Raw genomic sequence first — 114485 nt, forward strand, 5'->3', positions numbered from 1 at the left:
TGTCGGCACTCAGGGGTGACACCTTCGGCTTCTCATGAGCATTGTGAGCACGGACACGTCGAAAAGCGCATACTGGTCGGGTGGCCATCGACAGCGGACTGATCCTGCTGCTTTTCCTCGCGCTGCTGTTCGCGTGGGGGCTCAACAGGGTGCGCCGGATGCTGCGCCTCGGGCCGGTCGCCTATGGCGGCGTGGTGATCGTGTTCGTCATCGTGATGATCGCCGTCTGGGGACAGACACGCTAGGCCCCAACACGCCCAGCTACGCGCGCGCCGCGCGCGTGGTCGTCGCCACCACCTGGGCCACCAGTTCGGGGTCGTCGCTCATCGGCACGTGGCCGCAGCCGGGCAGCAGCCGCACCCGCTGACCCGACCAGCGGGCCGCGCGGACGGCCTGCCGTCGCACCAGGAGCCGGTCGCGCTCCCCCCAGGCGATCGTGATCGGCGACTTGGCCGGGGCGGGGGGCATGACCAGCGCCAGCGCCTCCACGGTCTCGTCGAAGCCCGCCGAGTCGCGCAGCGCGCGTCCCGCCGCCGCGAGCGCCGCCGGGGAGAGCCGGTCGGGACGTGCCACGAGCAGCGCGGCGGCGATGCCCCGGCCGGACGCGGAGGCCGCGACCGTCTCGGCCTTACGATCGGGCACCCGCTGGGTGTAGGCGCGCATGGCGGTCAGCACGATCCGCGCGTAGATCAGCTCCGGGTGGTTCCAGAATCCGGCGGGCGACAGCGCGGTGGCGCTGGCGACGACGCCGCGCGCGGCCAGCGTGAGGGCCAGGTAGCCGCCCATGGAGTTGCCCGCGACGTGCGGCTCGCGCACGCCGAGGTCGGCGCAGAAGTCCTCCACCGCGTCGGCCAGGGTGTCCATGTCGTACGGCGTGCCCGGCGGCAGCGGCGGTGAGGCGCCGAAGCCGGGCAGGTCGATCGCGATCACGTCGTGTGCGGCGGCCAGCAGGTCGAGCACCGGCAGCCATGCCTGCCAGTGGTGCCCGATCCCGTGCAGCAGCACCAGGGGCGGCCCGCTGCCGCGCCGTTCGTAGGCCAGGTCCATGGCCACGAGTCAAGCATCCGCGCTCGGCGCTGCCTACCACCGATGCCGGCGGGTGTCGTTGGTCTGCGGCGCGTGATCCGCTTACTCGGATCCATGACCCCGAGGTGCCCGAAGGGCCGGGCCGTGTGCGGACGTGTCCGCGGACAGACGATCGTCGGCGCGTCTCCGGCGGCTGACGCCGCTAGCGGGTGCGGGTGGGGATCTCGAACCAGACCGCCTTGCCCTCGTGGGTGGGGCGGGATCCCCAGCGGCTGGCGAGCTGGTCGACCAGGTAGAGGCCGCGACCGCCCTCGTCGTTCTCACCGGCGCTGCGGATCCGGGGCAGCCGGAGGTCCTGGTCGAAGACCTCCACCCAGACGGACTCGGCGCCCCGGCGCAGCCGGAGGGTGAACTCCTTCTCGCCGCCGGGCTCCTCTTCCAGGCCGGGGAAGTCCCAGGACTCCTCGAACGGCATGGGCGGGCCGTCCATGGTCAGCTCGCGGCGCGGCACCGAGGCGGTGGCGGCGTGCAGGACCACGTTGGTGACCACCTCGGAGACCAGCAGGCAGGCCAGCTCGGCGCGTTCCTCCGGCACGTTCCAGCCGGTGAACGCCTCGGCGGCCATGCGCCTGGCCTCACCTACCATGATCGGCTGGGCCGGGAAGGTGCGCTCCTCGACCTCCAGGTCGACCGCGCTGGAGCGGATCACCAGGATGGCCATGTCGTCGTCGATCTCGCCGGGGACGGCGACGGTCGCGGCGTCGGCGACCTCCTCGACCGGGATGTCGCCCAGCTTGGCCAGCTTGTCGCACAGGAGCTGGAGGTTCTCCTCCTGGCTGGGGGCGTTGCCCTCGGGGTCGCGGGTGGGACGGCGGTCGACCAGGCCGTCGGTGTAGAGGAGGAGCGACGCGCCCGGGGGCAGCGTGCGGGTCTCCTCCTTGTAGACGAGGTCGGCGTGGATGCCCTTGGCGTGGACGCCGAGGGGCTGGCCGACCTCGGTGATGTCGAGTTCCTGGCAGGTGCCGTCGATGAGCAGCAGCGGCGGGGCGTGCCCGGCGTTGGCGAAGGAGAGCTGCCGCGACCAGGCGTCGTAGACCATGTACTGGCAGGTCACGATGGGCGAGACGCTGATGTCGGCGCCGCCGGGGCCGTGCTCGGGGGTGGCCACGATGCGGGTCCACTCGTCGAGCCTGGCCAGGATGTCGGCGGGCGACTTGTCGTCCTGGGCGAAGGCGCGCAGCGCGGCGCGGAGCTGGCCCATGATGGCGGCGGCCTTCGCGCCCCGGCCTTCGACGTCGCCGATGACGATGCCGACCCGGCCCGCCGACAGCGGGATCACGTCGTACCAGTCGCCGCCGACCTGGGTCTGGATGCCCTGGCCGTGCGAGGCGAGCGGGGCCGCCGGGTAGTAGCGGACCGCGATGGACAGCCCGTCGAGCTGCGGCAGCGCGCGGGGCAGCAGGTGCTTCTGGAAGGACTCGGCGGTGTGCCGCTCCTCCTCGAACAGCAGCGCGTTGTCCACGGCGAGGGCCACCCTGGTGGCGATCGCGCCGACGAAGTCGCGGTCGAAGGCGTCGTAGTGCGGGTTGCGGCGGTCGGTCAGGTTGGACAGGCCGAGGTACATCAGGCCGAGGATCTCGCCGCGCACGCACAGCGGGGCCACGATCGCCGAGGTCATGCCGATCTCGCCGCACAGCTTGGCGCTGGCCACGCTCGCGCTGGGATAGCTCACCTGGGAGAAGTCTTCGACCAGGATGGTCTCCTGGCGGCGCATGGCCGACTCGGCGTAGTGGCCGGACGGGTAGTGGATCTCGGCGCCGACCGGTCGCCAGCTGTCCGGCGGCGGGGTCCAGTTCTGCACGTGGGTGGAGACCCGGCGGATCAGCCGGTCGTTCTCCATCAGCTCGATGAAGCAGTGGTCGGCGAACTGCGGGACCAGCATCTCGGCGACGCGCTTGAGGGTCTCCTCGACGTAGAGGGACCCGGCGAGCCGTTCGCCGATGCGTTCGAGCAGGCCGAAGCGGTCTTTCTCACGCTCGTTGCTGCGCATCGCCTCGCGGGCGGTGATCACGATGCCGGTCACCGAGCCCGAGGAGTGCCGCAGCGGCACGGCCTGAGCCCGGACGTAGATCATCGTGCCGTCGGCCCGGGTGACGTCGAAGGTGCCCTCCCACACGCCGCCGCGCAGCACGTGCTTGGCCAGCTCGACGGCCAGCGGGTGGTCCTTCTCCATGATGCCCATGGACAGCGCCGCCGGGTCGCGTGACCCGGCGGGCCTGCTTGGACGCCCGAACAACTGCTCGGCGAACGGGTTCCAGTAGAGCAGGTTGCTGAACCTGTCGGTGACCACCACGGCCATCTCGGCGTGGTCGAGCACGGACGCGGGCGAGAGGTGGTCGGCGGTGTCCTGCGAGATGTCTCCCCAGCGCTTCATCCGGCGACCACCACCCCGGCCGGGTGGGCATTCGCGTAGCGAACCACGGACGCTCCTGCGTGAATCGAGCGGTAGGGAGTCTCCCAGGAGGGATTCAACCAAGCCGTGGCGCGGCGATCAGCGCTTTGCGACAAAAACATGCGCGGCAACCTCACGTGGCAGCTCCGCGCTCGTGTTGTCCGCCTGATCGTCACCTGTCACCCGCACACCGTCGTCGCTCGCCGCGAGCGTCACCTCGCGTCCGGGTTGTATCCCAACTTGCTTGAGTTTAAGCATCACAGCAGGATCGCTTTGCACTTGTTCGCTAATTCGTCGCACCACAACCGCAAGATCGCGGGCGCCGGCGAGGTCGGACATCGCGAGCATGGCGTCTTCGTCGTCTCCCGAGGAGTCGTTGACGCCCAGTTCGTCGAGCCCGGGGATCGGGTTGCCGTGGGGGCAGACGGTGGGCTTGTTGAGCAGCGTGACGAGCCGGGTCTCGACCGACTCGGACATCACGTGCTCCCAGCGGCAGGCCTCCACGTGGACCTCCTCCCAGGGCAGCCCGATCACCTGGGTGAGCAGGCACTCCGCGAGGCGGTGCTTGCGCATGACGCGCATGGCGAGGGTGCGGCCGAGCTCGGTCATGGTCAGGTGGCGGTCGCCTTCGACCCGCACCAGACCGTCTCGTTCCATCCGGGCGACCGTCTGGCTGACGGTGGGACCACTCTGCTGCAGCCGCTCGGCGATGCGCGCGCGAAGAGGAACGATCCCCTCTTCTTCCAATTCGAAGATCGTCCGGAGATACATCTCCGTCGTGTCGATCAGGCCGTGTGCGGTCAAGGGCTCCTCCCGTCCTACCTCGATGCTACGCCCATCGGCACCTGGACTGAGCCCGCTCAGGCAGGGCAGTGGTCCTGGAGTCCCGACCGATCGTGCCGACCGATGGCCTGGTAGGAGACGATGAGCGATGTCGAAGGACGGCAACAGCGGAGCGGCGCAATTCCTTCCCGACAAATCAGATAGTGCGGACATTTCCGAGTTGCGTGCCGCGGCCGCGCACTGCGAAGGCTGCGGTCTCTATAACGACGCGACCCAGACGGTCTTCGGCGAGGGCTTTCCTGGCCGACGTCCTGGCCGCCGCGCAGGTGGGCAGGCACTAGCCGTCACCAAAGCGTCCTAGCGCCCGGCGCGGTACGTCCGGAAGGCCGGGACGGCCAGGCCCGCGATCACCACCAGCACCGCGCACAGCAGGCCGCCGCCCACCCACGCGGGCACCAGCCCCACCGCCACGGCCGTCGTCCCGGCCCGCACGTCGCCCAGCCTCGGGCCGCCCGCCACCACCACGTGGAACACCCCCTGCATCCGGCCGCGCATCTCGTCGGGCGCGTATGTCTGCAGGATCGTCTGCCGCCACACCGCCGACACCAGGTCGGCGGCCCCGCCCAGCGCGAGCAGCGCGACCATCAGCCACAGCGGCTCGGCCAGTCCCGCCGCCGCCACGGTGAGGCCCCACAGCGCGATGACCGCGACCAGCGCGACCCCCTGGCGGCGCACCCTGCCGACCCAGCCGGAGAACAGGCCGCCCAGCACCGAGCCGATCGCGATGCTGGCCGACAGCCAGCCGAAGGCGACCCCCGACCCGCCGAACCGCTCGGCGGTGATCTCGGGGAACAGCGCGCGGGGCATCGCGAACGCCATGGCGATGATGTCCACGACGAACGACATGAGCACCACGGGATGCCGGGCGATGAAGCCCAGGCCCTCCCCCACGGACCGCCAGCCGGGCCGCAGGATGTCGCCGAGAGGCGGCAGCGGCGGGAGCCGCAGCGCGGCGTAGAAGCCCGCGCTGAACAGGATGAAGTCGATCAGGTAGGCGACGGCGAAGCCGCCCCGGTCCAGCACCACCCCCGCCACCAGCGGCCCGACCATCATGCCGACGCTGCCGACCAGGAAGTTGAGCGTGTTGGCCGCCGGTACCTGCTCGACCGGCACCAGCCGGGGGATGATCGCGCCCCGGGTGGGGCCGGTGATCGCGAACCCGGCCGAGTGGACCGCGACGATGCCCAGCATCAGCAGCACGTTGTCGATCCGCAGGACGGCCTGCGCCAGCAGCGCCGCCGTGGCGACCCAGGCCAGCACCGACCCGGCGAGCAGCAGGCGGCGGCGGTCCATCGCGTCGGCGACCGCCCCGCCCCACAGCCCGAAGATCACCAGCGGGATCAGGCTGACCGGTCCGGCCATGCCCACCCAGAAGGACGACTCGGTGATCGCGTAGATCTGCGCGCTGACCGCGACCGAGGTGAGCTGGAACCCGATGAAGGAGACGCCCTGCCCCCACCACAACCGGCGGTAGGAAAGGGTCCGCAGCGGGGTGACGTCCACCGCGGCCAGCTCCCAGAATCGCCCAGCCACCCGGAGCCCCCCAGCAAGTCAGCAAATATCCCCACAAAGGGAACCATGCATCCTTACCTGCTCCACACCCGCCCCGCACTCACCCGGCGCGGGCCTCGCTCCTCAGGGCGCCAGGCGTTCGATCACCCACGCACCCCGTGATCGCCGGTAACGCAACCGGTCGTGCATCCGGTCGAGCCGCCCCTGCCAGAACTCCACCTCCTGCGGCACCACTCGGAACCCGCCCCAGAATTCGGGCACCGGCGGATCCTCCGGCCAGCGCGCGGCCAGCTCCTCGTAGCGGGCGTCGAGTTCCTCCCTCGACCCGACCACGGCCGACTGCCGCGACGCCCACGCGCCGATCCGCGAGCCGTACGGCCTGCTGTGGAAGTACGCCGCCGACTCCTCCTTGGAGAGTCGTACGACGCTTCCCTCCACCCGGACCTGGCGGCGGATGGGGTGCCACGGGAACAGCAGACACGCCCGGGCGTTCTCGGTGAGGTCGCGCCCCTTACGGGACTCGTAGTTGGTATAGAACACGAAGCCCTGCTCGCTGTAGCCCTTGAGCAGCACCGTGCGGGCGGTCGGACGGCCACCGGCGGATGCGGTGGCCACGACCATGGCGTTGGGTTCGGGGAGTCCGGCGTCCAGCGCGTCGGCGAACCAGATGGCGAACTGCGCCACCGGGTCGGCGGCGAGGTCCGCTTCGATCAGCGGCTCCCCCTGGTATGTACGGCGAAGCCCCGCCAGGGATGCGGGGCGCGATGCGGCGTCCACAGGACGGTATTCTTCCGCGCCTGGGTACATGACCTGCGCAAGGCCCCCTACCTGGGGCTATTGCGCATCGGCATGCCCGGCGGCACGTCGCCCCCGGACAGGGGGTTGAATAAGACCCGCCGGTATCTCGACATCAAGGCTTTGACTTCAGGAAAGGGAGGCGGCCGAGAATGTCCGACTTCAAACCCGGGCTCGAAGGCGTAGTGGCTTTCGAGTCCGAGATCGCGGAACCGGACAAGGAGGGGGGCGCCCTGCGGTACCGGGGCGTCAACATCGAAGAACTGGTCGGCCGCGTCACCTTCGGTAACGTGTGGGGCCTGCTGGTGGACAACGACTTCCAGCCGGGCCTTCCCCCGGCGGAGCCGTATCCGATCCCCGTCCACTCCGGAGACATCCGCGTCGACGTGCAGAGCGCGCTGGCCATGCTCGCGCCCGCGTACGGCTTCCGCCAGCTGCACGACATCGATGAGAAGCAGGCCCGCGAAGACCTCGCCAGGGCCAGCGTCACCGCGCTGAGCTTCGTCGCCCAGTCGGCCAGGGGCCTCGGCCTGCCGATGGTCCCCCAGAGCCGGGTGGACGAGGCCAAGAGCATCGTCGAGCGCTTCATGGTCCGCTGGCGCGGCGACCCGGACCCCAAGCACGTCAAGGCCATCGACGCCTACTGGACCTCCGCCGCCGAGCACGGCATGAACGCCTCGACCTTCACCGCCAGGGTCATCGCCTCCACCGGCGCCGACGTCGCCGCCGCGCTGTCCGGCGCGGTGGGCGCGATGTCCGGCCCGCTGCACGGCGGCGCCCCCGCGCGCGTGCTGCACATGATCGAGGAGGTGGAGCGCATCGGAGACGCCGACACCTACGTCAAGCAACTGCTGGACAGCGGCGAACGTCTGATGGGCTTCGGCCACCGCGTCTACCGTGCCGAAGACCCCCGCGCCCGCGTGCTGCGGCGCACCGCGCAGGAGCTGGACGCCCCGCGTTATGAGGTCGCGGTGGCGCTGGAGCAGGCCGCCCTGGCCGAGCTGCACGCCCGCAAGCCCGAGCGGGTGCTCGCCACCAACGTGGAGTTCTGGGCGGCCATCCTGCTCGACTTCGCCGAAGTGCCCGCGCACATGTTCACCTCCATGTTCACCTGCGCGCGCACGGCCGGCTGGGCCGCGCACATCCTGGAGCAGAAGCAGACCGGACGCCTGGTGCGCCCGAGCGCGAAGTACGTCGGCCCCGCCGAGCGGTCGGTTCGGGACGTTCCCGGCGCCGCCCAGGTGCTCAACAAGACCTGAATCCCCATCGTGCCGTGGCCCGTGCCGTCCCGCACCGGGCGCGGGCCGCGGCTTCCCTCACTTGGCTCCTCCGGCCCCTCACTCTCTCGCTGACGACTCCTTCGGCGGCGCGCAGGCCGCCTTGACGTCGGTCGGCGTGCACACGTAGTGGGCCGAGAAGCCCTTGTCCTTCTCCACGCCCACCAGCCACACCTTGCGGTCGAGCGCGTCGTGGCCGGCCGCGTCGGAAGAGAAGGTGATCTCTCCGGTGGCGCCGACCACGTGCAGGCCGCGCAGGTAGTAGTGGATTCCGGTGCGCACGTGCGTGCCGCCGCCCTTGGCCAGGAACTTGCCGAGGGCCTCGGTGACGACCAGGGCGGCGTCGTAGCCGAGCCCGGCATGGCTCATCGAGTAGCCGGGCAGGATGATCTTGGCCGCCGTCGCGCGCCTGACCCACCCCTCCACCGCCTTCTGGTGCTCCGGCCTGCCTCCTGAGGCCCCCGACGAGTCACGCGGGTCGGTCAGCGAGGCGAAGCGAAGCTGAAGGCCGAGGTCGGTCTCTCCGCGCCGGATGTCGTTGGCCACCGTCCTGGTCACGTCGTCGCTTGCCATCACCACGACCTTCTTCTCGGCGCAGTGCCCTGCCCAGGCGTCTCTGAGCGTGGTCAGCAGGGATGACCTGCCGGTGAAGTAGAGCAGCGTCGAACCGGCCTCGCAGGACTCCTTGACGGCCTGCGCGAGCTGGGTGCCGTCGCCGAACTCGCGCATGGAGGTGCCGGGGAGCATGCGGGTGAACCACTCGGCGAGGTCCTGGCTGTACAGCTCGTTGGGCTCCTTCTGGGCCAGCACCGAGACGTCTTCGCCGTGGAAACGCCGCCCTCCCCCGCCCTCCGGCACGCCCAGCTTGGTGATCCACTCCACCGTTGCCCTGGCCTGCCGGGAATTGGCCGCGGCCAGCCGGAAGAACCAGGCCGACGGCCCGCCCTCGATCATCGCCAGGTTGTCGGCGGTGCTGGTGGTGCCGACCATCGGGAGCTGGGCCGAGCCGAGCACCGCGATGGCGTTCCTGACCTCCGCGCGGCTCCAGCCCAGCCCGATCACCGCCGCCATCGACTCGTCGGTGGCCGCGCGCTCCTTCAGGTCGCGGGCGACGATCTCGGCGTAGCGGTAGTCCTGGCCGGTGTTCGCGAACTCGACGCGCATCCGCGCGGGCCCTTCGAGCCGGTTGTAGCCCTCCTGACGGGCGGCGATGCCCACCAGCTCCCCGGCGGTGCCGACCAGCGGGCTGGTGTCGCCGCGGCCCGGCTCGCGCGTGAGCGGGCCCAGGTAGACGACGGTGAACGATCGCGCCTCCGACGGGATCGCCTTGTTCTGCCGGTCGATCTGGCCGAGCAGCGGGGCGAGGAACGGGTCGAAGTTCACCACGGTGGAGGTCACCCCGACGCACTGGCGGTCGATCTGCGCGAGATCGCTCGCGCACGCGGGCGGCAGCAGCGCCCGGCCCCCGAGGTAGACGGGCAGCGCGACGGCGAGCAGCACCGACACGCGGTAGGCGAGCGCGCGCCCGCGGCGATCGACCCGGCGCGTGCCCTCGCCGCCGCCCAGGTGCTTGCCGTCGCCCGCCCGCACGAAGAAGTAGGGGCAGGGCGCGGGCCGCTCGGCGGCGCTGCGCCACCCGGCGTAGGAGGCGTCCAGCAGATCGGGCGAGGTGGCCGTGGTGGCCCCGGCGTGCCGGTGGGAGGCGGAGTCGGCCGGGGGGTCGGCCTCCCCCGCGATCACGAGCAGCGGCACCCGGCGGCCGGTGGCCACCAGCACGTCGTGCATGACCGTGAGCAGCCGGTGGCAGGCGGTGCCGGGCCGGGCGTCTTCGAGGAGCAGTACGGCGTGTGTGCTGCGCCCCCACCCCGGCCACAGCACCCACGGGCGCAGCCTGCGGTAGGCGACCCGCAGGTCTTCGTAGAAGGCCGCCACGAGCAGGCGTTCCACCACCGCCTCGTGGTCTGGCCCGGTGTGGAAGGCGATCCGCCCGGCGTAGTCGGCCAGGCCCTCGTTGGCGCGCGTCAGGAACGGCTGGGAGGCGAACCAACGGTAGCGGTAGTGGCCGCTGGACCAGTTGGCCGCGCCCAGCGTGGCGAACAGGCAGGCGAACAGGATCGCCACGCCCCAGATCGCCGCGGCGGCCCACGCCGCCACGTCGTAGACGGTGGTGATCACGGTGGACACCGCGCTGGTGACCACGGTGGGCAGGGCCAGGAAGCGGGTGATGTACTCCGCCCGGTCGAGCGGGCTCCGCCAGGACGGCCCGCCGCCGCGCAGCCAGGCCCGCAGCGGCTGGTTCAGCCGCATGGCCACGGCCTGGGCGGACAGCCGCTCGGCCGAGCCCGCCTCCGCGCCCTCGCGCAGCGCCCACAGCACGAACTGGAAGAGCGGGAAGCGCGGCGGCGGCAGTAACGACCAGGGGACCCGCCGGCCCATCGCCGCCGCCGCGTGGTCGAGCAGGTCGATGACCTTGAACCCGCTGGTGTCTCCGTGGATCTCGGCGAAGGGCGCGTGACCGCGGGCCGGTTTGGCGAAATCCAGCGCCATCGAGGTGGAATTTTCCCCCTCGAACAGCACGAACGGCAGAAACCGGTCACGTAGTCTCGGGCGGCGCACCATATCGGCGCCTGTGTCGGCGAGCGAGCGCGACGGGCCGTTGACTCCCATGGACCTACCCCGGGGGTGGATGGTCGAAGTTCTCCGGACTGTGACAGTGACTCAACATAGAGTGACACGGGTCGTCCATCTTTGATGGCGGATCTCACAATCCGGACTCGGACCGAATCACCATCCGGGCATGACTACTCTTGTGCTGTGGCTGACATCGTGATTCCCGCTGACATCAAGCCCGCCGACGGCCGGTTCGGCTCGGGGCCCTCGAAGGTCAGGCCGGAGCAGCTCTCCGCCCTGGCCGACACCGGGGTCTCGGTGATGGGCACCTCTCACCGGCAGAAGCCGGTCAAGCAGATCGTGCGCCGCGTGCGCGAGGGGCTGAGCGCCCTGTTCGACCTGCCCGAGGGCTATGAGGTGGTGCTCGGCAACGGCGGCACCACGGCGTTCTGGGACATCGCCTCGTTCGGCCTGGTCCGCGAGCGCTCGCAGCACCTGAGCTTCGGCGAGTTCTCCTCGAAGTTCGCCACGGTCACGGCGAAGGCCCCGTGGCTCGGCGACCCCACGGTGATCAAGTCCGACCCGGGCACGCACCCGGAGGCGCGTCCCGAGGAGGGCGTCGACGTCTACGCCCTCACCCACAACGAGACCTCCACCGGCGTGGCCATGCCGATCAAGCGGGTGGCCGACGACGAGTCGCTGGTCCTGGTCGACGCCACCTCCGGCGCGGGCGGCCTGCCCGTCCAGGCGAGCGAGTTCGACGTCTACTACTTCGCGCCGCAGAAGAGCTTCGCCGCCGACGGCGGGCTGTGGCTGGGGCTGTTCTCGCCCAAGGCGCTGGCCAGGGTCGCCGAGATCGCCGAGAGCGGCCGGTTCGTCCCCGAGTTCTTCAGCCTGCCCACGGCGATCGACAACTCGGCCAAGGACCAGACCTACAACACGCCCGCGGTGGCCACGCTGTTCCTGCTGGCCGACCAGATCGAGTGGATGAACTCCCAGGGCGGCCTGGCCTGGACCACGGCGCGCACCGCCGACTCCGCGCAGCGGCTCTACACCTGGGCGGAGAAGTCGCCCTACGCCACGCCGTTCGTCACCGACCCGGCACAGCGCTCCAACGTGGTGGGCACCGTCGACTTCGCCGAGAGCGTCGACGCCGCCGCGGTGGCCAAGGTGCTGCGCGCCAACGGTGTCGTGGACACCGAGCCCTACCGCAAGCTGGGCCGCAACCAGCTCCGGGTGGCCATGTTCCCGGCCGTCGACCCGGCCGACGTCGAGGCCCTCACCGCGTGTGTGGACTACGTGGTCGAGCGTCTCTGACCCGGCCCGACACGAACGGACGCGCGCCCGCGCCTCGGCACGGGCGCGCGTCCGCGTTTCGTGTGCTCTGACGCCCGCTCAGGTGGTGAGCGGGCGCTTCCTGCGCAGGAACCAGGCGGCCAGCACGCCGCCGACGAGCCCGAACAGGTGCCCCTGCCAGGAGATGCCCTCCTGGTTGGGCAGCACGCCCCACAGCAGCGAGTAGTAGGCGACGGCCACGCACAGCCCGAGCACGATGTCCACGATCCTGCGGTCGAACAGGCCACGGGCGACGACCAGCCCGAAGTAGCCGAACACCAGCCCGCTCGCGCCGATGGTGACGTAGTAGGGCGGCGTGGTCAGCCACACCCCGACCCCGCTGACCACGATGATGATCAGGCTGGCCACCAGGAACCGGCCGATGCCGCGGATCGCGGCCACGAAGCCCAGGATGAGCAGCGGCACCGAGTTGGCCATCAGGTGGCCGAACCCGCCGTGCAGGAACGGGGCGAACAGGATGCCCGACAGGGAGTCGGGGTTCCAGCCGATGATTCCGTAGGCGTCGAGCCGGTTGCCCGTGGTGTAGTCGATGATCTCGACCAGCCACATCACGCCGACGATCAGGACCAGCAGCAGGGCACTGCCCATTGCCCCGGTGAGGAAGTCGCGCAGCCCGCGCTTGAACTGGTGGGCGCCCGTGGGGCCCTGGGGTTGGTAGCCGGTCGGGAAGTCGTTCATGAGGCTCCTTGAGCGAGGAGTCCCCGGGCCTCGGCCCTGGGAGGAAACGCGGCACGGTGCCGCACGATGGATATCGAACACGTGTCCAATCTCAGCCGACCGTCAGTAGGATTTACGGCGTGACGCAGATCGTGAAGCGGGCCTACAAATACCGCTTCTACCCGACTCCCGGGCAGGCCGAAGAGCTTGCCCGGACGTTCGGCTGCGTCCGCCTGGTCTACAACAAGGCGCTGGAAGAACGCACCCGCGCCTATAGAATCGAAGGCTGGCGCATCTCCTATGCGGAGTCGTCGGCCCGCCTCACAGAGTGGAAGCACCGTGGCGGTTTCGACTTCCTGTCCGAGGTGTCGTCCGTGCCGTTGCAGCATGCGCTTCGCCACCTGCAGGCGGCGTTCGCGAACTTCTCCGCCAGGCGCGCCAAGTAACCGACGTTCAAAAGCAGGAAGAAGGCGCGGGCGTCGGCAGGGTACACCCGCTCGGCGTTCCGCTGGCGGGACGGCATCCTGACGCTGGCGAAGATGGACGCCCCGTTGGACATCATCTGGTCTCGCCCCCTTCCCAAAGGGGCTGAGCCGTCGACCGTGACCGTGTCGAGGGACGCGGCCGGGCGCTGGTTCGTTTCCCTGCTGGTGGAGGAGAAGATCGCCCCGCTGCCGCCGGTCGGGCGGAACGTGGGTGTGGATGTAGGCATCACCGCTCTGGCGACGCTGTCGACCGGCGAGAAAGTCGTCAACCCGCGTTACGAGCGCCGTGACCGGCGCAAACTGTCCAAGGCGCAGCGGGCGCTCTCCCGCAAGGCGAAGGGGGCGAACAACCGGGCCGAAGCCCGGCTGCGTGTGGCAAGGGTGTACGCCCGGATCGCCGGCCGAAGAAGGGATCACCTGCACAAGGTCACCACACGGCTTGTTCGCGAGAACCAAGTGATCGCCCTGGAGGACCCGACGGTTCGCAACATGCTCAAGAACCGCTCGCCGGCCCGCGCCGTCTCCGATGCGAGCTGGCGCGACTTGCGGGGCATGCTGGAGTACAAGGCGGCCTGGTACGGGCGCACCGTGGTGGCGGTGGACCGCTGGTTCCCCTCCTCCAGGCTGTGCTCGGTGTGCGGGGCGTCGCAGGAAATGATGCCGTTGAACATCCGGGAGTGGGTGTGCCCATGCGGCGTGGTTCATCACCGAGATGTGAACGCGGCCCGCAACGTGCTCGCCGCCGGGCCGGCGGAGAGCTGAAACGCCTGTGGAGCTCGTGTAAGACCTCAAGGGCGCAAGCCCGGCGGGCGACCGGCGGTGAAGCAGGAAACCCGGCCCGTGAGGGGCGGAATCCCCCGGCTTCAGCCGTGGGGAGGAAGTCAACTACTCTCCTGGCACAGACGACGAACGTGAGCGGGCCCTGCCCTGAAGGTACCCCGCCACACATTTACCGTACGCAGGAACAGACATGGACGCGCCCCTCCCCGGTTGGGCAAACCGGGGAGAAGGCACATCCTTTCTCATTACTCGCCTTGCCAGCGGGGGGCGCGCTTCTCCGCGAAGGCCGCCGCGCCCTCCTTCGCGTCCTTCGACTGGAAGACCGTCATGACGGTCTCCTCCTGCTTGGCGAACATCTCGTCGAGGGACCAGTCGGCCGAGTCGATCAGCAGCCGCTTGGTGGCCGTGACCGCCATCGGCGCGTTCTTGGCGATCCGCTGGGCCAGCTCCACCGCCGCCGCCAGCGACTCGCCCGCCGGGGTGACCCGGTTGACCAGCCCCAGTTCGTACAGCCTGGCGGCCGGGTAGTGGTCGCCGGTCAGCACGATCTCCATGGCCACGTGGTACGGCACGCGCCTGGGCAGCCGCAGCAGCCCGCCCGCACCCGCGATCAGGCCCCTGGTCGGCTCCGGCAACCCGAACTTGGCGTCCTCCGACGCCACGATCACGTCGCAGGACAGCGCCATCTCAAAGCCACCGGCCAGCGCGTAGCCCTCGACCGCCGCGATCATCGGCTTGACCGGCGGACGCTCGACGAGCCCGCCGAACCCGCGCCCCTCGACGCTCGGGAAGTCGCCGGTCAGGAACCCCTTCAGGTCCATGCCCGCGCTGAACGTGCCCCCCGCGCCGGTCAGCACGTAGACGACGACGTCCTTGCGCTCCTCCAGCTCGTCGACGGCCGCCGCCACACCGCGCGCCACCGCGCCGTTGATCGCGTTCCTGGACTTGGGACGGTTGATCGTGATGACGGCGACGCCGCCGTCCACCTCGACCAGTACCTCATCGGACACGGTCATCGCTCCTCACTTGGGCTGGAACCGGATACCGCCGTCGAAGCGCACGACCTCGGCGTTGACGTAGTCGTTGCCGATCAGCATCCGCACGAGCTGCGCGAACTCCGCGGGCCGCCCCATCCGCTTGGGGAACACGACGGGCGCCGCGAGCTTGGCCTTGAAGCCCTCGGCGTCCTCGGCGAACCCGTAGATGGGGGTGTCGATGATGCCCGGCGCGATCGTGTTGACCCGCACGCCGACCACCGAGAGGTCGCGGGCCGCCGGCAGGGTCATGCCGACGATGCCGCCCTTGGAGGCCGAGTAGGCGACCTGGCCGGTCTGGCCCTCCAGCGCGGCGACCGACGCGGTGTTGATGACCACGCCGCGCTGGCCGTCCTCGTCGGCGGGCTCGGTCTTGGCCATCGCGGCGGCGCCGATCCGCATCAGGTTGAAGGTGCCGATCAGGTTGACGTCGATCACCTTGCGGTACGACGCGAGGTCGTGCGGCGAGCCGTCGCGGCCGACCGTGCGGGCGGCCCAGCCGATGCCCGCGCTGTTGACCACGACCCGCAGCGGCCTGCCGGTCGCCACGGCGGCCTCCACCGCGGCCGTGACCTGCTGCTCATCGGATACGTCGCATCTGGCGAAGACGCCGCCGATCTCGTCTGCGACGGCCTTGCCACGCTCCTCGTTGAGGTCGGCGACGACCACCGTCGCGCCGTGGGCGGCCAGATCGCGGGCGGTGGCCTCACCGAGCCCGCTCGCGCCGCCCGAGACGATCGCTGCTACTCCGGAAAGCTCCATGAGCGGACCATAACCGGTCACCGAATGAAGTTCTACGCGGGGGTGGCCCCACATGCTCAGACGTCGGTGGAGACCGCGGTGTTCACGTCGGGATACACCTTGATGCGACGGTCGAGACCGGTGGTGCGCAGGATGCGGGCCACCGGTGCCTGCGGCGCGGCCAGGCACACCCCGCCGCCCTCGCCCGTGGCCAGCCGCCACGCCTCGATGAGCACCGACAGGCCGCTGGAGTCCATGAAGGACAACGCGGTCAGGTCGAGCACGAGCCGTGCGCCGTCCTGCTTGATCGCGTCACGTACTTCGTCGCGCAGGAAAGGAGCGGTGAAAAGATCGAGTTCACCCTCGACCGCCACCACCACGGCATCGCCGACGGCGTGCCGTGCCAGCCGTAGCTTCATGTGCTCATCCCTAGTCGCCCTCGACCGTCCTACTGTCACCACCGTATCCCGCGCTCACGGCGCGGGGACCGCGAAGCCGTAGGGCAGCTCCAGGCGATGGCCGGCCAGCAGGGCGCGGTCGGAGAGAATATCCCGGATCGTGCCGTCTGCGGTGATCACTCCCCCGGACAGGATGAGGGCCCGCTCGCACAGCTCAAGCGCGTACGGCAGGTCGTGAGTGACCAGCAGGACCGTGACGTCGAGGGAGCGCAGGATCTCGGCCAGTTCGCGCCGCGAGGCCGGATCGAGGTTCGACGACGGCTCGTCGAGCACCAGGATCTCCGGCTCCATGGCCAGCACCGTGGCCACCGCGACCCGGCGCCGCTGGCCGAAGGACAGATGGTGCGGCGGCCGGTCGATCACGTCGAGCATGCCGACGCGGCCGAGCGCCGACTCCACCGCGCGGTCGAGCTCCGCGCCGCGCAGCCCCAGGTTGGCCGGGCCGAACGCCACGTCGTCGCGCACGGTCGGCATGAAGAGCTGGTCGTCGGGGTCCTGGAAGACCAGCCCGACGCGCCGCCTGATCTCCTTGAGGTTGCCGCCGGTCACCGGCAGCCCGGCGACGGAGACGGACCCGTGGCCCGCCGTCAGGATGCCGTTGAGGTGCATCACCAGCGTGGTCTTGCCGGCGCCGTTGGGGCCGAGCAGCGCCACCCGCTCGCCCTTGCCGATGGTCAGGTTCACCCCGAACAGCGCCTGGGTGCCGTCGGGATAGGCGTAGGCGAGATCGGTGATGCGCAGCGACGGCGGATCCGCGCCCGCACGCCCCGGCGTCGGCTCGGTCACAGCACCCCCAGCACGAGTACGGCCAGCGCCACCCCCGGCAGGAGCGCCGCCATCAGCCATTGTCGCGCGGAAGCCGTCATCTCACGAATCACCGGCATCGAACCGGTGTATCCGCGGCTCAGCATGGCCAGGTGCACGCGCTCGCCCCGCTCGTAGGATCGGATGAACAACGCCCCCGCCGACCTGGCGAGCACCGGCGCGTGGCGCAGGTCCCTGGCCACGAAGCCGCGCGACTCGCGCGCCACCCGCATCCGGCGCATCTCGTCCAGGATCACGTCCATGTACCTGAGCATGAACATCGCGATCTGCACCAGCAGCGCGGGCATCCGCAGCCGCCGCGCGCCGAGCAGCAGGTCGCGCGGCTCGGTGGTGGCGGCCAGCAGCACGCTCGCCGCCACCCCCAGCGTCGCCTTGGCCAGGATGTTCCACCCGGCCCACAGGCCCGCGAGGCTGAGCGACAGCCCGGCGACGTGGACCCGCTCGCCGATGCCGATGACCGGCAGCGCCACGGCGAACAGCACGAACGGGATCTCGACCACCATCCGCCTGGCCATGAAGCCGGGCGGCACCTTCGCCGCCACGGCGACGCCGGCCAGCAGCGCGGCGTAGACGGCGAAGGCCCAGAACAGCTCGCGCGGCGTGGCCACCACGACCACGGCGAACGCGGCCGCCGCCGCCAGCTTGCAGTGCGGCGGCAGCCGGTGGACGGGCGAGTCGCCCGGCCGGTGGATCCGGTGGTGGTGTGAACCGCCCATCAGACCTCCGCGCGCTCCCGCTCGCGCCGCCGCACGCCGTAGAACAGGCCGCCGCCGACGAGCGTGGTGACGCCGACCCCGATCAGGCCCGCGACGCCGACCGGGATGCCGCCCGCGTCGCCGTAGTCGGCCAGCGGCTGGCCGCCCAGCGGGTGGTCGGTGGCCCTCTCGATGAAGCCGACGTCCTCGGCGACCCGCTCCAGGCCGTCGGGGGAGGCCGAGGCGTAGAAGCTGGCGATCCCGGCCAGCAGCGCGGTGACCACGATGCCGCCGATCAGGAAACGGCCCGCGCGGGGGGCGGGGGCCGCGGGGGTGGCGTCGCGCGCGACCTCGGTGGTCCGGCCGTCGGCGCCGCGCAGCACCAGGCGGCCGGTCAGGCCGCGCGCGCCGTAGACCAGGTCGGGGCGGACGGCCAGCACCGTGCTCACGGTGACGCCGGTGATCAGCGCCTCGCCGATGCCGATCAGCACATGGACGCCGCCCATCGCCGCCGCCACCGTGCCGACCTCGATGGGGGCGGTGCCGCCGACCCAGAACAGCAGGGTGAACGCCAGGGCCGAGGCGGGCACCGAGAGCAGCGCCCCGGCCGCCGCACCGGCCACGACCGCGCCCCTGCCGCCGCCGAGGACCCGGCTGACCAGGCGGAATACGCCCCAGCCGACGACGACGGTGACGATGCCCATCAGGGTGATGTTGACGCCGAGCGCGGTCAGCCCGCCGTCGGCGAAGGCGAAGCCCTGCACCAGCAGGACCACGGCCATACAGAGCACCGCCGTGTACGGCCCGACCAGCACCGCCGCCAGCGCGCCGCCGAGCAGGTGGCCGCTGGTGCCCGCGGCGACGGGGAAGTTGAGCATCTGGACGGCGAAGACGAAGGCGGCCACCAGGCCGGCCATCGGAGCGGTCCGGTCGTCCAGCTCGCGCCGCGCGCCGCGCAGGCAGACCGCGACGCCCGCCGCGGCGACCGCGCCCGCGCTGACCGAGACCGGAACGTTGAAGAAGCCATCGGGTACATGCACGACAAGCCTCCCGACATGGGGAAATACACCCGAACTGCGGGCTACCTGCCCCACTTTAAGGGATCGCCTTGCAGGTGCAAGAGAGTGGCAACTGCATAAGGCATCATTTGAGCAGCCGGCGGATGATCCTGCGGGCGGGCACGATCCGCACCGACACGCTCAGCCTGCCCTTGGCCGAGGTGGCGTAGGGGCGCACGGTCTTCTTCACCGTGCGCCGCCACCAGGTGAGCGACGCCACCGGCTCGTCGCCCGCCGCCACCCGGCACCGCACGGTCGGCCCGCCCAGCTCCAGCTCCAGGTAGGCGTCCCACACTCCGGACCCGAACCCGCCCCACCTCTGGCAGGCGGCGAACCGGCCGTCCGGCAGGGCGCCCACCGGAGTGGAGCGTTCCCGCCCCGACCGCCGCTCCCGCCACACCAGCCTGCGGACCGTCTCCGGGGCGGGCGCGCGGTCGCCGACCATGACCCGCCCGTCGATCAGCAGCCGGTGCCCCGGCCCCCACTTGACCCCCGTCACCCCCGCCGCGCACGGCACGGAGACCACGTGCCCGCCCAGGTCGATGCTCAGATTGCCCTGGACGCGGGTGAAATAGGGCACGGCCACCCGGTCGCCGATCACCCGCACCGCCGGGGCGGGCAGTTCGTCGGCGCGCTCGGGGCGCAGCCGGGCCAGGCGGGTCACCCCTTCGCACGTGATGGCCACATAGACGTTCCACACCCCCGGGGGAAGGTCGGAGAGATCGAAGACGCCCTCGAACTCCGCGCCGCGCGACCGGACGGGGAACGACCGCTCCGGGCCCTGGGGTGGGGGCTCGCCGTCCACGCCCGCGCCGCGCGGGCGCAGCAGCACCGACATCGTGTAGCCCGCCTCCGGGCCGAGCCCGTCGAGTTCGGCCGAGCCGCGCAGAGCGAGGCGGTCGCCGTCCCACGACACCTCGGTCAGGTGCCTGCGCACCGACGAGCCCTCGATCCTGGCCAGCCGGACCAGCCGGTCGATGTCGGCCAGGGCCGCCAGCTTGCCGCGCTCGGCGTCGCTCAGCCGCTCGCGCACGCCGTCGGTCACCCACTGGTCGCAGAGTTCGGCGACCTCGGCGGCTATCCCCCGGCGGGCGTCATCGTCGGCGGCGAGGAACGGCTCGCCCAGGTGGGTCAGCGCGTCGAGCCGGATGTGCCGGCGCAGCAGGTGGTCGCGCAGCGGCCCTGGGCGGATGTGGCGGGTCACCAGCTCCATCGGCTGCCTGATCATCCGCAGCCAGCGGACCGGGTCGCGGCTGCCGTCCTGCTGCATCACGCTGGTGCCGCACGGACGGTCGACCAGGTGGTAGCAGTCGTAGTCGGCGACCACCGAGATCACCCCGGCGTGGCAGTAGGCGTGGGCGGTGAACACGATGTCCTCGCCCACCCGCAGGTCCTCGGCGAAGCGGATCTCGTGCTCGCGCAGCATCTCCCTGCGGAACAGCTTGAAGCAGGCCAGGCTGTTGTAGACGGCGCTGTCGCCGAGCCGCGCGCGGTCGGCGTTGGCCCGGAACATCGAGACCGGCGCCCGGCGGCCGTGCCCGACGATCCGGCCGAGCACGATGTCGGAGCCGTTACGGTCGGCCATGCCGACCATCCGCTCCAGCGCCTCCGGCCCGAGGTAGTCGTCGGCGTCGCAGAAGAACACGTACCGCCCGCGCGCGGCGGACAGGCCGATGTTGCGAGCCCGGCCCGCGCCGCCTCCCTCGCCGCGCAGCACCCGCAACACGCCCGGGTGGTGGGCGGCGTAGAGGCCGAGCAGGTCGCCGCTGCCGTCGGCGGAGCCGTCGTCCACCGCGACGACCTCCAGAGCCACCCGCTGCACTAGCAGGGAGGTCAGGCACCTGTCGAGATAGGGGCGGCAGTCACGCACCGGCACCACCACGCTGACGTCGATCCCGGCGGTCGTGCAGGCCGTCCGCACCGGCCCGCCGGACAGCAGAGGCAACGATTCCATGGCGCTCCAGTATGTGACCGATCGGTCGCTCCACGTGGCCGATCCGGTGAATCCGATGTGACAATCCGCCTGGGGCGTCACGTGAGATCATCATGTGATGAGCGACGCATGGGTATGCGCGACGTGTGCCAATCACTATCCGGAGTCCGAATCACCGCCCGATTCCTGCGTGGTCTGCGCCGACGAGAGGCAGTGGGTGCCCTCGGGCGGTCAGCGCTGGACCACGCTGGCGCGGCTCGCCGGGGACGGCCACCGCAGCGACGTCAGGGAGCTGGAGCCCGGCCTGCTCGGCATCGGGGCGACCCCGCAGGTCGCGATCGGCCAGCGGTCGCTGCTGGTCCGGACCGGCGAGGGCAACCTGCTCTGGGACCCTTCGGGATTCATCGACGACGACGCGGTGCGCGCCGTGCGCGAGGCGGGCGGGCTGCGGGCGGTCACCGCGAGCCACCCGCACTTCTACGGGTCGATCGTGGAGTGGAGCCGCGCGTTCGACGCCGAGATCCTGCTGCCCGAGGCCGACGCCTCGTGGCTGACCCGGCCGTCGCCCGCCGTACGCACCTGGTCGGGGACCCTTGAGGTACTGCCGGGGGTCACGCTGGTGCAGTGCGGGGGTCACTTCCCGGGCAGCGCGGTGGTCCACTGGGCCGAGGGCGCGGGCGGCGCGGGGGCGCTGCTGACCGGTGACACGATCTTCGTCACGCCGGGCGAGGACCGGGTGACGTTCGTCTGGAGCGCGCCCAACCGGCTGCCGCTGCCCGAGCGCGACGTGCGGCGGGTCGTCGAGGCGGTGCGGCCGTACGCGTTCGAGCGCATGTACGGCGGCTGGTGGACTCCAGTGCTGCGCGAGCGGGCCAAGGAGGTCCTTGAGTCCTCGGCGAACCGCTACATCGAGTTCCTGCGCGGCGAGGCCGCCACGACCTGAGACGGCCTGGCCGGGCGCGGTGGCGCGGATCGGCGGCTCTCCGGAGCCCCGCCGTCACCATCGGCCGGCTCCGGAGCCCTCGTGCTCGCCGTGCACACGCCGCGCGCCCGGCCGTCTTCGCCGTCTCGCGACCAGTGACCCGCCACCGCCCCTCCCCCGGTACCGGCCCCCGGTAAGCGCTCCGGGGGAAGGGGCGGCCGGAGATCACTGCAGGCAGATGTTCCCGGGTGCGACGGACGAGACCGTCTGCACGCGCGTGACCGTCTGCCATGGACCGAGCCCGAAGCTCAGGTCTCCACCAATGCAGTAGCCCAGCTTGGTCAGGTTGGTCACCGAGCGGATGGTCACGCTCGGCGAGTAGAACCGGCGGCTGCCCGCCGGGATGAGATCGACCCCGCCCAGGGTCTCCACGCAGACGTTGTTGACCACGCACGGCGCGGCGGCCGAAGCCGGTCCGGCGGTGCCGAGCAGGCCGGCGCCCACCAGCGGGAGTGCGGTCATCGCTGCCAGGACCGTGCTTTTGATCCTCATGGAGACCTCCATGTGCGAGTGGCCGTCATCGACATCCGCAGTGTCACAGCACCTGCGGACAAAACCCGGACGCATCGCGGACAAACGCCCGGCAGCGGTTCACCGCACACCCGGACGAACCAGCCCGATCTCGTAGGCCAGGATCACGGCGTGCACCCGGTCGCGCAGGTGCAGCTTGGCCAGGACGTTGCTGACGTGCGTCTTGACGGTCTCCTCCCCGATCACCAGCCCGGCCGCGATCTCCGCGTTGGACCGGCCCCTGGCCATCAGGGAGAGCACCTCGCGCTCCCGGGCGGTGAGGCCGCCCAGCTCGGGCGTGGGCCGCTCCTCAGGCCGGGGAGGGCGGGCGAACTCCCCGATCAGCCGCCTGGTGATCGAGGGGGCGAGCAGGGCGTCGCCCGCCGCCACCACCCGCACGGCGTTCACCAGGTCGTCCCTGCGCAGGTCCTTCAGCAGGAACCCGCTGGCCCCGGCGCGCAGCGCCTCATAGACGTGGTCGTCCAGGTCGAAGGTGGTCAGCACCAGCACCTTGACCGGGTCGCGGACATCAGGACCGGCGAGCCTGCGGGTGGCCTCCAGGCCGTCCATCCGGGGCATCCGGATGTCCATCAGCACCACGTCGGGGCGCAGCCTGGTGGCCATCTCCACGGCCTGCGCCCCGTCGCTCGCCTCGGCCACGACCTCCATGTCGGGCTGGGCGTCCAGGATCATGTGGAAGCCCGCGCGGACCAGCTCGTGGTCGTCCACGACGACGATGCGGACGCTCACGCGGCACCGCCGATCGGCAGCCGGGCCAGCACCGCGAAACCGCCGTCCGGGGCGGGGCCCGCGGTGAGCTCGCCGCCGAACAGGTGGACCCGCTCGCGCATGCCGGCCAGCCCGTGGCCGGAGCCGGGGGCCGCCTCGCGCGGGCCGTCGCCGCCGGGCGGTGAACCCCGGCCGTGGTCTCTGACCTCGATGCTCAGGTGGGCGTCGCCGTACGCGATCCGCACCCGCACTGGAACCCGGGCGCGGTCCACGGACGGGCCCGCGTGCTTGACGGCGTTGGTCAGCGCCTCCTGCACGATCCGGTACGCCGAGAGGTCAACCCCGGCGGGCAGCGCGACGGCCCGCCCCTCGACCTCCAGGCGGGCCGCCAGACCGGCCTCGCGCACCTGCTCGACCAGCCCGGCCACCTGTGCCATCCCCGGCTGGGGGACGAGGTCGTCGCCGGTGTCGCCGGTGTCGGCGGTCTCCTCGCGCAGCACGCCGAGCAGGCGGCGCATCTCGACCAGCGCCTGCCTTCCGACGCCCGCGATCGCGTCGAACGCGTGCGCCGCCCGCGCCGGATCGCGCTCGGCGACCACCGGCCCGGCCTCGGCCTGCACGACCATCATGCTCACGTGGTGCGCGATCACGTCGTGCAGCTCCCTGGCGATCCTGGCCCGCTCCGCCGTGACGGCGCGCCGCGCCTCGAAGTCGCGTTCGCGGGCCAGCCACGCGGCCCGCTCCTCCAGCTCGGCGGTGTGGGCCCGGCGGATGCGGGCGCTGTCGCCGAGCACCCAGCCCGCCGCCAGCAGCACCGTGGTGAACGCGAAGTCCAGCACGTCGGAGTCGGTCTGCGGGACCCAGGCGACCAGCACCACGCTCAGCGCGGCGACCACGCCGACCGCGACGGCCTTTCGCCGGTCGCACCAGGCGGCCAGGCTGTAGAGCGCGACCACCCCGCCGAGCGGCACCGGCGTCACCAGATCGGGGTACGGCAGCGCGCCGTAGAGCGCCGACAGCGCGCCGACCGCCAGGTTGACGCCGAACGGGTACCTGCGGCGCAGGGCGAGCGGCAGATTGATCAGCAGGACCAGCGCCACGGCGGCCGGGGTCGGCTCCGGCAGGTGCTCCGACCTCGCCTGGAAGACCAGCGCGAGCAACGAGATCACGGCCAGCAGCAGCCCGAGCGCCGCGTCGGCGACCAGGGGGCGGCCCTTGACGAACGCTACGAACGCCATGGGCCCGGCGGTCTTGCCCGATTCCATGCGCCCAGTATCGGCAGCCCGGCCCCGCCCCGCCTCCCCCGGGCGGGGGAGCCGCGACCGCCGGTCTCACCTGGCCGGGGGAGCCCCGATCTGGCGGCCTTGGGGGATCCGTCCGCGCGGCGGCCCGGCCTACCTTCCTCGATAACGCGCTCCCCGTCCTGACCAGGAGGTTCGCCATGTCCGAGCACCCGGCCGCCCGCGCCCCCTTCGCCCTCGCGCCGCCCGCCGAACCGGGGCTCGGGGCGCTGGTCCGCGCGATGGCGGGCTCACTGCGCCGCTACTGGGACGACGCCCCGGGGTACCTGCGGCTGCCGTACGTCGTCGGGGCCGCGCTGATCGTCTGCGGGCTCGTCCACGCCGTGCTCTGGGCCGTGTACGGCGGGCCCGTCGCCGGCCCGGTGTCCTGGCGCAAGCCGATCACGTTCGGCGTCTCCTTCGGGATGACCACGATCACGCTCGCCTGGGCCGGGTCGTACCTGCCGGTCCGTCCCCGGGCCGGGTGGATCCTGTCCGTGCTGCTCTGCGCCTCCACCACCGCCGAGGTCGTCTGGGTGACCGTCCAGCACGCCAGGGGGGTGCCCTCGCACTTCAACGACGCCACCGTGCTCGACGACGACCTGTTCACCGCCGGCGGCGTGGCCATCGGCGTAACCAACGTGGTCATCCTGACCATGACGGTGGCCGTCTTCCTGCGCGCCACCGCGCCCCGGCCGCTCGCCTGGGCACTGCGCGGGGGGCTGATCGCGCTGCTGGTCGCCCAGGGGATCGGCATGTGGATGATCCTGCACGGTATGGACCTGCAGGAGGCCGGCGTCACCCCGCTCAGCGGGCCGATGACGACGTACGGCCCGGCCGGCGACATGAAGTTCACGCACGCCGTGCCGATGCACGCCGTCCAGGTGCTGGGCGCGCTGGCCTGGGCCCTGTCGTTCACCCGCCTCACGACGCGGGCGCGCACGGTGCTGGTCGGCCTGGCCGTCGCGGGCTACGCCGGCCTGTTCGTCACCGCCCTCGTGCGCACCTCCACCGGCCTGGCGCCTTTCCTCCCGCTGGGCGCGCCCGTGCTGATCTACCTGATCCCCGTCGCCCTGCTCGTCACCGCGTGGGCGGCCACCGCCGTCGCCCTCTACCGCGGCGCGACGGCGTGATCCGCCTCCGGGAAGGCGTCCACGCCGGTGAGGTCGGCCGAGAGCGCCCACAGGCGGCGGGCCTGCTCGGGGTCGACCGCGTAGGAGCGGACGCCTCCGGGGGCGGTCGAGTCGGCGGAGACCACCTCGGCGATGTCGCAGTCCTCGCAGTAGACGCCGCCCATGCCGGCGAGGCGCGGAGAGGTGGCCGCCCACACCTGGGTGGCGGCCCCCTGCTCGGGGGTCTTGAAGTCCGGGTTGTGCGGGTTGCCATCCTCGTCGATCCAGCCGAAGGCGACCATCTCCTCCTTGGCCAGGTGGCGCTGCAGGGGGGTGAGGATGCCGCCGGGGTGCAGCGCGAACGCGCGGACTCCCGATTCCCTGGCCAGTTCGTCGAGGCGCACCGCGAAGAGCACGTTGGCGGTCTTGGACTGGCCGTAGGCGGCCCACTTGTCGTAGCCGTCCGCGAAGTGCGGGTCGTCCCAGCGGATGGGCGAGCGGCGGTGGCCGCCGGAGGAGACGGAGACGACCCTCGCGCCGCCCGGCTCGATGGCGGGCCAGAGGCGGTTGACCAGGGCGTAGTGGCCGAGGTGGTTGGTGCCGAACTGGGCCTCCCAGCCGGGGCCGATCCGGGTCTCCGGCGACGCCATGATCGCGGCACTGTTGATCATGATGTCGATGGAACGGCCGGTCGCCACGAAGCGCTCGGCGAAGTCGCGGATGCTCTCCTGGTCGCCGAGGTCCAGTTCGTCCACCTCGACGCCCCCGATGCCCGCGACGGCCTCGCGCGCGGCGTCCGGCCGCCGGGCGGGGACCACCACGCGCGCCCCGGCTCCGGCGAGCGCCCGGGTGGTCTCCAGGCCGAGCCCCGAGTATCCGCCGGTGACGACCGCGAGCCTGCCGGTGAGGTCGATCCCGCGCAGCACGTCGTCCGCGGTGCTCCTGTAGCCGAAACCCGATCCGATCTTGTGCTGAGGCGTTGTCATGAGACGGAGCCTACGGATTGGAGTGCACTCCAGGTCAAGGGGATCGGGGTCGTGGCGCGGTCGACGGCCCGCATCCCGCGCTCCTTACTCGATGGAACGGATACCGCCTCGTAGTGAAACAGCCGTCCCGCGCCCCGGCAATCGAATTTCGGCGCTCAGCGGACGGCGGCGAGCAGCTCCGTCATACGCGCGAGCTGGACATCCGGCTCGGTCCCTGTCGAGTCCATCGACCAGAAGACCTCGTTCACGCCGAGCCCGCGCAGGCGCTCGACGTCTCCGGCGACCTGCTGCACCGAGCCGGACAGCGGCCCGCGCTCGTCCAGCGGCTCGCCGGAGATCGGGGCGTTGACGCGGACCACGACCGGAAGCGCTCCCGGCTCCCGCCCCGCGTCCCGCTCGAAGCCCCGGAACGCGGCGATCGCGCCCTCCAGGGCGTCCCAGCTCATCGCCACCGGGTTGAGGCCCACGCCCAGCTCGGCCGCCCTGCGCAGGGCGGCCGGGGCCCCCGCGCCGACGATGATTGGCGGGCCGCCGTCCTGCACCGGTTTCGGGGCGATCGCGGACTTGGCGATCGTGTAGAACCGCCCGTCGAAGCTGACCGGATCGGGCCCCCAGACGGCCCGCAGCGCCTCGATGAACTCGCCGAACCCGGCCCCCTTGCGGCTGGTGGGCACGCCCGCCGCCTGGAACTCCGCGTCGAGCCAGCCCTGCCCAAGCCCGGCGACGACCCGCCCGCCGCTGAGGCGATCCAGGGTGGCGAAGCTGCGCCCGAGCGCGGCCGGATTGTGGAACAGCGCGATCAGCACGCTGGTGCCGAGCCGGACGCGCGAGGTCTTGGCGGCGGCGAAGGCGAGGACCTCAAGCGGGGAGTAGACGTTGTTGTAGACCTCGGGCATCGACATGGTGCCGCCGCCGATGGTGACCGGTTCCGTCGGTGACAGCAGCCGTTCGAACACCCAGACCGAGTCGAGGCCGATCCGCTCGGCCCCCTCGGCCACCTGCCCGATGGCCTCGGCGGACGCGAAACGCCCCGCGGTGGGAAGAGCCAGTCCGAAATCCATGTCTTCTCCTGACATGTCGGTGATCTGGTCGAGTGATCCGTCGGACTTGAACCCTCCAGCCGCCGCCCGAATTCCGCCGGCTTCCTCCGGCGGATTTGACCATACATCGCGCCGCGAAGTATGGTCCCTTTCATGGTGAAAGCGTCCGCCCCCATCAGCGAGCCCACATATTTCATCCTCGCGGCTCTCCTGGACGGCCCGCTGCACGGCCACGGCATCATCAAGCACGTGCTCGGGCTCTCCGACGGCCGCGTCAAGCTGCCCGTCGGCACCCTGTACGGCGGGCTCGACCGGCTGGCCGCGCGCGGCCTGGTCGCCGTCGAGCGCGAGGAGATCGTGGACGGCCGCCCCCGCCGCTACTTCCGGCTCACCGACGACGGCCGGACCCTGGTCGAGGAGGAGGCGCGGCGCATGCAGCAGGCCGCCGCCGTCGTCACCGGCCGCATCGCCCCCGGCTCCGCCTTCACCGGGCGCTCGGCGGTGCGGGCGGCGCTGCGCACGGCGGCGGCGTTCGCGTGAGCGACTCCGGCATGCCACAGCGGCTGCTGGAGCGCAGGTACCGGCGGATGCTCGTCGCCTACCCGCGCGGTTACCGGGCGGGCCACGGCGAGGAGCTGATCGCCACGCTGCTGGAGACCGCCGAGCCGCACCGCTCCACGCCCCCGCTCACCGAGGCCGCCGCCCTGCTCACCGGCGGGCTGCGCACCAGGATCGTCCAGGCCGCGCGGGGGCCGTCCTGGGCCGACGGCCTGCATCTGACGATCACCGCGCTGGCGTTCGCGAACCTCGCGACGCTGCTCCCCTACGCCACCACGATCCCGCTGTGGACCGCGCTGGCGGCGCTCGCCGCGCTGGCGGTGGCACGCGGCCGGTTCCTGGTGGCGCTGCCGCTCGCCGCGCTGACCGGCGTCAAGGTCGCCGCCATCGGGCTCGGACGCCCCTGGCTGGACGCCACGCTGCTGCCGGTGTTCGCCGATCCGCTGCCGCGCGACTGGGGGATGCCCGCACTGCTGTCCACCGGCGGCCCGGTGGCCCCGGTCGCCGCGCACGCGATGGTCGTCCTGGGCGCGGCGGTGCTGGCCGTACGGCACCGCGCCGCGCGCCCCCGCTCCTGGTGGTGGTGGGCGGCCGTGCCGCCGCTCGCCGGGGTGAACGCCGAACAGTACGACGCCGGCGACCCCACCGCCACCCCCGCCCGGATCTGCCTGGAGATCGCCCTGCTGCTGCTCGCCGCGCTGGCCGGGCACATCGCGATGGACGCGCGCTGGGCCCTGGCCGCCACCCTCTACCTGCCGTTCGAAGTGATCGAACTGATCGAGAACCACCTCATGGCCACCCGGCGCGACTTCGCCCACCTGGCCCTGCTCGTCTTCCTGACCGGCGTCGCGACCGCCGTCACCCACCAATCGCGCAGGCGAGCCCTGCTCTAACCCGCGCACGAAACGCACCGGCGGCGTCGCCGCGCGACGCGCGTCCTTCTCCCCATGCCCGAAACCGAGGTGCCAAGTGTCCAAGCTGACCCGTGCCACCCTTACGGCCTGTGCCGCCGCACCGCTTGCGCTGCTCGCCGCGTGCGGCTCCACCGCCCCGCCGGCCGCCTCCGCCCAGCCGCAGCCCACCGGCCAGGAGACGCAACGCAAAGTCGAGAACATCATCGCCGACTGCATGAAGGGCAAGGGCTTCCAGTACGTGCCCTTCGTCGCGCCGCCCTTCGAGGCGCCCAAGGAGGTGGCCAAGGCGTACTCCGGCGACTACGAGGCGCTGAAGAGCCACCGCCAGAAACAGGGCTACGGCGTGTTCGCGATCTTCGTATACCCCAAGGAACTGAACAACCCGATGGTCGAGCCGGACGAGACGGCCAAGCCCCAGGTGGTGAACCCGAACAACGAGATCCGCGTGTCGCTGTCCAAGAGCCAGCACGCCGCATACCAGGACGCCAACGACCTCTGCTACACCAAGGCCGTCAAGGACGTGACCGGCAAACAGGTCAGCGGCTACCGCGACCACTATGAGCAGGCCGAGGCCCGGGTGGGACGGCTGGCCGCCCAGGAGCTGGACGGCGACGCCCGGTTGGTGGAACTGGCCGCGGCCACCGGGTCATGCCTGAAGGCCAAGGGATACACGGTCGCCTCCACCAAGCCGACCGCGATCGCCGACCGGGGCCGCGAGCGGTTCGAGGCCATCAAGCGCCCGATGGGCGAACTGATCCCGGAAGACGTCGCCAAGGGGCTGGCGGCCAAGAAGGGCGAGCGCTACGAGCCCAACCTGTCGGTGGAGCAGGCCAGGCCGTACCTGGACCGTGAGGTCAAGGACGCGATGGACGACCTGGAGTGCGGCAAGGAGTTCTACCCCCGCTACCTGCCCGCGCACGCGACCATCGAGCGCCGCGCCTACGAGGAGTACGGGCTTCGGTGAAGACGAGATCACCGCGCCGGGTGCTCGGCGCGGTCATCGCGGGCGTGGTCGCGATCGCCGTCGCGGGCTGGTTCGTGGCGGGACGGCTGCGCTCCCCCGCCGACGAGGCGGCGCTGCGGCAGCCCCCCAAGGCGTCGCTGGTCACCGCCCCGGTCGAACGGCGCGGGCTGACCAGCACGGTCGCGGTCAACGGCGCACTTGAGTACGGCTCGCCGGTCACGGTGACGCTGGCCGGGACGGTCGGCTCGACCGGCCAGGAGGGCGTCGCCGGGCAGGGCGCGGCGTCCGCGCAACTGGTCACCCGCGCGCCGCGCACCGGGCGGATCCGCGAGGGCCGCCCGCTCATGGAGGTGAACGGCCGGCCGGTGTTCGCCCTGGCCGGGAAGGTGCCGATGCACCGAACCATCACGCCGGGCACCGGCGGGGCCGACGTGCGGCAGCTCCAGCGGGCGCTGCGCCGTCTCGGGTACGGCGCGCCCACGTCGGGGAAGTTCGACGCGGGCACCGCCGACGCCGTGCGCCGGTGGTACCGCGCGCAGGGCTACCGTGCCCAGGAGCCCGGTCCGGCCGCCAGGCAGACCCTGGACGAACTGGGCAAGGCGCTGCAGACCGCCGAGGAGACACTGGCCGCCGACCGGGCCGCGCTGGCGGAGGCGAACGACATCAGGCTGCTGCGCGCCCGGCTGGCCAACGCCCGCGCCGACCTGCGGGCCGCGCGCAAGGCCGAGCAGCGGGGCAAGCCGCTGCGCGCCGCGCAGGAGGCCGTGCTCGCCGCCGAGCAGGCGCTTCGCACGGCGGAACGCACCGGCGGGCCGCTCCGGCTCAAGATCTCCAACGGGCGGAAGAACCTGGACCGGGCGCGGGCGAACCTCGCGGAGTACCGGGAGACCTACGGCGTCGCCGTCCCGCCCGGCGAGATCGTGTTCCTGCCGAAGCTGCCCGCCCGGTTGTCCAAGGCGTCGGTCCGCGCGGGCGACGCCGTCCGCGCGGCGATCGGCACGGTGACCGGCTCGTCCTTCGTGGTCAACGGCTCGGTGGACGACCAGGAGGCGGAGCTGATGCGCCCCGGCCTGGCGGCCGTGATCGAGACCCCCTCAGGGGACACGTATCCGGCGCGGCTGGCCGCGCTGGGCGCGGACGCGCGGACGGCGCCCGAGCAGGAGGGCGGGCAGGCCAACGGCCGCGACGAGGAGGCACCCGTGGCGGGCAGCGTGCCGGTGCGCGTCACGCCCACCAAGGCCAAGGGGCTGGCGGCGCTGGCCGGGACGGCGGTGACGGTGCGGATCACGATCGGCAAGACCGAGGGCGAGGTGTTGGCCGTACCGGTGTCGGCGATCGTCACCGCCGCCGACGGCAAGGCGCGCGTCCAGGTGGAGTACGCCACCGACCGCACCCGCATGGTCGAGGTCCGTACCGGCCTCACGGCCGACGGCCTGGTCCAGGTGGACGGCGATCTGAAAGAGGGCGACCGCGTAGTGATCAGCGATGCCTGACCCCGTCATCTCGCTCGATCGGGTGACGCGGGTGTTCCCGGCCGAGCCGCCGGTGCGGGCGCTGGCGGAGGTGTCGCTCGCAGTGCGTCGCGGCGATCACCTCGCCGTGGTCGGCCCGTCCGGCTCCGGCAAGTCCACCCTGCTCAACACGCTCGGTCTGCTGGACCGCCCCACTTCCGGAAGCTACCTCCTGGACGGCGTGGAGACGACGGCGCTCAAGGACGGCGCGCGCACCCGGCTGCGCGGCGAGCGGATCGGGTTCGTGTTCCAGTCCTTCCACCTGCTGGCCCATCGCACCGCCTTGGAGAACGTGATGCTCGCCGAGGTCTATCGGGGTCGGGGACCGTCACGAGCCGGACGGCGGGAGCGTGCCGAACGGGCCCTCGCGCGGGTCCGGATGGAGCACCGCGCGGGGTTCCAGCCGAACCGGCTGTCCGGCGGGGAGCGGCAGCGGGTGGCGATCGCCAGGGCGCTGCTCGGCGAGCCGTCCCTGCTGCTGTGCGACGAGCCGACCGGCAACCTGGACGGCCACAACACCGGGCTGCTCCTGGACCTGTTCGACGACCTGCGCGACCAGGGCCACACCATCGTGATCATCACTCATGAGGACGAGGTCAGCGAACGGGCCGGGCGGCGCATCAGGATCACCGACGGCGAGCTGTGGGAGGAGTGAGCGGTGGATCCGCGTGACCTTTGGTCGGAGGCGCTGGCCGGGGTGCTCGCCCGGCCGGTGCGCACGGCCCTGACCACGCTCGGCACCGTGCTGGGCATCGCCACCCTGGTGATCACGCTGGGCGTGGCGGCCACGGCGGGCAACCAGATCGTCGGCCGCTTCGACGAGCTGACCGCGACGTCCATCACCGTCGAGGTGCCCGAGGCCCCGCAGGAGGCAGTCGGGCCCCTGGTCGCCTGGGACGCCCCCGCCGCGCTGACCCGCCTGCGCGGGGTCGCCTCGGCCGCCGCCCTGGCGCAGAGCGAGCGCAGCTCCAACCTGACCGTCACCGCGAACGCCCTGGTGGACCCGACCAGGGTCACCGGCCAGAGCCTGGCCGTGGTCGCGGCCACGGTGAACCTGCCCGCCGCCGCGCGCGGCCGGATGGCCCAGGGCCGTTTCTACGACGAGGGCCACGTACGGCGGCGCGACCGCGTGGTGGTGCTCGGCGCGGACGCGGCTCGCATGCTGGGCGTCTCCCGCCTGGAGCACGCCCCCGCCGTTTTCATCGGCGGGCGGGCGTACACCGTCATCGGGATCCTCGGCGCGGTGGGACGCGAGCAGTCGCTGTCCACGGCGGTGATCGTGCCGCCCGGGCTCGGCCGCGACTTCGGCCTGAAGGAGGTCACCCGGGTACTGGTCAACACGACCCTCGGCGCGGCCGAACTGATCGCCGGCCAGGTGCCGAGGGCGCTCAGCCCGTCACGGGGCGGGGAGCTGCACGTGATCACCCCGCCCAGCCCGACCCGGGCCAGGGACGGCGTGGAGAACGACGTCAACGGGCTGTTCCTGATCCTCGGCCTGGTCTCACTGGTGGTCGGCGCGGTGGGCATCGCCAACGTCACGCTGGTCACGGTGATGGAACGGGTCCAGGAGATCGGGCTGCGCCGCTCGCTGGGCGCGGCGCGACGGCACATCGCCGGGCAGTTCCTGCTGGAGTCCACGCTGATCGGCCTGGCCGGCGGCGTGATCGGCGCGAGCGTCGGCATCGTCGCGGTGGTCGCGGTCTCCGCCGCCCGCCAGTGGACCCCGGTGCTGGACCTGCGCCTGGCACTCGCCGCCCCGATCGCGGGCGCACTGGTGGGCCTGCTCGCGGGCCTTTATCCGGCACTGCGCGCGTCCCGGATGGAACCGGTGGAGGCGCTCCGCTGAAATTCATTTTTCGCGGGCTCAAATCGAATGTTCTCCCAGGTCAGGCGGTATATGCGAGCATGATGTTCGCGTTTGCCGAATTCTCCGGCGGCCATTCAGGATGGGCGGCATGCGAATTCTGATGACCGGTGCGACCGGAAACGTTGGACGGCTCGTCGTCGATCGGCTCGTCCGGGCCGGGGCCGAGGTGCGGGCGCTGACCAGGAACCCCGGCCGGGCGGCCTTCGCCGACGGCGTCGAGGCCGTGCGCGGCGACCTGTCCCGGCCGGACGATCTCGGCTCCGCCCTCGCCGGGGTGGACCGGATGTACCTGTTCCCGGTGCCCGCGACCGCCGGGAAAGTGGTGGCCAGGGCCGTCGAGGCGGGGGTCCGGCGCATCGTGGTGCTGTCCTCCGGCGCGGTGTCCCACGGCTACGACACCGACTTCCACCTGCCCGTCGAGCAGGCCGTGGAGGCGTCCGGGGTGGAATGGACCCACGTCAGGCCCGGCGAGTTCATGCTGAACAAGCTGTGGCTGTGGGGGCCGTCGGTCCGCGCCGAACGGGTCGTCCGCGACCCGAACCCCGACCTGCCCTGGTACCCGGTGCACGAGGCGGACATCGCCGACGTCGCGGCGGCGGCGCTCCTGGAGGACGGTCACCAGGGCGCCGCCTACGACCTCAACGGCCCCGAGGCGATCAGCAACCGCGACCAGGTCGCCCACATCGCGGCGGCCATCGGCGCGGACATCCGGTTCGAGCGGGTGACCCCGGCGCGGGCGCGTGAGCTGTACCTGGCGCAGGGCGGGTTCGCCGCAGAGAACGCCGACTTCCTGACCGGCTTCGCGGACTACGGGGGCGCCGAGGCCGACCCGTCGGCACAGGAGAACCTCGACCTGACCGCGTTCGGGCCGATGCCGACCTGCGAGCCGATCACCTGCAGGCCCGCCCGCGCCTTCGCCGAGTGGGCGGGCGACCACGCGGACGACTTCCGCTGAGCCCAGCGGGCGCTACGCCCGGGGGTCGATCGGCGTCCGCAGGGGCGAGCCCGCCTCGATCGCCGCCGCCGCCCGCAGGCACAGGTCCTCGCGGAACCTCGGCCCGATCACCTGTACGGCGCGCGGCAGGCCGTCCGCCTCCCCCACCGGCACCACCACCGAGGGCAGCCCCAGCAGGTTGACCGCCACGACCTGCCGCATCGACGCGAGGAAGCCCTCCTGCCAGTCCGCGTCGAGGTCGGCGCCCACCGGGAAGGCGGGCGCGGTCCGTACGGGGGCGAGCACCAGCGGCGTCCGGGCCGTCCACTCGTGCCAGCGCCGGGCGAGCGCCCCCCGCTCCATCATCGGATCGAAGGCCGCTTCGCCGCCCGCGCGCTCCCAGATCGGGTGGTAGGCGGTCCAGAACCGGAGGAAATCCGCCGACGCGAAGGACTCCAGCGGGGGCTGCTCCTTATGTAGGCGGCCATAGGCAGACATGATCTGCACGAAGAGCTCCAGGGCCCGATCCAGGCCGGGGACCTCGCGAGGCTCGACGGCGTATCCCGCGTCGGTGAGGATGCGGGACGCGTCGTCCAGCGCGCCGGCGACCGACGGGTCCATGCCGGGCACCGTGGCCAGGGCGACCCCGAGCGGTTCGGGGAGCGGCGGGCCGTCCAGCGGGACCGGCGCGTGCCACGGGTCGCCGCCCGAGCGCGCGCACATGTTCCGGTACGCCAGATCCAGGTCCACCACCCGGCGTGCGAGCGGTCCGTTGACGGCCATGAGCTGCATCGCGAACGGCACAAGGGGCCCCGTGCCCTGCGACACCCGGCCGAGCGACGGCTTCAGCGTGGCGACGCCGCAGCACTGGGCGGGCCAGCGCAGCGAGCCCGCCCCGTCGCCGCCCATGCCGAGCGGCGACATCCCGGTCGCGACGGCCACCGCCTCGCCACCGCTGGAACCGCCCGGCGTGTGACCGGACGACCAGGGGTTGACGGTCGCGCCGCGCAGATCGTTGGCGGTGTGCCAGCGCATCCCGAACTCCGGCATGTTGGTCCGCCCGATCACGATCGCCCCCGCCGCCCGCAGCTCGGCGATGTGCGGCGCGTCGTGGGCGGCGACCCGGTCGCGCATCGCGGGGACGCCCCACGTGGTCGCCGACCCGGCCACGTCGATGTTCTCCTTCACGGTCATCGGCACGCCGCACAGCGGCCCGGCCGTGCCTTCGCGCACGGCCCGGTCCGCCGCGTCGGCCTCAGCCAGGGCCCGCTCCTCCGGCACCACCGTGACCGCGTTGACGCGCGGATCGACCTCCTCGATCCGCGCCAGATGCGCCCGCACCACCTCCCGGCTCGACACCTCACCTGCACGGATACTCCGCGCCAGCTCCCCGGCACCCCGTGCCCATAACGGCGACATCGCTTCCTCCTCATCCGGCGATGCGGCGAATCTAGGGCGAGTCGCGAGAAAGAAGCAGTCTTGTTCTTTCGCGGCCGTTCAGCCGGACAAGTGGCGCGAACCTTTTGCCGTGCCGGTGACTCCAATACGACAGGACCTTTTCCACTACGGGGGTGAACGAAATGACGACCAACGGCAACCGGACCGCGGCGGCGATCACCGGCCTGATGTTCGTCGTGGCGAGCGGTGCGGCGCCGGCATCGGCCATGACAGGTAACGCCTCCTCGTTACGCGGCACTTTCGATCCGGCTTCCGCCTCGGCCACCGCGTCGGCGTTGCCGCCCGCTCTGCCCGCCACCGGGGCGGGGCCGGTCACCTTCGGATACCTCTGCTTCGACAAGAAGACCTATGAGCCGACGGGGGTCTGTGCTCAGTGGCGGCTGGTCGCGGCGGACGGGCGGCTCTACCGGCTGCCCGACGCGCTGGGGTTCGAGGTGAAGAAGGGCAAGCCGCCGGAGACCGGCATGCCGGGGAAACTGGCGATCAGCCCTGACGGGACGCGCATCGCGTACCACCGCGCGAGCGACGACCGCGTGGTGGTGCGGGACCTGGAAACGGGGAAGATCTGGCCGATCGACCACTCGATCGCCCGCGGCTCGCTGGGATCGCCCTTCCAACTGGCCTTCGTCCGCGACGGCCGGCAGCTCGCGATCAGCGACGAGGGCACGGACGGCAACAGGAAGGATGTGACGCTCGCGCGGATAGACGAGGAGACCGTACGGCGGCTGCCGTACCGGGAGGCGGTGCTCGACTCCGACCCCGAGTCGGGGAAGCTGACCCTGCTCAGTGAGCCGGGCCTGGGACGGCGCGGGCACCTGACCGTGGTCGAGGGGGACCGCAAGCGCCGGGTGAAGATCCCCGAGAAGGCGGGCAAGCACCTGATCTGGGGCCCGTTCGCCGCCCGGGACGACCGGGCCGCCAACCTGGTCCCCAAGGACGCGCCCGCCTGCGGGCCCGACATGACACCGGTCTGGCTGACGGTGTTCGACACCGGCTCCGGCCGGATGACCAAAATCCGGCCCAGCCTGCCGAAGGACGTCTACAGGGGCGACGTCATCGACTGGCTGAACCGGGACGAGGTCGTCGTGGCGGCGGGCCGGGAGCGGCCGGGCAAGGCCGCCAACAGCCCGATCGGCGCGTACGTGTACGCGATGAACGTCAAGTCCGGCAAGTCACGGCTGATCAGGAAGTTCACCGTGCCCGGGAAGGTCTACCAGGACACTCTGGCGGTCGGGGGATACGCCGAGGTGACCGGGAACCTGTCCGCGGGCAAGGTGAACAAGCCCAAGAAGCGGGGGTGCGAGTAAGGGTTCACCGCCGGGGGTGACGAGCGTCACATCTCCGGCGGTGAACCCCGGGGGGCGATCAGGGCTCCAACTCATGTGAAAACGCATTTCGCACCCTGATCGTGGCCGGAATCGCCGCCGACGTGCGCTTCCTCAGCGCCTACGGCTGCTCGGTGGCGCTGAGGAAGGTGACCCTGGGGCGCGACGGCCTCGGCGCCAAGCGGTGCTCCCGCGCGACGCTGCTCAAGCGGGCCAAGGAGAAGGACCACCGCCCCGCGCTCATCACCGTCCACAAGGGCCGGATCGTGCAGGTCCAGGAGATCTTCACAGCGTGACGCCGGGCGTCAGCCCGGTGTGCGCGGCACAGAACGCCAGGACGTCGGTCTGCAGGTCGAGCCACTTGGCCCGGGAACGCGGCCCATGACCGACGTCCGCCTCACAGCGCAACACCACGGGCCGCCCCCGCGACCCGGCGGCCGCCTGCAGCGCGGCGGCCAGCTTGCGGGTGTGCAGGGAATCGACCCTCGGGTCGGTACGCGGGCAGGTGAGCAGGACGGCCGGGTAGTCGGCACCGGGACGCACCCGGTGGTAGGGCGAATAGCCGAGCAGCACATCGAGCTGCGCCGGATCGTCCGCCGTCCCGAACTCCGCCGCCCACATCGGCCCCAGCCCGAACCGGTGGTAGCGCACCATGTCGGTGACGGCATCGGAACACACCGCCGCCGCGTACAACTCGGGACGGCGGGTCAGCGCCGCGGCCACCATCAGCCCACTGTGCGAGGTCCCCCGAATCGCCAACTGCCGTGGCGTGGTCCACCCGCCCTCGATCAGCCACTCGGCGGCGGCGACGAAGTCATCGATCGCGTTCGGCTTGTTCACCCCACTCCCCGCCGCATGCCAAGCGGTCCCACGCTCCCCACCCCCACGCACACACGCGACCGCATAGCCCCCACCCGCCCCCACCCACGCGGTCACAGACGGCGAGTAGGCAGGCGGAGTGGACACCCCGAACCCCCCATAGGCAGTGAGCAGCACCGGCATCGGCGCCTCCACCCCCGCCGGATGAATCAAATGCATCCGCACCCGAGTGCCGTCCTTCGAGCCATACGTCACCTGCCGCGCCACAGCATCCCCCGCCCAGTGCGGCGTCTCCTCTGCGTCAGACCGCCCCAACAGGCCGAAACCACGGACGGCAGGCGGCATCACGCCGTCCGCACAGGCCACGGGCCGCAGAGGCTCGGGGGCGGGATGTTCTGGGAGGTCGAACCGGTGGAGGGCGGGTGGGGTCACGAAGTCGGTGTAGGTGAACCAGGCTGAGGGGCCGCCGTGTGGAGGGGCGCTCAGGCGGGAGATGCTCCCCGCCCCCGGCGGTGGGAACGCCTCGATGAGGTTGCCTTCGGCATTGTGCAGGGAGAGGCGGCCGGAGCCGTCGTGTGAGCGGGCGACCAGGAGCTGAAGCTCGCCGGTGACGGGGGCGGTCAGGATCGCACAGTCGGCCAGCACCTCGCCGGGCTGCTCACCGACCAGGGTGCGCCACCGCGCCGCCTCGGGTGCGGCGGGATCGACGGCGCAGAGCCGCCCGAACGGCGCGCCGGAGTCGGTGATCGCGTAGATCCGCCCGCCGGGGGCGAACTTCAGCACCGCGCGGGAACCCTCGGCGGTGCCGTCGTGGATCGGCTCGGGCACCCGCCATGCGCCGGGGCCGGACGGGGTCTCGGCCAGCCAGAGCTGGTTGCCGGAGGTCGCGCCGGGCGCCGCGGACAGCATCAGCAGTCGCCCGTCCGGGCTGATGGTGACGGTGAACAGCGGCAGAGCGGTGCGAAACAGCGCGGGGCCGTCGCCGCCGCCGACGGTGTGCAGCCGCAGCTCGCGGTCGCCGACGCCGCGCACCTCGCCGTCAGTACCACACGCGTGCTCGTCGGCAGGGGAGGGAGGCTTGTTGTCGGTGCGGATGTAGAAGAAGGCGGAGTCGTCGGGGAGCCAGGCGATCGGGGTGCGGTGGCCGGGGGTGATGGGGCCGTCGGTGGGGTGGCCGGTGTGGACATCAAGGACCCACAGGTGGGGGCGTTCGTCGCCCTTGCGGGAGAGTTGGTAGGCGACCAGGTCGCCGCTGGGGGAAGGGCGCCAGGCGTCGAGGGTGGTCAGGGCCGACGGGTCGGTGGCGAGGGGGTCGAGCAGAATTCGTTCCGGCTCGCCGGGCCGGACTGTCACGAGGACGGGCAACTGACGCTCGGGCGGGTGGCGCAGGAAGAAGCAGCGGTCGCCACGCCATACCGGCGGGGTCACCTCGGTGCCCGCGCTCGACGCCCGCGTCAGCAGGGCGCGCCAGCGTTCGGTGTGCGGCCAGGCGGCGGAGTGCCGGGCGAACGACTCGGCCTGGACGGCCAGCCATTCCGCGCACTCGCCGGCGCGGTCGTCTTCCAGCCAGCGGTAGGGGTCGGCGACCACCCGCCCGTGGAGGCGGTCGGTCGTGTGCGGGCCTGGCATGATGTGCCCCTTCTCACGGCGCGGAGGGCCCCCGGGCGGGAGCCCTCCGAAGCCGCGTAACGGACTCGAACCGGGTGACCGGTGTCAGTCCAGCTCGCCCTCGACCAGCGCCAGGCGCCAGCCCTCCATCTCGATCACCTCGTCGGCGAGCACTGGCGGTAGCAGGGTGCCGGGAAGTTCGCTCATGACGCCTCCAATGCGCATGGTGCTGAAACAGCTACCGAGTGTAGTGGAGTTCGTTGGCACGTGAACCCCGGATGAGTGAACCCGCGCACCTTCGGCGTACGTCTCAGGAGCATGAGACGAGCCGTTCTGGCCCTTCCCCTGCTGCTCGCCGCCTGCGGCACCGCCCCGGCGAGCACCGCTGCCCGCGCCACCGCCCCGCCGGCGCAGACGAGATACACGGCGACCGGCACCGTCCTGGCGAACGCCGAGCACGGTCCGACGTTCTGCAACGGCGTGATGCAGTCGCTGCCGCCGCAGTGCACCGGAGCGCCCGTCGTCGGCTGGGACTGGAAGGCCGGGCCGCACGAGTCGCAGGCCGGCACCCGGTGGGGCGACTTCACGGTGGTGGGCACCTGGGACGGCACCAGCCTGCACCTGACCGAGCCCGCCAAGCCCGCCCCGTCCACCAGTGGGACCGCCGCGTCCGACCGGCTGCCCGATTCTCCCTGCCCCGCGCCGGAGGGCGGCTGGCGTCCCGTGCGGCCCGCCGACGCCACCGAGGAGGCCCGGGCGGCGGCGCTGACCGCGGCGAAGCGGTCGCCCCGCTTCGCCGGGGCCTGGATCGACAACCATGCCCCCGGCCTGGAGATGCCGAAGGACGATCGCGACCGCCGCCCGCCGATCAAGTCCGTGCTGAACGTGATGTTCACCGGTGACCTGGCCGAGGGCGAGCGCACCGTCCGCGCGCTGTGGGGCGGTCCGCTCTGCGTCTACCGGGCCGAGCACACCGAGGCCGAGCTGGAGGCGTTGCAGCGACGCGCGGGCGACGAGATCCCCGGCGTGCTGTCCACGTCCGTGGACACCTTCACGCGGCGTGTGAACATCACCGTCTACGTCGTCACGGGCGCGCTCCGCCGCGACCTGGACCGCCGCTACGGGCCAGGTCGGGTCGAGCCGCACGGCGTGTTCCAACCGGTCTCCTGAGGTCGGCGGCTTGACCCGTACCCCGGGGTACGGGTTTAGGGTCGGGGCGTGCGAGTGGGAGAGCCGGCCGCCCGCGCCGGAGTGACGCTGCGGGCATTGCGCTAGTACGAGGCCCTGGGGCTGGTGGTCCCCGAACGGTCGCCGAACGGCTACCGCGACTACGATCCCCGGGCCGTGCGGCTGGTGCTGGAGATCCGCGCGCTCACCGACCTGGGGCCGTCGGTGGAGGAGACGCGGCCGTTCGTGGAGTGCCTGGCAAGCGGGCCGGGGCTGCGGCTCACCGCCTCCGGCGGCCCGCCGGTACGGCTCGACGCGCTCGGCGCGGGCCGGACGGTGCTCTACGTGTATCCGCTGACCGGGACGGCCCGACATGGACCTGCTCGGCGGCTGGGAGACGATCTCCGGCGCCCGGGGCCGCACCGCCCAGGCGTGCGGCTTCCGCGACCACCACGACGAGCTGCGCGAGGCGGGGGCCGCGCGGGTCTACGGGATGTCCTCGCAGGGACGCGGCTACCAGCGGGAACTGGCCGCCCGGCTGCGGCTGCCGTTCACGATGCTGTCCGACCCGGGGTTCGCCGTCCGCGACGCGCTAAATACACCGGACGGCGGGCCGGTCGCGGCCCGCCGTCCGAGGAAGGGTGCGAAGGTCACCAGGCGCTGTTAGGGCAGGCCGAACGCCAGGAACACCGATCCGTTCGGGTTCGGGTAGGGGTTGAAGAAGTATCCGGACTGCACGTAGACCATGCCGCGCGCCACCACGGCCCCGCCGCCGCCGGACACGGCCCCGCCGCGCCCGGTCAGGCCGTTGACGCCCTGCACGTCCTGCATGGTGTCGTAGGTCCAGAGCACCTCGCCGGTGCGCGCGGAGTAGGCGCGCATCTTGCCGTCCGTGCTGCCCTCCCAGACCAGGCCGGGGGTGGTGGTGACGGCCGGGGTGTGGCCGAGACGGCAGACGTTCGGGAACTGCGCGGCCCCGCCGGTGGTGCAGCCGTCGGCCGGGTTGGGGGTCTGCCAGATCAGGTGGCCGGTCGCCGGGTCGAGGGCGTACAGGGTGCCGGGGTTGGCCATCCAGGTCGCGACGTACAGGCGCTCGCCGTCGAAGCTGGTGCCCCACTGCACGCCGGACATGCCGCCGCCGGGCTGCGGCGTGGAGAGCTGCCGCTGCCAGACGATCTTGCCGGTCTTGGCGTCCAGCACGTGGTAGACGCCGGACTTCTGGCCGATGGAGATCAGGGTCCGCTTGCCCGTCCTGACGATGTTGGGCGACGCGCCGAGGTCGAAGTCCAGCGCGGTGCCGTCGGGGAAGTTCGGGCAGTACTTCTTGTCCTCAGGCGTGGGCAGCGAGCACTCGATCCGCCAGGTGTCCACGTCGGTCATCCGGCGTGTCCAGCGGGGACGGCCGGTGTCGGCGTTGATGGCCAGCACCGAGTCGTAGTTCCCGGCGCTGCCGGTGTAGTTCTGGCCGGTGCCGACGTAGATGGTGCGGGTCGCCGGGTCGATGGCGGGCGAGCTCCACACGCCCGCGCCCGAGGGCGCGAACCGCTTGACGCCGTTGGGCCAGGTGCCGTCCTCGACGGGCGGCGGCGTGGTGTAGTAGCGCCACACCGGTTCACCGGTGTCGGCGTCCAGCGCGTTGAGGTGGCCGCGGAAGGTGCAGCACGCGTTCTCCTTGCCGAACAGGTTCTCGCCGCTGGACACCCCGACGTACACGCGGTCGCCGAAGACCAGCGGTGAGCTCGTCACCCCGGCGGCGATGTGCTCGTCGAGCCTGCGCGCCCAGACCAGTTCGCCGGTGCGCTGGCTCACGGCGTAGAGGAAGCCGCGGCCGTCGCCGAAGTAGACCTTGCCCCTGGCCACGGCGGGGCCGTCCTGGGGCTGCGCCCGGCCGGGGCCGGGGACGCTGTTGAGGGCGAACTCCCACTTGGCGGCGCCGGTCGCGGCGTCCCTGGCGTACAGCTTGCCCTCGGGCGAGCCGAAGTAGACGGTGTCGCCGACGACGGCGGGCTGGCTGCGGGGCGTGCCCGCGGCTCTCGGGTAGGCGAACGCCCACTTGAGCTTGAGGCCGCCCACGTTCTTGGGGTTGATCCGGTGCTCGGCGGCGTTGTGCCGCGATCCGCGCGGGTCCTTCTGCCACATCGGCCAGTCGCCGCCGCCCGCGCCGGACGCCTGGGCGGCCGGTGTGGCGACTGCGGCGAGGCAGAGCGCGAAGAGCGCCGCCGCGGCCCGTATGAGCCGTTTGCGGTTCATGGTCATCTCCTAGTCGACGAACGGCGCGTGCCGGTTCCAGAAGGAGCAGTGGTGCTGCCTGGCGATCTCACGGGTGGTGACGCTGTCCCCGGCGGGGACCAGCGACATGACGGCCGGGTCGGAGGGGGTGTACTTCGGCCAGTACGGCGTGCCGTCCACGGTCGGGTCGCCGGTCCTGGCGAACCCGGTCCACTGGGCGACGAGCTGCGCGCCGAAGGACCGCTGGTTGGCCGTGTAGTCGGTGCCCGGCCCGTACAGCAGCGGGATCTCGCTGATGTGGTAGGCGCCGTTCGGCTTGGTCTGGTCGAGGAAGAACAGCGGCGGCGCGTCGGCGTTGTCCACCTGGAAGGCGAACACCGGGATGCGCTTGGCCAGCCGCTGGTCGTTGAGCAGCGCGGGGCAGACCGAGTTGCTGTCGGCCACGATCGTCCGGTAGGCGATGAACGCGGACGGGGCGGGGTAGCGCTTGAGCGGGTAGCGCTCGAAGACCTCGGGGGCCAGCGGGCCGTACTGCTGGCGGACCAGCCTCTCGTACTCCTCCGGCGTGTTGGCCACGGGGAGCTGCACCTCGTCGCGCCCGACGCCGTGCATCCAGGAGACCTTATTGACCTTGCCCTTGGCGAACGCCTGCGCGGGCGACATGGTCAGGATCCGGCCGTCCACGATCGGCGCGATCGTGCCGGAGTTCTCGCCGAGTCCGCCGTCGGACTGGTCGAGCAGCGCCTTGACCGGTTTGGCGCGCAGGCAGGCGCCCGCGTCGCCGTCGTCGGCGCAGCCGAGCGCGGTGGCGAAACGCGAGCCCGCCCGCTGGGCCTCCTCCTGCGAGGGCAGTTCGGCCTTGCAGTCCTGCGGCTGCCAGATGGTGTTCACCCCGCGCAGCGAGTTGTACTCGCCGCTCTGCACGATGCCCTTCTGGAACAGGCCCTTGGCGGTGGGCGAGGCGGTGTGCGCGCACACGCTCGACCCTCCGGCGCTGGCCCCGAAGATGGTCACGTTGTCGGGGTCGCCGCCGAACTTCGCGATGTTCCTGCGGACCCAGCGCAGCGACTCCTGCTGGTCGCTCAGCGCGTAGTTGCCGGAGTTCTTGCCGAAGGCGCGATGGGACAGGTAGCCGAAGATGCCGAGGCGGTATCCGACCCCGACGTGGATGATCTTGCCGTTCCTGACCAGGTAGGAGCCGTCGCTCGGGGCTCCGAACCGGAACCCGCCGCCGTGGAACTCCACCATGACGGCGAGCTTGCCGCCGCCGGCGTCGGCCGGGACGACGATGTTGAGCTTGAGGCAGTCCTCGTTCTCCGACGCCTGCCCGAGCAGGGGCGCCTGCGGGCAAGGACTGCCCCGCTCGGTGGTCTGGAGGACCCCGTCCCAGGGTTCGTGCCGCTGGGTCGGAGCCCAGCGCAGATCTCCCACGGGCGGCGCGGCGTAGGGTACGCCGAGCCAGGAGCGCAGGCCGTCCCCGGTGGTGCCGCACACCGAGCCGGTGTCCACGACGACCGTCGTGGCCGTGTCGCACGCGGGAGCGCGTACGGCGGCCGCGGCGCGGGCAGGAGCGGGAACGGAATCGGGGGTGGTACGCGGCACCGTTTGCGACGGCACCATCACGCTGAGCAACGCGGTGACGACGAGCGCGCTCAGCCTGTGCGTAGGCTTCATGATGCGCTTCTCTCAGCCGATTCGAAATCTTACGAATCTTGTCAATTCGAGTCAGCCGAATCAACCGGATCGGCCATAGCGGAAAATCATCACACCCGCGTCGGCGGATACCGTTCCCGCGCGTTCATAAGGCCGCTGAACATTGGACCGGAAACGTCACGTGGTACGCGGCACGTGCCGTAGCAGCGTCAGGATGAAGATCGCGGCCATCACCAGCACCCCCGCGGCGACGGCCGCGAAGACGTTCATCCCCGAGGTGAACGCCTCCCGCGAGACGGCGAGGAGCGTCCCGCCGAGCGGTTCCGGCAGTGCGGAGGCGACCGACACGGCGTTGGCGATGTTCTCCTGGACGGTCGCCGCCGCGCCCGCGGGCAGGCCGTCCGGCGCGTCCGCCGCCATCCGCCCCGCGTAGACCGCCGCGCCGACGCTGCCCATGACGGCGATGCCCAGCGCGGCCCCCGCCTCGTTGGCGACCTGCGCCATCGAGGAGGACGAACCGGCCTTCTCCGGCGGGGCCCCCGCGACGACCAGGTTGGTGCCGAGCGACAGCAGCGGCCCCTCGCACAGGCCGATGATCACGAACCCGACCACCAGCACGGCCACCCCGGAGGTCGTGTCCACCTGGGTGAACCAGGCGAACACCGCCGCCACCCCGAGCACGCCGAAGCCGATCAGGTAGGCGGGACGGATCCACCGGGCCAGCGTCGGCGAGACCGTCGCGCCGACGGTCGCCGCCACCATGCCGGGCAGCAGGCACACCGCCGCCCGCATCGGGGTCATCCCGGCGACCGACTGCAGGTACTGGGTGAGGTAGAGCATGCTGGAGGCGCCGACCAGGCCGTACAGCAGCAGGCCGCCCAGCATCACGCTGAACGACCGGCCGCGGAACAGCCGCAGGTCGAGCAACGGGTCGGGCAGGCGGAGCTGGCGCCGCACGAACAGCGCGCCGAGCACCAGCCCGGCCACGCCGACCGCGACGGGCGCCGGCTGCCAGCCGTAGCGGGCCGTCTCCTTCAGCGTGTAGATCAGCGCGAGCATGCCCAGCAGCGACTGCAGCACGCTGATCAGGTCGAGCCGTCCGGCCTCTGGGTTCCTGAACTCCGGCACCAGGAACGGGGCCAGCGCCAGCAGCAGCGCCATCACCGGCACGCCCAGCAGGAAGACCGACCCCCACCAGAAGCGGGCGAGCAGCAGCCCGCCCACCAGGGGGCCGAGGATCGCGCCGAGCGTGAAGCCGCCCGCCCAGATCCCCACCGCCGCGCCCATCTGCCTGGGGTCGGGGAACATGGTGCTGAGCAGCGCCAGCGTGGACGGCGCCAGCGTGGCCCCGGCCACGCCGAGCAGCGCCCGCGCCGCGATCAGCGTCTCCGGGGTGCTGGAGAACGCCGAGAAGACCGAGGCGACGGCGAAGCAGGCCGCGCCGATCATCAGCAGCCTGCGGCGGCCGATCCGGTCGCCGAGCGTGCCCATGGTGATCAGGAAGCCGCCGACCATGAAGCCGTAGACGTCCAGGATCCACAGCTGCTCGGTGGTGCTCGGGCGCATCTCGGCCGACAGGCCGGGCAGCGCCAGCAACAGGACGAACATGTCAAAGGTGATCATCATGACGGCCAGGCTGAGCACGCCCAGGCCCAGCCATTCCCGGCGTCCCGCTCTGCGCGGCGCCTCCGCCCCTGGCTCTGTCTCTTCGATGACGCTCACGTGCCGCGTTCCTTCCGTCGTGGCTCTCGTGGACACGACGAGCGGCGAGGGCCCCGATCGACAGAACGGCCTACGGGGCTCCGCACTCGGCCAGGCGGCCGGTCAGGAAGGCGCGTTCGGCCTCGTTGGCGGTGAGGTCGAGGGCGCGGCGGTACTCGCGCGCGGCCTCTTCCGGGCGGTCCATCCGGCGCAGCAGGTCGCCCTTGACCGCAGGAAGGTAGTGGTAGCCGCCGAGCTCACCGGCGGCCTCCAGGCGCTCGGTCTCGCGCAGCGCCTTCTCGGGGCCGTGGACCATCGCGAGGACCACGGCCCGGTTCAGCGCGACGACGGGCGAGGGCCAGACGCCGAGCAGCTCGCCGTACAGGACGAGGATCTGCTCCCAGTCGGTGTCGGCGTAGGTCGGGGCGGTGGCGTGCAGGGCGGCGATCGCCGCCTGGAGGGTGAACCTGCCGGGCGGCCCGCCGCGCAGCGCCGCGACCACCAGCCGGTGGCCCTCGGCGATGGCGGCGCGGTCCCACAGCGAGCGGTCCTGCTCGGACAGCAGCACCAGCCGTCCGTCCCCGTCCGTACGGCCCGCCCGCCGCGCGTGGTTGACCAGCAGCAGCGCCAGCAGCCCCCGGACCTCGCGCTCGCCGGGCAGCAGCTCGCGCAGCAGGCGCGTCAGGTCGAGCGCGCGGACCGCGAGGTCCTCCCTGGTCAGGCCGCCGCCGGAGGGCGCGGTGTGCCCGGTGGTGAACAGCAGGTGCACCACGGTGAGCACGGCGTCGAGCCGTTCCGGCAGGTCGGCGTGGCCGGGCACCCGGAACGGGACGCCCGCGCCCGCGATCTTCTTCTTGGCCCTGGTGATCCGGGCCGCCATGGTGGGCTCCGGCACCAGGAACGCGCTGGCGATGTCCGTCGTGGCGACCCCGCAGACCAGCCGAAGGGTCAGCGCGATCTGCGCCTCCGGGCGCAGCGCCGGGTGGCAGCACATGAAGATCAGCCGGAGCCGGTCGTCGTGGATCTCGGGACGGCCGGCGCCCCCCTCCGCACTCCCCACGTCGTCCTCCACGTCGTCTTCGGCGAGCAGATGGAGCTTGGACCGCAGGACGCGGTCACGGCGCAACGCGTCCAGCGCGTTGCGTCGCGCCACGGTGACCAGCCAGGCGCCCGGGTTCGTGGGGACCCCGCCGCGGGCCCAGGCGCCCAGTGCGGCCACGTAGGCGTCCTGGACGCACTCCTCCGCGAGGTCCAGATCGCGCGCGACGCGCACTGTCGTGGCGAGCACGCGGGCCCACTCGCGCCGGTGCGCGTCGTCGACGGCTCGCCGGACGGCGCTCGGGTGCGCCTCGGTCATCCGGTCTCCATCAGCGGCCGGATCTCGACCCCGCCCTCCATGATCGGCAGCAGCCGGGCGACGGCGATGGCCTGGTCGAGGTCCTCCGCCTCGATGACGAAGATGCCGGCGAACGCCTCCTTGGTCTCCAGGAAGGGTCCGTCGGTCACCACGCCGCCCTTGTGGACGGTGGTGGCCTTGCTGGCGGGCTGGAGCGCGGTCTCCCCCACGATCTTGGCGCCGATGGCCTCGATCCGCTGCCCCGCCGCCATGTTGGCCTCCATGACCTCCGGAGGGTATTCCTCCAGCGGGATCTCCTTCTCGTAGATCAGAATCGCGTACTGCGGCATATGCCATCACTCCCTGGATCTTCCGTGGGTGATTCGGTCCTCACATCTACGACGACCGAGACGGCACCGAATCGACGGTGTCGTTCCCACGAGCCGCCGCGACCCTCGCGCCGACGGCGTCCAGCACCAGGCCGAGCCCGAACGCGAAGCGGTCCAGCGCGCGTTGCAGCGTGTACGGCAGCGCGGTGCCGGACACCGCGAATCCCCCTGCCCGCTCGAACGCGGTCAGTCTCGGGAACCGCCCGGCCATCCGCTCGCCCAGCAGCGGGACGCGGCCCTCCCACCACTCGTCGTCGCTGCTCCCGGTCAGGGCGGGGGCCTGCTCCGCCTCCACGACGGCCGAGGCCGCGCCGCGCACGTACGACTCGACCGCCGCGACGCAGCCGGCGATGTCGATCGCCGCCAGGCCGTGGCCGTCGAGCAGGGCCAGCGCGGCGTCGTAGCGGGCGATGACCCGGGGGCCGAAGACCGTGCGCGAGGTGGCCACCTGGAGCAGCCACGGGTGGGCGCGGAACGTGGCCAGGTCGGTGGTGGCCAGGCCGCGCAGCCCCTCCCGCCACCCGGCGGTGGCGTCGGGTAACGGCTGGGCGCCCACGACGTGTTCGACCATCAGCTCCAGCAGTTCGGCCTTGCCCGGCACGTAGGTGTAGAGCGAGGCCGGGCCGATGCCGAGGGTCTGGGCCAGCGCCCGCATGGACAGCGCGGCGGGGCCGCCCCGGTCGGCCTCGGCGATCGCGGCCTCGACGATCCGGGTCAGGTCGAGCCGCTGTTTCGGGCCGCGTTTGGGCGCCGGGACGCCGTCCCACAGCAGCGCCATCGTGCGCGCCGCGTCACCGCGTCCCGCGTATTCCATCGCGCCCTCTCTGCAAAAATACTCCGAACACCGTACGATGTTTGGCATGCGAACCGAACGCGTCATCCCCGGCCTGCCGTGCCGGGACCTGGACGACGTCCTCCCGTTCTACACCGCCCTCGGATTCGAGGTTACCTATCGGCAGCAACGTCCCAATCCCTTCGCCTCGGTCCGCCGGGGCGGCATCGAGCTGCACTTCTTCAGCGTGCCGGAGTTCGACCCGAAGGACTCCATGGGCACCGTGGTGGTGGTCGTCCCCGACACCATGGTGCTGCACGCGGCGTTCGCGGCGGGCCTGCGGGCCGAGTACGGGAAGGTGCCCGTCTCCGGGATCCCGCGAATGACCCGGCCGAGGGCCAAGCAGGGCATGACCGGCGGCTTCACGGTCGTCGACCCGGGCGGCAACTGGCTGCGGATCAGCAGGCTGGACGAGACCGAGGAGAACGCGGAGCAGCCCAAGGGACGGCTCGGCCGCGCCCTGGCCGCCGCCGCCCGCCAGGCCGACTCACACGGCGACGTGGAAGCCGGAATCCGCCTGCTGGTCAACGGCCTGGCCCGCCACGCCGACGCACCCCCGGCCGACCGCTTCCCCGCCCTCGTCTACCTCGCCGAACTCCACCACCGCACCGGCGACCACACCTCCGCCACCGCCTCCCTCACCGAGGCCCAAGCCCTCCCCCTCACCCCCACCGACCGCGAAGCCCTGGCCACAGACCTGGCCGCCGCCACCGAAATCGCCACAGAACTAAACCTCCAAACCCCCACTGAGTAGCCCAGAACCCCACACCGGCCCGGCCCGCCAGCAACCGCCCAAAACGCCACGACGGGACGCTCCCCCTGCCGCCGGCGAGGCGCTGCACCTGTGGGACGTGCTCGCTGCCGAGCCGGTGGCCGACGCGGTGTACGCCCGCGCGGGACGCCGCCTGACGCCGGGCGAGTGGCGGCGCTACCTCGGGAGCGTCGCCTACCGGGAGACCTGCGGCTAGACGCTCCGGGCGGCCAGGGAGAGGGCGTCGAGGGCGTCGCCGGTGCGGGAGTCGGCGGGGAGGTAGACGATGAGGCGTTGTTCGTCGGTGGCGGGCACTTCGAGGCTCTCGTAGGCCAGGTGGAGGTCACCGGCCTCGGGGTGCGACCAGTGCTCGCGGCCGGTGCGGGCGGGGAGGGCGGCCAGGGCGGCGAAGCGCTCGGCGAACGGCGGGCCCGCCGCGGCGGTGAGCTCCTCGGCGAGGACGGCTGCCCGGTGGTCGCCGAGCGAGGCGGCGATGCGGAGCGCGGCGGCGCGTTCGTCGGCGACGGCGTTCCAGTCGGGGAACGCGGCACGGGCGCGGGGGTCGGTGAAGGTGAACCTGGCCAGGTTGACCGGCTCCGCGTCGAGCAGGCCCAGCGGCCCGGCGAGCCGGTCGAAGCCCGCGGTGCGGGCCAGCACCTCGCAGGCCTGGTCGATCACCAGGGCCGGGGCGGGTTCGAGCCGGTCGAGCAGCGCCATGACGGTGGGGCGCACCACCTGGACGGGCGGCTCGCCGCCGCCCTGGCAGGTGGTGCCGGTCATCGCCTTGACCAGCCGGTACAGGTGGACGCGCTCATCGGTGGACAGGCCCAGCACGTCGGCCAGCGCGCCCAGCACCTCACCGGACGGCCTGCGGTCGCGCCCCTGCTCCAGCCGGGTGAGGTATTCGACGCTGACCCCCGCCAGGGTGGCCAGCTCGGCGCGGCGCAGCCCCGGGGTACGGCGGCGCGGCCCGCCCGGGATCCCGACGCTGGCCGGCGCCACGGCCTCCCGCCGCGATCGGAGGAACGCCCCCAGCTCGTTTTCTCCCATGCCGCGAGTCTAATCGTGGCCCTGCGAGGGCCTGTCTCGGCGCGGTCTCCCTCTTCCGGCGAACTCCCGGCAGGCTGGTCGCGGGCGGGATCGGCCCGCCCGGCAGGGAAAGGAATCCGAGTTGCGTTATCGACTCCTCGGCAGGACCGGGATCCGGGTGTCCGAGCTGTTCTTCGGTGCGATGACCTTCTACGAGCGCGGCGGGGCCGACACGGCGCGCGAGCGGCTCGCCATGCTCGACGCCTACGCCGAGGCCGGGGGGAACGTCATCGACACCGCGTCGGCGTACGGCGAGAGCGAGGACGTGCTCGGCGACCTGCTCGGTGAGCGACGGGACCGGTTCGTGCTGGCCTCCAAGTACACGCTGTCCCGCGACCAGAGCGACGCGAACGCGGCAGGGAACCACCGCAAGAACCTGACCCGCTCGCTGGAGGCCAGCCTGCGGCGGTTGCGGACCGACCACATCGACCTGTTCTGGGTGCACATCTGGGACCGGCACACGCCGATCGAGGAGACCATGCGGGCTCTGGACGACGCGGTCCGGTCCGGGAAGATCCTTTCCGTGGGCGTATCCAACATGCCCGCGTGGCTGGTCAGCCGGGCCAACACGCTCGCCGAGTGGCGCGACTGGACCCCGTTCGCGGGGCTACAGGTGCCCTACAACCTGCTCAACCGCGACATCGAGCGGGAGCTGCTGCCGCTGGCCAAGGCGTACGGCATGACGGTGGCGGCCTACCATCCGCTCGCGAGCGGGGTGCTGTCGGGGAAGTTCACCGACACCAGCAGGCCCGAGAAGCCCACCAGGGTCGATCCGGACTCTCTTACGGCGCGCGACCACGCGGCGGCGCGTGCCGTCCGGAATGCCGCCGCCGGCCTGGGCGTGAGCCCGGCTCAGGTGGCGATCGCCTGGCTGCTCTCCCGCTCGCGGAACGTGCACCCGCTGATCGGCTCGGGCGACCCGGCCCAGCTCGCCGACAACCTGGGCGCGGTGGACGTCGAGCTGCCGGACGAAGTGGCCCGGCGGCTCACGGACGCCGTGGAGTTCGAGGTGGGGTATCCCACCGACTTCGTCTCGGTGGCCGAGGCCGACCCCTGGGTATTCAGCGAGCCCGCCGCGCGGATCGACGCTGCCCGCTGAGTCTTTCCCTTGGTTGGGTGCACGTGCGGGGGGCGAAGCGGCCAACCGAAAATGTATTGCGTGTGGTCCACGGCGAATCTGATGCTGTTGAGCAGCAGAAATTCAGAAATTGAGGCGTGTGGTCAGGCTCATATAGGTTTGACATGATCTGTCATCAAATATCGCCGATTTTGGTGTTACCGATTATCGGAGATTGACATTCTTTGCAGCAATCGGTCGCTGTAGCGTCCGAAAATATGCTTGCGACTGATCCTTATGAAGCCGCTCAGCACGCCGCCGATCACATCAGCCGACGTACCCAGGTGGCCAGGCACCGTGTGGCCGTCGTCCTAGGCACCGGATGGGCCAGCCTGGTCGACCATCTGGGCAAGATCGTGCACAGCATCCCGATGACCGAGATCCCCGGGTTTCCGGAGATCTCGGTTTCCGGTCATGTCCCCCAAGTCGTCTCGGTCGATGTCGACGGCGTGCCGGCCCTGGTGCTACAGGGACGGACGCATCTCTACGAAGGCTATGAACCCCATCAGGTCGTGCACGGTGTGCGCAGTGCCGTCCTGGCCGGGTGCGACACCGTGGTGATCACGAACGCCGCCGGGGGCATCCGCCCAGGCCTCTCGGTGGGCCAGGCCATACTGATCAGCGACCACGTGAACCTGCTCGGCCGTTCGCCGCTCACCGGCCCGCCGCCGCCCGAGCCGTACGGCACGCGCTTCCTCGACCTCACCGAGATCTACCAGCCCGAGCTGCGCGACCTCGCGCGCGACGCGGACGCCTCGCTGATCGAAGGCGTCTACGGCTCGGTGCCCGGCCCGCACTTCGAGACCCCCGCCGAGGTCCGGATGCTCGCCACGCTCGGCATCGACGTGATCGGCATGTCCACCACGCTGGAGGCCATCGCCGCCCACCAGCTCAAGGCGCGGGTCCTCGGTATTTCGGTGGTCACCAACATCGCCGCCGGAATAACCGGAAAGGCGGTCGTCCACGAGGAGATCCTGGACGCCGGGGCGAACGCCATGACCGCCGTGGCCCCCGTGATCCGCACCGTGATCGCGGCCCAGCGCGATTGAACCAGGCCATTGCGCGAATCGGGGAGTCAAGAGGAGAGTTCATGCGTGCTGCGGTCGTCGGCACCGGATTCGGTGCCGCCCATCTCGCCTGGCTGCGCGAATGTGCGGAGATCCGGATAGGCGCTCTATCCTATCGATCCACTAAATCCCGGGCAGTTGATCTCGCCGCCCGATTCGAGGTCCCCGAGATCACTCCGGACGCGTCGCAGCTCGCCCGATCCGATGACATCGATCTGCTCGTCATCACCTCCCCGCCGGACACCCACGCCGCACTCGCGGTGGCCGTGCTGGAACGGGGCGGGGCCGTGCTGTGCGAGAAGCCCCTCGCGCACACGGTCGCCGACGCCGAGGCGATGGCGCGGGCCGCCGACCGGCCGGGAGCGCGGGCGGGCGTCGTGTTCCAGTGGCGGGAGAACCCGGCGTTCCAGGCGGCCCGTGAGCACGCGCTCGGCGGCGACCTGGGCGAGCCGTACTTCGTGGACGTCGCCTTCCACCACGACTTCATGGCGGACGGCCGCACCCCGTGGCCGTGGCGGCACGACCCGGGCGTCGCCGGTGCCGGGGCGCTCGGCGACCTCGGGGCGCACGCCTTCGACCTGCTGCGCTGGACCACCGGGCGGGAGTGGTCGGTGACCTCGGCCGTCCGCCGGGCCCCGGTCGTACGCACCGGCCCCGCCGGTGAGCCGATCGCCGCGCGGACCGACGACATCGCCGACTGCCGACTGACCGCCGGCGACGGGCTGCCCGCCAGGGTGCTGGTCTCCCGGGTGTCCACCGGGCTGCGGCGGTTCTCGATCACCATCGCGGGTTCGCGGGGCACGCTGCACGCCGAGGCCGATCCCACCGACGGGTCCGGGTTCCTGCGCGCGGGCGCGGGGCCCAGGCGCGACCACCCGCCGACCGGGATGAACCCCTATCCCCGCCTGATACGCGCCTTCGCCGGAGCGGCCGAGCCCGTGCCCGGCTTCGCCGACGGCCTCGCCGTCCAGCGACTCATCGACCGAGCGGTGAACGGAGACCAGGCAACGGTGAACGGAGAACAGGGAACATGGACGTCAGCGGACCGGTGAGGCTGGCCGTCGCGGGGGTGGGCAACAACATCTCGGCCCTCCTCCAGGGCGTTCACCTCTACCGCGAAATGATCGGGAAGACCGGCGAGGACGGCCTGCCGGGCATCCGCCGCCCCAGGATCGGCGGCATCGGCGTGGGCGACGTGCGGTTCGTCGCCGCCTACGACGTGCACCCCGGCAAGATCGGCCAGGATCTACGTGAGGGCGCGTTCGCCCCGCCGAACAACTATCCGGCCCTGGACGTCGAGGTGCCCCCGCAGGGCGTCCAGGTGGAGAAGGGCATCGACGCCCAGACCGGCGAGGGCGCCGAGCGCGTGGTCAAGTCGCTGGCCGACGCGGGCGCGGAGGTGCTGCTGTACTCCCTGCCCACCGGCCTGCAACGGGCCGCCGACGCCTACGCCCAGGCGGCGGTGGACGCCGGGGTGGCCTTCGTCAACTGCACACCGGAACCGGTCGCGCGAAACCCGGAGACGATGGCCAGGTTCGAGGCGGCCGGGCTGCCGCTGGTGGGCGACGACCTGGCCAGCCACCTGGGCGCGTCCGTCGTGCACCGCACCCTGCTCATCCTGCTCGCCGAGCGCGGCCTCACCCTGAACAGCTCCTACCAGCTCAACTTCGGCGGCAACGAGGACTTCAGGAACCTGCGCGACCACGGCGGGAGCAAGCGGCAGTCCAAGCTGAACGCGCTGGCCGCCGGGCAGGTCGTGCTCGACGCCGTCGAGGTGATCCCGTCGGCCGGGCACATCGCCCACCTGCGCGACAACAAGGTGGCCGTGATCAACATCGAGGCGGTGGGCTGGGCGGGCACCCCGATCTCGGTCGACCTCAAGCTCAAGGTGCAGGACTCCAGCAACGCGGCCGGTGTGATCATCGACCTGATCCGGATCGCGGGCGTGTGCCGGAGGCTGGGCCTGGCGGGCTTCCCGGCCGCCGCCGCGACGGTGCTGAAGTCGCCGGCGGGCGGGCACGTCAAACCGGAGGCCGCCGAGGCGGCCTGCGCCGAACTCGACCGGCTCGCGAACCTGAAGGCGGGAGGGCCGGTGCGCCGATGACCGCGACGACCCCGGCTGAGATCCGGACCGAGACCAGGACCCACATCGTCCTGCTCGCCTATCCGGGGGTGGACGAACTCGACCTCTTCGGGGCGTACGCGCCACTAGTGAAGGCCGCCCGCTACGCCGCGGACGGCCACGAGCTGGCGGTGACGATCGTCGCCGCCGACCCGGAGATCGTCTGCGGCGGCGGCGCGGCCGTGCGGCGGCAGGCCGGGCTGGAGGCGGCCACCGGCGCGGCGGCGCTGGTGGTGCCGGGCGGGGCCGGGGCGCGCGAGGCGGCGAGGGACGAGCGCACGCTCTCGGCCGTACGGCACGCCTACGAGGACGGCGCGCTGGTGTACTCGATCTGCTCCGGCGCGTTCCTGCTCGCCGCCGCCGGGCTGACCGGCACCGGGAGGGTGTCCGTGCACGCCGCCAAACGGGCCCTGCTCGCGGCGGAGATCGGCCACGAACCGGCCTGCGGCCTGGTGCGCCAGGACCGGATCGTCTCCATCGGCGGCCGGGACGAGCCGGGCGTGAAGGCGGTGTCGATCGCCTTCCAGCTCCTGCGCGACCTGGCTCCGGAGACGGTCGAGGCGGTGGCGGCCCGCCTGGAGGTCGTCCCCGGAGAACCCGTATGAGCACCCGCAAGAGAACCGCATGAGCGACGACCGGATCGTGGTCACCGGGGCGGGCCGGGGCATCGGGCGGGCGACCGCCGTGCGGCTGGCCCGCCACGGTCACGACGTCGCGCTGTGGGCGCGCACCGAGGCCGACCTGGCCGCGGCGAACGACGAGATCACCCGGACCGGCGGACGCGCCCGGCACCGGGTGGTCGACGTCGCCGACCCGGACGCGGTGGCGGACGCGGCCGGCGATCTCGCGGCGGACGGCCCGCTGCGCGCCCTGGTGGTCAACGCCGGGGGCGGTCGCTGGCGGCCGTTCTCCGAGCTGACCGCGCAGGAGTGGCGGGCCACCCTCGCCACCAACCTGGACGGCGCGTTCCACGTGCTGCGCGCGCTGCTGCCGTCACTCGCCGGGCACGAGCACGCCCAGGTGATCGTGGTCGGCTCCGACTCCTCCCTCTATCCCTTTCCCGGCCGGGCGCACTACTGCGCGTCCAAGGCGGCGCTGCGGTCGCTCGCCGAGACGTTCCGCGCCGAGGTCCGCCCGCTCGGCGTGCGGGTGACGACGCTGCTGCCCAGCCGGGTGGACACGCACTTCGGCGGGCGCGTCCCCGGTGACCGGCCGGGGGCGCTGTCCGCGGAGGACGTCGCCGACGTCATCCGGTTCGTCATCGACCTGCCGCCCCATGTGGAACTGCGCGAGCTGCGGCTGAGCGCGATCACCGAGACCTACGGACCATTCCAGGAAGGAGCGGCGCGATGACGGCGACGCCCGCGCACGAGGCGATCCTGCCCCCGGGACACAGCAAGCCGATCGGGCGGTACTCCCCCGCGATCCGCGTGCCGGTCGGCACCGGCTCGCTGGTCTTCGTCTCCGGCCAGGTGGCCACGGACGCGGCCGGGGGCGTCATCGGCCGCGACGACGCCGGGGCGCAGGCCGAGGCGGTCTTCGAGCGGCTGCGCCAGGTGCTGGCGGGCGCGGGGGGCGATCTGCGGCACCTGGTCAGCCTGATCATCTACCTGACGGACATGTCGGATTTCCGGGCGGTGTCCGCCGTCCGTGACCGGCTGCTCGCCGACCCCGCGCCGAGCAGCACCCTGGTCGAGGTGTCCCGGCTGGCCGAGCCGGGCATCCGCGTCGAGATCAGCGGCGTCGCCCACATCGCCCCATGATCCCCCGGCCCCGGCCGAGCGGCCTGCGCTTCCTCGTCGTGGGCTCGCTCAACGCCGACTACATCCTGCACGCCGGTCACCTGCCGGAGGACGACGGCTCCACGACCGTCCGCGTGGTCACGGCGTACGGCGGGCACGCGGGCAACTGCGCGGGCGCGCTGGCCCGCCTGGGCGCGTCGGCCGCCGTCCTCGGCGCGGTCGGCGACGACGCCGACGGCACCGGCATCCTGGCCGACCTGACCGCACTCGGCGTCACGACCCGGCACGTGCGCCGCTGCGCCGCGCCCACCGGGCGGGTGTTCATCCCCACCTCGCCGACCAAGCGCTACATGCTGATGGAACGCGGCGCGAACGCCGAGCCGACCCCCGCCGACCTGGCCGCCGTCGATCCGTCCGAGGTGAACGGCGTGCTGGTGTTCGACCCGCCCCGCGCGGTGATCGAGGCCGTCGCCGCCTGGGCCGACGGAGCCGCCCGGCGTCCGCTGCTCTGCTGGAACCCCGGCGGCATCTACAGCTCCCCCGAGTTCCTGCCGCTGGCCCGGGGGGACTTCGACACCGTCGTGGTCAACCGCGACGAGCACCGGCTGATGTACGGCAAGGCCATCGCCCGCCCCGGGCACGAGTGGGTGCTCACCAGGGGCGCGGCGGGCTCGGCCCTGCTGGAGCCGGAGTTCGCCGAGGAACCGGCGTTCGCGCTGCCCGCCGTCGATCCCACCGGGGCGGGCGACGCGTTCTGCGCGGCGCTGGCCGTCGCCCGGCTGAGCGGGCTCGCCCCGCACGACCGCCTCCGGTTCGCCAACGCGGTCGGCGGCCTGGCCACCCTCGGGCCGGGCGCACGCGGCGCACTGCCCACCCTGGACGAGGCCCTGGCCTGCGCCGACAAGCGCCCGTCCAGCAGGGCGGCGCGGTGAACCGGCGGGCCGCGCCCAGGCTCACCCGTGGCGCGGACGGCTGGCGGGGCGCGGAGGGCACGGAGTTCACGATCGCGTCAGCGGCTGCCCTGGGCGGGGCGGCGGCACGGGTGCTGACCGGTGACGGCGCGGGCGCGTTCCTGGTGACCCACGACGGCCGGGCCACCTCACCGCTCGCCGCGCGGGCCGTCGCACAGGCCGCAGCGCGCTTCGCCGCCGTGACGCTGGCCCCGCTCGTCCCCACGCCGACCGCGACGTTCGCCGTCCGCTCCGGCCGGTTCGACGCCGCCCTGCTGGTCACCGCGAGCCACAACCCGGCGGGCTGGAACGGGATCAAGCTGAAGGTCTCCCCCGGCCTGCCACCCGGCCGCGACCTGGAGCACCGGATCGAGAAGCACCTGCCCGAGGCGTTCGGCCCGCCGCCCGGCGGGGAAGCCATTGACGTATGGCCGGGCGAGCGGGTGCGGAGTCTGGAGGGTGACCATCACGTGAGCGTCACGGGCGAGGCTCCCGCCGGGCGTCCCCGGGTCAACGTGATCCTCGACGGCGTGCACGGCATCGCCGGGGCGGGCCTGGCCCGGCTGTGCCGCGCGCTCGGCTGGCGGGTGCGGGAGACGCGCACCGACCCGCGTCCCGACTTCGGCGGCATCACCCCCGACCCGGTGCGGGCGGCCACCCGGGCGCACGCGTCGGCCGAGGTGGTGCGCACCGGCGCCGACTTCGGCATCGTCCTGGACGGCGACGGCGACCGGATCTGGATCATCGCCCACGACGGCCGGGCGATCCTGCCGCACGACCTGTTCGCGCTGCTGCTTGAGCATCGCGGGCTGTGGGAACGGCCGGGCACCCGGCGCGGGGTGGCGGTCACCGTCTCGTGCGGGTCCATCGTCTCGCGGGTCTGCGCCGAGCAGGACCGGCCGCTCGCGGAGTGCCCGATCGGGTTCAAGCACATCGCCCCGCTGCTGGCCGAGGGCGCGGCCGGGGCGGGCGCGGTGGGCGACCTGGCCTTCGCCCGCTACGGCCGCGACCGCGATCCCGCCGTGGCGATCGCGCTGCTCGACCGGCTGGTGGCGGCGACCGGGCAGCCCCGCGTCGGCCTGCTCACCACCGCCCTGGCCGCGCGGCACGGGCCGAGCCACTGGACCGAGCTGCACCTGCCCCGGGTGCGGCTCGACGCCGCCGGAGCCGAACGCGCGGCGGGCGCGCTCGGGCTCCCCGTGCGCGGGGTCGGCCGCACCGACGGCACCAAGTTCCTGCTGCCCGACGGGCAGTGGCTGCTGATCCGCCCGTCCTCCACCGAGGGCGGCACCCGCGTGTTCAGCGAGATGCGCGACCCGGCCCGGCAGCGCGACCTGCTCACCCGCCTGACCCGCGACCTGGAGGGCCGGGGATGACGCTGGAACTGCTGCTGGTGCGGCACGCCGAAACGCCGTGCGCGCGGCGCCGGGTGTTCTGCGGCGACTGCGACACACCGCTCACCGACGGCGGGACGGAGGCCGCCGGGCGACTGGCGGCGGCGCTCGGGGACGGTCGGTTCGGCGCGGTGGACGCGGTGGTCAGCAGCCCCGCCGTGCGCGGCGCGCTGACCTCCGGCCCGATCGCGGACCGGCTGGGGCTCAAGGCGCGCACCGACCCCCGGTGGGCGGAGCTGCGCTTCGGCGACTGGGAGGGCCTGGTGACCGCGTCGGTCGAGCAGGGGGCCTGGGCGGACGACCCGGTGACGGTCGCGCCGCCCGGTGGCGAGCCGGGCGCGGCGGTGCTGGCCAGGACGGTGGCGGCGGTGCGCGACCTGGCGGACGCGCATCCCGGCGGGCGCGTCGTCGTGGTGTCCCACGCCCATGTCATCCGGCTGCTGCTGGCCCACGCGGGCGACCTCCCGCTGCGCGCCTACCGCGCCGGGGTCACGGTGCCCCCCGGTTCGCTGTCCGTGCTGCGGTACGGCGAGCGCGGGCTGCGGCTCGCGACCGGCCCGAACACCGTCTAAGTCACACCGTCTGAGAGGAGCGGCATGGCGACCGGGGGTTTCGACTACCTGGTGCTCGGGGGCGGCGTCGCGGGATGCGTGCTGGCCGGACGCCTCACCGAGCGGAACGGCCTGCGGGTCGGGCTGGTCGAGGGCGGCCCCGACCACGGCCCCGGCCGCGAGGGCTGGCCGGGCGGGCTGCGCGACGCGCGGCTGCTGCCGAGAGACGAGGTGTGGGACGGCGACGGCCCGCCGTACCGGCTGCGGGGCAAGGTGCTCGGCGGTTCCTCCAGCGTGAACGGGTGCTGGCACACCTGGGGCGCACCCGGGGACTTCGCCGAGTGGGCGGCGCTGGGCGGGCCGCACCTCTGCGCCGGGGCGCTGGAGCCGTACCGGCTGCGGGCGGTGCGGGCCATGGGGCTGCGCGAGGTGCCCGACGGCGAGCTGACCGCGTGGGCCACGGCGAGCCTGGCGGCGGCGGCCGAGCTGGGCTACCCGGAGATCGCCGACATGGCCGCGCTGGGGCCGCCGCGCGGCGCGGGACGCCCACCGATCAACGCGGCCGGGCACGAGCGGGTCAACGCCGCCCAGGCGTACCTGCGGCGCGACCGCCCCGGCCTGGAGATCATGGCGGGCGCGCTGGCCGACCGGCTGGTGATCGAACGCGGCCGGGTGACCGGCGTGCGGGTGATCCGCGGCGGCGTGGCCGAGACTCTGCGGGCCGAGCGCTACCTGCTCACCGCCGGGACCTACGGTTCGCCGGGGGTGCTGCTGCGCAGCGGCGTCGGACCCGCCGACGACCTGCGGCGGCTGGGCATCGAGGTGGCGCTCGACCTTCCGGCCGTCGGCGCGAACCTGATCGACCACCCGTCGCGGACGCTGCGGCTCGCGCCGTCCCCCGGCCTGACCGCCGCGCTGCGCGCGCAGGAGGAGGCCGACGGCCTCTACCCCAGCCAGGTCGCGATCAAAGCGGGCAGCGCCGCCTGCCCCCCGGGCACCTGGGACCTGCACCTGCTGCCGATCGCGGGCGCTCCGCTGTTCGGCACGCTGCCGCCCGGACACTATGAGGTCGGCGTCACGGCCTTCCTGATGAAGCCGCGTTCGCGGGGCCGGGTATCGATCCCGTCCGCCGACCCGGCCGCGCCGCCGATCATCGAGCCGGGCTTCCTCACCGATCCCGGCGGCCACGACCGCACCGCGCTCGGCGACGGCCTGCGCCTGGCGGGCGAGCTGGCCGCCACCGGGCCGCTGCGCACCCGAGCCTCCCCCGCCGGGCCGCCGTCGGCGGCGGTCGGCACCTACTGGCATCCCGTCGGCACCTGCGCGATGGGACCGGGCGACAGCCGCGACGCCGTGGTGGACGGCCACGGCAAGGTCCACGGCTTGTCCGGGCTGTGGATCGCCGACGCCTCGATCATGCCGTCCATTCCTCGCTGCAACACCCAGTTGCCGACCCTGGCGCTGGCCGAACTCCTCGCGGAGGCATTTCTTGGACAGCGCACCTCACCGGGCGCCTGACCGGGCACCTGATCAGGCCGACCGCACCTACCGGCGGCTCGCGGCAGGCAGCCTGCTCACCTCGTTCGCGGGCAGCGCCCCCAGTGCGCTGTATCCCCTCTACCAGCGCGAATGGGGATTCCCCGGCTGGCTGCTCACCGTGGTCTTCGCGGTGTTCGTCGCGGGCATCATCGTGGCGCTCCCGGCCGCGCCGGTCTCCAACCGGCTCGGCCGCCGCCCGGTGCTGCTCACGGCGGTGGCCTGCTGCCTGCTGGGCACGGCGCTGCTGCTGGTACCCGGCCTGCCCAACCTGCTGACGGCCAGCGCGGTGCTGGGGTTCGGCGTCGGCCTCTACCAGACCACGGTGAACGCGGCCCTGGTCGAGCTGGTCCCCGCCGGCCGGGCCACGGCGACGCCGGAACCCGCCATGGCGGAGGCCCGGACGGCGCACACCTCGCCCGCCGACCGTGACGCGGGCTCCGGTCCGCGTGCGGCGCTGGACCGCCGGGTGGCGCGGGCGACGCTGGCCAGCTCACGGATGGGCGCGCTCGGCCTGGCGAGCGGTCCGCTGTGCGCGGGCCTGCTGGCCCAGTACGCCCCCGCGCCCACGATGCTGATCTACCTGGCCGAGCTGGTCGCGCTGGCCGTCCTGCTGGCCGCGCTGGCCCGGACCCCGCTGGGCCGGGCGGTGCGTCCGGACACCGCCCCGAGCGCGCCCGCCCGCCCGGCGGCGGCGGGCCCGATCGCGCTGTTCGCCGCGATGGCGTTCTTCGCCTACGCCGGGGGAGCGTTCCTCAACGCCACCGGTTCGACGATCATGGTCACCTGGCTGCGGGTGGACAACCTCGCCGTGGGCGGGCTGGCGCTGGCCCTGATGTTCGGCTCCTCGGCCCTGGCCCAGACCTGGATCACCCGCACCGGCCCCGGCCCGCTCGTCCGCGCCGGTCTGGTCGCGGGCGTGGTGGGGCTGTTCTGCGTGGCCGTCGCGGTGGCCGCCGGTACGCCCGCGCTGATGCTCGCCGCCGCCGTGCTCGTCGGCATGGGGCAGGGCGGCGCGTACGCGGGCAGCCTGGCGCTGCTCAACCTGAGCGTGCCCGCCGCCCGGCTGGCCACCATGACCGGGCGCTACTACCTGGCCGCCTACGCCGGGGCGGCGCTGCCGTCGCTCGCGGCGGGCTGGGCCTTCGCCCAGGCGGGGCTGGCGACGGCGACGCTGCTGTTCGCCTGCGCGATCGGCGTCCCCGCGCTGTTCATCGCCGTCCGCACTCGATTCGCATAGTTCACAAAATTCGTGAACTTGATGTAACTTGCTTGGATGACAGATGCGATCAGCGTGTCCGGGCTCGTCAAGTCGTTCGGCCGGACACGCGCGCTGGACGGGCTCGACCTGACCGTCCGCGCGGGCGAGGTCCACGGCTTCCTCGGCCCCAACGGGGCAGGGAAGTCGACCACCATCAGAATCCTGCTCGGCCTCGCCCGCGCCGACGCGGGCACCGCCCGCTTACTCGGCGGCGACCCCTGGGCGGACGCCACCGAGCTGCACCGCCGTCTGGCCTATGTGCCCGGCGACGTCACGCTGTGGCCCACGCTGTCCGGCGGCGAGGTGATCGACCTGCTCGGACGGCTGCGCGGCGGCGTGGACGAGCGCCGCGAGCGGAGCCTGATCGAGCGCTTCGAACTCGACCCGCGCAAGCGGAGCCGGACCTACTCCAAGGGCAACCGGCAGAAGGTCGCCCTGGTCGCGGCGCTGGCCTCCGACACCGAGCTGCTCATCCTGGACGAACCGACCTCCGGCCTCGACCCGCTCATGGAGGCGGTGTTCCGGGAGTGCGTGGCCGAGGAGCGCACCCGGGGGCGGACGGTACTGCTGTCCAGCCACATCCTGTCGGAGGTGGAGGCGCTCTGCGACCGGGTGAGCATCATCAGGAACGGGCGGATCGTGGAGTCGGGCACGCTGGCCGGGCTGCGCCACCTGACCCGCACGACGGTGGCGGCGGAGGTGGCGGGCACGCCGTCCGGGCTGGCCGGCCTGCCGGGGGTGCACGACCTGCGCGTGGACGGCGGACGCGTCTCCTGCCAGGTCGAGCCCGCGCACGTCGGCGAGCTGTTCCGGCGGCTGACCGAGCTGGGCCTGCGGGGGGTCACCGCCGCGCCGCCGAGCCTGGAGGATCTCTTCCTGCGGCACTACACCACCTCGGACGGCGAGCCCGCGCGAGCCGCTCGATGAGCGCCCTGACCGGCACCGGCACGCTCGTCCGGCTCGTCCTGCGCCGCGACCGCCTCCTGCTGCCGCTGTGGATCCTGCCCGCCGCCGCCTTCCCCGCCGCCATCGCGGGCAGCACCGCCGAGCTGTACCCGACCGCCGGCGCCCTGCTCGGCGCGGCCCGCGCGGCGATGGCCAATCCGGCGCAGATCGCCATGCGCGGCCCGGTGTACGACACGGGTGTCGGCGGGCTGACCGCGCACACCGTGACCGCGTCCGGCGGCATGCTGCTCGGCCTGGTGAGCCTGCTGCTGGTGATCCGGCACACCCGGGCCGAGGAGGAGTCCGGCCGCCGCGAGCTGCTCGGCGCGGGAGCGGTGGGCAGGCACGCGCCGCTGACGGCGGCGCTGGCCGTGGTGCTCGCCGCGAACCTGGTGATCGCCGCGCTGATGGTCGCCGGGCTGGCGGGCTCGGGCCTGCCGCTCGCCGGGTCCGTCACGCTGGCCCTGTCCCTGGCCGGGACGGGCTGGGCGTTCGCCGCCGTCGGCGCGCTCGCCGCGCAGCTCACCCAGGGCACCGGGCCGGCCAGGGGGCTCGGCGTCGGCGCGTTCATCGTCTGCTTCCTGGTCCGCGCGGTGGGCGACGCCACCGGGACGGACTGGCCCGGATGGCTGTCGCCGCTGGGCTGGGCCGCACGGACCCGCGCGTTCGCCGACGAGCGGTGGTGGTTCCTCGCGCCGACCGTGGCGCTGGTCGCGGTGCTGCTGTACGCCTCCTACCGGCTGTCGGCGCGGCGCGACCTGGCCGCCGGAGTGCTGCCCGCGCGGCCCGGACCGGCCGGCGCGCCTCCCGGGCTGAACGGCGTGCTCGCGCTGGCCTGGCGGGCGCAGCGCGGCCAGGCGGCGGCCTGGGTCGCCGGGTTCGCGGCGGGGGGCCTCGCGCTCGGCGGCGCGGTCTCCGCCGGGATCGACGACCAGCTCGACGCCCCGGCGATCAGAACGATGATCGCCGAGCTGGGCGGGGGGCACGCCGAGCCGTCCGCGTTCTTCGTCAACTACCTGCTGTCCATGCTGGCCTGGATCGTGGCCGCGCACGGCATCCTGTCCGCGCTGCGGATGCGCGCCGAGGAGTCCTCGGGCCGGGCCGACCTGCTGCTCGCCACTCCGACGAGCCGCGCCCGCTGGGCGTCCGGCCATCTGCTGACCGCGCTGGCGGTGTCCGGGGCGTCGATGACGGCGCTCGGCTCGGGCGCCGGGCTCGGCTACGGAGTGAGCGGCGGCGACCTCGGCATGTTCCCAGTGGTCCTCGGGGCGGCGCTGGCCTACCTGCCCGCCGTGTGGGTGATGACGGGCATCGCGGTGCTGCTCGCTGGGCTGCTGCCCCGGGCCTCGGCGGCGGCGTGGGCGATCTGGGCGGGGTTCATCGCGCTCGATGTCTTCGGCACGCTCGGCCAGGTGCCGGGACCGGTGCTGTCCGTGATCCCCTTCGTGCACGTGCCGTGGGTGGTGCTCGGGCAGGTCGCGGTGACGCCGCTGCTGCTACTGACCGCCGTGGCCGCCGCGCTGTTCGCCGCCGGATTCGCCGGGCTCCGCCGCCGCGACCTCGCCTGACTCCTCACGCCACCGGTTCACCAGCGCGGGGACCTCGCGGCGGAGGAACGCGAAGAAGCTGCGGGTCTGCTCCAGACGCGCCCCCACGGGCGTGTCCGGAGCGAAGACCTCAAGCCCTTCGCGCGCGCCGTCCTCGAACCGCCGGAACACCTCCGCGCTGGACGAAGCCGCGGTGAACCAGGCGACCTGATCGACCCGGTAGCGGTCGCGCCGCTCGCCCGGATCGCGTTCACGGGTGACCATGCCGACCCGCATCAGGTACTTGATCGCGCCGGAGATCGCCGGCGGCCCCACCTGGAGGCGTTCGCCGAGTTCGGCGGCGGTGAGGTGACCGTCGTCGGAGACCAGCAGCGCGGCGAAGACCCTGGCCGCCATCCGGGGATAGCCGCTGTCGGACATGATCATCGCGAACCGCTCAAGGAAGCCCTGGGCGTCGAGTGTCATCCGCAGGATTTTACACAGTTCATGAAATCCGTGAACCTCACACTCCCGCGTCGTCCAGGAACGACAGCACGGCGGCGTTCACCTCGTCGGGGCGCTCCAGCGGGGCCAGGTGACCGGCCCGGTCGATGGACACGAACGTGGCGCGCGGGGCGCTGGCGGCGGCCTGCCGTACGGACCGCTCCCGGACCGCCTTGTCCAGCACGCCGTGCACCCACAGCGACGGCACGCCCAGCCGGTGCACGTGAGGGAGGTGGTTCAGGCGCATCCGCCACGGGCCGTACGCGGTGATCTGCCAGTCGTCGAGCGCCCGCTCGCCGTGTGCCAGCCGCAGGCGGGCCTCGGCCTCTATGAGGGCCATCACCTCCTCGAAATCGGGGGTGTCCGCGCCCGCCGCGAACTGGCGCTCCATCGTCCGCCGCAGGTACGACGGCGAGGCCACCCATCGCGTCGCGTAGCGCAGGAGCCGGTCGGAACGCAGCCCCAGCCAGGTCAGGAAGTGCGGCGGGCGGGTGCGGTCCAGCCCGCCGGGGCTGATCGCCACCAGCGCCGCGACCCGCTCGGGCCGGGACAGCGCGTACCCGATCGCGACGCCGCCGCCCATGGACAGCCCGGCGAGCGTGGCCCGGCCGATCTCCAAGTGGTCCAGCACGCCGTCCACGGCGGCGGCCATGGCGGGCTGGTCGAGCGTGCCCTGCCAGGGACGCGATCCGCCGTGGCGGGGCATGTCGATGGCCACGACCCGCCGTTCGCGGGCCAGTTCGGGCATCAGGTGCCGCCAGATGAGCGGGGCGGTGTCCAGCATCGCGCCGTGCAGCAGCAGCACCGGCGGGCGATCCCCGGCCACGGGCCCGGCCTCGTACAGGCACAGCGGGCCGCCGGGCAGGCGGATCGTCCGGGGGTCGGCGAAGACGGAGGGGGTCACAGGGCGTCCACCTGCCCTCCGAGGCGGTCGAGCAGCCGGGCGTGCGCGTGCCTGGCGGCGGGACCGCCGCGCTCGGCGCCGGTCTCCCAGCCCGCCTCGATCAGGCCGGCCATCAGGCCGATCGCCTGATCCAGGTGTCCCGGGGTGAGCGCCCCCAGGGTGGCCGACGCGTTGGCCAGGCCGACCGCGAACACCGACATCATCAACGACGCGGCCCCGGGGTCGAGGTCGGCCCGAAGCAGCCCGGCCGCGCGCAGGTCGTCGACGTAGTGGGCGAGCCAGTCCATCCGGGGGCCGTAGCGCTCGGCGCCCTTGTCCCGCAGGTGCTCGCCGAGGACGCCGTCGTCGGACAGGTAGACGGCCAGCATCAGCCGGTCGCCGAGCAGCGCCGTCAGCGCGAACCGGTAGACGGCTGACAGCGGCACCGGCCCGTCCTCGGCCGCCACCCGGTCGCGCACCGCCTGGGCGAGCGAGCGCACGGACCGGGTGAGCAGCGCGTCGAGCAGCGCCTCCTTGGACGCGAAGTCGAGGTAGATCGCACCCTTGCCGACCCCGCAGCGCTGCGCGATCTCGGCGATGGTGGCGTGCCGGAAGCCCTTCTCCAGGATGACGTCGCGGGCGTGGGCCAGGATCACGTTGGCCCGGTCGGGGATCGTCGCGCGGGGCATGTGCCTCCTCCGGTCGGCGTAGTGACCAGAATGGCACGCGCGTCCACTACGTCCGCGTCCGGGGCCGCTCTTCGCACTGACGCGAAGCCCAAACCGCGGCCGAGCCGTTGCCCGACGGCCCAAGCCCTCGCTACGGATGAGCACGCAGATCGCTCGCGCATCGAACTCCGCTGTGCGCCGCTGACGGCCGGCGCGGTACCGGGGTTCGGCGTCCAGCCGCATCAGGCCACGGTGAACGCGGCCCTGATCCAGACCTGGATCACCCGCGTGGCGGGGCCCGATCGGCGTCCCCGCGCTGATCGTCGTGGTCCGCTCTCGGTTCGCGGTTCACGATCCGCCGGCGAACGACACCACTACTTCCACGGACTCCCGGCCAGCAGGCCGCCGTCGATCAGAATGCTGCTTCCCGAAATGAACGAGCCGGCCCCGGAAGCGAGCAGCAAACATGCTCCGATCAATTCCGAGGGCGCCCCGGGGCGCCGCATCGGGCAACGGTCGAGTATCCACTTCGCCCGATCCTCGTCAAGCCACAGCGGCCTTGAGAGGGACGTCATGAGGAAGCCGGGCGCTATACAGTTGACCCGGATGTTATATTTCGCCCACTCAATACACATCGTCTTCGTCGCCTGCGCCAATGCCGCCTTATGTGCCCCATAGACGGAGACATCCTCAAGCCCGATCTCAGAGTTGACCGATGTAATGTTAATGATCGACCCGCCGCCCGAGTTCCGCATCGAGAGCATGGCTTCGCGTGCGATGAAGTAGGCGGAGCGCAAGTTGACGTTGGCGATCTCGGTCCACAGATCGGTTCCGACACTGGCGATAGGCCGCCGCTCGTTCATCGCGGCGGCGTTCACCACGACGTCCAGCGCCTCGTATCGCTCAACGGACCTGGCAACGAGTTGCCGAGGCGCATCGACCTCCCGCAGGTCCGCGGGCACCACAATGAAATCGACACCTCTGTTTGAAAGAAAATTGCTGAGCCGACCGCACAGCTCCTCATTCACATCAGAAAGGACCAGGCGGGCACCGGCGGCGGCCAGCCCGATGGCCAGCCAGCCGCCGACCCCGCCCCCGGCGCCGGTTATCAGAGCGGTCATGTCACGCAGCGAGAACAAGTAACCGGGTGCCGCGGAGGTCAAATCCCAGTACTCGGCGCCGTCTTCGGTCGCAGCGATTGATAGTGGCACGTATTCAACTCCACAGTCTTGCACCGATCTTCCCCCGAGTAAGGCCGAGGAACCCCGAGATGGTAACACGCCTTCCTCGATCTGTCTTGGAGACGGAATGAAGGCGGGTCGATTTCACGATGATCAAATCACCTACACTGGGCCGAATAGTGACATCCGGCTCGGGAAGTCTCGCGGGATCGAATCCATAGGTCTTGTTCTCGCCTGAAACACCGACTTCCCTCATACTGTCGAGCGTTTTATCCCACACATTCAATTCCCCACCCCGGCAGGGAGCCTCAAGGTGCATGTTGACGCCGAACTGCTCGAAAAATTCTAGTTCCAAATCGAGCGCGGGGTTGAATTCGGACAACATATCGAAATGCGGAAGCGCCTCCAGGAGAGGATCCCAGCTACGCATCATACCGAACACCACCGGCCTGCGCCTGAAACGGAGTAACTGCGCACCGTACGGTGCGAGCTCTTCGATCTCACTCCTGAACGTATCGGCGGGATTGGCGTACGGATGAAAAGCCTCCCGCAGCTCCCGAATGACTCTGGGCGCGCGCTCCAGGTAGCTCTCGATGGCCTGTTCTCCGTTGCGGAAGGCATCCGTGAACGCTTCGACCTGGCTACGATAGATCCTTCTGGAAGAGTTTCGCATTATCTCCGGAATGATGTGACCGCGAGCGTAGGCGCATACGTCTGCTGGAATGTAGCCGGGTATGCGCGCCACCAACAGGGAAGGTTCGCCGATAAGAGCATCATATGCCGTGGTGAGGTCCACCCCGCTTATGATGCTCCGACTATTCACCCTGTCCTCAGTTCACGTAGGACCGCCCCCGCCCCGGCGGCCGCGTAGCCGGCGTCGGAGCCCACTGCCAGCAGAACGCTCCCCTGCTCGACTTCAGCTCTCGCCGACGAACCGTTAGGACAGAAGATCCCGAATGGAACACCCTTTTCTCGACAAGCGACACGAACGTGGTCCACCTTTTGACGGAGATCGGCATCGGCGAGGTCTCCGAGTATCCCCATGCTCCCCGAGAGGTCGTAGGGCCCAACAAATATGGCATCGATACCCTCGACCGACAGGATGTCGTCGATATTATCCACGCCTTCTACTTCCTCTATTTGGGCCACAACGGCCACACTGTCGTTCGCGCTGCTCAGATATTCCTTGAAGGAAGATCCATACCTGTGCGCGCGTGCGATCCCGACACTGCGCCTGCCGATCGGTGGGTACTTGGCATTTTTGACGACACGCTGAGCATCCGCCGCGGTCGCGACATGCGGAATTATTATTCCATCGCACCCGGTGTCCAGGGCGTGCTTGATCCATGTTTCCGAGCCGTCCGGGAGCCGCATGACCGCATAAGAGCTCGGCTGCAGTACTTCGATGATGCGCTGAGCGCTCTTCAGGTCCAGCAGTGCCGAATGCTCCAGGTCCAGGAAGAACCACTCGAATCCCGCCTGCTGCAGGATGAGCGCCATCTCCGGAGAGTCCAGTGTTATGAGAGTACCGAGCAGGGGAGTTGAGGTGCGCACTCTCTGCCGAAGGTTATCCATTTATAATTCCCCTTCTCAGGGTCTCGTAGTAGACGTTCGCCTCTATATCTGGATTGAGTTCCCGCAGCCGCTCCAATCCCGCCCTCCGGACTATCCCTCCCTCATTTATCTTCAACGAGTCGTGCCACAGCACATTGTAGTAATCTAGCATTACCTTGCCCAGCACGGGATCGGAGATCAGGATCGAGTCCATCGAGCCCGTCAGGTTCACGGGGGGAAATATGAAAACGTATAGAACATCTCTTTTGCTGGTTATGTGGAGGCTTAGCGGATGCAGCAGCGGGCGGACACGATCCTGATCGAATATCGCAAAGGAGACCCGTCCCGTTTGGAGCAGCTCGGCGCTTCGCTGGACCAGCCATAGTGATTTCTGTTCGGTGTCCACGCTTGCGATGCTTCGAAAACTCTTAAGTGTACTCTTCTTGCTCCTGATGTAGCCGTGCACCTCCGAAAAATAGCGATCCAGTTCGGGGTGTTCGCCCTGAGCCGGCGACAGATTCAGCGTGCTCACGGTGGTAGCCCCCGCCGTTATCTCGACGAGGGTCTTCAAGAACTCTTCGCTCGTCTTGAACACCTCCACGCCCCGTGCGGGCTGGCGGAGCAGACGCTCCTGCCTAGCGATCATCGACTCGGAGCGGTCGTAGACGTAGGCGATGAAGGTGGCCAATGTTCCCATGAGGTAGCCCGAGACGAGTTCCAGCGGAATAGGAACCGGATTCTTCAGGAAAAGGTTAACGACCCCATGGATCAGCGCGATCATGGCGAAAATACCAGCGAGCCAGATCGACAGCTTACCGGCGATTCGAGCACCATCGTCGCTCAAATCGACCCACCTCCGCCGCACCACCATGATAGGAGGCCAGGTTACAACGACTCTATGATCATCTATAGAGCCGATCAGGTCGACCTTAATTGATTTTGGCGTGGTGAAATATCCCCTTTGGCCACACGTGTAGACATTGAACATCTCATCCGCCTACTTGGCCTAAATAGCGGTTGACCGACCTGATTTCAGGATGAATCAGCCGTTGACCGTCGCATTGGCCTGCATGCGTCCACTACGACTGCGAGCGGGGCCGCTCCTCGGTGAGGGGGAGGCCAGGGCGGTCCTTTACCAGGAAGCTCGCGAGCAGGCCGACCACGGTGACGAACGACAGGTAGACGCCCACGGAGTACACCGTGCCCGTGCGGGTCTGCAGCACCTCGGCGATGGTCGGCGCGAACGCGCCGCCCAGGATGGCCCCGACCGCGTAGGAGATGGCCGCGCCGCTGTAGCGCACCCTGGTCGGGAACATCTCCGCGTACAGCGCGGGCTGCGGCCCGTACGTCAGCCCCAGGCCGACGGTGAACAGCACCAGCGCCAGGATGACCAGCCCGAGGTTCGCCGTGTCGAGCAGCAGGAAGAACGGGAACATCCAGACGAGCTGCGCGACGAAGCCGATCCGGTAGATCACCAGCCTGCCGTACCGGTCGGCCAGCCACCCGGCGAGCAGGGTGCTCGCCAGCCAGCCCACCGCCGAGACCATCACCGCCGCCAGCACCACCGACCGGTCCATGTGCAAGGTCTTGGTCGCGTACGACTGCACGTAGCCGCCGGTGCTCATGTAGCCGACCGCGTTGTTGGCCGCGAACAGCAGCGCCCCGACGATGACCAGCGGCCAGTGGTGCCGGAACAGCTCGACGACCGGCACGCTCGACTGGGTCCTGGTCTTGCGCACCTCCTCGAACACCGGGCTCTCCGCGACCCGGGTGCGGATGTAGGTGCCGAACACCACCAGCACCACGCTGAGCAGGAACGGGATGCGCCAGCCCCAGGCGAGGAACTGCTCGGGGGTGGTGAGCGCGGCGACCGCGGCCAGCACGCCGTTGGCCAGCAGCAGCCCGATCGGCACGCCGATCTGGGGGAACGCGCCGTAGAGCCCGCGTCGGCCGGGGGGAGCGTGCTCGACGGCGAGCAGGGCGGCACCGCCCCACTCGCCACCGGCCGACAGCCCCTGCAGTATGCGCAGCAGCACCAGGATGATCGGCGCGGCGACGCCGATGGCCTGCGCCGAGGGCACCAGGCCCATCAGCGCCGTGGAGACGCCCATCAGCAGCAGCGTCGCGATCAGCATGGCCCGGCGGCCGAGCCGGTCGCCGAGATGACCGGCGATCACGGCGCCTACCGGGCGGAAGAAGAAGCTGATCCCGATGGTGGCGAAGGATATGAGTAACGCGTCTTTTCCGATTCCACCGAAGAATTCGGTGGCGAACACGAGCCCGGTACTGATCGCGTAAATGAAGAAGTCGTACCACTCGATGGTCGTGCCGACCATGGTGGCCAGGACGACACGACGATGTTCCCGATGTTCCCGGTCAGGCGCGATGTGGGTGGGGGGCATGCCGGGCACCTCCTGTTCAGTGCCGCGAGGGTAATCGCGTACTGTGCAGGATCGTCGATCTTTACTGGTCGCGCAATATAATTCAACCAGCCTCGTCGGATTCGCCGGGATCGCCAAGAAGTTCGCGCAGCACGGGCAGCCCGAGTTCGACGCTGCGCACGCCGATCAGGCTCGCGATCTCCAGCACGGCCATGATCTCGGCGCCGGTCGCGCCGTGCGCCAGCGCGTTGTCGATGTGCACGCGCAGGCCGCCGGCGTACATGTGGGTGGCCGAGGCGTCGATGGCGATGTAGACGAACTCCTTCACCTTCGGCGGGAGCGGGCCGCTCTCCCAGGGGACCGACGACAGGCGGGTGTAGGCGGCGAAGTAGTCCGGGTCGAGCGCGAGCAGGTCGTCCCAGCCGGAGTCCCAGTAGCCCCGGCGGCGGGCGAAGTCGGCCTTCAGCTCCGCCCTACGCGGGTCGTCGCCGTCGGGGTACTCCCCGCGCCGCCGTAGCGCCTCGGCCAGCAGCGGGACGCCGGTGGTGAGCGCGTGCACGCCGAGCACCGAGGTGAGCTGCAGGGTCTCGACGATCTCGGCCGGGGTCGCGCCGTGCTCAAGCGCGCCCCGGGTGTGCTCCCGCACGCCGGGCGCGTGCAGGTGGGTGACCGACGCGCTGACGGCCAGCGCCACCAGGTGCGCGATCCTTGGCGGAAGGGCCGGGACGGCCGCCAGCTCCCGGTAGGCCGCCGCGTACTCCTCCTCGCTCACCTGGCCCGCCTCTCGCTGAAGCCGAACCTCGGCAGCAGCTTGGTGAGCAGGTAGTACTCGCCGTGCGGCTTCGGCCACTGGGTCACGTTCCGCCCGGAGGCAGAGCGGTAGTAGTTCGTGCAGTTCGCCTCCATCGCCGAGGCGTTCTTGTGCAACTGCCCGTCCACCCAGCGAACCCAGCGGGCCAGCGCGTCCGGCTTGGTGTCCACGGCCCGCACCCGCCTGCGGCGCATCCGGGCGATGGTGCTCGCGGCCACTTCCGCCTGGCGTTCGAGCTGGGCGATGATCGAGAACCCGCCGTTGGTGTTGGGGCCGTACAGCATGAAGAAGTTGGGGAAGCCCGGCACGGTGATGCCGAGGAAGGCGGTGGCGTCGCCGTCCCACCGGTCGTGGATCCGCACTCCGCCGATCCCCCGCACCTCCAGCGACGCCAGGAAGTTGGTGGGCTGGAAGCCGGTGGCCATGACCAGCACGTCGATCTCCCGCTCGGTGCCGGTCTCGTCCACGATCCCCTTCGGGGTGATCCGGGCGACGGCGTGCGGCACCAGCTCGACGTTGTCCCGGTTGAGCGCCGGGTAGAAGCCGGTGGCCAGTACCGGCCGCTTGCAGCCCCACGGGTAGTCGGGGGTCAGGTGCTCGCGCAGCGCGGGGTCGTCGATGGTCCGCCGGATGTACTCGCGGCAGGCCAGCAGGTTGGCGCGCTGCCGCCGGCCGTTCAGGTCGTAGCCCTTGAACATCTGGCGGAACCGGTAGAAGTGGTACAGCCGCCGGGCCTTCTGCAGGATCGGGAAGCGGCGGTAGAGGGCGCGTTCCTTCGGGGTGAAGTCGCGTTCGCCCTTGGGCAGGATCCACCCGGGCTGCCGCTGGAACACGAACAGCCGCTCCACCTGCGGGGCGATGGCCGGGACGACCTGGGTGGCGGTCGAGCCGGTGCCGACCACGGCGACCCGCTTGCCGGTCAGGTCGTGCCCGTGCTCCCAGCGCGCGGTGTGGAACCTTGGTCCGGCGAAGTCCTCGATCCCCGGCCAGTCGGGGTATCTCGGATGGTTGAGCAGCCCCAGGCAACTGATCACCACGTCGAAGCGCTCCCGCTCGCCGTCCGCGAGTACCACGTCGTAGGCCCCGGCGGCGTCGTCCCAGGTCGCGGACTCGACGCGGGTGCCGAAGCGGCAGTGCCGGCGCAGCCCGAACCGGTCCAGCGCGTGCTCGGCGTACCGCTGGAGCTCCTCCTGCCCGGCGTGGGTGCGCGACCAGTCGTAGGGGAGGAAGGAGAAGGAGTAGGCGTGCGAGGGGATGTCCACCTCGCAGCCGGGGTAGCGGTTGTCCCACCAGGTGCCGCCTGGGCCGTCCGACTGCTCGAAGATGACGAACCGGTCGATCCCCCGCCGCTTCAGGTTGACCCCGGTGGCGATGCCGCCCAGCCCGCAGCCGACGATCGCGACTCTCGGCCCGCCCGTCCGCACCCTTCTCATCGGCACATCAGCCTCTCCATGACTCGTTCGCCGAACCGCAGCGCCTCGACGGGCACGCGCTCGTCCACGCCGTGGAACATGGCGGGGTAGTCGTAGCCGGACGGCAGCAGCATCGGCGTGAACCCGTAGGTCCGCATGCCGAGCCGTCCGAACCACTTGTTGTCGGTGCCCCCGCTGAACACGTACGGCGCGGCCCGGCTCCCCGGCAGCTCGTCCCGCAGCGCCTCCGCCATCCGGTCGAACCACTCGCCGGTGTGGTCGGAGACGACCGGTGGCGTGCGCCGCAGCAGGCGCACCTCCGCCGACGGCCCGGCCTCCGCGCGGATCCGCCGGTCCAGCTCGTCCTCCTGTCCCGGTAGGTACCGGCAGTCGACGCGGGCCCACGCCTCCCCGGGGACGACGTTCTCCTTGTCACCCGCGCCGACGCGGGTGACGTTGACGGTGGTGCTCATCCCCGCCGCCAGCATCCGGCCGAACGGACCGGTCCCCGAGGTGAGCACGTCGAGCACGTCGGCGGGCTCGCTGACCTCGCGCCCGGCCAGCTCGCAGGCCAGCAGGCGCATCGGCTCCGGCACCGCCACGGTGCGCGTCGCCGCGGCCAGCCGCAGAACGGTGTCGGCCAGCCCGGTGATGGGGTTGTCCAGCGCGGCCAGGCTGCCGTGGCCGGCGATCCCGCGCTGGACGATCTCGTACCAGCGCAGTCCCTTGTCCGCGACGGAGATCGCGAACGTCGGCGGGCCGTCCGGCGGGGACGCCACGTTGAAGCCGCCCACCTCGCCGAGGCACGCGGCGCAGCCCTCGAACAGCTCCGGATGCTCGTTGACCAGGTATCCCGCGCCGTGCACGCCACCGGTCTCCTCGTCGGCGACGAAGGCGAGCACGATGTCGCGGCGCGGGCGCGCGCCCGCCGCCAGCAACCGGCCGGTCGCGGCGAGGGTCATCGCGACGGCGTTCTTCATGTCCACCGCGCCGCGCCCCCACACCTGCCCGTCGCGGATCTCGCCGCCGCGCGGGTGGACCGTCCAGGCCGACGGGTCGGCGGGGACGGTGTCCAGGTGTCCCTGCACCAGCAGCGCGGGCAGGCCGGGCTCGGTCCCCTCGATCCGGGTGACCACGTTGGTACGGCGGGGCTCGGCCTCCAGCAGCACCGGGTCCAGGCCCATCCCGGCCAGCAGCGCGGCGACGTACTCGGCCGCGTCGCGCTCGTCGGCGCCGGGGTTGCTGGTGTCGAACCTGATCAGATCCGCGCAGATCTCCTCGACCGGCTTCATCGGTCCTCCCCCGCGTGCCACGGCCCGGAGGGGCCGAAGACGCGCTCGTGGAATCGCTCGCCGATGCTCAGGTAGCCCTCGGCGTCCGGGTGCAGGCCGTCGTAGAGCGCCCCGGCGTCGGCGGGGCCGAGCAGCGCGGTGCCGTCCAGGTACGACAGGTTCGGGTCTTCTCTGACGGCCACCGCCTGCTCGATCAGGGCGCGCATGGTGCGCAGGGTCAGGCTCACGCCCGGCACGTCGTCGCCGACGGCGCGGTAGACGCCCCGCTCGTCCTGCGGCGTCGGGCCCGCGCGGTCCTCGGCCGACGGGCAGGTGACCGGCGACACCACCAGCAGCGGCGTGTCCGGATGCCCCTCACGGACGGTGTCCAGGAACCCGTGCAGCGCGGGGACGAAGGTGCGGATCTTCATCGTGTCCAGGTTCAGCACGTTGATCCCGACCTTCAGGCTGATCAGGTCGGCGGGGGCGTCCCTGATCGTCCGGGCCACGAACGGGTCCAGTTGGCAGGAACCGGCGAAGGCCAGGCAGGTCAGGTCGAGCCCGGCGCGCCGGGCGACCAGTGCGGGCCAGGTGCTGGCCGGCCCGTACGCCTCCGCGCAGTGGCTGATCGAGCTGCCGTAGTGGATCCACCGGCGGGCGGGCAGCGCGCCGGGGCGGGCGTCGCCGTCCGCGCGCAGTTCGCGCAGCTCCACGTGGGACGCCTGGGGCAGCCACAGCTCCAGGTCCTTCCAGCCGCGGCCGAGGCCGTCGAACCTGATGGTCTCCGGGCTCCCCTCCACCCTGGCGACCACCGCCCCGGCGGCGACCGAGCACAGCGCGCCGCGCTCGGCGGGCGCGGAGACCACCCGCTCGCCGTCCACCACCAGGTCGAAGGCGACGGGCGGCGGGGGGAAGTACGCGTTGCGGAAGCGCGTCACGTTCACGTCCAGCTCGACGGCGTCCGCGTCGGTGGCGAAGACCAGCCGCACCCCGGCCGGGCGGAGGGCCACCAGGCGCATGTAGGGGTCGGTGATCTGGGGCTCGGTCCACTCCGGCAGCCGCCTGGGGATCAGGCCGTTCGGGGTGCGCTCGACGCGCATCGCCCCGGCGAGGACGACGGGCCCGCCGTCGAGCGCGATCCGGCGCAGCGGGGCCGCGCTCATCCGAACCACCGCAGGCCGCTCTCGCGCACGGCTCCGGCCGCCGTCTCGTAGCCCGCGTCGGCGTAGCGCATGATGCCGATGCCGGTGTCGGCGGTGAGGACGGCCGACAGGCGCTCGCCCGCCGCGCGCGTGCCGTCCGCGATGGCGGTGACCCCGGCGCTCTGCATGTAGCCCGCGTATCCGCCGCCGCCCGCGTGGATGGCCACCAGGTCGGCCCCCGATCCTGCGGTGAGCAGGGCGTTCAGCAGCGGCCAGTCCGACACCGCGTCGGAGCCGTCCGGCATGTTCTCGGTCTCGCGCAGCGGCTGCGAGACGCCCCCGGCGTCCAGGTGGTCGCGGGTGAAGGCCACCGGGCCGTTCAGGTCGCCCCGGCGTACCGCGTCGTTGACGAGTACGGCCAGCCGCGCGCGCTCGCCGTGCGCCAGCCAGGAGATCCGGGCGGGCAGGCCCGGCTCCTCCGGCTGGCGGACATATCGCCTGGCCAGCGGGATCCACCGCCCGGCGAGCGGGTTGCCGGGGAACTCGCGGGTGACGATCTCGTCGATCCGGTCGATGTCGGCCGGGTCGCCGGAGGCGGCCACCCACCGGAACGGCCCGAGGCCCCGGCAGAACAGCGGCCGGATGTAACGCTCCATGAAGATCGGGATGCGGAAGGCGTCCACGCCGGAGGCCGCCGCCTGCGCGCGGATGTTGTTGCCGTACTCGAAGACCACCGCGCCCGCGTCCTGCCAGTCGAGCATGCACCGCACGTGCTCGGCCACCGCGTCACGGGCGCGCCTGACCAGCTCGTCCGGGTCGCTCTCGCGCAGCTCCGCGGCCTCCTGCGGGCTCATCCCAACGGGGACGTAGTAGCGCAGGTCGTGCGCGGGCGTCTGGTCGGTGACCACGTCGGGCACCAGCCCGCGCGCCCGCATCGCGGGCAGCGCCTCGGCCGCGTTGCCGAGCAGCCCCACCGAGGCGGGCTGCTCGGCCCGCTGCCGCTCGGCCACCCAGTCCAGCGCCTCGTCCAGCGAGTCGGTCGCCCGCTCCAGGTAGCCGGACCCGATCCGGCGGGCGATGCGGTCGGAGTCGGCCTCCACGCACAGGGCGACGCCCCCGGCCAGGTACGTGGCCAGCGGCTGCGCGCCGCCCATTCCGCCGAGCCCGGCCGTCACCACCAGCCGACCGGCCAGGTCACCGCCGAAGTGCTCGTCGGCGACCGCCGAGAGCGTCTGGTAGGTGCCCTGCAAAATGCCCTGCGAGCCGATGTACTGCCAGTCGCCCGCCGTGTAGCCGCCCCACATGATCAGGCCACGGCGTTCCAGCTCGTAGAAGTGCTCGGCGGTGGCCCAGCGGCCGATCAGGTTGCTGGTCGCCATCAGCACCAGCGGGGCCGAAGGGCCGGTCGGGAACACGCCGATCGGCTTGCCGGACTGGATCACGAGGGTCTCGTTCTCGTCCAGCTCGCGCAGCGCGGTGATCGTGGTGGCGAGGGCGGCGTGGTCGCGGGCGGCCTTGGCCAGGCCCGCGTACACGATCAGTTCGTCCGGACGCTCGGCGTGGTGGAGGGTGTTCTCCAGCATCCGCAGCAGCGTCTCCTGGCGCGGACCCCGGCAGCGGCGCGGCCTCACGACGGCCACCGCCCCGGCGCACCGCTCAGTCGTCGTCGGCGAGCGCCTCCGCCAGGTCGTCCGTGCGGACCAGCGCCCCTGTCAGCCCGTCCGCCCGCACGTCCTTCCAGAAGGCCAGGCAGGCCAGTTCCACCCGCACCCCGAGGATCAGCGGCCCGACCCGCCGCTCGAAGTCGGGGATCCCGGCCATGCGATCGAGTGTCGCCCGGAAGCCGCTGAGCCGTTCGCGGTGGAACTCCACCTGCGCGTCGGCCAGCCGCCGGACCGTCGAGTCGTCGCCCAGCTCGCTGAAGAACAGCTTCAGCTCGGCCTCGTCGCGCACCTGGAAGACCTCGGCTTGTGGCTCGCGCAGCCACTCCCGCAGCGCCTCGCGGCCCTTCTCCGTCAGCGAGTAGGTGCGCCTGCGGCGTCCGCCGGTCTCGGCCGACTCGCTGAGCAGCCCGGCCTCGGCCAGCCTGCGCGGCTCGCCGTAGAGCTGGCTGTGTGGGAACGGCCAGAAATGTCCGATCGACCGGTCGGCGGTCCGTTTCAACTGATAGGAGGAACTCGGGCCGCGCAGCCCGATGAGTCCCAGCACCAGGTACGAGCTGGACGTGAGGTTGATGGACACCTGCGAGAACGTACCATCCGTTTCGGACGGTCACAACGCGCCTCCTGAGGGACGTGAAGCGGAGAAGATGGAGGTCAGCTCAGCAGTCGCTGCGCGCCGGCGGCGCCGCCCATCGGGGCGAGCGCGGTCATGTCGATGTCGATGACGTACGGCCCGGCCCCCGCCACCGACCGGGCGAAGGCCCGCTCGAAGCCCGCCGCGTCGCGGACCCGCTCGCCGGGCATGCCCATCGCGGCGGCCAGCGCGGCGAAGTCGGGAGTGTGCAGGTCCACGTCGTTGCGCGCCCCGCCGAACGTCGCGTGCTGCACCTCGCGCAGCACGCCGTAGCCGCCGTCGTTGAACACGCACACGGTCAGCGGGGCCTCCGCCTGCGCCACCGCGGCCAGCTCGCCGATCGACAGCATGATGCCGCCGTCGCCGTGGATCACCACGCCCCGCTCGCCGCGCCCGACGACCGCGCCGAGCGCGAGCGGCAGGCCGGGGCCGATGGCGGCCGACGCGGGGTTGAGCGAGGTCCTGGGCTCAAGGACGGGCAGCAGTCGGTCGCCCCACCGGTAGGCGGGCACGGTCGCGTCCCTGACCACGGGGCCGCCCCTGGGCAGCAGGCGGCGGATGGTCTCCATGATCGCCCGATGGTCGGGGCCGATGGCTTCGAGCGCCGCCGCGCGGGCGCGGGCGGCGGCGTCGGCGGCGCGTGCCGTCCACTTGCGGTCGCCGCCCGGCTCGGTGACGGCCAGCAGGGCGCGCAGCGTCTCACCGGCGTCGCCGTGCAGGGTGACCGCCGGAGGGTAGGTGCGCCCGAAGGAACCCGCGTCGGCGTCGGCGTGGATCAGATCGGAGGTGAGCCGCAGCCGCCACTGGTCGGTCGCGTACATCTGGAAGCGGGTGCCGACCGCGAGCAGCACGTCGGCCTCCTCCACGATCTCGCGCAGCGGCGGGGCGGCCACCAGCGCGCCCAGGCAGAGCGGGTGGTCCTCGGGGAGCGCGCCGCGTCCCTGAACGGACGTCACGACGGGAACGTCCAGGCGTTCGGCGAGCGCGCGCAGCTCGGGCCAGGCTCCTGCGGACAGGACGCCGCCCCCGGCCCAGATCAGCGGCCGGGCCGCGCCGCCGAGCAGTTCGGCCGCCGCCCGGACCCGGTCCTGCGGAGGTGTCGCGCGCAGCACCGGAGCGGGCCGCGGCACGGCCACGTCCGCGCGGGCGTACTGCAGGTCCACGGGGATCTCCACGGCGACCGGGCGCGGTGCGCCCGAGCAGGCCGCACGGCCCGCCGCGAGGACCGCCTCGGCGATGTCCTCGACCCGGCGCGGCGACCACGTCTCCCTGGTGAGGGTGCGCAGCATCGCCCGCTGCTCCTCGGCCTCGTGCAGGTAGCCCCGGCGCTGGCCGTAGAAGCGGGTCTCGACCTGCCCGGTGAGCAGCAGCACCCGCGAGCCCGCGAACGACGCCTCGAACAGGCCGCCCATCGCGTTGGCGGTGCCGGGGCCGGTGGAGGCGAGCGCCACGCCGAGGCGTCCGGTCACACGGGAGTAGCCGTCGGCGGCGTGCACGGCGGCCTGCTCGTGCCGGACGTTGACCACGGTGATACCGCCGTCGCGCCGGATCGCGTCGAGGATGGGCAGGTTGTGCACGCTGGCGACGCCGAAGACGTGGGTCACGCCGAGCGCGCGGAGCGCCTCGGTGGCCAGTTCGCCGCCGGTGCGTCCCGGCCGGGGCGCGCTCATCCGGCCGCCCCCGCCCGCACCTGGACGGACTTCAGCTCGGTGAACTCGGTGATGCCGTGCACGCCCAGCTCGCGGCCGTAGCCCGAGCGCTTGTAGCCGCCGAAGGGGGCCAGCCCGTTGAACGGCGCCCCGTTCACCGCGACGCTCCCGGCCTCCAGCAGGTCGGCCACCCGCAGCGCGCGCTCCTCGTCGGCCGACCACACGGCGGCGGCCAGGCCGTACTCGGTGCCGTTGGCGATCTCGACGGCGTCGGCCTCGTCCACGTACGGGATGACGGCCAGCAGCGGCCCGAACACCTCCTGCTGGGCGAGCGGGATGCGCGGGTCGGAGACCGCGAACGCGGCCGGGCCCGCGTAGAAGCCGGTGCGTGGAATGCCGTCGGAGGGATACGCCCAGATCGTCCGGGCGCCGTCCACGGGGGCGCGTTCCAGGTGGTCGTTCACCCGGTGCTGCTGCCCGGCGCTGGCCAGCGGGCCGACGTCGGCGTCCGGGTCGTCGGGCATGCCCACCCGGTAGCCGGCCATCGCCTCGGCGACCAGCGTCTCGGTCTCGGCCAGCCGCTGGAACGGCACCAGCAGCCGGGTCAGCGCGGTGCAGGTCTGGCCTGAGTTGATCACGACCGTGCGGACCGACCCTGCGATGGCCGCCGCGAGGTCGCCGTCCGGGAGCACGACCGAGGCGGACTTGCCGCCGAGTTCCAGGGACACCCGCTTGATCGCGGGGGCGGCGAGCCTGGCGACCCGCCGTCCGGCCCTGGTCGAGCCGGTCAGCGACACCATCGCGGTGCCGGGATGCCCGACCAGGTACTCGCCCACGTTCATGCCGTTGCCGATCACCACGTTGAACGCGCCGGGCGGCGCGCCCGCCGCGTGCACGGCCTCGGCCAGCACGAACGCGTCCAGCGGGGTGATCTCACTCGGCTTGAGCACCACCGGGCACCCCGCGGCCAGCGCCGGGCCGATCTTGGCCACGGTCTGCAGCAGCGGGAAGTTCCACGGGGTGATGGCGGCCACCACGCCGACCGGTTCCCTGCGCACGGACGAGCCGCCGATCCGCTCGGTGAACTCGACCTGCCGCACGGCGGTGGCGGTGTTCCGCAAGGTGGTGACGGCGGTGCGCACCTGGTACGCCTCGCAGTGCTTGCGCGGCATGCCCATCTCCCTGGAGATGAGCCCTGCCAGCAGCGCGGCCCGCCCTTCCAGCTCGTCGGCGATCCGGCCGAGCAGCGCGGCGCGCGCCTGCGCGCCCATCGCCCGCAGTTCCGGGCGGGCCGCCTCGGCGGCGGCCACCGCCGCGTCGACGTCCTCCGCGGCCGATTCCCTGACGGTCGCGACGCAGTGCCCGGTACTTGGATCGAGGACGGCGATGACGTCCTCGCCCCGGCTCTCGGCCCAGCGCCCGCCGATGTACGTGTCCGCACGGTGGTCCATGTACGCTCCGCTCACGTCTGGCGATCGGCTCGAAGCCTAAGCCGGTTCCCCCCTGACCTTTATGAGGGTGGGAACCCAAAGAATCCGCGCGGGGCTTATGTCCCGGTCACAGGCACCCGGTCGAAGTCCCTGGTTCCGGCGGGAAGGCTCAGGACACGCCGAAGCGCGCGTCCCCCTGTCAGGGACGCGCGCTTCCGTAGCGGTCTCCGGCCTCAGCCGAACAGACGGGCGCGCAGGTCGGTGCGCCCCTCCTCCTGGTCGCGGCGCATCTGCACCGCGTCGTACGCCATCAGGGCGACGCCGAGGTCGCCGATGTCGGTGATGCGGCGCATGTCGCGCCCGGTCAGCGTGGCGATCTGCCGCAGCCGGTACGCCACCGTGTTCGGGTGCACGACCAGTTCCTCTGCCGTGCGCTGCAGCGCCATGTCACAGGAGATGTAGACGCGCAGCGTGTCGAGCAGGTGCGGCTTCTCCACCAGCGGGCCGATCCTGGTGTCGATGATCCGGCGCGACACCCACCGGTTGTGCGCGAGCAGCACCTCCAAGATGACGTCGGTGCACCTGGTGACCTGGCCGCGCTGCCCCCGGTAGATGCCGATCTCCAGCGCCGACAGAGCCTGGCGGCAACTGTGCCCGGCGGCGGCCAGCGACTCCGCGGGCTCCCCTGACGACACGAACAGCGACCGGCCCAGCTCGTCGTCGAGCATCCGGGTGAGCAGCTCGACGATGCCCGGTCCCTCCCGGTTGGTGGGCACCAGGGCGAGCAGCAGGCCGTTGCGGTCGCGGATCAGCGCCTCGCGGCGCGGGTCGTGCCGTCCGAGGACCTCCAGGAAGCGGCGGCGCACCCGGGCCCACTGCTGCGGGCTGGGCACCGGCTCGTGGCAGGCGGCGACGGCCCGGAACGGCTGGTGCGGGTTGATGTTGAGCACCCTGGCGTGGTTGTTGACGGTGCTCGCGTCCATCGGCGGACCGGCGACCAGGCAGCTCAGCAGGTCGGTGCCGACCCGGGAGTGCCAGCTCGACAGCTCGCCGTAGGTGTTGGTGAAGGATTCCAGCTCGCGCGTGCACAGCTCGTCGAACAGCTCGGCGATTCCGGCCAGCGCGGCTCTGACCTCGTCTCTCTCGATGCCCGGGTCGGCGAGCACGTGGTCGGTGATGACGCGTTCGAGGGAACGCAGCCAGTCCACGGCCTCGGCGACGGACTTGCCCTGCAGCGCGACGCGGGCGCCGCGCTCGGTGCCGGCGTCGGCCGGCGCGCGCTCGCCCGTGAGGGCCTCCGCACACAGCCCGACGATGCGGACTCCGGTCTCGAAGGTCTCCACGGGCGCCTGCCGGTCGGGCGAGCCGGGATCGGCGGCGGATACGTATTGGCGGACGAACTCGTTGGCGATGTGAGTCGAAGCGGCTTTCAGACGGGAAGCCACTGCGGGCAGGGCGGCTGATGTTCGCATATCTCTCTCCAGACCCCAGACCGCGACGAATATCACGCACGTCATGGCCGGTCAAGGCGTGGCCCCTCGGACAACCGACTGTGTGTGCGCCACAGGGGGTCCCGGAGAGCTTTGTGACCCTGTCCTCATGACACCGCACGCGCTGTGAACGTTGACTGTTCGCACCGAAGGCCCACGGGAGAACACGGGAGGAAAGGTGCGATGACGACGCGCTCGACCGTTTCACCATCAGGGCCCCTGCGACCGCCCCCCGGCGGTGACGAGGGCGCGGAGCCGGCGATGCCCGGCGAGCCGTCCCGCCGCCGGTTCCGGCGGCCCGGTTTCGCCATGGTCGCACTGGCCCTGCCGGTGGCCTTCATGGTGGTGGTGTACGCCTACCCGGTGGGCGCCATGCTGCTGAAGAGCTTCACCGAGCCGGAGCCCGGCTTCGGCAACTACGCGCGGGCGGCGTCCGACCCGGCGACCTGGCACGCCCTCGGCGTGACCGTGCGGATCGCCGCCGAGGTCGCCGTGCTGACAGTGCTGCTCGGGTTCCCCGTGGCGTACGTGCTGGCCCGGGTGTCCGCCCGGACGGCCCGCGTGCTGCAGGTGCTCGTGGTGATCCCGTTCTGGACGAGCGTGCTGGTCAGGTCGTTCGCCTGGATCGTGCTGCTCGGCGACAACGGCGTCGTGCCGCGGCTGCTCTCGCCGTTCACCGGCGGCACCGATGGCCTGCTCTACACCGAGACCGCCGTGGTCATCGCGCTCACGCACATCCTGCTGCCCTTCCCGATCCTGATCATCAAGGGCACGCTCGACCAGATCGACGACTCCCTCGTGCGCGCGGCCCGCACCCTCGGGGCCGGGCCGGTGCGCGCGTTCACCCGCGTCTACCTGCCGCTGGCGTTCCCCGCGATCGTCAGCAGCGGCATGCTCGTCTTCGTCATCGGCCTGGGCTTCTACGTGACGCCCGCGCTGGTCGGAGGCCCGAAAGAGAGCACCATCGCGGTCGTCGTGGCGCAGAGCGTGCAGGTGACCTTCGACTGGGGGCTGGCGGCGGCGCTGGCGACCGTCCTGCTGGTGGTCGCGGTGGTGCTCACCATGGTCGTCCGCAGGCTGACCAAGGTGAAGGGGCTGGTGTCGCTGTGACCGCGACGGCTCACGGGCGCACCCCGTCGCCCCGGGTGATCGAACGCAAGCTCCGCCCCGCGCGGCGCGACCGGCTGCCCGCCGGGCCGCTGGAGAAGGTGCTGCGCTGGGCGCTGCGCGGCTTCGTCGCGCTGGTCTTCGCGTTCCTGGTGATCCCGATCCTGATCGTGGTGATCGAGTCCTTCAACAGCGTTGACTACCTGAGCTTCCCGCTGGAGGGCTGGTCGCTCGTGCACTACGAGCGCTTCTTCGGCGACCCGGCGTGGATCGACGCGACCCTGCAGAGCGCCAAGATCGCGGTGCTCGCGGCGGTCATCGCGACCGTCGTCGGCACCATGGGCGCGTGGGGGCTGGCGCGGACCCCGGGGCGCGGCACGGCGTTCGCCTTCGCGCTGATGTACTCGCCCATCGTGGTGCCGATCATCGTGCTGGCGATGAGCTACTACTTCGCCTTCGCCGGGCTGCGACTGGTCGGCGACTGGGTCGCCATCGCGGTGGCCTACTCCGTGATGGGCGTGCCGTACGTGCTGGTGTCGGTGTCGAGCGCGCTCCAGCAGCTCGATCCGGAGTTGGAGAACGCCGCCCGCACGCTGGGCGCGCGGATGGGGCAGACGCTCCGGCGGATCACCCTGCCCCAGCTCACCTCGGCCATCTCGGCGGGCGCGCTGTTCGCCTTCGTCATCGCCTTCGACGAGGCGGTGATCATCCTGTTCGTCGCGGGGAGCGACTCGGTGACCCTGGCGCGGCGGCTGTGGGACAGCGTCCGCTACGACCTGACGCCCACGCTCGCGGTGGCCGGGACCGTGCTCATCGCCGTCTGTGTCGGGCTGTTCCTGATCACCGAGCTGATCAAGGCCCTGCGGGAAAGGAGGCGTTCGTGACCGACCAGGTCGTCTTCGCCGGCATCCACAAGCGTTACGGGACGGTCACCGCCGTCCGCGATCTCAACCTCGGCATCCGCGAGGGCGAGTTCCTCACCCTGCTCGGGCCGAGCGGTTCCGGCAAGACCACCACGCTGCGGATGCTCGCCGGGCTGGAGGCCGCGACCTCCGGCGACATCCTGCTCGCTGGTCGCCGGGTCACCGACGAGGTGCCGGAGAAGCGGAACATCGGCCTGGTGTTCCAGCACTACGCGCTGTTCCCGCACATGACGGTGGCGCAGAACGTCGCCTTCCCGCTGCAGATGCGGCGCAGGCGGCGGGCCGACATCGAGCGCGAGGTCGACCGGGTGCTGGAGATGACGCAGCTCAAGCCGTACAAGGATCGGTATCCCAAGCAGCTCTCCGGCGGGCAGCAGCAGCGCGTCGCGCTGGCCAGGGCCTTCGTCTTCGACCCGAGCGTGCTGCTGATGGACGAACCGCTCGGCGCGCTCGACCGCAACCTGCGCGACCACATGCGCCTGGAGCTGAAGTCGCTGCAGGAGCGCATCGGCGCGACCGTCATGTACGTCACCCACGACCAGGACGAGGCCCTGGCCCTGTCCGACCGCATCGGCGTCATGCACCAGGGCGTGCTCCAGCAGACCGCGCCGCCCGGCGAGATCTACGAGCGCCCGGCCAACGCGTTCGTGGCGAAGTTCCTCGGCCAGTCGGTGTGCCTGCCCGCCAAGCGGATCCAGCGCGGCACCCGGTCGGTGCTGGAGGTCGAGGGCATGGACGGGCGGATCCTCGTGGACGCCGGGAACGACACCTGCCCCGACGCCGCGGGCGACTTCATGATCCGGCCGGAGCGGTTCCGGCTGGCCTCCGAGCGGCCCGACGCCGCCGACGTCAACGCGATCAGATGCGCGGTCGAGACGACCGTCTACCTCGGCGCGCAGGTCGAGGTGCACCTGCGGGCAGGCGCCGGCGCGCAGGCGCAGGTCACCGTCCCGGCGTCGGCGGCCGGCGACCTGACGGCCGGCTCGGCGCACTGGCTGACCTGGCGGCCCGCCGACGGCCTTTTCCTGAGAGGTGAGTGATGGAGATCAGCGGGCTGAAGAGCCTGACCTGGCACATGGACGGCGCGGTCGGGGTGCTCACCCTGAACCGGCCGGAACGGCTGAACGCCATCGCCAACCGTGACATCGACGAGCTGGACCGCGTCGTCATGCTGGCCGGGCGCGACCCCGGCGTGCGGGCCCTGCTGATCACCGGCGCCGGGCGCGGCTTCTGCTCGGGGGCCGACGTCAAGGAGTGGCACGCGCGGGCCGACCACGAAGAGGAGTCCTGGCCCGCCAAGATGCACCGGGTCATCACCCGCCTGTACTGGCTGCCCAAGCCGGTCGTCGCGGCGGTCAACGGCGTCGCCGTCGGCGCGGGCTGCGACCTCGCGCTCACCGCCGACATGCGGTTCGCGTCCACGGCCGCCCGGTTCGGCGAGGTGTACGCCCAGCGCGGCATCTGCCCCGACGCGGGCGGCTCCTACCTGCTGCCGCGGATCGTCGGCGAGGCCAGGGCCGCCGAGCTGATCTACACCGGCCGGATCGTGGACGCCGCCGAGGCGCTGGGCATCGGCCTGGTCACCGAGGTCGTCGCCCCCGAGGAACTGCTCGGCCGGGCCATGGAACAGGCCAGGACCTTCGCCGCCGGGCCGACGATCGCGATCGGCGAGGCCAAGCAGAACATCCGCCGCAGCCACTCGATCGGCATCGAGGAGGCGCTGCGCGGCGAACTGCGCGCGGGCCGCCGCTGCGCCGAGACCGAGGACATGACCGAAGGACTCCGGGCCGCCGTGGAGAAGCGTGCCCCGATCTTCCGGGGGCGCTGATGGGCCACCGACTCGACCGGCTGTTCCGGCCCGCCAGCGTCGCCGTCGTCGGGGCGTCCCCCAAGGGCGGGTACGGCCTGCGCACGCTGCGCAACACGCGCCACCTCGGCTACGGAGGCCGCCTGTACGCCGTGCACCCGACCCACCGTGAGGTGGACGGCGTGCCCGCCTACCCCTCGTTGGCCGACCTGCCCGAGGTGCCGGACGCGGTGGCCGCCGCCGTGCCGGCGCACGCCGTCCCCGGAGTGGTGGCCGAGGCCGCCGAACTGGGCGCGGGCGGCATGGTGGTCTACGCCGCCGGGTTCGCCGAGCGAGACCGCGAGGGCCGCGACCGCCAGGACGGCATCATCGCCGCGTGCGCCGACCGGCTGCCGCTGATCGGCCCCAACTGCCTCGGCCTGGCCAGCTTCCGCGGCCGGGCGGCGCTGTGGGGCATCGAGATGCCGTACGTGCACGCCGGGGCGGAGGGCACGGTCGCGCTCGCCGCGCAGAGCGGCAACATGTCGCTCACCACGATGCTGTCCGGCCGGCTACCCGCCGTCGCCTACGGCGTGTCCGTGGGCAACCAGGCCGTGCTCGACCTGGCCGACTGCCTGGGCTACTTCCTGTCCGACCCGGGCGTGCGGGTCGTCGGCCTGGTCATGGAGGGCCTGACCGACCTGCCCAGGTTCCGCCGGCTCGCCGAGCGGGCGGCCGAGCGCGACGTCGCCGTGGTCGCGCTGAAGGTCGGCCGGTCGGCCAGGGGCGAGGCCGCCACGGTCGCGCACACCGGCACGCTGGCCGGCAGCGACGGCGTCTACGACGCGCTGTTCCGCCAGACCGGCGTGCACCGGGTGGACGACCTGGACGAGATGGTCGCGCTGTGCTCGCTGCTGGCCGCGCCCAGGCGTCCGCGCGGCGGGGCGCTGGCCGTCTACGCCAGCTCGGGCGGCGAATGCGGCCTGGTCGCCGACCTCGCCGAGGACGCCGGGGCCGAACTGGCCGAACTCGACGCCGCCACCGAGTCCGCGCTCGCGGCGGCGCTCCCCGACTACGCCCAGATCGCCAACCCGCTCGACCTGACCGCCTCCTCCTGGGGGAACCGCGACGTCTACCGGGCCGCCGCCCGCGCCATGGGCACCTGCCCCGGCGTCGGCGTGGTCGCCTTCGTCGGCGACGCCCCAACGCATACCGATCCGCTGGACGCGATGGGCTGGCCGGAGATGATCGGCGGCTCGGCCGAGGGCGCCGCCGGGCTGGACGTGCCGGTCACGCTGGTCACGACCACCACCGACATCGTGCCCGGCCTGGTCACCATGGCCCACGAGCACGGCGTGGTGCTGCTCGCCGGGGCGCGGCCCGCGCTGCGGGCCATCGCGCTGGCGAGCGAGCGCCGGGCGGTCGCGCCCGCCCCGGCCCCGGGGGCGTCCGGGGTACAGGCCGACGCCCGCGCGCTGCTCGCCGCCGCCGGGCCCGAGCCGTCGGAGAGCGACGCCAAACGGCTGCTCGGCCTCTACGGCGTGCCCACCCCCGACGGCGGAGCCGCCACCGACGCCGAGACCGCCGTGGCCATCGCCCGGCGCGTCGGCCACCCGGTGGTGTGCAAGGTCCAGGCGCCCGGCCTGGCCCACAAGTCCGACGTGGGCGGCGTCGAACTGGGGCTCACCGGGGACGACGCGGTGCGCGCCGCCTTCCACCGGCTGATCCTGCGCGGCGCCGACGCGCTCGGGCCGGGGGCGGCGCTCGCCGTACGGGTCGAGCGGATGGCCGAACCCGGCGTCGAACTGATCGTCGGCGGCTCCAACGGCCCGGCGGGCCCGCTCGTCGTGCTCGGCGCGGGCGGCGTCCTCACCGAGCTGGTCGCCGACGCCACCGGCCTGCTCTGGCCGTTCGGCCCCGGCGACGTGCGCGCCGCACTCACCCGTCTGCGCGTCGGACGCCTGCTGGACGGCTACCGCGGCGCGCCGCCCGCCGACATCGGCGCGCTCGCCGACGCCGTCGTCGGCGTCGGACGGCTGCTCGCCGACCTACCGGAGATCGCCGAGATCGACGTCAACCCGCTGCTGTGCCGGAGCGAGGGCTGCCTCGCGCTCGACGCGCTGATCGTGCGCGCCACCGGGAAAGGACCACAGACCTGATGGACTTCACCGTTCCCGAGCACATCGCCGAGTTCCGGAGCGTCGTGCGCCGGTTCGTCGACAACGAGCTGCTCCCCTACGAGGACCACGTGGAGGAGCACGACGGCCTCCCCGAGGAGGTCGAACGGGCGATCAGGAAGAAGGCCGTGGAGATCGGCCTCAACGCGATCTCCATGCCCGAGGAGGTCGGCGGCGCCGGGCTCGACGTGCTCGGCCAGGTGCTGGTCACCGAGGAGCTGTTCCGCGCCGTCGGCGGCCTCGCCGAAGTGGTCCCGACCGCCCCCTCCATCCTGCTGGCCTGCGACGAGGCGCAGCGCGAACGCTTCCTGCTGCCGTGCGTGCGCGGCGAGCGGCAGTGGTGCTTCGCGCTGACCGAACCCGACACCGGTTCCGACGCCGCCGGGATCAAGACCCGGGCCGAACTCCGCGACGATTCGTGGATCATCAACGGCCGTAAGCGGTTCATCAGCCATGGCGACTCGGCCGACTTCGCGATCGTCTTCGCCGTCACCCACCCCGAACGCGAACGCGACCGGATCACCGCGTTCCTGGTCGAGAAGGGCACGCCCGGCTTCTCCGTCGGCCAGTTGCACAAGACGATGGGGCACCGCGGCTACCGGCAGGCCGAGCTGGTCTTCGACGACTGCGCCGTCCCGTCCGGGAACGTGCTCGGCGAACCCGGGCACGGCTTCGACATCGCCCAGGGCGGCCTCAGCTCCGGCCGGGTGATGACCGCCGCGCGCTGCCTCGGCCCGATGGCCCGCCTCATCGAGGACGGCGTCGAGTGGGCCAAGCAGCGGGTCCAGTTCGGCCGCCCGATCGCCGACTACCAGGCCATCCAGTTCATGCTCGCCGACTGCGCGACCGACCTGCAGGCGGCGCGGATGCTCACCTACAACGCGGCCTGGGCCGCCGACCAGGGCGAGACGGTCAAGGTCGTGAACGCCAGGGCGTCCGTGGCCAAGCTGTTCGCCAGCGAGGCGCTGGGCCGCGTGGCCGACCGGGTGCTGCAGATCTTCGGCGGCACCGGCTACATGAACGAGACGTACGTCGAACGCGCCTACCGCAACGCCCGGATCGAACGGATCTGGGAGGGCACGTCAGAGATCCAGCGCATCATCATCGCCCGCAACCTGCTCAAGAGAGGCCTGTTCTCCTGACCTTGGCGTCGGCCTCTCCCCCAACGTGAGCCGGCGAAGGCTCACAGTTCCGCCCCCCTTTCGCATGAAAGACGGTTTCGCCATGTCCAGCTCACACCACGACCCACGCCGGGACTCCCTGTCGCGCCGCGGCCTGCTCAGGCGCGGCACACTGCTGGCCGGTGGCATCGCCGCCGTCCCTCTCCTCAACGCCTGCGGTGGTTCGGGCGGATCCGGCGCGGGCGGATCCGGTTCGGGCGGCGGCTCCCGCCTGGTGGTCGCCGACTGGGGCGGGGCACTCCAGGACGCCGAGAAGAAGTACATCTTCGACCCGTTCAGCAAGGAGACCGGCATCGAGGTCGCCATCGCCGGTCCCCCCACCGGGGCCAAGATCAAGGCGATGGTCGACACCGGCAACATCGAGTGGGACCTCATCGCCGGCGGCCCCTCCATCGTGCTGCCGCTCGGCCGTGACTACTTCGAGCCGCTGCCCGACCGGCTGCTGTCCATCCCCGGCATCGACCCCGCCTACGTGGACCAGAACTGGCTCACCTACTACCTGTTCTCCATCGTGATGGCCTGGAACACCGAGGCCATGAAGGGCGCCAAGCCGCAGGGCTGGGCCGACTTCTGGGACACCGGGAAGTTCCCCGGCAAGCGCACTCTGCGCGGCGCCGACCAGGGCGTGCCGCCGGACCTGGAGTTCGCGCTGCTCAGCGATGGCGTCACGCCCGACAAGCTCTACCCGCTCGACGTCGAGCGGGCCTTCGACCGGCTGTCGAAGCTCAAGCCGGCCGTGCCGCAGTGGTGGACCTCCGGCGCCCAGCCCGGCCAGATGCTGGTCAGCGGGCAGGTCGCCGCGTCCAGCATCTTCGCGGGACGGCTGGACGCGCTGAAGAAGCAGGGCGCGCCGCTCGACTTCACCTGGAACGGCGGCATGCTCCAGCTCGGCGCCTGGTCCGTGCCGAAGGGCGCGCGCAACAAGGAGGCCGCGTTCAAGCTCATCGAGTACTCGGTGCGCCCCGAGGTGCAGGCCGCCGTGTGGAGCAAGTACAACAACGGCCCCGCCAACGCCAAGGCCCTGGACCTGATGGACAAGACCTGGGCGAGCACGCTGCCCTCGCACCCGGCCAACGCCGAGGTGCAGTTCCTGTACGGCGCCGACTGGTGGGGCCAGCACCGCAATGAGGTGCTCAAGCGGTTCCAGACGTTCGCGGCCACCTGACCGGCGCGTCATCGCACGTCACGACCATTACGAAGCGGGGAGTAACGGTGGAATCTTTGGCAGGCCACGCCTATCTGGTCACCGGCGGCGGAACCGGTATCGGCGCGTCCGTCGCCCTCCGGCTGGCCGAGCTGGGCGCGTCGGTCGCGGTGCTCGGGCGGCGCAAGGAGCCGCTCGACGCGCTGGTCGTCGAGGTCGAGCGCCGGGGCGGCCAGGCGCTGGCCCACCCGGCCGACGTCCGCGACCCCGCGGCCGTGGAGGCCGCCGTCGAGGCCATCGAGGCCCGGTTCGGCAAGGTGGACGGCCTGGTCAACAACGCGGCCGGCAACTTCGTCGCCCCGGCGGAGAACCTGTCGGCGAACGGCTGGCGCGCGGTGGTGGACATCGTCCTGAACGGGGCGTGGAACTGCACCTCCGCCGTGGCCAGGCGGCTGATCCGGGACGGCAGGCCCGGCGCCGTGGTCAACGTGGTCGCCACCTACGCCTGGACCGGCCATCCCGGCACCGTGCACAGCGCCGCCGCCAAGGCCGGGGTCGTGTCGATGACCAAGACGCTGGCCGTCGAGTGGGCCCGGTACGGGATCCGGCTCAACTGCGTCGCCCCCGGCCCCACCGAGACCGAAGGGGCGGGGGCGGCGCTGTGGGGGTCACCCGAGGAGCGCGAACGCGTGCTCTCCTCGGTGCCGCTGCGCCGCTTCGCGAGCGCCGAGGAGATCGCGGGCCTCACCGCCCTGCTGCTGAGCGACCGCGCCTCCTACATCACCGGCGCGACCCTCACCGCCGACGGCGGCCAGTCCCTCGGCCGCCAGATCTACGGGACCCCGGTCGAGGAACTGGCCGAGTCCCGCTCATGACCGTCCGAAATGTATGGTGCCTTGCAAGTGACGCGCCACGGTGCTCCCCCGGCCGTGGCGCTTCCGGAACGGAGGTGACGGTCGCGCCATGACGTCCTCGCCATGGAGTTGCCCGTTCGTGTACGCCGTCGGGGTCGACACCGGCCCCGACGAGCCGCCCGGAGAACTGGCCGCCTTCAACGACTTCTACGACGCCCACCTCGATGACGTCGTGGCCCGCACCCCCGGGTTCGTCTGCGCGGAACGGTACGAACTGGCCGACGGCACCGGCGGGCCCCGGTGGCTCGCCGTCTACGGCGTGGACGGCGAGGAGCCGGCGCGCCGGTTCGTCGAGCGGGCCACCGGCCCCGTGGAGGACCGGGTCAAATATCCCCCAGGCCCGCCCGCGTGGACGCGGATGACCACGGTGTGGCGGCTGATCTGGCGGCGGGCGGCGTGGACGGGCGCGCTCGCCGTACCGGCCGGGCGCGTCGCGCTGATCGGCATGAACCCCGCCCCGGGCGCGACCGGGCCGGAGATCTCCGACTTCGACGACTTCTACACCGGCGTCCACCTGCCGGAGATCATCTCCAAGTTCGCCTACGACCGGGGCTCGCGCTTCGCGCTCTGGCACGAACTGCGCCACCCCGCCCCCGGCTGCCCGGCGAACCTCGCCCTCTACGAGGCCGAGGTCGCGCCCGTGCCGCCGGCGGCCCCGGCGCTCACCCCCGGCCCGCCCGCCTGGGAGGGGCGCGAGGTGCGGTGGCGGCTCAAGTACGACCGGATCGGCAAGTAGCAAGCAGGAGGGGACACGTGGAGTTCAGGACGTCGGCCACCATCGAGGTCGGCCGGATGCGGGTGTCGCAGGTCAGTGACGGCGTGCTGGAGGCCCCCCGGCGCTCCTGGTTCAACCGGGTGCCGCCCGAGGAATGGACCGCCGCGGTCGGCGTGGACGACCCGGACCACCCGTTCCGGGTGAACTTCGGCGCCTTCCTGGTGACCGGCGACGGCTCCGTCACGCTGGTGGACAGCGGCTGGGGCCACCGGGCGACCGAGGTGGACGGCCTGGCGGGCGCCGGGGAGATGCTCGACCGGCTCGCCGAGCTGGGCGTCGAGCCCGGCGACGTGGACCAGGTGATCCAGACGCACCTGCACGCCGACCACTGCGGCTGGCTGATCAAGGACGACGCCGGGACGCTCACCTTCCCCCGGGCCGACGTGTACGTGCACGAGCGGGAGATCGCGTACTGGACGGGCGAGGAGGTGGCCGAGATCGCGATGAACGGGTCGATGGCGCCCGCCGTACGGGCCAGGATCCAGGCCGTCTCCGATGCCGGGCTGCTACGGCCGTTCGACGGGGTGCTGCCGCTGTCGGAGTCCCTCATGATCCTGCCCGCGCACGGTCACACCCCCGGCCACGTCGCCGTGCTGGTGTCCGACGGCGACGCGGCGGCCGTCATCGTCGGCGACCTGGCGCACCACCCCACGCACGTGGACCACCCCGGCTGGCTGCCGATGATCGACCACGACCCGCCCCGGTCCGTGGACAGCCGCCGCAAGATCGCCGACCTGGCGGCCGAACGGAAGGCGGTCATCCTGGCCCCGCACTTCCCGATCCTCACCGTGGTGGGCGTCTCCCACGGCCCGGAGGGCGGCGTACGAACGACCGTACGGCGCGAGCTGGAAACCGACCATGCATCCTGAAAAGCCCCGGATCGAGCCGATGCCCGTCGAGGAGTACCACCGGCTCGAACGCGACCTCTTCGGCGACGCGGCCCTCGGCGGCACGGCGGGCGTCTCACGCACCTGGGCCCACAACCCCGGCCTGATGAAGGCGCAACGCCCACTGCAGGAGTACCTGCTCGGCGGGTCCACCCTGCCGCCGAGACACCGCGAACTGGCCATCCTGCGGGTGACGTGGCTGTGCGGCTCGGAGTACGCCTTCGGCCAGCACACCCTGTTCGGCGCCCGCGCCGGGCTCACCCCTGAGGAGATCGCCCGGGTCCCCGAGGGCCCGTCCGCCGACGGCTGGACCCCCTTCGAGGCGGCCCTGTTGCGCGCGGCGGACGAACTCCACGCCGACGCGTGCGTATCCGGCCCCACTTGGGAAGTGCTGGCCGAAACCTACGACGCCGCCACCCTCATCGACCTGATCGCCGTCATCGGCCGCTACTGGACGGTGGCCGCCACCCTCAACTCCATCGGCCTCCCCCTGGACCCCGACCGCCCCGGCTTCCCACCCGCCTGAACCCCGGTGTCCCCACCTCCGTACCGACACAACGGCATCCGAGAAGCCACCCCTGCTGCCGGTCCGGCGTCAGCGGCGGGGCCTTACCCGCCGCCTGACCCGGCGGAGGCGGCGGCGATGCCTTCTACCGGTGCGACGGGGGCGGGGGCTTCGGTGGGACCCCGCCTGCCCCGGGACCACGCGGCGGCGGCGTCGTGTGAGACCCGCTCCGCCCCGATCCTGGCGATGCGTTCGCTCCCCCACGCGCCCAGCGAGGCGAGGGCGGCGTTGAGCGAGACGCCGTGCTCGGTCAGCGAGTACTCGACCTTCGGAGGCACCTCGCGGTAGACCTCGCGATGCACGAGCCCGTCCTCCTCCATCTCGCGCAACTGCTGGATCAGCATCTTCTCGCTGACGCCCACCAGGCCGCGCCGCAGCTCCGCGAACCGCCGCACCCCGTGGTTCTCCAGTTCCCAGAGGATCAGCGACTTCCACTTGCCGGTGACGACGTCCATCCCCGCGTCGATGCCGCAGATATAGGGACCGCGTCGTGCCGATGTCGCCATCCGTACCTCCAAGGGGGTGCTTACCTTCAGGTAGGTACCTGACTTAATAGTCAGTACTAGCCAATAGTAACCGCCACGAGCCAGGATTTCAGCATGACCACCAACGACGAGAACACACAGGTGAGCGTGCTCGGACTGGGCGCGATGGGCGCCGCGCTGGCCGCCGCCCTGCTACGGGCCGGGCACCCGACGACGGTGTGGAACCGCTCCCCCGGTAAGGCGGACGACCTCGTCGCCCAGGGCGCGCGGGCCGCCGCCACGGCGGGCGACGCCGTCCGGGCCGCGCCCGTGGTGATCGCGTGCCTGCTGGACCACGCGTCGGTGCACGAGGTGCTCGACCCGCTCACCGCCGACCTGGCCGGACGCACCCTGATCAACGTCACCACGACCACGCCCGCCGAGGCCAGGGAACTCGCCGCCTGGGCCGCCGAGGCCGGAATCGCCTACCTGGACGGCGGCATCATGGCCGTCCCCAACATGATCGGCCGCCCCGGCTCGTCGATCCTCTACAGCGGATCGGCCGAGGTCTTCGAGCGTCACCGTCCGCTGCTCGACCTGTGGGGCACCAGCACCTACTACGGGGAGGACGCCGGGCTGGCCTCCCTCTACGACCTCGCCCTGCTCTCCGGCATGTACGTGATGTTCGCCGGATTCATGCACGGCGCGGCCATGGTCGCCCCGGCGGGCGTCTCGGCGCGCGACTTCGCCGCCATGGCCGCCCCCTGGCTGACCGCCATGACCGGCTCCTTCGCGGGCTTCGCCGAGGTCATCGACGGCGGCGACTATACGGTCCCGGGCCAGCAGAGCCTGGAGTTCTCCAACCCGGGTTACCTGCTCGCGGCCAGCTCCGAGCAGGGCATCGGCACCGACGCGATCGACATGGTGCAGCGCCTCATCCAGCGCCAGATAGACGCGGGCCACGGCAAGGAGGGCTTCTCCCGCATCATCGAGAGCATCAAGCACCCGGCCTGAAACGCCGTGGTATGAGAAGATCGTTCCCGCGGCTTGAAGTGGTGGCGGAGGGCGACGGATGTACGCAATACCCCTGGACGACGACGGCGCGGTGCTGCGCCCGCTCGAACCGTGGCGGGCCGAGGAGTTCCTCGCCCACATCGACCGGGGACGCGAGTTCATCGGCCGCTACGTCGGATTGCCCGACGCCGTCACCGACCTCGCGTCGAGCCGGGCGTTCCTGCAGAGATACGCCGACAAGGCGGCGTCCGACACCGGCCGGATCTACGGCATCTGGGTGGACGGCACGCTCGCCGGCGGCGTCCTCTTCCGCACCATGGACATCGAACTCGGCACCGCCGAGGCGGGCTGCTGGCTGGAGCCGTCGGCGGTGGGCCGGGGCCTGGTGACCCGCGCGATCCGCGTGATCATCGACTGGGCCGTAGAGGAACGCGGCATCCAGCGCGTCGAATGGCAGGCCGCGGCGGAGAACGCGGCCAGCCTCGCCGTGGCCCGCCGCCTGGGCATGACCAGGGAGGGCGTCCTGCGGGAATGCTTCCCCTACCGCGGCAAGCGCCACGACATCGAGGTCTGGTCCGTCCTCGCCCACGAGTGGCGCGCGGGTAAGGCAGCCGGGTAGCGCCTTGATCAGCCGGTCATGGGCAGGTCGAGCCGTTCGGCCCGCAGCTCCGACCTGACCAGTTCCAGCAGCCGTCCGGTCCAGTCGCGCCCGCGACAACCGGCGGTGCCCAGTAGGACGACGCGGGTTCGCCCTAGAGGATCCGGGCGGTTCCGGTGCCGATCAGGATCTCGGCCAGGCGCGGATGCCGGGCGAACTTGGCGCGCATGCATCGGCCGCTACGTCTAACCACCACCGTGACCGCGCACCATCTCTCAGTGGTTCTGACCTGCATGAACACCTTTGACCAAAGCTGACCACATCAGAACGACCCCTACCGTTGACCGTCGGTCAGGTGAGGGCTGAAGCTTCGCTGAGCGCGCATCTCGGGGGACGAGGGCGTGCGCCTCACTCTCTACCGGTGGAGCTTTCATGATCAAATATGGGGTGCTCGTGCGCTCGCGGGCCGGGCTGGCGATCACAGCGCTGGTCTCTTCCCTACTGGCCGCGTCCGGCGGACCTGCCGTAGCGGCCGATGCGTTGTCCGCGTCCTCTCCGGCGGCCACGGCCACGGCCACCACCTCGCCGTCCGACCCGCCCGCGCGGCGGGTAAGGCTTCCCAGGGCCAAGGACCCGGCACCGTCCCAGCCGTCGGTGGCGCAGCGCCGGGCCTTACAGCGGGCGAGCCAGGGCGGGCGGACCGTGGAGGTGGTAGAGGAGGCCACGGAGTCCTCCGCCACCTGGGCTCGCCCCGACGGCACGCTGACCACCGATCTGTACGCCGGCCCGGCACGGATCAACAAGGCAGGGCGGTGGCAGTGGATCGACACCACCCTCACCCAACAGGGCGCGACTCTGCGTCCACGCATCGGCAAGGCCGATATGGAGATCTCATCCGGCGGCGACGGGCCCCTCATCCGGTTCCGTCACCCGAAGGGCACGTTCGGGGTGGGATGGCCCACCCCTCTGCCCAAGCCCGCGATCAATGGGGCCACCGCCACCTACCGGAACGCCGCAGGGCCCGGAGCCGACCTGCTGGTCACCGCGCTGCCCACCGGCTTCACGCATGATGTGCTGCTGCGCGAACGTCCCGCAGGACCGGTAGAGATCCGCCTGCCGCTCCAGCTCTCCGACCTGAAGATCCGCCCGGCGGCGGCCGGCCGTACCGGCGCGAAGCGACTGGAGCTGACCGACGCCGCAGGGAAGGTCCTCGCCTCCACTTCCCAGCCGATGATGCGGGACAACGGCACGGCCCCCGCACTGGCGGCGTCCGATCGTCATGCCGCGGTGGCCACAACGATCGAGCGGGACGAGGGCGGACCGGTCATGGTGCTGCGCCCGGATCCTGCCTTCCTGGCCGAACCCGCGATACGCTACCCGGTCCGTGTGGCCGCGGCCACACCCCTCGGGGTGACCACCGACGCCTGGGTCAGCCCGCGCTGGCCCGGCTCCAACGCCGACTCCAACGCCCTCAACGTGGGCAAGTGGGCCAGCGGTGAGATCGCGCGCTCCTACCTGAAGTTCAACCTCGCCCCGGTGAACGACGCGATCGTGGACTCGGCCGTGCTCAGCCTGCGGGTCTACCAGCAAAGCGCCTGCACCGGCGAGGTGAGCGGAAACGTGACCAAGAAGGTCCAGGTCCGGCGGGTGACCGAGCCGTGGGACACCGCCACCCTCGACTACGGTAACGAACCGGCGGCCACCGACCAGGGCGCGCAGCTCAACACCGGCTGCGACCCGATGACGCTGCCGGTCACCGCGATCGTCAAGAAATGGCTGACCGGTACCGCCAACCACGGCCTGCAGCTCAAGGTGCCTGATGAGTCGGTGACCGGGAGCGTATACGCCACTATGTACTCCCAGGAGATCGACGCGGCCGCCTACCGGCCCAAACTCACGGTCAATCACAACACCAAGCCGGAGGTCCCGACGGTGTCGGTGGACTCCAGCGCCCTGGTGCTGGGCACTCACGCCGTACTCCCCTCCACCACGGTGAACCTCGCGGTCACCGCGCGCAGTCACGACGGCGGGCCGGTGGACTATGAGTTCATCGTCAAGGATCCCTGCTGCCCGCAGCCGGGGGTGTCGTACCTCAGGAACATCCCCTCTGGACAGAGCGCCACCCGGGTGATCAACCTCCGCAACCCCGACAGCCTGAAGGTCCAGGTACGGGCCTGCCGGGGTACGGTGTGCAGCGGTTACACCCCGGAATACCGCATCACCACTGACGCGCCCCAGGTGCCGAACGGCCTGTCCGTCGATCTGACGAACCCCGCCCGTCCCATCCTGCACGGCATCGTGTCCCGCCCGTCGCTCGGGGAACTGCGGGCCAGGTTCTACCTGTACGACGCCGGCGGCAACACCGTGGGCACCAGCCCGATGGACGAGGTCACGGCCTCCAGCGGTGAGACCATCGCCCTGGAGGTTCCCGAGGGCCTCGCCCGGCCCGGCCAGAACTACTCATGGACGATGGACGCCTGCGTGGACAGCCTGTGCACCGCGAAGGCGTCCGCCATCACGTTCACGGTGCCACAGCCCCCCGCGCCTCGCCCCGAAGGTCGCGAACAGATCGTTCTCTCCGGAGACGACCTCACCATCCGCACCGCCGAGACCGGAGCCCAGGCGTGCGCAGGGGCGGCGTGCCCGCTGACCGTCACCCAGGACGTGCGGCTCGGCACGCGACTGTCCACACTACGTGTCGATTCCTCCGCGGTGCCCGCTGGATCCATCATCACCTCCGCGATCCTGAAACTGGGGCAGCCCACCTGCGGCTCCGACCCGTGCCCGGCTCAGGCCGGCGTGTCCACCTGGGAACCGGCCAAGGACCTGCCCCTTGACGCGACCGGCGCACAGGTCCTGGCGCATCTGGAAGGGGAGGCCAGGCAAACGGCGCCCGCGTCCGCCGGGGAGATCGACATCACGGACTTCCTGCAGCTCTGGCGCGGCGACGACGGTCACCGCCTCGGGCTGGTACTGCGGGTGACCGACGCGGGAAACAGCACCCTGACCTTCGGCGGCCAGGCCACGCCGATCAGCGCCGTGATCCGCTATGACCTTCCCACCAGTCCAGGAGCGGTGGAAGGCCTGCAGGCCCGTGCAGGTGACGGGGGAGTCCTGATCACGTGGGCGGAGCCGCAGGAACTCCACGCCGACACCAACGACATCCGCTTCGAGTCGGAGGTCCTCGACGGCCAGGGGCAGGCGGTGCGGACCGTGGAGACCACCGAGACGAAGGCGGTCGTCAACGGGCTCGGCAACGGCACGGCCTACACCGTGCGGGCACGCGCCGTCACCCCCTTCGGCGCCGGGCCGTGGAGTACAACCGGCCAGCTCACTCCTGCTCCGGTCCCCGGCGGGCCGCAGAAGTATCTCGACGCGGTCCAGCAATACGTCACAGGCCGGGAGTCCTTGCTCAGTGGCCGTTACCAGTCCGTGGACGAGGCCGTATCCGCGAGTTCGCAAAGCGATCTGTTCGCGACCGTGCTGCGCGCGGAGGAGGCGGCGCTGGTCGGCGTGCACACCCTGGAGACACGCGACCAGATCAGCAGAGAAGTCGCTCCGATCACGCTGAAGAACACGCTGGTCACGGCGACCCCTGGCGGAGGTGCCGTCGTCCAGGCCACCATCGAGGGGTCGGTCACCTTCATCAAGAACAAAGGGCGCCCGGACGAGGTCAGGACGATCGAGCCGATCAAGGAAGCCGGTGACTTCGAATTCGCCAAGCAAGGAGCCGTGATCACGCTTAGCAAGAAGACGCAGGGCAACGACTGCAACATCTTGTGCGAATTCCTGGGCGGCCGCACCAAATCCGCCGAGCCGCCCCCGCCCGGCCTCGGCCGCAGCGGCGAGCGTGCCTTCTACGCCTCCGCAGGAGGCGGGTTCACCAAGGGGCGGATCCGCTACAGCAGCGGAGGCAGAGGCGGGTACCTGGAGATCGGCGGGGAGGTGAAAAGCACCTGGAAGAACTGCGCCAACGCCCGCACGCATTCCATCAGATACACCATCCACGTGACGTCTGAAGAATGGGGTGACGTCGCGGTTCCCGTCTTCCGTTGGGAGGCGGTGCCCTTCGATTTCCTCATCAAGCCCGTGTGCGGCCTGAACAAGAGCCGTTCCTTCGGCAAGAGCTGGCAGTCATCGACCAGCTACTGGTGGGACGTTTGGATGGGCGTCCAGGCCAGAAACTGGAGCGGCTGGAAGTAGCACCGCCGCCCCGGCCGCCAACCGCAAGCGTGGGGCCAGCACGAGGGAGCCGTGGTCGGCCTTCTGGGCCATGACCTCCAGCACCTGGCGCTCGCGGGCGGTGAGCGGCCCAGCGGATCCGCGTGGCTGGTGCGCGTGAGCAACTGACGCACCACCTCCGGGTCGAACGCCGTCCCGCCCGCGCCCACCCGCTCCAGGGCGTCCGGGAAGTCGCCGACCTGGGCCACGCGGTCCTTGAGCAGGTATCCGACTCCGTCAATGCTCCCGCTCATCAGCTCGGTGGCGTTCTACGACAGCACCAGCACTTTGACCTCCGGCCAGCGCTGCCGGATCTCCAGCGCGGCGCGCAGGCCCTCGTCGGTGTGGGTGGGCGGCATCCGTACGTCGACCACCACCGCGTCGAGTCTCTCGCCGGTCACCGCCTCGGACTTCCCGTCGGCGCCTGGGCAAGCTCCGTCACAGTCAACGGCAGCTTTCGCCATTTCTGCTGAATGCCGACAAGTCCATATTTCGCCCGCTATGTATTGATTTTTTTAATCGGCTGACTAACGCTGATCGGGACGCCTGATCATGGAGGAGTAAGAATGCCTGTCACCCTGGAACGCTCTGAGGAGATCGTCTCCGCGTGGCGCAGCGGAGCCGACGTCGAGGGCTGGGACAACCCGGCCGGTCCGCTGTTCATCGGTGACTACGCCGAGTCGGAGATCACGCTGACGGCCCTGGACACCCGGCTGGCGAGCTCGTGCACCTGCAGCCGCTTCTGCTGCTGATCAAGGAAGGATGATCCGAATGGCCGGGGACTTCGACCCGTCGCTGGACTTTTTGACCGCACCGGCACTGGTCGGGCTGTCCGCCACGCTGGGATCGATCCCCGGCCTCACGGAGGCGGAGGCCCGGCTGATATGCCAGCGAACCGCCGAAGCGCTGGAGGAGACCGTCCGCCTCAAGGTCAACAGGGTCCTGCTGCTGGAACTCAACGCCGCCAGGATCACCGGAAGGCTGACCGCCGAGACACCGCGGCTGCGGTGGCAGGAGTGGAAGGCGACGGCCGCGACGCCCGAGTTCTGGCTGTCCCTGACCGGGCACTACCCCACGATGCTGTCCAGGCTCGGCACGATCATCGACAACAGGTGCGGCGCGGCCGTGGAACTGGCCCGCAGGTTCGCCGCCGACCGCGCGGCGCTCACCGCACTGCCCGGCGGTCTCCGAGGCGAGCTGGTCGGAGTCGACTTCGGGACGGGAGACAGCCATCGCGGAGGGCACAGCGTCGCCGTCCTGCACGGCTCGCAGGGCAAGGTGGTCTACAAGCCCCGGTCCCTCGCCGTGGACGAGGCGCTGGCGCGGCTGATCGACCGCCTGGCACCCCAGCTGCCCCTCGGCAGCCGCATCCGCGTACCCGACGTGCTGATTCGCCAGGGGTACGGCTGGGCGGAGCACATCCAGCACCGCTACTGCGCCGACGAGACGGAGCTGCGGTCCTTCTACCGCGGTGTCGGGCACTGGCTGGCGCTGATGCGGCTGATCGGCGGCAGCGACCTGCACATGGAGAACCTCATCGCGGCCGGTCCCGCGCCCGTCGTCGTCGACTGCGAGACGCTGTTCACCCCGCACGTCCCGGCCAAACCGTCCGGATACGGCGACGCCGTCGACCAGGCGACCGACCTGCTCAGCGGATCGGTGCTGCGCACCGGACTCCTTCCCGGACGCGGCGTCTCGCTCGCCTGGCGCGGCGTGGACATGTCCGCCGTCGGAGGCCTGCCTGGCCAGCAGCCGTACACGCAGATGCCGGTCGTCGTCGACGCGGGCACGGACATGGCGAGACTGGGGATGGAACGGGTCGAACTGGGAGCGGTGAGCAACCACCCGAGCCCCGATCCGATCCTCGTCCACTACTGGGACCTGGTGCTGTCCGGATTCACCGAGCTGGTCGAGCACCTCGACATGCTGGATCGGCGGGATGAGCTCGCCGGGCTGCTCACGGACTTCGCCGACCGCCCGATCCGGGTCGTGCTCCGCGCCACCGAGGCGTACGCCGAGCTGGCCCGCATGTTGTGGCACCCGGCCTCACTCCACGACGAGCCGACCGCGATGGGCAAGGCGGCGGGGTTGCTGGCCCAGCATGCCGAGAACCTGCCCGGCGCGCCATCGGCCCCAGAGGTGATCGACGCCGAGGTGGCCGAGTTGCTGGTCGGTGACATCCCCTTCTTCGCCACGACCCCTGCTCGCGGCCGTCTGGACGGCCCTGGCGGAACCTCTTACGGAGACGAGCAGGACCTCATCGCGGACGCGCTGCGGCGCTGGCGCGACCGCGACGCGGCCCTGGACCGCGAGGTGATCCGGTCCGCTCTGGTCAGCGCCTACCTCAATGAGGGGTGGATGCCTGCCAACAAGCGTATGACCGTGCCTCCCATCCGGCACCAGGACCTCGAACGGCGTCGGCGTCGGATCGCGGCCGGGATCGCCCGCAGCATGCTTGACACGGCGGTCCGGGGCGACGACGGCACCGTCACCTGGACCGCGCCGGTGCTCACTTCCGACGGCTGGTTCGTACAGTCGCTGTCTCCCGACGTGTACGGCGGCACGTACGGGGTCGCCATCACTCTGGCCGCCTACGTGAGTGAGACCGGGCAGGACAGGGCCGACGAGGTGCCGGGGCTGGACGGGCTGCTCGCCGATCTCCTCCATACGATCAGGCTGGCCGAGGAGCGCGACGCGGAGGCACGCCGCACCGGACCGCGGCGCCGCCCCGCCACCCCAGGCGGCTATGTCGGCATCGGCTCGCAAATCTGGAGCTGGCTGCTGCTGCGCAGGCTGGGCACCGTCGGCTCGGAGGAAGCGGTCGCCCGGGCCGGCGCCCTGGCGGGGCAACTTCCCGAGGCGGTGGCCGCCGACGGGGTGTACGACCTGCTCACCGGCATGGCAGGCGCCATCGTGCCGTTGCTCCGCCTGTCGGAACAGACCGGTGACCAGCAGTGGTCCACGCAGGCCGACCGCATCGGGGAGCGCCTGCTCTCACTGGCCCACATCGACGGCCGGGGAGCACGCTGGCCCAGCACCGCGTTCCCACAAGGGTTAGGCGGGGTCTCACACGGCGCCACCGGGATCGCCTGGGCGCTGGCCCGGCTCGCCGACAGCGCCACGGCCGGCGCTGCGGACTTCCGCACCCTGGCAGACAACGCCTTTCTGTACGAGGAGTCACTGTACGACCCGGCGGAGAAGGGCTGGCGTGACCTGCGCGAAATGGACGACCTTCGCGTGACCTCCAGCGCATGGTGCCACGGAGCCGCCGGCATCGGCCTCGTCGCGGCCGACCGGCTGGCCCGCGAAGGTGACCCGCGCTGGGCGGACGTGCTACGCCGGGCCGCCGCGTCGTCCTGGTCGAGGGGCATCGGCTGGAACCACACGCTCTGCCACGGAGACCTCGGCAACTGGGAGATCGTGCGCCACGCGATCGATTTGGGTGTCGGGCCCGAAGGGCTGACTCCGGAGTACCTCGCCGCGTACATGATCGGCAGCATGGACGAGCACGGCCCGGTGAGTGGCCTTTCACGTGACGCTTTCAGCCCAGGTCTGATGCCGGGAGTGGGCGGCATGCTCTACCAGCTACTACGCCTGCCCCCCGACACCTCCCTCCTCTCCGTCCTGCTCCCTGACCCGGAGAACTGACCGCCCGTCTCCTCTCCTGCCCACCCCGGTTCTTCTTGCCGCGGTGCGCTCCCTTCCCCTGCTCGGTGAAACTTCCCAAAATGGCAAGAGGCCCCACCCGGATGATCACGGATAGGGCCTCTGAGCTGCGAGCCGACGAGGGGAATCGAACCCCTGACCTGCTGTTTACAAGTCAGAACAAGATCGTCTATGGACATCCCCCCGTGTCGGATCCGCCCTGCCTGACGTGCACTCAGACATGATCAGCTTCCATCGATGTCCACCGTCGTCCACGAGTGTTGTTAGCATCCGCGTTAGCAAGACCGTCGCTTTTCAGGCGGAGCAAACACCCTGCTCGTCTTGCCCCACATGAGGTCAGAACGTGGTGGATGGGTGCCACCGTGTGTCAACGGAAGCCGACGTTGTCGTCAGCGGTGTCGTCATCAGCACCACCTTGTCCGGTGGCAAGACCCGACGAAGGAGGGGCTTGGCGTCGATCGCCCCGACCACGAATGGCACGCGCCGAAGTACGCGATCGTCACGGCCTCAGCCGCTTCGCGCCCCTCTGATCCGTTGAAAGTGGCTGGGATCGGACGGCGTACCAAGGCTGCCTTGCTGTACTTCCTGCGCCGTACAGCACCGGCGAACACCCGCATGCCCAGTGGCGAGGCAGCTACCAATCGCGTCAACACTCCCGCACTGGATCGATCCAGAGTGTATGCATGACATCATGATCGCGTTACGACGACACCTCCACGCCGCCGCCGTGCTCGCACTGGTCAGCCTTCTCACCGCCTGCGGCGGGACCACGATCAACAAGGATGCAGCGGCCATCATCGGTGACCTCGGTGCCAACGGCGTGCCCGCCAAACTCGGCACCGTCTACGACGAGAACACTGACCCGAACAAGCTGCTTGGCCGCCCCAATGGCTACCTCAGCAAGGCCGAGTTCACCGACAGCAGAGTCAAGGCTGACATGGCGGGCAGTGTCGAGGTGTTCGAAGACGCCGGCAGCGCGGAGGCCCGCGCCGAGTACATACAGACGCTCGGAAAGACTCCGATGCTGGCCGAGTACACGTATGTCAAAGGGAACGTCGTGGTACGCGTGGACAAGAGCATGGCTCCCTCAGACGCCAAGGGGTACGAGGACGCACTCAGCAAGATCGTCGAATAGCTGCGGAGCATTGGATCTGGTTGGTGCCCTCGTAGATTTGGGTGATCTCCGATACCCGACTCGGCGCCCTGCGAAGGCATGCTGATCACGGCGCTGAACAGGGAATAGGCTTCGGGGCGTCCCATCACTTCTCGCTGGTTTCGACGCTCCCACGGAACAGCGACGGAACAAGACCGGGAGGCTGTGAAGTCGTCAGCGTGGCCGTCAGAGATACCGTCACGCCCAGTGCCGAGGCCCGACAAAGGAGGGCCTCGGCGGTGATCGCCCCAGCCCGTGAGATGGGCACCGAAGTCCGCGATCGTCACGGCCCCAGCCCTGTTGGGGCGGGGGTTGTCGAAATCACCGCGCCGCGTCGATCCTACACGATTCTGTCACTTCTCCCTGCTCGCAGCCCTTCGAGGGACTGAAACAGGGTGATCGGAGCGTGCCGCAAAGAGTTTATGGCGGACCTTAAAACTGGCCAAAATCGGTGCCCTGCCAGGAACACGGGCATGCAAATGTATGCTCGAAACATCCTAGTAAGGAGGTGGTGGCCCGTGGAGGGCCGAAGTAGGGAGATGAAGGGGGACTAGATCGACGATGGCCGATTACGCCTTGGGCGTGGTCGGCATACTGCTCGGCGTGGGGCTTCGCAGACTGATTCACACACTGTGTGACGGTTTGCGACTCTACTTCTACCGCCGCCATGTCCTGGAGCCTTTGTTGTCAGCGAAGGCCAACGGCGCAGAAGAGAGCAAGCTGCACGTGCGAGCCTCGTCGATCGAAATCCTCCTTGAAGAGAAGAAGAACGGCTCTGTCGGTCCCTCTAGCGAGGATCGTGACCGAGTCGGCAAGGGTCAACCAAGAAAGGCCACACAAGGAAAGACCCCGCGGCCATCCAGGAGTCGTGGGAAGAATGCCCTTACAGAGCGACAGGGCGCCAACACACGGAGGAAAAGCTCCGACCCCAAGGGTCGTTGAGCCCCGCCCCGGCCGCCACCCATACAGGAGGCCGGGGCCTCTCCATTCGAGAGTAAGCAGATGTGGCCACTGAACCACAAACACCCTGCTCACAGGGGCTCCCTCGTAGGTCCAAGGGCAGGTACGGAAGAGGCCGCGGTGAGGGGCCGCACTACCGCCGCTCTCAGGTGAGCGAAGTTCTCCACTCGAAGCAGCAGTAGTACGGGCCTGAGGGCCGTTGACGTCCCGTAACTGGCCTCCAGCTCTTAGGCCGGGGCTTTCTCAGGTTGGCGGTGGGGGTGCTCGTCGTGCGGTGAGCGGCCAACCCGCGCCCTAAACTGCCCGCTGCAACGAGCCACACGCCTCAGCCGATACGTCTAATCCAAGATCTCCAACGGGGGGAGATTGTCCACGATCTTCATCGTCTCCAGGCTGATCGTCACGATCCGCTTGAGGAGGTCAATGATGTAGCGCGGATCGTCAGACCAGTCGTTGGGGTCGTTGATGATGCCGGAGTCCTTATCGGGCTTCACGTGATACCGGTCGATGATCCATTCGATCGCGGAGCGCGCGCCGAGCTTGTAGCGGTACGCCTCTTCCGGGATGTTGGTCAGGGTAACTCGGGTGTTGTAAATGATCGTCGAACGGTCCGGCTGCCCCTTGGTTTTCGGGATCTTCATCTTCGCGACACGATACAGCTCGTGGGGCGGGGTGCCGGTCGTGTCGCCGGTGACCGTCTCCACGATGCCCTTGTACGGCTCGACCTGCTCATAACGGATATGCAGGTCAGCGAGCTTCCGGCCGGCCTCAGTGAAGCCACGGAAGTCACGTACCTTTGGAATCCGCGGGAGAGCCTTCTTCAAATCAGCGGCGTAGCGCTCTCGGTAATCGCTCGAATGGAGCAGGCCGTATGTGTAGTAAAAGATATCATCCTTTGTGATCGCGGAGTCTGCGTATGTAGTGCGGTAGGCGACCAAAGCACTGTTGGTAATGTTGTCGGCTTTCTCAGGGCCGCCCTCTTGCTCAGACGCAGAGAAAAGATTGTCCTCGCTACTGACCTCATGGTAAGTGAAGCGAGGGAAGAGATATCCACCCTTGCCAAACACGTCAAGACACGGGACGAGATCTGTGGCTAGGACCGCAAAGTCAGCCGTCGCATGGAAGCCGTTGACATAGATTCCAAAATTCCCGGACTCCTGCAAGGGGAACATCTGCGGCAATTTGCCGGGCCTGTGATTGAGATCCCGATCGAAATAAACTGACTGACGGCTGAACGGGCGGTACAAGCTAGTAGCCACGCGACTTGAGTCGAACTCAATTCGCTTGCCACGAGCCACCTTAGGAATCAGACTAGAGGACCAACTAATCTTCTTGGGATTGCGATCGACGAACCTCTCGGCGTCCTCTGTCTTTGCACGAGTGATTCCCCTAGCTCGACAGTGCTCGACGAACTTATCTATCTGGTCGTTGTAGAAGTCGATTGTTGACTTGACATTCTCGATAAGGCGTTGCTTGGAGTAGTTGTAGACCCAGGCATCGCGATTTGTCCCCAGCCCAAGGGAGTGAGCTGCGAAGACAGAATCCGAACTTGCCGCCTTTTCGCTTCGGACGAGAGCTTGGAAGGTGGCGAACCGTTCGTCTCGCTGGTTGACCCAATCTCCGTCCTCATTCGGAGTGATCTGCTGCCAATCAACCGAGTAGAGGTCTTGCGAGCTGAGAATTCGGAGCTTCTCTTCGCGAGGGAGGTAGTCACCAATGTCACGGTAGTACAGCGAGCATTCGCTATCCGCATCGGCAATATTTCCACCCTTGACGAGAATAAGGATAGCGACTGTGTTCCGGCTGCCAGAGCCGAAAATCTTTCCTCCCTCCATACGGGATTGCTCACCAGTCGTGCGCTGGTTGCCTCGTAGGTTGTAGCAGTAGATCGCATCAAACTCGCTGGTGAGAGCATTCCGCAGGCCGTCATAGGTGTTGCCGTCTATATAGCCACCGTTGGATACGAACGCGACGATTCCTTCGTTTTTTACCCGGTCAGAAGCCCACCGAAAGGCGCGAATGTAGGAGTCGTACAGCGTCCGAGTAGATGTGGCTGTAGAGCGTGCGGCATAAGTGTCTCTGATTCGCTCGTCCAGGACGTCGTACTTTAGATTCTGGTTGTCGTCGTTCTGGCTATCCTGCCCCACCGAGTATGGCGGGTTGCCGATAACTATAGTGATGTTCTGCTTCTGCTGCTTCTTCGCTCGCTCACTGTTGCCCTCCATAACCTCCATGCCCTCAAAGGTGGCATTGCCCTCAGCGAGTTGGAAGGTATCAGTGAGCACGATGCCCTCGAAAGGCTGGTATTCGCCGCCGTTAAGATCGTGGAAAGCGGCCTCTATGTTGATGGCAGCGATGTAGTACGCGAGCAAAACGACTTCGTTGGCGTGAAGTTCACACGTGTACTTGCGGAGTAGATCCGCCGGCTTGATCAAGCCGGACTGCAAGAGACGCACAGGGAAGGTGCCGGTACCGACAAACGGATCGATGATCTGAACGCCCTGGTCGGTCAGTGAGCGTCCGAAGTGCTTGGTCAAGGCATTCTCTGCGGAACGGATGATGAAGTCGACAACCTCGATAGGGGTGTAGACGATGCCGAGCGCATCGGCGGTCTTCGGCAGGGCGGTTTTGAAGAACTTGTCGTATAGCTCGACGATGACGCGCTGACGGCCCTCGTGGTTGTCGATTCCCTCGGCGCGCACTCTCACCGAGTTGTAGAAGTCCTCCAAGGTTTTGGCTTCGGCACCCAAACTTTGATCGTCGAGGATGTCAAGCATCCGCTGCATGGCCTTGGAGACCGGGTTGTGGTCAGTGAAGCGATAGTCCTTGAATAGGGCATCGAAGACGGGCTTGGTAACAATGTGCTGGGCGAGCATGTCAACGGCGTCGGTCTCGCTGACCCGAGGGTTTAAATTCGACCGCAGTTCGTTGACGAATTCTTCGAGGGCAGCTCGTTTCTCGGGGGAAACCAGCGCGGCCTTGATACGCGTGACGTGGCGGTCAGCGATTTGAGCAATGTCCTTGGCCCAGTCCTCCCAGTAGTGACGCTCGCCGACCTTGACGACGATGCGGGCATAGATCGCGTCCCGCCAGTCGCTGACGTTGAACAGCGTCTCCTGGATGTGCTGAGCGCTCTCGGCTTCCTTCTCCTTGGCGTCCTTCGCGCTGTCCTCGGTGCTTGAACCGTCCTTGTCGCCAACCGACTCGTCGCCGGGGCCAATGTGACCGATGCCAATCTTGTTATCAGGCTTCTTCTTGTTCAGCTCGATCTGATTGACAGTGGCATCGAAGCGGTCGTCGTGGGCACGGAGGGCCTGGAGGACTTCCCAGACGGTCTTGAAACGCTGGTTTTCGGCGAGAGCCCTTTCTGGTGCCACCCCGGCAGGCACGGCGACGGGCAGGATGATGTAGCCATAGTTCTTGCCAGGGGCCAGGCGCATCACTCGCCCGACCGACTGAACGACGTCGACCACGGAGTTGCGAGGGTGCAGGAAGAGCACTGCGTCCAGACTGGGGACATCGACCCCCTCGGACAGACAGCGGGCGTTAGACAGGATCCGGGCTTTGGCAGGGCCGGGGTCTTGCTTGAGCCAGTCCAGCAGCCTGTTACGTCGCAGGGTGTTGAAGGTGCCGTCGACGTGGTCGACCTCACACTCCAGCACTCCATCGTCAGGGTCGTCGTAAGCGTCGACGACCTCGTTGAAACGAGCCGTGATCATCTTCGAATCTGCGATAGATCGAGAGAAGGCCACGGCCCGCTTCATGGGCGCCTCGCCCTCGGCGAAACCGGAACCGTCGGCGAAGGTCCCCGTGCGCTTGGCTAGCGCGTTCCAACAACCGATGATCTTCGCTGCGTCGCCCAGGTTCAGCTCAGACCCGCCGCCCGCCAAGCCGTCCTGGAGAGTCTTGGCGACTACGCCCTCGTCGATGGTGAGGATCAGGACCTTGTAGTCGGTAAGCAACCCCCGCTCCACCGCCTTGCCGAAGCCCAGATGATGGAACTGTCGGCCGTACTGTTGCTCGTCGTCCATTGAGGTCAGGAGCGCGTCCGCTTTGGCCGCGTCGGCCTTGACTTGCTCCTTGTAGATGCGCGGTGTGGCGGTCATGTAGAGACGGCGATCAGCGCTGAGGTACGTGTCGTCATGAACTCGGACGAATGCCGACTCATCGTGGCCCGACAGTGTGACGCCGGTGGTTCGGTGAGCCTCATCGCAGAGGATCAGGTCGAAGCGAGGCAGGCCCTTCTTCTGTGCCGCCGAGATCGTGGCGATGGACTGGTAGGTGGAAAAGACCACCGTCAGTCCAGGAGTAGCCTCCACACTGGCCATCTGCTGGATCAAGCGATCCGGGTCGGTGGTGGCGGGCAGTGCCAGATCATGGATGGCCATGTCGTTGTCGTCGCCAGCAGCCTGCTGTTTGCCGACCTTCGTGTCGGAGCACACGGCGAAGGCACGTAGAGTCACCTCGGCCTCATACGACCACTCGCGCAAGGCCTGAGATAGCAGGGCAATCGAGGGGACAAGGAACAAAATGTTGGTGTGCTCCCCCGCTCCCGACAGGGCGCGTTCCTTCTGCACCCGCTCGGCAATTTTCAGGCTGGTGTAAGTCTTGCCCGTACCGCAAGCCATGATCAGCTTGCCTCGGTTGTGCTCGGTGAAGCCCTTGAAGACGTCGTCGATCGCTTCTTGCTGGTGCTTGCGCGGCTTCTTTTTTCCCTTCAAGGTCATCTCGATGTGCTCTTCGATGGCCTCGTTCAGGTGCCATTCCACCGGGCTGTTCGCGATGTCGGCCAAGCCGAGACGAGTTACTGGGATCTGCTGATCGTTGAGGGCCTCTTCGGCGTGGTCGGTCCACTTCTCCGTCGTGGAGATGATCATTCGACGGGTGAAGCCGCCCTTGCCGGAGGCGGTGAAGAAGGAGTCGATGTCCGCTTTGCTGATGGTGTGCTGGGGTTCGTAGAACTTGCACTGGATGGCACAGAAGCCCCCAGTCTCGCGATCCTGGGCGACCAGATCGATGCCGGTGTCCCGCATGTCGTGCTCGGCCCCCGGCCAGTCAGCCCACATCCACACGCGAGTGAACTGCTCGGTCCACTGCGGATCGGTGCTGAGGTACTGGACCATCAACTCTTCAAAGCGAGTACCGCGATCGCGGTTCACATCGGAGCTGTCACGGATGGACTTGATGACGTCATGCACCGTCGCGGCTATGGTCACTGCGCCTCGTTCCCATCACAGTCGACGGCGCGCTCCCGCGCACCGCGAAATCACACCAGGAGTATGCAGAACTCTACGATGTTCAACAGACAGCCGAAGACGATCGACTGTTCCTCGCGGAGCTTTATCTCAGAGTCCGTCGCGCCGTGGACTCTCGCGCGTGGGCGGCGCTGGCCCGGACCGGCCGAAGAGCCGCAGCCGGGCCAGCTTCCCGCCGACGCGCGGCCGGGACGCCGCAGGCGGCTCGGCCCTTGATGACGAGAAGACAAGTTTCTTTCGATCTTGGACCGCGCGTGCGCCCTGGTCAGCTGCATGGTGTGGCGGTAGCCCAGATGCGGTTGTAGCTGTCGAGGTAGGTGTTGGTGGCTCCGTCGTCTCCTGTGGTGTGGAGGTGGATGACGGGGGCTTTGGCGGCGGGGGTGCCATGAATGTGGGGGTTGATGAGGAGCCGGTCGTCGGCTCGGTAGAGGGAGTTGTAGAGGATCGTGCGGTGGAGGCGTAGGTCGATGCCGTCGACTGCTGTGAGGGGGCGGTAGAGGGTGATGGCGTTGTGGACGCGGGCGGCCATGACGTCGGGGCCGATGCCTTCTTCTTCGCCTCGGGCGGCTACGGCGGGGCTGTCGGGGTCGCCGAGAAGGATGCGGATGTGGACGCCGGCGCGGGCCTGGGTGGCCAGGAGGTGGAGGAGGCCGGTGTCTTCGGCGAGGAAGAGGCCGCTGTAGGTGAGGATGTCGATCTGCTGGGTGGCGCGTTCGAAGTGGCGGCGCCAGACGGTGCGGGGGACCATCCAGCGGTGGGGGTAGACCGCTTGGAGTTCGGGGCTGGCGGGGTGGTCACCGGGGGCCAGGTCGGGCCAGAGGTCGGCTTCGTCGAGGTCGAGGAGGTCGGCGAGGGCCCAGCGGTGGCGCTGGTAAGGGGTGCGGCCATGGAGCCAGCGGTCGACGGTTTTGGGGTCGACGGCGAGGCGGGCGGCGATGTCGGTGGTGGTCAGGCGGGCCCGGGTGAGTGCGGCGCGTAGGTGGTCGTTCATGGCGGGCACCTTTCGCGGGCGGGCTGGTGCTGCGACGCTAACATAAGACGTCCCTAGACGTCCCTGAGTTGTGGTGTAGAGGTTCCAGCGCTCTGACCAGGCTTTCCACCAGGCAACGAGCAAGGTGAAGGGACCTGGCCCATGACCAAGATTCAAGAGCAGCAACGCGCCTATCAGCTGACGCTGCTGGGGAGGTTGCGCGACGAGCTGGTCGAGCACGGCGTGATCGTCGTCCTCGCCGCCGGGGAAGACGACAAACGGCCCTGGTTGGACGTCACCGACGCGGACGACAGGGTGCGCAAGGTGACCGTGCACCTGGCGTTCCTGTGGTTCTACTGGGGCGACCAGGCCGACGAGCGGGTCTCATGCACCGACGTCGGGTACGCGGCCGACCGCATCCGCGAGGCGGCCCTGGCGGGCTGGCACCCCGGCGAGCAGGGTGAGCTGTCGTTCAACCTGGGCAACGCCGCACGGGCGTACCTGCCCTGAGATCGGTGACGGTGGCCGAGTTACTGACCGGGTGGCGGATCTACACGCAGATCGCCGACCGGTTGCGCAAGCGGATCGCCTCGGGCGAGTACCCGCCCGGGGCGCTTCTGCCGTCGGAGAAGGCGTTGTGCAGGCAGTTCATGGTGGCGCGGAACACGGTACGGCGGGCGCTGGCGATCCTGGCCGATGAGGGGCTCATCGTCACGCACGCGGCCAAGGGGCGCGAGGTGGCGGGAGGCGACGACGCCGAGCCGTACCGGTATCGGCTGATCGCGCGTGAGCTGCGGGAGCAGATCCAACGGGGAGAGTTGCGGACGGGGTCGGGGGTGGCGAGCGAGGCGGAGTTGCAGCGGCGGTATGAGACGTCGCGGAACACCGTGCGCCGGGCGCTAGCCGAGCTGGAGCGGGACGGCCTGATCGGTGTAAAGCAGGGCGTGGGCAGGTATGTGCGCTGATCGGTGCATTTGGGACGTCTGCAGACGTCCCGGCCGCGGGGTGGATGCGTCCCCGGGGTGGCTGCCTATCGTGGCGGACATGCGAGGAATCGAGTGGGCGCGCGACGTGGCCGAGAGCCTGCTGGCCGGGCCGTTGCCACGCCGGTGGGAGCATTCGCGCGGGGTCGGCCGGCGCGGGGAGATGATCGCGCCGATCCTCGGCGGTGATGCCGAGTTGCTGGCGATGGCGGCGTGGTTGCACGACATCGGATACGCCCCCGACCTGGCGGGTACCGGGTTTCATCCGTTGGACGGGGCGCGTTATCTGCGGGACGTGCACGGGGCGGACGAGACGCTGTGCCGCCTGGTGGCCCACCACACGTGCGCGGTGCTGGACGCCGCCGAGAAGGGGCTGCTCGATGTGCTGCTGGCCGAGTTCCCGATGACGCGACCGGATCTGGTGGAGGCCCTGACCTTCTGCGACATGACGACCAGCCCTGACGGCGTCCCGATCAGCGTCGGCGAGCGGATCACGGAGATCCGCGTACGGCACGACATCCCCGAGGGCGGCGGCGACACCCTCACCGAGGCCACGCCGTACATCCTGGCCGCCGTCCG

The 114485-nt window shown here is 70.9% G+C and carries 99 protein-coding genes and 3 pseudogenes (1 of these 102 only partly in view); 53 read left to right on the plus strand and 49 right to left on the minus strand.

The window, feature by feature from the left end:
- Nucleotides 1–80 precede the first annotated feature (80 nt).
- On the plus strand, nt 81–245 hold the full coding sequence (locus P3X83_RS03015; protein WP_277302913.1) for a hypothetical protein: 165 nt from the start codon (nt 81–83) through the stop codon (nt 243–245).
- A 16-nt stretch (nt 246–261) separates the two neighbouring features.
- On the opposite strand, the gene P3X83_RS03020 is transcribed toward P3X83_RS03015, so the two are convergent.
- The 5 genes from P3X83_RS03020 to pdxH all read right to left on the minus strand — a co-directional run bounded on the left by P3X83_RS03020 (nt 262) and on the right by pdxH (nt 6610).
- Nucleotides 262–1047 (minus strand): alpha/beta fold hydrolase, encoded by a 786-nt coding sequence (locus P3X83_RS03020; protein WP_277303508.1) that lies wholly within the window; start codon nt 1045–1047, stop codon nt 262–264.
- Between the two features lie 181 nt (nt 1048–1228).
- The gene (locus P3X83_RS03025; protein ID WP_277302914.1) at nt 1229–3460 is read right to left on the minus strand and encodes a SpoIIE family protein phosphatase; all 2232 of its coding nucleotides are present in this window, start codon (nt 3458–3460) and stop codon (nt 1229–1231) included.
- A gap of 117 nt (nt 3461–3577) precedes the next feature.
- Nucleotides 3578–4282, minus strand: coding sequence for a metal-dependent transcriptional regulator (locus P3X83_RS03030; protein ID WP_277302915.1), 705 nt, complete (start codon nt 4280–4282; stop codon nt 3578–3580).
- A gap of 336 nt (nt 4283–4618) precedes the next feature.
- Nucleotides 4619–5854 carry an MFS transporter gene (locus tag P3X83_RS03035; protein ID WP_277302916.1) on the minus strand — a complete coding sequence of 412 codons (1236 nt, stop codon included), beginning with the start codon at nt 5852–5854 and terminating at the stop codon, nt 4619–4621.
- Between the two features lie 102 nt (nt 5855–5956).
- Entirely contained in the window at nt 5957–6610 is a 654-nt protein-coding gene (gene pdxH / locus P3X83_RS03040; RefSeq protein WP_277302917.1) for a pyridoxamine 5'-phosphate oxidase, read from the minus strand.
- 170 nt (nt 6611–6780) lie between these two features.
- Between pdxH and P3X83_RS03045 the strand changes: the two genes are divergently transcribed.
- Nucleotides 6781–7887 carry a citrate synthase 2 gene (locus tag P3X83_RS03045; RefSeq protein ID WP_277302918.1) on the plus strand — a complete coding sequence of 369 codons (1107 nt, stop codon included), beginning with the start codon at nt 6781–6783 and terminating at the stop codon, nt 7885–7887.
- Nucleotides 7888–7965: 78 nt separating this feature from the next.
- Here the strand turns inward: P3X83_RS03045 and P3X83_RS03050 are convergent, their stop codons facing one another.
- Nucleotides 7966–10572 carry an ABC transporter substrate-binding protein gene (locus P3X83_RS03050; protein WP_277302919.1) on the minus strand — a complete coding sequence of 869 codons (2607 nt, stop codon included), beginning with the start codon at nt 10570–10572 and terminating at the stop codon, nt 7966–7968.
- A 147-nt stretch (nt 10573–10719) separates the two neighbouring features.
- On the opposite strand from P3X83_RS03050, the gene serC reads away from it, so the two are divergent.
- Nucleotides 10720–11832: a phosphoserine transaminase gene (gene serC / locus P3X83_RS03055; RefSeq protein WP_277302920.1), complete on the plus strand. Its 1113-nt coding sequence runs from the start codon at nt 10720–10722 to the stop codon at nt 11830–11832.
- 78 nt (nt 11833–11910) lie between these two features.
- Here the strand turns inward: serC and P3X83_RS03060 are convergent, their stop codons facing one another.
- The gene (locus P3X83_RS03060; protein WP_277302921.1) at nt 11911–12549 is read right to left on the minus strand and encodes a rhomboid family intramembrane serine protease; all 639 of its coding nucleotides are present in this window, start codon (nt 12547–12549) and stop codon (nt 11911–11913) included.
- A gap of 119 nt (nt 12550–12668) precedes the next feature.
- On the opposite strand from P3X83_RS03060, the pseudogene P3X83_RS03065 reads away from it, so the two are divergent.
- Nucleotides 12669–13928 (plus strand): annotated as a pseudogene (locus tag P3X83_RS03065) (RNA-guided endonuclease TnpB family protein).
- A 110-nt stretch (nt 13929–14038) separates the two neighbouring features.
- Here the strand turns inward: P3X83_RS03065 and P3X83_RS03070 are convergent.
- From P3X83_RS03070 to P3X83_RS03100, 7 genes are all read right to left on the minus strand, one after another.
- Nucleotides 14039–14803, minus strand: a complete 765-nt coding sequence (locus P3X83_RS03070) for a crotonase/enoyl-CoA hydratase family protein (protein ID WP_277302922.1) — start codon at nt 14801–14803, stop codon at nt 14039–14041.
- 12 nt (nt 14804–14815) lie between these two features.
- Nucleotides 14816–15589 (minus strand): SDR family NAD(P)-dependent oxidoreductase, encoded by a 774-nt coding sequence (locus P3X83_RS03075; protein WP_277302923.1) that lies wholly within the window; start codon nt 15587–15589, stop codon nt 14816–14818.
- A 56-nt stretch (nt 15590–15645) separates the two neighbouring features.
- On the minus strand, nt 15646–15987 hold the full coding sequence (locus P3X83_RS03080; protein ID WP_277302924.1) for an STAS domain-containing protein: 342 nt from the start codon (nt 15985–15987) through the stop codon (nt 15646–15648).
- A gap of 54 nt (nt 15988–16041) precedes the next feature.
- Nucleotides 16042–16812: an ATP-binding cassette domain-containing protein gene (locus P3X83_RS03085; protein ID WP_277302925.1), complete on the minus strand. Its 771-nt coding sequence runs from the start codon at nt 16810–16812 to the stop codon at nt 16042–16044.
- Nucleotides 16809–17567, minus strand: a complete 759-nt coding sequence (cbiQ, locus tag P3X83_RS03090; protein WP_277302926.1) for a cobalt ECF transporter T component CbiQ — start codon at nt 17565–17567, stop codon at nt 16809–16811. The genes P3X83_RS03085 and cbiQ overlap by 4 nt, the downstream gene beginning before the upstream one ends.
- Nucleotides 17567–18586: an energy-coupling factor ABC transporter permease gene (locus tag P3X83_RS03095; RefSeq protein WP_277302927.1), complete on the minus strand. Its 1020-nt coding sequence runs from the start codon at nt 18584–18586 to the stop codon at nt 17567–17569. The genes cbiQ and P3X83_RS03095 overlap by 1 nt, the downstream gene beginning before the upstream one ends.
- A 103-nt stretch (nt 18587–18689) precedes the next feature.
- On the minus strand, nt 18690–20558 hold the full coding sequence (locus P3X83_RS03100) for a glycosyltransferase family 2 protein (RefSeq protein ID WP_277302928.1): 1869 nt from the start codon (nt 20556–20558) through the stop codon (nt 18690–18692).
- A 169-nt stretch (nt 20559–20727) separates the two neighbouring features.
- Between P3X83_RS03100 and P3X83_RS03105 the strand changes: the two genes are divergently transcribed.
- Complete coding sequence (locus P3X83_RS03105; protein ID WP_346742663.1) at nt 20728–21480, plus strand: MBL fold metallo-hydrolase; 753 nt, start codon at nt 20728–20730, stop codon at nt 21478–21480.
- A 204-nt stretch (nt 21481–21684) separates the two neighbouring features.
- Here P3X83_RS03105 and P3X83_RS03110 read toward each other — a convergent pair whose 3' ends face one another.
- The 3 genes from P3X83_RS03110 to P3X83_RS03120 all read right to left on the minus strand — a co-directional run bounded on the left by P3X83_RS03110 (nt 21685) and on the right by P3X83_RS03120 (nt 24023).
- A complete protein-coding gene (locus P3X83_RS03110; protein WP_277302930.1) occupies nt 21685–22011 on the minus strand; it encodes a hypothetical protein in 327 nt (108 codons plus the stop codon).
- 99 nt (nt 22012–22110) lie between these two features.
- On the minus strand, nt 22111–22779 hold the full coding sequence (locus tag P3X83_RS03115; RefSeq protein WP_277302931.1) for a response regulator transcription factor: 669 nt from the start codon (nt 22777–22779) through the stop codon (nt 22111–22113).
- Entirely contained in the window at nt 22776–24023 is a 1248-nt protein-coding gene (locus P3X83_RS03120; RefSeq protein WP_277302932.1) for a sensor histidine kinase, read from the minus strand. The genes P3X83_RS03115 and P3X83_RS03120 overlap by 4 nt, the downstream gene beginning before the upstream one ends.
- 176 nt (nt 24024–24199) lie before the next feature.
- Here P3X83_RS03120 and P3X83_RS03125 point away from each other — a divergent pair, with 176 nt between their 5' ends.
- On the plus strand, nt 24200–25171 hold the full coding sequence (locus P3X83_RS03125; RefSeq protein WP_277302933.1) for a hypothetical protein: 972 nt from the start codon (nt 24200–24202) through the stop codon (nt 25169–25171).
- Here the strand turns inward: P3X83_RS03125 and P3X83_RS03130 are convergent.
- Both P3X83_RS03130 and P3X83_RS03135 read right to left on the minus strand, forming a co-directional pair.
- Nucleotides 25150–26136 carry an SDR family NAD(P)-dependent oxidoreductase gene (locus P3X83_RS03130; protein ID WP_277302934.1) on the minus strand — a complete coding sequence of 329 codons (987 nt, stop codon included), beginning with the start codon at nt 26134–26136 and terminating at the stop codon, nt 25150–25152. The two genes, P3X83_RS03125 and P3X83_RS03130, sit on opposite strands and share 22 nt — an antisense overlap.
- A gap of 155 nt (nt 26137–26291) precedes the next feature.
- Nucleotides 26292–27197: a TIGR03619 family F420-dependent LLM class oxidoreductase gene (locus P3X83_RS03135; protein ID WP_277302935.1), complete on the minus strand. Its 906-nt coding sequence runs from the start codon at nt 27195–27197 to the stop codon at nt 26292–26294.
- 132 nt (nt 27198–27329) lie between these two features.
- Here P3X83_RS03135 and P3X83_RS03140 point away from each other — a divergent pair, with 132 nt between their 5' ends.
- The 7 genes from P3X83_RS03140 (at nt 27330) to P3X83_RS03170 (ending at nt 33945) form a co-directional block, all read left to right on the plus strand.
- Entirely contained in the window at nt 27330–27716 is a 387-nt protein-coding gene (locus P3X83_RS03140) for a PadR family transcriptional regulator (protein WP_277302936.1), read from the plus strand.
- A complete protein-coding gene (locus tag P3X83_RS03145) occupies nt 27713–28627 on the plus strand; it encodes a hypothetical protein (RefSeq protein WP_277302937.1) in 915 nt (304 codons plus the stop codon). Before P3X83_RS03140 ends, P3X83_RS03145 begins: the two co-directional genes overlap by 4 nt.
- A 76-nt stretch (nt 28628–28703) precedes the next feature.
- Nucleotides 28704–29612: a hypothetical protein gene (locus P3X83_RS03150; RefSeq protein ID WP_277302938.1), complete on the plus strand. Its 909-nt coding sequence runs from the start codon at nt 28704–28706 to the stop codon at nt 29610–29612.
- Nucleotides 29609–31105 (plus strand): peptidoglycan-binding protein, encoded by a 1497-nt coding sequence (locus P3X83_RS03155; protein WP_277302939.1) that lies wholly within the window; start codon nt 29609–29611, stop codon nt 31103–31105. Before P3X83_RS03150 ends, P3X83_RS03155 begins: the two co-directional genes overlap by 4 nt.
- The gene (locus P3X83_RS03160) at nt 31098–31778 is read left to right on the plus strand and encodes an ABC transporter ATP-binding protein (protein ID WP_277302940.1); all 681 of its coding nucleotides are present in this window, start codon (nt 31098–31100) and stop codon (nt 31776–31778) included. Before P3X83_RS03155 ends, P3X83_RS03160 begins: the two co-directional genes overlap by 8 nt.
- Before the next feature lie 3 nt (nt 31779–31781).
- Complete coding sequence (locus P3X83_RS03165; protein WP_277302941.1) at nt 31782–32969, plus strand: ABC transporter permease; 1188 nt, start codon at nt 31782–31784, stop codon at nt 32967–32969.
- A 109-nt stretch (nt 32970–33078) separates the two neighbouring features.
- Nucleotides 33079–33945 carry an NAD(P)H-binding protein gene (locus P3X83_RS03170; RefSeq protein WP_277302942.1) on the plus strand — a complete coding sequence of 289 codons (867 nt, stop codon included), beginning with the start codon at nt 33079–33081 and terminating at the stop codon, nt 33943–33945.
- 12 nt (nt 33946–33957) lie between these two features.
- Here the strand turns inward: P3X83_RS03170 and P3X83_RS03175 are convergent, their stop codons facing one another.
- The gene (locus tag P3X83_RS03175) at nt 33958–35343 is read right to left on the minus strand and encodes an amidase (RefSeq protein WP_346742664.1); all 1386 of its coding nucleotides are present in this window, start codon (nt 35341–35343) and stop codon (nt 33958–33960) included.
- A gap of 152 nt (nt 35344–35495) precedes the next feature.
- Between P3X83_RS03175 and P3X83_RS03180 the strand changes: the two genes are divergently transcribed.
- Nucleotides 35496–36689: a hypothetical protein gene (locus P3X83_RS03180; protein ID WP_277302944.1), complete on the plus strand. Its 1194-nt coding sequence runs from the start codon at nt 35496–35498 to the stop codon at nt 36687–36689.
- A 101-nt stretch (nt 36690–36790) separates the two neighbouring features.
- A complete protein-coding gene (locus tag P3X83_RS03185; protein ID WP_277302945.1) occupies nt 36791–37003 on the plus strand; it encodes a hypothetical protein in 213 nt (70 codons plus the stop codon).
- Here P3X83_RS03185 and P3X83_RS03190 read toward each other — a convergent pair.
- Complete coding sequence (locus P3X83_RS03190) at nt 36993–39155, minus strand: prolyl oligopeptidase family serine peptidase (RefSeq protein WP_277302946.1); 2163 nt, start codon at nt 39153–39155, stop codon at nt 36993–36995. The two genes, P3X83_RS03185 and P3X83_RS03190, sit on opposite strands and share 11 nt — an antisense overlap.
- Nucleotides 39156–39452: 297 nt before the next feature.
- Here P3X83_RS03190 and P3X83_RS03195 point away from each other — a divergent pair, with 297 nt between their 5' ends.
- The 3 genes and pseudogenes from P3X83_RS03195 (at nt 39453) to P3X83_RS43270 (ending at nt 40968) form a co-directional block, all read left to right on the plus strand.
- Nucleotides 39453–40304, plus strand: coding sequence for a hypothetical protein (locus tag P3X83_RS03195; protein WP_277302947.1), 852 nt, complete (start codon nt 39453–39455; stop codon nt 40302–40304).
- A 123-nt stretch (nt 40305–40427) separates the two neighbouring features.
- A pseudogene (locus P3X83_RS43265) lies at nt 40428–40475 on the plus strand (hypothetical protein); the annotation flags it as partial.
- Between the two features lie 199 nt (nt 40476–40674).
- Nucleotides 40675–40968 carry a redoxin domain-containing protein gene (locus P3X83_RS43270; protein WP_346742665.1) on the plus strand — a complete coding sequence of 98 codons (294 nt, stop codon included), beginning with the start codon at nt 40675–40677 and terminating at the stop codon, nt 40966–40968.
- On the opposite strand, the gene P3X83_RS03205 is transcribed toward P3X83_RS43270, so the two are convergent.
- The 6 genes from P3X83_RS03205 to P3X83_RS03230 all read right to left on the minus strand — a co-directional run bounded on the left by P3X83_RS03205 (nt 40965) and on the right by P3X83_RS03230 (nt 48423).
- Nucleotides 40965–42551, minus strand: a complete 1587-nt coding sequence (locus tag P3X83_RS03205; RefSeq protein WP_277302948.1) for a PQQ-binding-like beta-propeller repeat protein — start codon at nt 42549–42551, stop codon at nt 40965–40967. The two genes, P3X83_RS43270 and P3X83_RS03205, sit on opposite strands and share 4 nt — an antisense overlap.
- A gap of 9 nt (nt 42552–42560) precedes the next feature.
- Nucleotides 42561–44204, minus strand: coding sequence for a carboxylesterase family protein (locus P3X83_RS03210; protein WP_277302949.1), 1644 nt, complete (start codon nt 44202–44204; stop codon nt 42561–42563).
- Between the two features lie 156 nt (nt 44205–44360).
- On the minus strand, nt 44361–45905 hold the full coding sequence (locus P3X83_RS03215) for an MFS transporter (RefSeq protein ID WP_277302950.1): 1545 nt from the start codon (nt 45903–45905) through the stop codon (nt 44361–44363).
- Between the two features lie 70 nt (nt 45906–45975).
- A complete protein-coding gene (locus tag P3X83_RS03220; RefSeq protein WP_277302951.1) occupies nt 45976–47241 on the minus strand; it encodes an RNA polymerase sigma factor in 1266 nt (421 codons plus the stop codon).
- Nucleotides 47238–47570: a YciI family protein gene (locus tag P3X83_RS03225; RefSeq protein WP_277302952.1), complete on the minus strand. Its 333-nt coding sequence runs from the start codon at nt 47568–47570 to the stop codon at nt 47238–47240. Before P3X83_RS03225 ends, P3X83_RS03220 begins: the two co-directional genes overlap by 4 nt.
- A 46-nt stretch (nt 47571–47616) precedes the next feature.
- A complete protein-coding gene (locus tag P3X83_RS03230; RefSeq protein ID WP_277302953.1) occupies nt 47617–48423 on the minus strand; it encodes a TetR/AcrR family transcriptional regulator in 807 nt (268 codons plus the stop codon).
- 46 nt (nt 48424–48469) lie between these two features.
- Between P3X83_RS03230 and P3X83_RS03235 the strand changes: the two genes are divergently transcribed.
- Nucleotides 48470–49195 (plus strand): hypothetical protein, encoded by a 726-nt coding sequence (locus tag P3X83_RS03235; protein ID WP_277302954.1) that lies wholly within the window; start codon nt 48470–48472, stop codon nt 49193–49195.
- A 210-nt stretch (nt 49196–49405) separates the two neighbouring features.
- Here the strand turns inward: P3X83_RS03235 and P3X83_RS03240 are convergent, their stop codons facing one another.
- Nucleotides 49406–50242 carry a helix-turn-helix transcriptional regulator gene (locus P3X83_RS03240; RefSeq protein WP_277302955.1) on the minus strand — a complete coding sequence of 279 codons (837 nt, stop codon included), beginning with the start codon at nt 50240–50242 and terminating at the stop codon, nt 49406–49408.
- Between the two features lie 121 nt (nt 50243–50363).
- Here P3X83_RS03240 and P3X83_RS03245 point away from each other — a divergent pair, with 121 nt between their 5' ends.
- From P3X83_RS03245 to P3X83_RS03310, 14 genes are all read left to right on the plus strand, one after another.
- Nucleotides 50364–51380, plus strand: a complete 1017-nt coding sequence (locus P3X83_RS03245) for an aldo/keto reductase (RefSeq protein WP_277302956.1) — start codon at nt 50364–50366, stop codon at nt 51378–51380.
- 236 nt (nt 51381–51616) lie between these two features.
- Complete coding sequence (locus P3X83_RS03250; RefSeq protein WP_277302957.1) at nt 51617–52447, plus strand: purine-nucleoside phosphorylase; 831 nt, start codon at nt 51617–51619, stop codon at nt 52445–52447.
- A 41-nt stretch (nt 52448–52488) separates the two neighbouring features.
- On the plus strand, nt 52489–53517 hold the full coding sequence (locus P3X83_RS03255; RefSeq protein ID WP_277302958.1) for a Gfo/Idh/MocA family oxidoreductase: 1029 nt from the start codon (nt 52489–52491) through the stop codon (nt 53515–53517).
- The gene (locus P3X83_RS03260; protein ID WP_277302959.1) at nt 53496–54569 is read left to right on the plus strand and encodes an inositol-3-phosphate synthase; all 1074 of its coding nucleotides are present in this window, start codon (nt 53496–53498) and stop codon (nt 54567–54569) included. Before P3X83_RS03255 ends, P3X83_RS03260 begins: the two co-directional genes overlap by 22 nt.
- Nucleotides 54566–55192 carry a DJ-1/PfpI family protein gene (locus tag P3X83_RS03265; protein WP_277302960.1) on the plus strand — a complete coding sequence of 209 codons (627 nt, stop codon included), beginning with the start codon at nt 54566–54568 and terminating at the stop codon, nt 55190–55192. The genes P3X83_RS03260 and P3X83_RS03265 overlap by 4 nt, the downstream gene beginning before the upstream one ends.
- Nucleotides 55193–55211: 19 nt before the next feature.
- Nucleotides 55212–55940, plus strand: coding sequence for an SDR family oxidoreductase (locus P3X83_RS03270; protein ID WP_277302961.1), 729 nt, complete (start codon nt 55212–55214; stop codon nt 55938–55940).
- The gene (locus P3X83_RS03275; RefSeq protein WP_277302962.1) at nt 55937–56350 is read left to right on the plus strand and encodes a RidA family protein; all 414 of its coding nucleotides are present in this window, start codon (nt 55937–55939) and stop codon (nt 56348–56350) included. Before P3X83_RS03270 ends, P3X83_RS03275 begins: the two co-directional genes overlap by 4 nt.
- Complete coding sequence (locus P3X83_RS03280; RefSeq protein WP_277302963.1) at nt 56347–57261, plus strand: PfkB family carbohydrate kinase; 915 nt, start codon at nt 56347–56349, stop codon at nt 57259–57261. The genes P3X83_RS03275 and P3X83_RS03280 overlap by 4 nt, the downstream gene beginning before the upstream one ends.
- Complete coding sequence (locus tag P3X83_RS03285; protein ID WP_277302964.1) at nt 57258–58655, plus strand: hypothetical protein; 1398 nt, start codon at nt 57258–57260, stop codon at nt 58653–58655. The genes P3X83_RS03280 and P3X83_RS03285 overlap by 4 nt, the downstream gene beginning before the upstream one ends.
- Nucleotides 58652–59245 carry a histidine phosphatase family protein gene (locus P3X83_RS03290; RefSeq protein ID WP_277302965.1) on the plus strand — a complete coding sequence of 198 codons (594 nt, stop codon included), beginning with the start codon at nt 58652–58654 and terminating at the stop codon, nt 59243–59245. Before P3X83_RS03285 ends, P3X83_RS03290 begins: the two co-directional genes overlap by 4 nt.
- A gap of 24 nt (nt 59246–59269) precedes the next feature.
- The gene (locus tag P3X83_RS03295) at nt 59270–60742 is read left to right on the plus strand and encodes a GMC oxidoreductase (RefSeq protein WP_277302966.1); all 1473 of its coding nucleotides are present in this window, start codon (nt 59270–59272) and stop codon (nt 60740–60742) included.
- Nucleotides 60714–62000, plus strand: coding sequence for an MFS transporter (locus tag P3X83_RS03300; protein ID WP_277302967.1), 1287 nt, complete (start codon nt 60714–60716; stop codon nt 61998–62000). The genes P3X83_RS03295 and P3X83_RS03300 overlap by 29 nt, the downstream gene beginning before the upstream one ends.
- Before the next feature lie 36 nt (nt 62001–62036).
- Complete coding sequence (locus P3X83_RS03305; protein ID WP_277302968.1) at nt 62037–62948, plus strand: ABC transporter ATP-binding protein; 912 nt, start codon at nt 62037–62039, stop codon at nt 62946–62948.
- Nucleotides 62945–64534: an ABC transporter permease gene (locus tag P3X83_RS03310; protein WP_277302969.1), complete on the plus strand. Its 1590-nt coding sequence runs from the start codon at nt 62945–62947 to the stop codon at nt 64532–64534. The genes P3X83_RS03305 and P3X83_RS03310 overlap by 4 nt, the downstream gene beginning before the upstream one ends.
- Here P3X83_RS03310 and P3X83_RS03315 read toward each other — a convergent pair.
- The 17 genes from P3X83_RS03315 to P3X83_RS03395 all read right to left on the minus strand — a co-directional run bounded on the left by P3X83_RS03315 (nt 64463) and on the right by P3X83_RS03395 (nt 83145).
- Nucleotides 64463–64978, minus strand: coding sequence for a MarR family transcriptional regulator (locus P3X83_RS03315; protein WP_277302970.1), 516 nt, complete (start codon nt 64976–64978; stop codon nt 64463–64465). The two genes, P3X83_RS03310 and P3X83_RS03315, sit on opposite strands and share 72 nt — an antisense overlap.
- A 37-nt stretch (nt 64979–65015) precedes the next feature.
- Nucleotides 65016–65900 (minus strand): alpha/beta fold hydrolase, encoded by an 885-nt coding sequence (locus tag P3X83_RS03320; protein WP_277302971.1) that lies wholly within the window; start codon nt 65898–65900, stop codon nt 65016–65018.
- On the minus strand, nt 65897–66568 hold the full coding sequence (locus P3X83_RS03325; RefSeq protein ID WP_277302972.1) for a TetR/AcrR family transcriptional regulator: 672 nt from the start codon (nt 66566–66568) through the stop codon (nt 65897–65899). Before P3X83_RS03325 ends, P3X83_RS03320 begins: the two co-directional genes overlap by 4 nt.
- A 353-nt stretch (nt 66569–66921) precedes the next feature.
- The gene (locus P3X83_RS03330) at nt 66922–67758 is read right to left on the minus strand and encodes an SDR family oxidoreductase (protein ID WP_277302973.1); all 837 of its coding nucleotides are present in this window, start codon (nt 67756–67758) and stop codon (nt 66922–66924) included.
- Nucleotides 67759–67762: 4 nt separating this feature from the next.
- On the minus strand, nt 67763–68524 hold the full coding sequence (locus P3X83_RS03335) for a hypothetical protein (RefSeq protein WP_277302974.1): 762 nt from the start codon (nt 68522–68524) through the stop codon (nt 67763–67765).
- Nucleotides 68525–68547: 23 nt separating this feature from the next.
- Entirely contained in the window at nt 68548–69303 is a 756-nt protein-coding gene (locus P3X83_RS03340; protein ID WP_277302975.1) for an aldolase/citrate lyase family protein, read from the minus strand.
- Nucleotides 69296–70270 (minus strand): hypothetical protein, encoded by a 975-nt coding sequence (locus P3X83_RS03345; RefSeq protein ID WP_277302976.1) that lies wholly within the window; start codon nt 70268–70270, stop codon nt 69296–69298. The genes P3X83_RS03340 and P3X83_RS03345 overlap by 8 nt, the downstream gene beginning before the upstream one ends.
- 91 nt (nt 70271–70361) lie before the next feature.
- Entirely contained in the window at nt 70362–71684 is a 1323-nt protein-coding gene (locus tag P3X83_RS03350) for an MFS transporter (RefSeq protein WP_277302977.1), read from the minus strand.
- Nucleotides 71685–71766: 82 nt separating this feature from the next.
- On the minus strand, nt 71767–72435 hold the full coding sequence (locus P3X83_RS03355; protein WP_277302978.1) for a carboxymuconolactone decarboxylase family protein: 669 nt from the start codon (nt 72433–72435) through the stop codon (nt 71767–71769).
- Nucleotides 72432–73907 carry an NAD(P)/FAD-dependent oxidoreductase gene (locus tag P3X83_RS03360; RefSeq protein WP_277302979.1) on the minus strand — a complete coding sequence of 492 codons (1476 nt, stop codon included), beginning with the start codon at nt 73905–73907 and terminating at the stop codon, nt 72432–72434. The genes P3X83_RS03355 and P3X83_RS03360 overlap by 4 nt, the downstream gene beginning before the upstream one ends.
- Nucleotides 73904–75178 (minus strand): M20/M25/M40 family metallo-hydrolase, encoded by a 1275-nt coding sequence (locus P3X83_RS03365; RefSeq protein WP_277302980.1) that lies wholly within the window; start codon nt 75176–75178, stop codon nt 73904–73906. Before P3X83_RS03365 ends, P3X83_RS03360 begins: the two co-directional genes overlap by 4 nt.
- Nucleotides 75175–76320: a GDSL-type esterase/lipase family protein gene (locus P3X83_RS03370; RefSeq protein ID WP_277302981.1), complete on the minus strand. Its 1146-nt coding sequence runs from the start codon at nt 76318–76320 to the stop codon at nt 75175–75177. The genes P3X83_RS03365 and P3X83_RS03370 overlap by 4 nt, the downstream gene beginning before the upstream one ends.
- A complete protein-coding gene (locus tag P3X83_RS03375; protein WP_277302982.1) occupies nt 76317–77939 on the minus strand; it encodes a urocanate hydratase in 1623 nt (540 codons plus the stop codon). The genes P3X83_RS03370 and P3X83_RS03375 overlap by 4 nt, the downstream gene beginning before the upstream one ends.
- Before the next feature lie 16 nt (nt 77940–77955).
- Complete coding sequence (locus P3X83_RS03380) at nt 77956–78540, minus strand: PadR family transcriptional regulator (RefSeq protein WP_277302983.1); 585 nt, start codon at nt 78538–78540, stop codon at nt 77956–77958.
- 74 nt (nt 78541–78614) lie between these two features.
- The gene (locus P3X83_RS03385; RefSeq protein WP_277302984.1) at nt 78615–80264 is read right to left on the minus strand and encodes a thiamine pyrophosphate-binding protein; all 1650 of its coding nucleotides are present in this window, start codon (nt 80262–80264) and stop codon (nt 78615–78617) included.
- Nucleotides 80261–81694, minus strand: a complete 1434-nt coding sequence (locus tag P3X83_RS03390; RefSeq protein ID WP_277302985.1) for an aldehyde dehydrogenase family protein — start codon at nt 81692–81694, stop codon at nt 80261–80263. Before P3X83_RS03390 ends, P3X83_RS03385 begins: the two co-directional genes overlap by 4 nt.
- A gap of 212 nt (nt 81695–81906) precedes the next feature.
- Nucleotides 81907–83145, minus strand: coding sequence for a helix-turn-helix domain-containing protein (locus P3X83_RS03395; RefSeq protein ID WP_277302986.1), 1239 nt, complete (start codon nt 83143–83145; stop codon nt 81907–81909).
- 279 nt (nt 83146–83424) lie between these two features.
- Here P3X83_RS03395 and P3X83_RS03400 point away from each other — a divergent pair, with 279 nt between their 5' ends.
- The 11 genes from P3X83_RS03400 (at nt 83425) to P3X83_RS03450 (ending at nt 94583) form a co-directional block, all read left to right on the plus strand.
- Complete coding sequence (locus tag P3X83_RS03400) at nt 83425–84273, plus strand: ABC transporter permease (protein WP_277302987.1); 849 nt, start codon at nt 83425–83427, stop codon at nt 84271–84273.
- Entirely contained in the window at nt 84270–85154 is an 885-nt protein-coding gene (locus tag P3X83_RS03405; RefSeq protein ID WP_277302988.1) for an ABC transporter permease, read from the plus strand. Before P3X83_RS03400 ends, P3X83_RS03405 begins: the two co-directional genes overlap by 4 nt.
- Entirely contained in the window at nt 85151–86233 is a 1083-nt protein-coding gene (locus P3X83_RS03410) for an ABC transporter ATP-binding protein (protein ID WP_277302989.1), read from the plus strand. The genes P3X83_RS03405 and P3X83_RS03410 overlap by 4 nt, the downstream gene beginning before the upstream one ends.
- Entirely contained in the window at nt 86233–87021 is a 789-nt protein-coding gene (locus P3X83_RS03415) for an enoyl-CoA hydratase-related protein (RefSeq protein WP_277302990.1), read from the plus strand. Before P3X83_RS03410 ends, P3X83_RS03415 begins: the two co-directional genes overlap by 1 nt.
- Nucleotides 87021–89138 carry an acetate--CoA ligase family protein gene (locus P3X83_RS03420; protein ID WP_277302991.1) on the plus strand — a complete coding sequence of 706 codons (2118 nt, stop codon included), beginning with the start codon at nt 87021–87023 and terminating at the stop codon, nt 89136–89138. Before P3X83_RS03415 ends, P3X83_RS03420 begins: the two co-directional genes overlap by 1 nt.
- Nucleotides 89138–90298 carry an acyl-CoA dehydrogenase family protein gene (locus P3X83_RS03425; protein WP_277302992.1) on the plus strand — a complete coding sequence of 387 codons (1161 nt, stop codon included), beginning with the start codon at nt 89138–89140 and terminating at the stop codon, nt 90296–90298. Before P3X83_RS03420 ends, P3X83_RS03425 begins: the two co-directional genes overlap by 1 nt.
- Nucleotides 90299–90380: 82 nt before the next feature.
- Nucleotides 90381–91502, plus strand: coding sequence for an ABC transporter substrate-binding protein (locus P3X83_RS03430; RefSeq protein WP_277302993.1), 1122 nt, complete (start codon nt 90381–90383; stop codon nt 91500–91502).
- Nucleotides 91503–91549: 47 nt separating this feature from the next.
- Entirely contained in the window at nt 91550–92356 is an 807-nt protein-coding gene (locus P3X83_RS03435; RefSeq protein ID WP_277302994.1) for an SDR family oxidoreductase, read from the plus strand.
- 88 nt (nt 92357–92444) lie between these two features.
- Nucleotides 92445–93131, plus strand: a complete 687-nt coding sequence (locus tag P3X83_RS03440; protein ID WP_277302995.1) for a hypothetical protein — start codon at nt 92445–92447, stop codon at nt 93129–93131.
- 17 nt (nt 93132–93148) lie between these two features.
- Complete coding sequence (locus P3X83_RS03445) at nt 93149–94039, plus strand: MBL fold metallo-hydrolase (protein WP_277302996.1); 891 nt, start codon at nt 93149–93151, stop codon at nt 94037–94039.
- On the plus strand, nt 94029–94583 hold the full coding sequence (locus tag P3X83_RS03450; RefSeq protein ID WP_277302997.1) for a carboxymuconolactone decarboxylase family protein: 555 nt from the start codon (nt 94029–94031) through the stop codon (nt 94581–94583). Before P3X83_RS03445 ends, P3X83_RS03450 begins: the two co-directional genes overlap by 11 nt.
- An 83-nt stretch (nt 94584–94666) precedes the next feature.
- Here P3X83_RS03450 and P3X83_RS03455 read toward each other — a convergent pair whose 3' ends face one another.
- A complete protein-coding gene (locus tag P3X83_RS03455) occupies nt 94667–95128 on the minus strand; it encodes a helix-turn-helix domain-containing protein (protein WP_277302998.1) in 462 nt (153 codons plus the stop codon).
- A 93-nt stretch (nt 95129–95221) separates the two neighbouring features.
- On the opposite strand from P3X83_RS03455, the gene P3X83_RS03460 reads away from it, so the two are divergent.
- From P3X83_RS03460 to P3X83_RS03470, 3 genes are all read left to right on the plus strand, one after another.
- Complete coding sequence (locus tag P3X83_RS03460) at nt 95222–96100, plus strand: NAD(P)-binding domain-containing protein (protein ID WP_277302999.1); 879 nt, start codon at nt 95222–95224, stop codon at nt 96098–96100.
- A gap of 58 nt (nt 96101–96158) precedes the next feature.
- Complete coding sequence (locus tag P3X83_RS03465; RefSeq protein ID WP_277303000.1) at nt 96159–96719, plus strand: GNAT family protein; 561 nt, start codon at nt 96159–96161, stop codon at nt 96717–96719.
- Nucleotides 96720–97130: 411 nt separating this feature from the next.
- The gene (locus tag P3X83_RS03470; protein ID WP_277303001.1) at nt 97131–100901 is read left to right on the plus strand and encodes a DNRLRE domain-containing protein; all 3771 of its coding nucleotides are present in this window, start codon (nt 97131–97133) and stop codon (nt 100899–100901) included.
- Between the two features lie 24 nt (nt 100902–100925).
- Here the strand turns inward: P3X83_RS03470 and P3X83_RS03475 are convergent.
- A pseudogene (locus tag P3X83_RS03475) lies at nt 100926–101308 on the minus strand (DNA-binding response regulator); the annotation flags it as partial.
- A 177-nt stretch (nt 101309–101485) separates the two neighbouring features.
- On the opposite strand from P3X83_RS03475, the gene P3X83_RS03480 reads away from it, so the two are divergent.
- From P3X83_RS03480 to P3X83_RS03490, 3 genes are all read left to right on the plus strand, one after another.
- On the plus strand, nt 101486–101671 hold the full coding sequence (locus tag P3X83_RS03480; RefSeq protein ID WP_189250437.1) for a DUF6229 family protein: 186 nt from the start codon (nt 101486–101488) through the stop codon (nt 101669–101671).
- Between the two features lie 19 nt (nt 101672–101690).
- Nucleotides 101691–104567 (plus strand): type 2 lanthipeptide synthetase LanM family protein, encoded by a 2877-nt coding sequence (locus P3X83_RS03485; protein WP_277303002.1) that lies wholly within the window; start codon nt 101691–101693, stop codon nt 104565–104567.
- A 709-nt stretch (nt 104568–105276) separates the two neighbouring features.
- Entirely contained in the window at nt 105277–105720 is a 444-nt protein-coding gene (locus P3X83_RS03490) for a hypothetical protein (RefSeq protein ID WP_277303003.1), read from the plus strand.
- A gap of 1316 nt (nt 105721–107036) precedes the next feature.
- Here P3X83_RS03490 and P3X83_RS03495 read toward each other — a convergent pair.
- Together P3X83_RS03495 and P3X83_RS03500 are read right to left on the minus strand one after the other, a co-directional pair.
- A complete protein-coding gene (locus P3X83_RS03495) occupies nt 107037–111914 on the minus strand; it encodes a type ISP restriction/modification enzyme (protein ID WP_277303004.1) in 4878 nt (1625 codons plus the stop codon).
- A gap of 304 nt (nt 111915–112218) precedes the next feature.
- Entirely contained in the window at nt 112219–112944 is a 726-nt protein-coding gene (locus P3X83_RS03500) for an XRE family transcriptional regulator (protein ID WP_277303005.1), read from the minus strand.
- 141 nt (nt 112945–113085) lie between these two features.
- On the opposite strand from P3X83_RS03500, the gene P3X83_RS03505 reads away from it, so the two are divergent.
- The 3 genes from P3X83_RS03505 to P3X83_RS03515 form a co-directional block, all read left to right on the plus strand.
- Entirely contained in the window at nt 113086–113433 is a 348-nt protein-coding gene (locus P3X83_RS03505; RefSeq protein ID WP_277303006.1) for a hypothetical protein, read from the plus strand.
- 11 nt (nt 113434–113444) lie between these two features.
- On the plus strand, nt 113445–113888 hold the full coding sequence (locus tag P3X83_RS03510) for a GntR family transcriptional regulator (protein ID WP_277303007.1): 444 nt from the start codon (nt 113445–113447) through the stop codon (nt 113886–113888).
- Nucleotides 113889–113967: 79 nt separating this feature from the next.
- Nucleotides 113968–114485 carry the 5' portion of an HD domain-containing protein gene (locus P3X83_RS03515; protein WP_277303008.1) on the plus strand. The gene runs 55 nt beyond the window's last position, so the window shows 518 of its 573 coding nt (coding positions 1–518); it begins with the start codon at nt 113968–113970; the stop codon falls past the right edge of the window.

This window comes from Spongiactinospora sp. TRM90649 (assembly GCF_029382225.1).
Classification (GTDB): Bacteria; Actinomycetota; Actinomycetes; order Streptosporangiales; family Streptosporangiaceae; genus Spongiactinospora.

What these genes read in the sequence shown, in the direction of transcription:
- P3X83_RS03020 (WP_277303508.1), bottom strand. Translation starts at nt 1,047, where the DNA reads ATGGACCTGGCCTACGAACGGCGCGGCAGCGGGCCGCCCCTGGTGCTG.
- P3X83_RS03025 (WP_277302914.1), bottom strand. Translation starts at nt 3,460, where the DNA reads ATGAAGCGCTGGGGAGACATCTCGCAGGACACCGCCGACCACCTCTCG.
- P3X83_RS03045 (WP_277302918.1), top strand. Translation starts at nt 6,781, where the DNA reads ATGTCCGACTTCAAACCCGGGCTCGAAGGCGTAGTGGCTTTCGAGTCC.
- P3X83_RS03050 (WP_277302919.1), bottom strand. Translation starts at nt 10,572, where the DNA reads ATGGGAGTCAACGGCCCGTCGCGCTCGCTCGCCGACACAGGCGCCGAT.
- P3X83_RS03060 (WP_277302921.1), bottom strand. Translation starts at nt 12,549, where the DNA reads ATGAACGACTTCCCGACCGGCTACCAACCCCAGGGCCCCACGGGCGCC.
- P3X83_RS03075 (WP_277302923.1), bottom strand. Translation starts at nt 15,589, where the DNA reads ATGGAGCTTTCCGGAGTAGCAGCGATCGTCTCGGGCGGCGCGAGCGGG.
- P3X83_RS03080 (WP_277302924.1), bottom strand. Translation starts at nt 15,987, where the DNA reads ATGAAGCTACGGCTGGCACGGCACGCCGTCGGCGATGCCGTGGTGGTG.
- cbiQ (WP_277302926.1), bottom strand. Translation starts at nt 17,567, where the DNA reads ATGGGCGGTTCACACCACCACCGGATCCACCGGCCGGGCGACTCGCCC.
- P3X83_RS03100 (WP_277302928.1), bottom strand. Translation starts at nt 20,558, where the DNA reads ATGGAATCGTTGCCTCTGCTGTCCGGCGGGCCGGTGCGGACGGCCTGC.
- P3X83_RS03110 (WP_277302930.1), bottom strand. Translation starts at nt 22,011, where the DNA reads ATGAGGATCAAAAGCACGGTCCTGGCAGCGATGACCGCACTCCCGCTG.
- P3X83_RS03120 (WP_277302932.1), bottom strand. Translation starts at nt 24,023, where the DNA reads ATGGAATCGGGCAAGACCGCCGGGCCCATGGCGTTCGTAGCGTTCGTC.
- P3X83_RS03125 (WP_277302933.1), top strand. Translation starts at nt 24,200, where the DNA reads ATGTCCGAGCACCCGGCCGCCCGCGCCCCCTTCGCCCTCGCGCCGCCC.
- P3X83_RS03130 (WP_277302934.1), bottom strand. Translation starts at nt 26,136, where the DNA reads ATGACAACGCCTCAGCACAAGATCGGATCGGGTTTCGGCTACAGGAGC.
- P3X83_RS03135 (WP_277302935.1), bottom strand. Translation starts at nt 27,197, where the DNA reads ATGGATTTCGGACTGGCTCTTCCCACCGCGGGGCGTTTCGCGTCCGCC.
- P3X83_RS03140 (WP_277302936.1), top strand. Translation starts at nt 27,330, where the DNA reads ATGGTGAAAGCGTCCGCCCCCATCAGCGAGCCCACATATTTCATCCTC.
- P3X83_RS03160 (WP_277302940.1), top strand. Translation starts at nt 31,098, where the DNA reads ATGCCTGACCCCGTCATCTCGCTCGATCGGGTGACGCGGGTGTTCCCG.
- P3X83_RS03170 (WP_277302942.1), top strand. Translation starts at nt 33,079, where the DNA reads ATGCGAATTCTGATGACCGGTGCGACCGGAAACGTTGGACGGCTCGTC.
- P3X83_RS03175 (WP_346742664.1), bottom strand. Translation starts at nt 35,343, where the DNA reads ATGTCGCCGTTATGGGCACGGGGTGCCGGGGAGCTGGCGCGGAGTATC.
- P3X83_RS03190 (WP_277302946.1), bottom strand. Translation starts at nt 39,155, where the DNA reads ATGCCAGGCCCGCACACGACCGACCGCCTCCACGGGCGGGTGGTCGCC.
- P3X83_RS03195 (WP_277302947.1), top strand. Translation starts at nt 39,453, where the DNA reads ATGAGACGAGCCGTTCTGGCCCTTCCCCTGCTGCTCGCCGCCTGCGGC.
- P3X83_RS43270 (WP_346742665.1), top strand. Translation starts at nt 40,675, where the DNA reads ATGGACCTGCTCGGCGGCTGGGAGACGATCTCCGGCGCCCGGGGCCGC.
- P3X83_RS03205 (WP_277302948.1), bottom strand. Translation starts at nt 42,551, where the DNA reads ATGAACCGCAAACGGCTCATACGGGCCGCGGCGGCGCTCTTCGCGCTC.
- P3X83_RS03210 (WP_277302949.1), bottom strand. Translation starts at nt 44,204, where the DNA reads ATGAAGCCTACGCACAGGCTGAGCGCGCTCGTCGTCACCGCGTTGCTC.
- P3X83_RS03220 (WP_277302951.1), bottom strand. Translation starts at nt 47,241, where the DNA reads ATGACCGAGGCGCACCCGAGCGCCGTCCGGCGAGCCGTCGACGACGCG.
- P3X83_RS03225 (WP_277302952.1), bottom strand. Translation starts at nt 47,570, where the DNA reads ATGCCGCAGTACGCGATTCTGATCTACGAGAAGGAGATCCCGCTGGAG.
- P3X83_RS03230 (WP_277302953.1), bottom strand. Translation starts at nt 48,423, where the DNA reads ATGGAATACGCGGGACGCGGTGACGCGGCGCGCACGATGGCGCTGCTG.
- P3X83_RS03235 (WP_277302954.1), top strand. Translation starts at nt 48,470, where the DNA reads ATGCGAACCGAACGCGTCATCCCCGGCCTGCCGTGCCGGGACCTGGAC.
- P3X83_RS03240 (WP_277302955.1), bottom strand. Translation starts at nt 50,242, where the DNA reads ATGGGAGAAAACGAGCTGGGGGCGTTCCTCCGATCGCGGCGGGAGGCC.
- P3X83_RS03250 (WP_277302957.1), top strand. Translation starts at nt 51,617, where the DNA reads ATGCTTGCGACTGATCCTTATGAAGCCGCTCAGCACGCCGCCGATCAC.
- P3X83_RS03255 (WP_277302958.1), top strand. Translation starts at nt 52,489, where the DNA reads ATGCGTGCTGCGGTCGTCGGCACCGGATTCGGTGCCGCCCATCTCGCC.
- P3X83_RS03260 (WP_277302959.1), top strand. Translation starts at nt 53,496, where the DNA reads ATGGACGTCAGCGGACCGGTGAGGCTGGCCGTCGCGGGGGTGGGCAAC.
- P3X83_RS03265 (WP_277302960.1), top strand. Translation starts at nt 54,566, where the DNA reads ATGACCGCGACGACCCCGGCTGAGATCCGGACCGAGACCAGGACCCAC.
- P3X83_RS03270 (WP_277302961.1), top strand. Translation starts at nt 55,212, where the DNA reads ATGAGCGACGACCGGATCGTGGTCACCGGGGCGGGCCGGGGCATCGGG.
- P3X83_RS03275 (WP_277302962.1), top strand. Translation starts at nt 55,937, where the DNA reads ATGACGGCGACGCCCGCGCACGAGGCGATCCTGCCCCCGGGACACAGC.
- P3X83_RS03280 (WP_277302963.1), top strand. Translation starts at nt 56,347, where the DNA reads ATGATCCCCCGGCCCCGGCCGAGCGGCCTGCGCTTCCTCGTCGTGGGC.
- P3X83_RS03290 (WP_277302965.1), top strand. Translation starts at nt 58,652, where the DNA reads ATGACGCTGGAACTGCTGCTGGTGCGGCACGCCGAAACGCCGTGCGCG.
- P3X83_RS03295 (WP_277302966.1), top strand. Translation starts at nt 59,270, where the DNA reads ATGGCGACCGGGGGTTTCGACTACCTGGTGCTCGGGGGCGGCGTCGCG.
- P3X83_RS03305 (WP_277302968.1), top strand. Translation starts at nt 62,037, where the DNA reads ATGACAGATGCGATCAGCGTGTCCGGGCTCGTCAAGTCGTTCGGCCGG.
- P3X83_RS03310 (WP_277302969.1), top strand. Translation starts at nt 62,945, where the DNA reads ATGAGCGCCCTGACCGGCACCGGCACGCTCGTCCGGCTCGTCCTGCGC.
- P3X83_RS03315 (WP_277302970.1), bottom strand. Translation starts at nt 64,978, where the DNA reads ATGACACTCGACGCCCAGGGCTTCCTTGAGCGGTTCGCGATGATCATG.
- P3X83_RS03325 (WP_277302972.1), bottom strand. Translation starts at nt 66,568, where the DNA reads ATGCCCCGCGCGACGATCCCCGACCGGGCCAACGTGATCCTGGCCCAC.
- P3X83_RS03340 (WP_277302975.1), bottom strand. Translation starts at nt 69,303, where the DNA reads ATGGATAACCTTCGGCAGAGAGTGCGCACCTCAACTCCCCTGCTCGGT.
- P3X83_RS03345 (WP_277302976.1), bottom strand. Translation starts at nt 70,270, where the DNA reads ATGTTCAATGTCTACACGTGTGGCCAAAGGGGATATTTCACCACGCCA.
- P3X83_RS03350 (WP_277302977.1), bottom strand. Translation starts at nt 71,684, where the DNA reads ATGCCCCCCACCCACATCGCGCCTGACCGGGAACATCGGGAACATCGT.
- P3X83_RS03360 (WP_277302979.1), bottom strand. Translation starts at nt 73,907, where the DNA reads ATGAGAAGGGTGCGGACGGGCGGGCCGAGAGTCGCGATCGTCGGCTGC.
- P3X83_RS03365 (WP_277302980.1), bottom strand. Translation starts at nt 75,178, where the DNA reads ATGAAGCCGGTCGAGGAGATCTGCGCGGATCTGATCAGGTTCGACACC.
- P3X83_RS03370 (WP_277302981.1), bottom strand. Translation starts at nt 76,320, where the DNA reads ATGAGCGCGGCCCCGCTGCGCCGGATCGCGCTCGACGGCGGGCCCGTC.
- P3X83_RS03385 (WP_277302984.1), bottom strand. Translation starts at nt 80,264, where the DNA reads ATGAGCGCGCCCCGGCCGGGACGCACCGGCGGCGAACTGGCCACCGAG.
- P3X83_RS03390 (WP_277302985.1), bottom strand. Translation starts at nt 81,694, where the DNA reads ATGGACCACCGTGCGGACACGTACATCGGCGGGCGCTGGGCCGAGAGC.
- P3X83_RS03395 (WP_277302986.1), bottom strand. Translation starts at nt 83,145, where the DNA reads ATGCGAACATCAGCCGCCCTGCCCGCAGTGGCTTCCCGTCTGAAAGCC.
- P3X83_RS03400 (WP_277302987.1), top strand. Translation starts at nt 83,425, where the DNA reads ATGCCCGGCGAGCCGTCCCGCCGCCGGTTCCGGCGGCCCGGTTTCGCC.
- P3X83_RS03415 (WP_277302990.1), top strand. Translation starts at nt 86,233, where the DNA reads ATGGAGATCAGCGGGCTGAAGAGCCTGACCTGGCACATGGACGGCGCG.
- P3X83_RS03420 (WP_277302991.1), top strand. Translation starts at nt 87,021, where the DNA reads ATGGGCCACCGACTCGACCGGCTGTTCCGGCCCGCCAGCGTCGCCGTC.
- P3X83_RS03425 (WP_277302992.1), top strand. Translation starts at nt 89,138, where the DNA reads ATGGACTTCACCGTTCCCGAGCACATCGCCGAGTTCCGGAGCGTCGTG.
- P3X83_RS03430 (WP_277302993.1), top strand. Translation starts at nt 90,381, where the DNA reads ATGTCCAGCTCACACCACGACCCACGCCGGGACTCCCTGTCGCGCCGC.
- P3X83_RS03440 (WP_277302995.1), top strand. Translation starts at nt 92,445, where the DNA reads ATGACGTCCTCGCCATGGAGTTGCCCGTTCGTGTACGCCGTCGGGGTC.
- P3X83_RS03450 (WP_277302997.1), top strand. Translation starts at nt 94,029, where the DNA reads ATGCATCCTGAAAAGCCCCGGATCGAGCCGATGCCCGTCGAGGAGTAC.
- P3X83_RS03455 (WP_277302998.1), bottom strand. Translation starts at nt 95,128, where the DNA reads ATGGCGACATCGGCACGACGCGGTCCCTATATCTGCGGCATCGACGCG.
- P3X83_RS03460 (WP_277302999.1), top strand. Translation starts at nt 95,222, where the DNA reads ATGACCACCAACGACGAGAACACACAGGTGAGCGTGCTCGGACTGGGC.
- P3X83_RS03465 (WP_277303000.1), top strand. Translation starts at nt 96,159, where the DNA reads ATGTACGCAATACCCCTGGACGACGACGGCGCGGTGCTGCGCCCGCTC.
- P3X83_RS03470 (WP_277303001.1), top strand. Translation starts at nt 97,131, where the DNA reads ATGATCAAATATGGGGTGCTCGTGCGCTCGCGGGCCGGGCTGGCGATC.
- P3X83_RS03480 (WP_189250437.1), top strand. Translation starts at nt 101,486, where the DNA reads ATGCCTGTCACCCTGGAACGCTCTGAGGAGATCGTCTCCGCGTGGCGC.
- P3X83_RS03485 (WP_277303002.1), top strand. Translation starts at nt 101,691, where the DNA reads ATGGCCGGGGACTTCGACCCGTCGCTGGACTTTTTGACCGCACCGGCA.
- P3X83_RS03490 (WP_277303003.1), top strand. Translation starts at nt 105,277, where the DNA reads ATGATCGCGTTACGACGACACCTCCACGCCGCCGCCGTGCTCGCACTG.
- P3X83_RS03500 (WP_277303005.1), bottom strand. Translation starts at nt 112,944, where the DNA reads ATGAACGACCACCTACGCGCCGCACTCACCCGGGCCCGCCTGACCACC.
- P3X83_RS03505 (WP_277303006.1), top strand. Translation starts at nt 113,086, where the DNA reads ATGACCAAGATTCAAGAGCAGCAACGCGCCTATCAGCTGACGCTGCTG.